Source organism: Maribacter orientalis (genome assembly GCF_900109345.1).
Taxonomy (GTDB): domain Bacteria; phylum Bacteroidota; class Bacteroidia; order Flavobacteriales; family Flavobacteriaceae; genus Maribacter; species Maribacter orientalis.
The window spans coordinates 115343-230685 of the sequence record NZ_FNZN01000005.1; the positions used below are offsets into that span (position 1 = coordinate 115343).

A 115343-nucleotide genomic window follows, 5' to 3' on the forward strand; every position below is an offset into this window, starting at 1 on the left:
ATGCCCATATCTACAATTATGAAGGAGGTGGAGTAAGTTTTAATAGTGGAGTATCTTGTAGACTGGTCGATGGTACTAGAGGTACAATGACAGCTGCTCAAGTAGAATCGGTTATCAACCCACCAGATTTTTATCATAGTCCGCTGACTAGCTTAGTTTGTGTTGAAAATACTGCAAATAAAGGCGGTGGTACATGTTGGGATTTTCAAGAACTTCAAAAAATAAGGAAAGTTTGTAACGAACACCATTTAGGATTTCACTTAGATGGTGCTCGTTTGTGGAATGCTATGGTTGAAAAGAATGAGACTGCTCTTCAGTACGGTCAACTATTCGACACTATTAGCGTATGTTTGAGTAAAGGGCTTGGCTGCCCAGTTGGTTCATTGTTATTGGGAACAAAAGATCAAATGGATAAGGCAATTCGAATTCGTAAAATTTTTGGTGGTGGAATGCGACAATCAGGATTTTTAGCGGCTGCGGCTATTTATGCCTTAGATAATAATATTGAACGATTAGCGGAAGATCATAAAAAAGCCCAAGAGATTGGGAAAGCTTTGTTAGCAAAGCCATTTATAAAAAAGGTGGAGCCGATAGAGACTAATATTGTCATATTTGAAATAGATGAGTCCTTTATGACTAGCGATAAATTTGTTAAAAAACTTAAGGAAAAGGATATCTTGATAATTGGCATGGGACAAGGCAAACTGCGTATGGTCACTCATTTAGACTACACGGACGCAATGCACGATGAATTATTAAATCAACTGGCTGCGTTCTAAGCTTATTGAAGATTTAGCTCAAGACTATTAGAAATATTTAAAATACCGTTCTCCATTCCTGCCTCTGAAGTATAAAGTCCGCTAGATCCTAACGTCTGCCCATTTTGGTTTTTTAACTCTACAAGAAATTTACCTTCGGTATTTGTCTTCCTTTCAAAAAAAATCGTTCTAGTGTCTTTTAAATCCTTAAAATCTTTTAAGGTCTTATCTAATTCTTCTTTACTCGAAAATGAAACACTTTTAAGCAAGGTTTTGCCATTGGTGGATTTTAATTTAAACTCAAATTTGCCGTCTTTTTTTTTATTAATCTTTATCATATCCTTAAAGATATATAATAAAGTCTCTGAATTTAAGTGACTCTCTGAATAATAGTGTATCTTAATAATTGAGGTGTTTGTGTAGTTGGTTTAAAATTGGATTTTAATTTTTGGATTAATAAAGAACTAGCATTGTTTTTAGACAAAGTAAAAAAGGCTTATACAATTGTACAAGCCTTTTTTGTGCTTGAAAGACAATTTCTTAAATATTTTTTTTCAGAAGTCGGAGGTGTGAATTTACCATACCATTCATACTATAACCAGATACTTCATCAATTTCCTATCCTTTAGAATCTAAAACTTTTAATAGAGGGAATACCTTTCTTTTATTTAATTTGGTGAGTAATTTTTTATTTTGAATTAACTGCTTATCTGATAACAAATCTTTATTTCTAGTTACATCGACATAAAGTAGAACATAATTGTCTGATAATTCTTGAAATTCATTGGTATTAAAAAAATCAGTTTTCAGCATTTTACATAGGGGACAACAGTCGCTACGGGTGAAATAAACTAGTACATTTTTCTTTTGTTTCTTCGCTTTTGAAATAGCAGAATCGTAATCCTTTAACCATTTGTATCATTTACACTAGCATAATCTGCCTGGGAGGTTGTAAAAAGGTTTAGTATAAATAAATGGATAATATAATTTATAGTCCTATAATTTAATGGTTAACTACAGAAAACCTGCCAATGTTACTTGAATAACGAATCCATACCGGGAATATTGGGCATTCCTTCTTTTGCAACAGCTGCCAATTCTGCTTCATTAACGCTTGTAGCGTTTTGTATGGCTTTGTTTAAAGTCATGATGAGGTAGTCTTCCAATTGTTCTTTGTCTTCCAAAAGACGGTCATCTATTGCTATTTTTTTAATCTGTCTATTGGCAGTTATAGTTACTGCTAATAAGTTGTCATTTGATTTTTCTTCAAGTGTAACCGTATCCAATCTTTTTTTAGTGGCTTCTACCTTTTGTTGGGTTTCTTTGAGTTTTCCCATCATTCCCATCATATCTCCGAACATAATTTAATATTTAGATTTAAGATGTAAAAATAATAAAATTGTAGCCCATTTTTGTTTTTAAGTATTCTAAAAGGGGATGTGGTAATTAGTCTTATTTTTACATGCTTATTAAATAATGAACTTAATATGAGTCATATGAATCCCCCAATAGCGAAAAAAGTAGAAAAGGAATTAATCATTCATGATGATGTTAGGTTGGATAATTATTATTGGCTTAATGACAAGGAAGATAAAGAAGTTATTTCATACCTAGAGGCTGAAAATTCCTATTACGAAACGCTAACGGCACATACTAAAGAGTTTCAAGAAAATTTATTTCTAGAAATGAAGGGTAGAATTAAAGAAGATGATTCTTCCGTGCCTTATAAATTGAATGATTATTGGTATAGTACGCGATATGTAATAGGAGGTGAGTACCCTTTATATTCAAGATTTAAGCAGCATTTAAACGCTGAAGAAGAAATAATGTTCAACGGCAATGAAATGGCCAAAGGTCACGATTATTTTAGTCTTGGTGGCATTGCTATCAGTCCTGATAACAAATTGGCTGCATTTGGTGTCGATACTGTTTCAAGAAGGCAATATACTTTACAGGTTAAAAATCTAGAAACTGGAGTTATTTTAGAAGATAAAATTGTGAATACTACAGGCGGTGGCGTATGGGCTAATGATAATAAGACCTTGTTTTATACTAGAAAAGATCCAGTAACACTTCGTTCTGATAAAATTTACAAGCATAAGTTAGGTACACCAACTACTGAAGATGTTCTGATTTTTCATGAAGATGATGATACATTTAGCACCTTTATTTATCGTACCAAATCGAAAAAGTATTTGGTTATAGGTTCATTTAGTACATTGACTTCTGAATTTCAAATTTTACCTACCGATAATCCTGATGGTGAGTTTGTAGTTTTTTCTCCGCGAAAAAGAGGTTTAGAGTATACTATCTTTCATTATGAGAATTACTTCTACATTTTAACGAATAAGGATAAGGCCGAGAATTTTAAGTTAATGCGAACTTCGGAAGAAGAGACGGAATCTGAACATTGGCAAGAGTTTATTCCTCATCGTGAAGAAGTATTATTAGAAGATATCGATATTTTTAAGGAATATTATGTGCTTTCTGAGCGTGAAAACGGACTCAATAAGATTCGAATAATTAGATGGGACGGTACTGAGGAATACTTTTTACCATTTCAAAGTGAAACATATACTGCCTACGTAGGTAGTAATCCTGATTTTGATACTGAGATTTTAAGGTATTCTTATAACTCAATGTCTACTCCAAGTTCGGTTATTGATTTTAATATGCGAACTAAATTGAAAGATGTCAAGAAAGAGCAGGAAGTGCTTGGTGGTCAGTTTGACAAGGAAAACTATAAAGAACTTCGTTTGTGGGCTACAGCGCGTGATGGCGAAAAGATACCTATGTCATTAGTTTATAGAAAAGATACGGTATTAGACGAAAATACACCTTTGTTACAATATGCATATGGATCATATGGCGCTACTATAGATCCTTATTTCTCTACAGTTCGTTTAAGTTTACTAGATCGTGGTTTTGTTTACACCATTGCACATATAAGAGGTGGGGAGTATTTAGGGCGAAGATGGTATGACACTGGAAAACTAATGCAAAAGAAAAACACATTTACCGATTTTATCGATTGTTCTAAATTTTTAATCGAACAAAAAATGACCAGTGCTAAGCATTTATATGCTATGGGTGGATCGGCGGGTGGCTTGTTAATGGGTGCTATTATCAATATGCAACCTGATATTTATAAGGGCATCATTGCAGCTGTACCCTTCGTTGATGTAGTAACCACAATGTTAGATGATTCTATTCCATTAACAACGGGTGAGTATGATGAATGGGGAAATCCGAATGAAAAGGAATATTACGATTATATGAAGTCTTATTCGCCATATGATAATGTTGTTTCACAAGAATATCCAAATATGTTGGTGACTACTGGTTTGCATGATTCTCAAGTGCAATATTTTGAACCTGCTAAATGGGTAGCTAAATTAAGAGATTTAAAAACTGATAGTCATCAATTATTTCTTAACACCAATATGGAAGCTGGCCATGGAGGTGCTTCTGGAAGGTTCGAATCTTTACGTGAAGTAGCTAAAGAATATGCCTTTTTTTTAGATTTAGAAGGAAAAATCGCATAGTTGAAAAAAAATAGTAGCTTTGCATCAGAAATTTTAACAAATTTCGTTTATAGAAACAACTAAACTTTGAACCCCCTTATGAAAAATGAGATCAGGGCTTACAACAATATATTAGAATTAGTAGGTAATACACCACTAGTTAAGTTGAATAAAATTGCTGAAGGTCTAACCGGTAATTTTTACGCAAAGGTCGAGGCTTTTAATCCAGGTCATTCTTCTAAAGATAGAATTGCGATTCATATTATTGAGCAAGCAGAAAAAGCAGGTTTACTTACAGAAGGTAGTACTATAATTGAGACAACTTCTGGTAATACTGGTTTTAGTATAGCTATGGCTAGTATCATTAAAGGTTACGATTGCATTTTGGCAGTAAGTTCAAAATCATCACCAGATAAAATTGATATGCTTCGCTCAATGGGCGCTAAGGTATATGTTTGTCCTGCGCACGTTAGTGCAGATGATCCTAGATCTTACTACGAAGTGGCAAAAAGATTACATAAAGAGACAAAAAACTCCATCTACATCAATCAATATTTTAATAAATTGAATATGGAGGCACATTATAAATCAACCGGTCCTGAAATTTGGGAGCAAACAGGTGGGCAAATCACCCATTTAATTGCGTGTAGTGGAACAGGGGGTACGATTTCTGGTACAGCACGTTACTTGAAAGAGCAAAATCCTAATATCAAAGTTATTGGTGTTGATGCTTTTGGTTCAGTATTAAAGAAATATCATGAAACCGGTAAATTAGACACTAATGAAATTTATCCTTACCGTATTGAAGGTTTAGGTAAAAATTTGATTCCAGGAGCGACCGATTTTTCTATTATAGATGAGTTTATAAAGGTCACCGATGCTGAAAGTGCACATACAGCGAGAGAAATTTCTAGAACAGAGGGTATTTTTGTCGGTTACACAAGTGGTGCGGTAATGCAGGCAATTAAACAATTAAATGAATTGAATACCTTCGATATTAATAGTAATGTTGTTGCTATTTTTCCTGATCATGGTTCGCGATATATGAGTAAGATATATAGTGATCAATGGATGGAAGATCAAGGTTTCTTAAACACAAATGCTGTAGAGGAAATTCAAGAGATTCAATATATAAAATAATTTGAAGCATATATTTTCGAAAAAGTGGGTTTATGGCCCACTTTTTTGCGTTGTAAATATTTTATGAAACTTTGTCAAATTTATTTACTTTTGCAACAGAATAAAATCGAACTATGAGAGACTTATTTGATAGAATATTAGAAAATAAAGGACCTTTAGGAAAATGGGCTTCACAAGCTGAAGGATATTTCGTTTTCCCTAAATTAGAAGGGCCTATTTCTAATAGAATGAAATTTCAAGGAAGAGAAGTAATCACTTGGAGCATAAATGATTACTTGGGTTTAGCTAATCTTCCGGAAGTTAAAAAGGTAGATGGTGATACAGCTGCAGAATATGGATCTGCTTACCCAATGGGTGCGAGAATGATGAGTGGTCATACTGAGTTTCATGAACAACTAGAACAAGAATTAGCTTCTTTTGTTAATAAGGAAGCTGCTTATCTTTTAAACTTTGGTTACCAAGGCATTATGTCTTGTATTGATGCATTGGTTGGTAAAGATGATATTATTGTTTATGATGTTGATGCTCATGCTTGTATTATTGATGGTGTGCGTTTACATATGGGAAAACGTTTTACATTTAAGCATAATGATATTAAGAGTTTAGAGTTAAACTTGGAGCGCGCCACTAAAATGGCAGAGCAAACAGGAGGAGGTATTTTAGTTATTTCTGAAGGTGTTTTTGGAATGCGTGGTGAGCAAGGAAAATTAAAAGAAATCGTTGCACTTAAGAAAAAGTTCAATTTCCGTTTCTTGGTTGATGATGCGCATGGTTTTGGAACTTTAGGTGAGACAGGTGCAGGAGCAGGTGAGGAGCAAGGTATTCAAGATGATATAGATGTTTATTTTGCAACCTTTGCAAAATCAATGGCCGGTATTGGAGCCTTCCTAGCTGCAGATCAAGGAATTATTGACTATTTAAAATATAATTTACGTTCACAAATGTTTGCTAAATCATTACCAATGGTTTATGTGAAAGGAGCATTAAAACGATTAGATATGTTACGAACTCAACCAGAACTTAAAGCTAAGTTATGGGAGAACGTAAACGCGCTTCAAAATGGTTTAAAAGATAATGGTTTTGATATAGGTACTACAACAAGTTGTGTGACTCCAGTATATTTAAATGGTAGTATACCTGAAGCAATGGCTTTGGTAAAAGACTTGCGTGAAAATCACAGTATTTTCTGTTCGATAGTGGTGTATCCGGTAATTCCAAAAGGACTTATCTTGCTTCGTTTAATTCCAACAGCTACACATACTTTACAAGACGTTGAAGAAACTTTAACAGCTTTTTCATCTATTCGTGAGCGTTTGCAAAATGGAACGTACAAAAGACTTTCTGCTGCAGTTGCAGCGGCAATGGGAGAATAATGTCAAGTCATTATAATTTAAAAAGCCCAGATTCAAATTTGAATCTGGGCTTTTTATTTGTGCTTAGTTTAGTGATTTCTTATATGTTCTTCTGCGTTTATAAATCACTGGGTCGAAATGTTTCCACATTTGTTTGATGGCAAGATTCTCTTCTAATTCGGGAGTTCTATAGCACATATCGATACCTTTTTCAGTAAATGTCTTATAGTACTCATTAAAAATTACAGCAGTTACTCCTTTGTTTTGGTATTCAGGGTGAATGCCTACTAGATAAAAGATAACATCTTTACTATTCTTTTTAGCTTTTAAAAGGTGGTATAAGCCAAAGGGAAATAATTTACCGTTCGCTTTCTGTAGTGCTTCAGAAAATGAAGGCATTACAATGGCAAAAGCAATTAATTTATCTTCCTTGTCTTTTATGAACTTTATATATTCAGGATTTATGAAACTGATATATTTTTTCTTGAAATAAGCTTTTTGTATTTCGGTAATAGGAACGAATGAAGAAAGACTTGCATAGGTTTCATTGAATAAGTCGAACATTTCATCCGCCAGAGGCATTACCTCTTTAGTTTTTGTAAAGTTGACCTCTTTTAGTCCGTAGCGTCTTTTTATTAAGTCATTCAGTTTTGAAAAAAGTTTCGGATCAGCATTTTTTGCTGGAAACTTATTTTCCATATACTCCTTCTCCTTCACAAAACCGAAATTTTCATAATGGTCTTTGTAATAAGGGTGGTTGTACCAAGTAATCATCGTACCTATATGGTCGAAACCTTCAACCAAAACACCTACTTTGTCTAAATTTGAAAAACCTACAGGGCCTTCCATGTATTCTAGGTTGTGTTGATTTCCAATTTCAGCCACCTTGTCTAAAAGTGCTTTTGACACTGTAGGGTCATCAATAAAATCGAACCATCCAAAACGCATTTTTTTTACATTCTGTTGATTAACTTCTAATTGATTAATTACTGCGGCAACACGACCTACTAATTTATCACCATCATAGGCAAGAAAAAACCAAGCTTCAGCATCTTTAAAAACAGGGTTTTTATTCTTGTCAAAACTTTCCAATTCATCATTAATAATGGGTGGTACCCAATATTTATTGTTTTTGTATAGCGAAAAAGGAAAGGTTACAAAGCGTTTTAAGTCTTGCTTTGATTTAGCTTCATGTAGTGTAATCATTGAACTTCTTTAGAAGTGTCAATATTAGGAATATTAATTAGAACTGAAAAGGGGTATAGAATGAAAATTATATATAAATTAATGACTTAAAAGTCTATTTCGTTACTCTCTTTCTTTTTCTTCTTCTCTTCTTTCTTTAATTTTTTAAGCTGTTTTTTAGAAGGTCCAAGATCAATGTCTTCAGCTCCATTGCCTTTGTTTTTATTCTTTTTCCTTTTGTCTTTTTTCATGGCGTCCTTATCAATGGCACCGCCATTTTGATCAGCCTCTTGATCTTCAATTGCAATTAAGTTGTCTTGATGAAAATCCATTCTATATGAACCTCCTAGTCCTATGAAAATTCGGGAAGGTGTATTTTTTAGACTTGCCCCCATATTAAAATCTAACTGTAGGTTTTCCTTCAGTAAATGGGCAATACCTCCCCTAATCAATAAATCGGCATACCTATCGCTTTGTATACCTTGGTGCTCTACGAATACACTCCATTTAGGGTTTCTAAAAGCATGAGACAGGGAAATTAAATAACTTAACTCAGGGTCGTCAGAACTAATACGGTCATAAGCGGTATTTGTAATAAGAACGAATCTCGGTGTTATACGACTTTGAGTAGCTATCATACCTCGGTATGATAGGGTTGGTTCGCCAACATAGAAAGGATTGTCACCAATTACGAAATTAGCACCACCATATAATGAAACGGCCGGAATTAGATTTTTGAACTGAAATTTATTATTTGCTCGCCAGCTATATAAATTTGGTTTATTCGCTTCTGGATTTTTGAACGGATCGTAGATTAAATATTTTAGGCCCAATCGGTTTCTTGAAAAATCTCTACGCTTTGCTAACAGATTAAAATTTGTGTAAGTGATATCTTGATCTTGAAAAGTACCTTCGAAATTGATTTCTAATCGTTCAAACAATAAGCCGTAACGTAATGATATGTCACTCGCCCAAATATCAGATTGGGTATTCAATAAAGTGTGGTCGCGCTGTTCATAGAATACACCTAATTCTGCTTGGACTACATTTTTTCCAACCGCGTATGCACTTACCGAAAGACCTGGTCTGTTAGAATTTATAACATCTGTGTATTGTGAAATACCAGCCAAGGGTAGAAATAGTAGAATGATTAAAACGTAATGATATGATTTAGAGTAGACAAATAGACTATTCATGAACACGATTTTATAATTATTTTAATATTATGATTCTATTTATACAACGTGATAATTGTATTTTTGATATACTTAGACAGTAATAAAATGGCTTTTTTAAAAACTATATTGATAATTCTTTTGGTGTATTACTTACTAAAATTTTTAGTAAAGTTATTTGCACCAAAAATTTTAAGCTACGCAGCAAAGAAAACAGAATCGCATTTTAAGCAAGCTTTTGATAATCAACGTGCTTCAGATGAAGAAAATATTGGAGACGTTATTATAAATAAAAAAACCTCAAAGAAAAAAAACGATTCAGAAAAAGTAGGTGAATACATTGATTTTGAAGAGCTAGACTAGTTATCTTTGTTAAAAAACTACTTATTTAGCACATGAAGCAAGGCTTAAAATTCTTTTTCATCCATTTTTTTGTAATTGTATTTTTTATCATTGGTGCTTTGGCATACTTCAGCCCTGTACTTCAAGGTAAAGTAATGTATCAGCATGACATTGCCCAATACACTGGGATGGCAAAGGAACAGAACGATTTTAGAAAATCGAAAGACCAAGAACCATATTGGACAAATAGCGCATTCGGTGGTATGCCCACGTATCAATTAGGCGCAAATTACCCTCATAATTATATTAAACAACTAGATCGATTAATTCGATTTTTACCAAGACCTGCCGATTATCTATTTTTATATTTTATAGGATTTTATATTCTTCTTTGTTGTTTGAAAGTCGATTATCGTTTAGCTATTGTAGGAGCTTTAGCTTTTGGTTTTTCAACATACCTTATAATTATATTAGGTGCTGGGCACAACGCAAAAGCTCATGCCATTGCCTATTTACCAGTTCTTTTGGCTGGGATTGTTCTTGTTTTTAGGAAAAAATATCTTTGGGGTTTTGTATTAACGGCTTTGGCAATGGCTTTAGAAATCACTGCTAATCATTATCAAATGACCTATTACTTTATGCTACTTGTGCTGGTTTTGGGTATGGTGTATTTAGTTTATGCGATTAAGGAAAAACAAATTAAGCATTTTTTCATTTCTGTGGGTATCTTATTGCTAGCAGTTACTCTTGGTATCGCAGCAAATGCTACTGGTTTAATGGCAACTAAAGAGTATGCAGATTGGAGTACACGTGGTAAAAGTGAATTGACCATAAACCCAGATGGTTCTGCAAAAGAAGATACGGGTGGTTTAAGTAAAGGATACATAACTAATTGGAGTTACGGTATTACAGAATCATTGAATTTGTTTGTCCCTCGTCTTTTTGGTGGAGCAAGTCAAGAAAATTTAGGTGAAGATTCGAAATCTTTTAATTATTTAATTGACAAAGGCTTACCAAGATCAAGCGCTTTAAATTTTGTAAGCGGTTTGCCATTATATTGGGGTGATCAACCGGGTACATCAGGTCCGGCTTATTTAGGTGCCGTAATATTTTTTCTTTTTGTTTTAGGATTGTTCTTGGTAAAAGGAAAACATAAATGGTGGCTATTAATAGGTTCGTTAGTATCCTTATTGTTGTCTTGGGGTAAAAATTTCAGCTCGCTTACCGATTTCATGATCGATTATTTTCCCTTATATGATAAGTTTAGGGCGGTTTCTTCCATTCAAATTATATTAGAGCTTTGTGTGCCTATTTTGGCAATGTTAGCGTTGAAAAAGTTGTTTATGGACAAAGTTCCGCAAGTCGATAAAATGAAATCTTTGACTTTAGCTGCAGGAACTGTTTTTGGCTTAGGCGTATTATTATTTGTATTTAAGGGAGCTTTTAATTTTGTGGGCGCAAACGATGATAATTTACGAATGACTGGGTTAGAAGAGCTACCTGAGATGTTACGTTTAGATCGTAAAAGTGTTTATACTAGTGATTTATTACGTTCGCTAGGTTATGTTTTAGTTACCACATTATTGATATGGTTTTATTTGAAGGAGAAATTGAAGATGAATTTCATAATTATTGCTATTGGAATTCTAGTTGTGGTTGATTTAGTCGTAGTCGATTTACGTTATGTCAACAACGATAACTTCGTTTCTAAACGTAAAATGTTAGAACCATTTCAAGAATCTGATGCAGATAAGCTAATTGCTAAAGACGATGGAGTATTTCGTGTTTTTGACCAAACCGATGGTTTTGATTCAGCTAAAACAGCATATTTTCATCAGAGTATAACGGGCTATCATGCAGCGAAACCTGCTGGAATGCAAGATTTATTCGATTTTCATATCTACAATGGAAATTTGTCGGTCTTAAACATGTTAAATGTAAAATACGTAATTAGGCAAGATCAAGAAGGTAATTCTTTTCCAATCGAAAATCCGAATGCAAATGGTAATGCTTGGTTTATAAAACAGCTTAAACCTGTTGAAAATGCGAACGCTGAGATTATGGCGTTAGACAGTTTAGATACCAAAAATGTTGCAGTTGTAAATACATCTTCATTTAAAGATATTTCTCAATTACAATTTCAAGTTGATTCTACAGCATCAATTTCTTTAATTGATTACGAGCCAAATCATCTTACATATGCATCAAAGAATAGTAATGAAGGCCTTGCTGTTTTTTCAGAGATGTATTATAAGAATGGATGGAATGCTTATATAGATGGTATAGAAAGTGATTATTTTAAAGTTGATTATGTGCTTAGAGCTTTAAATGTTCCTTCAGGAGCGCATAAAATAGAATTTAAGTTTGAACCTGAAGTTGTTGTTAAGGGTAGTAAAATAACCCTTGCAAGTACAATTTTACTAGGTCTTGTAATCGTTGGCGGATTAGGTTTTTCTTTTTGGAAGTCTAAAAAAGAAGAAGAAAATTAATGAGAAAAGTTCTGGTCATTACGTATTATTGGCCACCCGCTGGCGGACCAGGAGTACAACGTTGGCTCAAGTTTGTAAAGTATCTTAGAGATTTTGATGTTGAACCGGTATTGTATATCCCTGAGAATCCACATTATCCTCTTATTGATAACACATTTTTAAAGGATATTCCGAACGATTTAGTTATTTACAAGCATCCTATAAAGGAGCCATATCGATTGGCTTCCTTATTTTCTAGTAAGAAGACAAAGCGTATTAGTTCGGGCATCATTCAGTCTAAAGATCAGTCATTTATTGAAAAAATGTTTTTATGGGTTAGGGGTAATCTCTTTATTCCTGATGCTAGAAAGTTTTGGGTGAAACCATCGGTTAATTATTTGAGGGGTGTATTAGAAAAAGAAGGAATAGATACTATAATTACTACTGGACCACCGCATAGTGTGCATCTTATTGGTTATTATTTAAAGCAGACAAAAGCTGTAAATTGGATTGCAGACTTCAGAGATCCTTGGACAACTATAGGCTATCATAAAAAATTAAAACTAACTTCTTCTGCGAAACGAAAGCATAAGCTGTTAGAATCCAAAGTTCTAAAATCTGCTGATAAAATAATTGTTACGAGTGCGACGACCAAAAAAGAGTTTGAACAAATTACCGAGCAGCCCATAAAAGTAATTACCAACGGATACGATAGTGAGATATCCAGTACTCAAAAGCTTGATGAAAAATTTACTATTTCCCATATAGGATCTATGCTTACAGGGCGTAATCCAGTTAAATTATGGCAAGTTTTATCCGACTTATTGAAGAATAATATTGATTTTAAAAATGCCCTGCATTTACAATTTATTGGTGTAATCAGTGATGATGTATTACAGTCGTTGAATGATTTTGGCTTACAGACCCACTTTAAAGTTGTTGGATACGTTTCGCATGAAAAAGCTATAGAATTTCAAAAAACTTCACAAATTTTACTTCTAGTAGAAATTGATTCGCAAGAAACTATTGGAATTATTCCGGGGAAATTATTCGAATATATGGCGGCTAAACGACCTATATTAGGGGTAGGGCCTAAAAATTGGGAAGTTGCTGATATTGTTTCCGATACCAAATCAGGTTGCATTTTTGAATATTCAGATGACATTGCCCTTAAAAACGTAATTTTAGATTGGTTTACTCAATATCAAAAAGGGGAATTGTTCGTAACCTCCAAAGATATTGAGCAATATAGCAGAAGAGAACTCACTCGTAAATTGGCCGAATATATTTAATGGGAATCGTACTAAAACAATCATTGAATAATACTATTGTTACCTATTTTGGTTTTGCGATTGGAGCTGTCAATACCTTGTTTTTGTACACCAATTTTATGCAGCCCGATAATTATGGACTTATTCAAGTTATATTATCGGTTTCTGCTGTACTGATGCCGATTTTGGCATTTGGGGTTCCTAATAGTTTAGTGAAATTCTATTCTAGTTTTAAAAATGAAAGTTCTCAAGACGGCTTTTTGACCTTAATGTTGCTTCTTCCCTTAGTACTCATAATTCCTATAGGTATACTTAGTTATTTTGCAAATGAAACTATTGGTAACCTGCTCTCAAAAGAGAATGGTATCGTAAGAGATTACGTTTGGCATATTTTTATAGTAGGTATGGCCATGGCCTATTTCGAAGTGTTCTATGCTTGGGTAAGAATTCGAATGAAATCTATGTTCGGTAATTTTATGAAAGAAATCTTTTGTAGAATGACTCAAACTATTCTGCTTCTCCTATTATGGTTTAAGATTATTGATATTGAATTCTTTATTAATGGTTTGGTTGGCTGTTATGTATTAAGAACGGTAGTAATGAAAATTTATGCCTACCGTTTACGCAAACCTAAACTTAATTTTGGTTTTCCAGAAAACTGGCAGAGTATTGTAGGATATAGCGCTTTAATTATTTTAGGAGGTTCGACTGCCATTGTTCTTATGGAGGTTGATAAGGTAATGTTGAATAATTTTCTAAAGATTGAAAATGTGGCTTATTATGCCGTTGCTGGGTTTATTGCTTCGACTATTGCGGTGCCATCTAGAGCTATGCATCAAATAACGTATCCGTTAACGGCAACATATTTAAATGATAAAAATAAGTCGGCTTTGAAGGATTTATATCAAAAAAGTTCATTGACTCTTTTCATAGTTTCAGGTCTACTATTTCTTTTGATTCTTGTTAACCTAAGTGAATTATATGAATTGCTACCTGAAAAATATTCCGGAGGTTTTATGATTGTTTTTTGGATAGGATTGGCAAAGGTCTACGATGCTCTTTTGGGTAATAATAATTCCATATTATTCAATTCAGATTACTACCGGTCTATATTGTTTTTCGGAGTTTTATTGGCAGCTTTGGCAATAGTTTTCAACCTATGGCTTATACCTACATATGGGATAGATGGTGCTGCGATAGCCAGTTTTACTGCATTTTTTATATACAATACGTTGAAATTGATTTATGTGAAGGCAAAGTTTAAAATTGTTCCTTTCACCCATGAAACTTGGAAGGTTTTTGCCTTATTGATTGTTGTCGGCGTACTATTTTCTGCATTCTCTCTTCCTTTTTATCCAATCATAAATATTGCAGTTAAGAGCATATTGATGATAATTATGTATCTAGGTGTTCTGTACAGATTTAAGATATCTGAAGATGTTTTTGGTTTTTTGAGTAAATACTTAAGTAGGTAATTACATTTTAGTTGCTACCTTTTTATGAGAGGTTTGTATACCATATTCCTGCTTATAGATTTTTATTATAATTAAGAAAAGACTTATGATTAGTGGGCCAAAAATAAGACCTACAAATCCGAACAGGGGAATACCAATTAATACCCCAATTAATGTAATTAATGGATGAATACTATCTAGTTTTTTTAATACAAATAATCGAATAATATTATCTGTCATACCAACCACTAAAATTCCGTATAGTAATATTCCCCAAGCTTGAAAATCGTTTCCGCTAGCCATGCTCAAAACAAATACCGGAAATATACCAATGAACGTCCCAATAAATGGAATGATAGATCCTATGGTTACGATAACAAACCAGAATAAAGGATTTTCAATTCCGAAAATGAAAAAGCCAATAAGAGCAATTATACCTTGTGCCAATGCAACTAAAGGAATTGCTATAGCATTTGATCTTACAACATTTTCTATTTCCTTACCTAATATCACCAATGTGTTATTGCTCAAAGGAAGATATTCCAATAAAGATTCCTTCAATTGCTTCGGACTTTTTAACATGAAGTATAGTAAAAATAAAAGTATGCCAAGTGAAATGAACATATTGAAAGTTCCGCTTGCGAAACCTTGAAGATTTTCAGTTAGCCAACCTGAAGCTTGTTCAGGATCTATAGTAGAAGATACATCATATTGTACATATTTTTCAAGTTGAAATATTTGTTCTTTAATTGCTATTGTTACTTGTTCAGATTTATCGGCTAAATTTCCTAATTCAGAACTTAACATGAAAACTGCACCTGATAAGGGTAAAAAAATACCGATGATTGCTGAAACAATAAGTAATAAGGCCGCCCATGTTCTCTTTAAACCTTTATTGATTAGCTTTAACATCCATTTTCTTAGAATTACATATAAAGTAAGTGCCCCAAGAACCCCAGAGATATAAGGAAGCATATATTTTATAATTATTCCTCCAAGAAATAGGATTAGTAACAGAATTATAATCTGTCTAATAATCTTGTGATTTATCCTTTTCATATTTGAGGTTTTTCTAGAGAAATTTAAACTCGGTGAAAGGTATATGTATAATGCTATTTTAATTAACTCACATCCTTAATTTTGTAATTCAAAAATTACTTGATGGCCTTGACATCTATAATAATTACAGTACAGACAATCATATATGCAATTCGTAGAAACCCATATCGCAAAAATTAATTTAGAAGCAAAAAGATTACAAGAATATGGAGTAGGGGTTTTCAAAAGAATTACATCAAAGTCTGCCTTAAAAAAAGCTATTAAAAAAGAAATGGTTTTTGTTGACGGTAAAGTTGCTTCTACCGCTACTTTTATTAGGGGAGGGGAAAGAATTGAATATCATTATTACGCAGATAATAATTTGAACACGCGACTCAAATTAAACCTAGAGGTTATTTATGAGGATGATTACTTAGCGGTAATCAATAAGCCAGCTGGTATTTTGGTAAGTGGAAACAGCTTTAAAACCGTAGCGAATGCTTTAAGCCAAAACCTAAAGACAAGTCCTATTTACGATGCTGTACAACCACAACCTGTTCATCGTTTAGATTATGCAACTACTGGTTGTCTTTTGGTAGGTAAAACGAATACTGCAATAATTGCATTGAATCAATTATTTGAGGACAAGAAAATTCATAAAATTTACTATGCAATCACTATTGGAAGAATGAAACCATTAGGTACTATAGATATACCTATAGACGGTAAAAAAGCTATTTCAACCTATCAAGTTATAGAAACGATTGTTTCTCAGCGATTCAAAATGTTGAATTTGGTAAGATTAATTCCTAAAACAGGTCGTCGGCACCAGTTAAGGAAGCATATGTTAGCAATTGGTAATCCTATCTTAGGTGATGCAACTTACTTTTTTGAAGATGTACTTTTAAAAGGGAAGGGACTATATCTGCAGGCGCATTCTTTGGAGTTTATTCATCCTATTTCTGAAGAAGAAATGTTTATAACAGCATTAGGCCCTAAAAAGTTTATAAAGCTATTTCCAAACTATATTTCTGAAACAAAAGGTTAATAAAGAAAGCGCCGTAATGAACGTATTCATTACGGCGCTAAACAACTAACCAACCTAAAAAAACTATCTTAATTTCTTCTACTACTTCTTGTTGTAGCTGATCTTGAAGTTGTGCTTCTTGAAGGAGCTTTACTTACTGATCTTGATGATGTACTTCTACTTACTGTTCTTTGAGTTCTAGCAGGGCTTTTGGTCACTGTTCTAGAAGCAGTGCTACTACGTTGAGTTCTTGTATCTGTGCTTCTAGCTACAGGTTTTTTATACGTAGTAGTACTTCTTTTTACAGTTGTACTTCTAGGGGTACTTGTCACCTCTCTCTTGGTAACTGTTCTACCTTGATTACTACGTGCCGCAGAATTATTTGCTCGGTTCACGGTACCATTGTTTCTACTAGTTCTTGTATCCTCTCTTTTGCTAACTGTTCTACCTTGATTACTACGTGATGTAGCAGATCTATTTGATACAGCATCTCTATTAGTTCTGGTCTTATTGTTAGAAGCTAACGTTCTATTAGTTCTTAAACCATTATCTCTTTTAGCTACAGTTCTATTGCTTCTATAAGAATTATCTCTAACAGTAACTCGCTTGTCGTTTCTGTAAACAGTAGCTCTTTCATTTCTTACCTTGTTATATCTATGTTGCTTACCAACATTAACATAAGCTCTTCTATAATTATTTCTATAAGGACTATAGTAAGAATATCGTACTGGGGCATAATATCTTCTATATGGTCTGTTGTACACTAAACAAAGATTAATAGCTGGTCTTGCAAACCATCTGTGATAAGGTTGATACACATAGTTTCTATTATAAATATTGATATAACCCGTGTGGTAATCATAAAAACCACGGTTGTTATAGTAAACATTCATACCACCAACTCTACGTACGCGATTGTTTAAGTAATTGATATCTACATCTCCAATTTGATTTACACGACCATAATAGTCATAGTAAATTGGAACATTTTCAACCTGTATTACTGCTCCATAATCATCATATTGAGCATATGGGCTGTAATCATAACCAGAGTTAAAGGTTATACCATCTCTTCTACCAGATACTTGATTCTCTATATAAAAATCAAATTCTCCGTCAGGGTAAACCGAAAATGTAATTCCATTCTCTATAAAAATAAATGAGTTGTCGTATCTATAAGCATTGCTGGTAGCAACCTTATCTTCGTTAATACCTGTAGCGAAAACACCTGTGGTGCCTAAAATCATCGCTGTAAAAAGGAGTACTAAGTTCTTCATGATATAAGGTTTTAAATTCTGAGTATAACTATTCATACTCGATTATCATATTACAAACAGCGTGCCAAAAAAATAAGAAACTAATTATTATATTGGTAATCAGTTACTTATATTTTATTTAGTGTTTGAAGAACTAATGTAATTTCTCCTTTAAGTACCCGGCCGTAAAAGATTTTTTATTTTTAGCTACCTCTTCTGGTGTGCCTTCTGCCAATAATTTTCCACCATTTTCACCACCACCAGGGCCAAGGTCAATGATATAATCGGCACATTTTATTAAATCGATATTATGCTCTATCACTACAATTGAATGTCCTTTTTTAATAAGAGCATTAAATGATTTTAATAGTTTTTGAATATCATGAAAGTGTAAGCCTGTAGTAGGTTCATCGAAAATGAATAGCGCTTTATCTTTGGTACTTCCCTTAATAAGGAAAGATGCTAATTTTATTCGCTGGGCTTCACCGCCAGAAAGAGTAGAAGACGACTGCCCCAATGTAACATAACCGAGCCCTACATCTTGTAATGGTTTAAGCTTGGTTACAATTTTAGTTTGTTCTCCTGTTTCAAAAAATAGAATTGCATCGTCGATGGTCATATTTAGAACATCATCGATATTGGCATTGTTGAAGGTAACTTCTAATACCTCTTTCTTAAAGCGTTTGCCGCCACATGTTTCACATTCTAAATGAACATCGGCCATAAATTGCATCTCTACCGTAATCTCGCCTTCTCCCTTACATTTTTCACAGCGACCGCCATCAACATTAAAAGAAAAATGTTTTGCCTGATAATTTCTGATTTTGCTTAGTTTCTGACCAGCATATAAATTTCGAATATCATCATATGCCTTAATATAGGTGACAGGATTAGAACGTGAAGACCTACCAATTGGGTTTTGATCTACAAACTCCACATGCTTTATATGTTTGTATTTACCTTCTACAGAAGTAAATTGGCCAGCTTTTTCACCATAACCACCCACTTCTTTTAATATAATAGGATAAAGCAAATTTTTTACCAACGTACTTTTTCCACTTCCTGAAACTCCCGTTACTACGGTAAGCATATCAAGTGGAAAAGTTACATCTATATTTTTGAGGTTATGCTCCCTAACTCCTTTTATAGTAATATGATTTTTGGAAGTTCTTCGTTCTTTAGGAACCTTAATTTCCATTTTTCCATTTAAATATTGAGCCGTTAGAGATTTAGATTTTAGTATCTCACTTAGCGTTCCTTGGGCGACCACTTTTCCACCATGTGTGCCAGCCTCTGGGCCTATATCAATCACCATATCTGCAGCCTTCATGATATCTTCATCATGTTCTACAACGATAACGGTATTACCTAAATTCCTTAGAGAAATAAGAACCTCAATTAGATTCTCAGTGTCTTTTGGATGTAGCCCTATACTTGGCTCATCTAATATGTACATTGATCCTACCAAACTACTTCCTAATGATGTAGCGAGGTTAATTCGTTGACTTTCACCACCTGAAAGGGTGTTCGATTTGCGATTTATGGTAAGATAATCTAGGCCGACTTTTTCTAGAAAACCAAGTCGTGTATTTATTTCTATCAATAACCTAGCGGCAATCGTAGCATCATTTTCATTTAGTTTCAGTTCGTGAAAGAAAATAATCAGTTTTTCTATAGACAACCCGACTAACGATGATATTGAAGCTCCACCAACTTTTACGTAATCGGTTTCGGGCCGTAATCGCTTCCCATTACAAACATCGCATTTGGTTTTGCCACGATATCTAGACAGCATTACCCTATTCTGTATCTTATAACTTTTCTCCTCCAACATTCCGAAGAACTTATGTAAGCCTATAAAATGGGCATTACCTTTCCATACAAGTAGTTGTTGTTCTTCTGATAACTCATACCAAGGTTTGTGAATAGGGAAATCATATTTATATGCGGAGTTTACCAATTGATCACGGTACCAACTCATGCTTTCACCACGCCACGGAAAAATTGCATTTTCATAAACAGAAAGTGCGGTGTTCGGCACTACTAAATCTTGGTCTATACCTATTACGTCACCGTAACCTTCACATTTAGGACAAGCACCATAAGGATTATTAAAACTGAACAAATGTACATTTGGTTCTAAAAAGGTTATTCCATCAAGCTCAAATTTATTACTGAATGGTGTCTTATTGCCATTGCTTAATTCTTCAACGATACAATTACCCTTCCCTTCAAAAAATGCCGTATCTACTGCATTTGCTAGTCGATTGTAAAAATCTTCATCATCTTTAGTGATGATTCTATCAATTACAAGGTCAAAGGATTTACCAATATCTTCAGGGGCTTGGTCAATGCGTAATACTTCGTTTTTGTATTTAATACGAGCATAGCCCTGTTTTGAAAACAACTCCAAAGATTTTATTGCATCTCTATCATCACGAATGGTGATTGGGGCAAGAAGTAAAAGTTTAGTTTGGTCTTCAAAGGTTCTTACATGATTTACAACATCAGTAACGGTATGTTTTTTTACTTCTTTACCAGAAATAGGTGAAAATGTTTTACCAATACGGGCATACAGAAGTTTTATATAATCATAAATTTCAGTGGTTGTACCAACTGTTGACCTTGGGTTGGTTGAATTTACCTTTTGCTCAATCGCTATCGCTGGGGCAATACCTTTTATATAATCAACTTTTGGCTTGTCGAGCTTACCTAAAAATTGTCTTGCATAAGATGAAAGGCTTTCTACATATCGTCTTTGACCTTCTGCATATAATGTATCAAAAGCTAGACTAGATTTACCAGATCCAGATAACCCTGTTATTACAACAAGTTTATTTCTGGGAATAACAACATCTATATTTTTAAGATTGTGCAGTTTGGCACCCTTAATTATGATATTTTCTTTCGGATTAATTTGGGATAGTGTAGGCATACGAATATCTAAGTTTACAAAGATACGCTTTGCCTTTTTTCTGAACTAAAAAATGCAGTTTATCTAAAATATCGTAAGTAATTTTCACATTTTTATAAGAGTATTTATTTTTTTATATCTTTGAAATCTCATAAAAATTCAATACGCCTATAAAGCAACATTACTTTTTAAAGTTAGAATTTAACCACAAGACCCTTATTCATTGAATTTGGGACTACATTTTAACCCTTAAAGTAAAGCTTATGGTAGTACAAATTGAAGATTCCCAACTAGTAAAGCAATATATTCAAGGAGATGAAAGAGCGATTGAGGCACTTATCAATCGTCATAATTCTCGTCTTACCGGTTTTATTTATTCTAAAGTGGGCGACCGCGAATTAACAGAAGATATTTTTCAAGATACATTTATGAAAGTTATACGCACTCTAAAAAAGGGAGCATATAATGAAGAAGGTAAATTTTTACCTTGGGTTATGCGTATAGCACATAACTTAGTTATTGATCATTTTAGAAAGCATAATAGAATGCCAATGTATAATAGCAAAGAAAGCTATAACATTTTTTCTCTATTAGGAGATGATAAGCTAAATGCTGAAAAACAATTGATTAAAGAGCAAATAGATTCAGACTTGCTGAAGATGATCAAAGAACTTCCAGAAGATCAACAAGAGGTGTTAGAAATGCGTATATATAAGGATATGAGTTTTAAAGAAATTTCTGATAATACAGGTGTGAGTATTAATACTGCTTTAGGAAGAATGCGTTACGCTCTAATTAACCTTAGAAAGTTGGTAGAAGCAAATAGTATAGTTTTAACGAATTAATAGGTTACAGGTCGAGTGGATCTACTATCTTCATTCATGTGTCGTTCTTTAGTTGAACCTAAACAACAAGTACCATGGAAAAAATTTACACAGAGGATAAAAATAAAACTGCATTAGTAAAGGCTAAACCTGAAACTATTCAGTTTTTACTATCATATTCTAAATCCTTAAAAATAACAGAAGCAAATGGTTTGCAGTTTGAAAGTAACTTAAACTAAAACCACCTTACAATTATATATAACCCCAGGCAAAGCCTAGGGGTTTTTTCGTTTAAGCCCATGATTTAAGGTGATTAGGTGTTCTAGTAACTTGTTTATAAGTAACATACATCCACTTAAATGATATGAATTGTACATATCTATTATTTGGTTACTATATCTACCATTTATTTATGTTCAGAATTTCGGTCTCTCAAATTTGCCCTCTGAACTTTCCAAATCTGCTTTTATTGTATCGAAATATACTTTTTCGATGTTTCACATCAAAAATGCGTGGTTTGACAACATACTTTTTTGCACAGCACCCCTTTTCTCTAGTTTTATATCAGAAATAAGAAACAAACCATTTAACTAACAAGATTTCCCCAATCTTAACCAATTAAAGAAAGTAACTCGTATGAAACTACAAATTGAAGACTCAGAATTAGTTAGGGATTATATCAGCGGTAATGAAGGTGCCTTAGAAGTATTAATCAACAGACACAATCAACGTATTACTAGTTTTATCTATTCTAAGGTTCTTGATAGGGATATCACCGAAGACATTTTTCAAGATACCTTTATTAAGGTTATTAAAACTTTGAAAAGGGGTAAGTACAGTGAGGAAGGTAAATTTTTACCTTGGGTAATGAGAATATCTCATAACCTTATAATAGATCACTTTAGAAGAAATAAGAGAATGCCAATGTTTGAAGGTAGCGATGACTTTAATATTTTTTCTGTAATAGGTGATGATAAGTTAAATGCCGAAAAACAATTAATAAAAGATCAAATTGATACCGATTTAAGACAATTGGTTGAAGAATTACCAGATGATCAAAAAGAAGTTCTTTTAATGCGTATCTATAAAGATATGAGTTTTAAGGAAATCTCTGAAAACACCGGAGTTAGTATAAATACAGCTTTAGGAAGAATGCGTTATGCATTAATTAATCTTAGAAAAATCATTGATAAAAACAATATTGTTCTTACTAATTAACAGTAGTATAAAATAGAATAAACAATATTTCCAAATTTGCGTCGTTATTTTATTGTAACAACGTAGGAAATATGGAAAAAATTTACTCTAATTACCAAGAACAGACCGAATTTAATAAAGTATGTCCAAAAACAATCAACTTCTTGTTGAGTTATTCACAGGCACTTTTTGAATTTGAGTACGAAGATTTAAGTTTCGAAACCTTTTTGAATTAATAAAAAGACCCGCTTTTAGCGGGTCTTTTTATTTTTATAGTATTCATTTAACACGGTTTTTCTTCCAATTGTCTTAGTGATAATGTCTTTCTCTATATCCCAGCCTCTAGCAGGAGAGTATTCGCGCCCATACCATATAATTTGTAAATGAAGGTCATTCCATAACTCTCTTGGAAATAATCTCTTTGCATCTTTTTCTGTCTGTACTACATTTTTACCATTGGTAAATCCCCATCTATATAATAATCTATGAATATGGGTGTCAACAGGAAATGCAGGAATGCCAAATGCTTGTGATACTACTACACTAGCAGTTTTATGCCCAACAGCAGGTAGTTCCTCTAAATATTCAAGTTCTTGAGGTACAATACCATTATGTTTATCAATCAAAATTCTTGAAAGTCCATGTATGCCTTTTGCTTTCATGGGTGATAAACCAACAGGCTTAATAATTTCCCTAATTTCTTCTACACTTAATTTTACCATATCATAGGGGTTGTCAGCTTTAGCAAATAATAGCGGAGTAATTTTATTTACGCGGACATCGGTACTTTGGGCAGACATCAAAACGGCAATGAGTAGGGTATAGGGATCTTTATGATCCAAGGGTACAGGTATTTCTGGATAAAGTTCTTGAAGTTTCGAAATTGTAAAAGTTATTTTTTCTGCCTTAGTCATTAATTGTTTAATTTTGATTCAAAATATTTAAACACAAATTTATAAAACTTCATTTATGAATACGTTAAAAATTGGCGATAAAGTACCTTCATTTACAGCTAAAGACCAAGATGGTAATACCATTAGTTTAGATGATTATAAAGGAAAAAAATTGATTGTATTTTTCTATCCAAAAGCAAGCACACCAGGTTGCACTGCCGAAGCATGTAATTTAAGGGATAATTATCAGGAATTACAAACTGAAGGTTATGAACTTTTAGGAGTAAGTGCAGATTCGGAGGCCAGACAAACAAAATTTAAGGATAAATATAATTTTCCATTTCCATTATTGGCAGATGAGGACCATACGGTAATTAATACTTTCGGGGTATGGGGACCTAAGAAATTCATGGGTCGTGAATATGATGGTATTCACAGAAAAACATTTGTAATAGATGGCGATGCTATGGTAACTAAGGTAATTGATAAAGTGAAGACAAAAGACCACGCTGCCCAATTATTAGAATAGTTGATTAAGAACTAAATTAAAAAAAGCGACCATTTAATAAATGGTCGCTTTTTTTAATTTGAATATCTACACGTGAATGCTTTGCGCTAAGATTCTTCAGCTTCTATTTCAATAGTTTTTCTAACGAATAAATTTTTTTCTTTGATAATTTCAGCAATTCCTTCTGGTAACATTTGTTCCCAGCCTTCTTCATTATTCATTAATTTCTTAAGGACATCTCTAGAGAAAATATGCATAACATCAGGTTCGTAATCTATGATATCCATAACTTTACCATTGTATTTGAAGAATTTATATAATTCTTTCATTCGTGGATGAACCTTCACATTATTACTAGTCATTATTTGACCAGTATCAGGATTTTTCATCGGGTATAGATACACCTGTAAATCCTTAAAGAATAGTTTGCCGAATGCTTCAAGTATACCTCCACTTAAATGGCGATAATATTTTTCATCGAATATGTCTACCAAGTTATTGACTCCCATGGTAAGCCCAATTCTATTTTTGGTAAAGTTGTTAAAGTATTCAACTAGTTTATAATACTCTTGAAATTTAGATATCATTACAGAATGGCCTAAAGAACATAACAGTTCGGCTCGGTCCATAAAATCTTGCTCATCAATTTCTCCAGATGCTTTTAAGTTAGAAAGCGTGATTTCAAAAATTACGATTGTATTATCTTGGTCAACTTGCTTGTCTCTGATGAAAATATCATATGACTTTTCAAACATATCTAGATTCACTTTGGTCACGGGTCTAAAACTACCGCGTAAAGCCAAAATATTTTTCTTGTAAAGCACTGCTGCTGGTAAAAGGTTATTACCATCAGGTCCAAACATAACGGCATCTGTCATGTCATTTTTAATAAGTTGTAAACTCATTAAACGGTTATCGACATCTTTAAAATTAGGACCAGAAAAATTGACCATGTCTATTTCTAATGTATCCTTATCTATATGATCATATAGATATTTCAACATTTTCTTAGGCTTGTCATATTTGTAAAAGGCACCATATATTAGATTAACCCCAAGAATACCAAGTGTTTCTTGCTGTAATCTTGCTTCGTTCTGCTTAAAACGAATATGGAGTATAATTTCATCAAACTCTTTTTGCTTTGGGTCTAATTGATAACGAATACCAATCCAACCATGACCTTTATATCGTTTTGAAAAATCGATTGTGGCAACCGTATTGGCATATGAAAAGAATAAACGGTCAGGGTGATTTTTACGACTTATACGTTCTTCCATTAACTGCATTTCATGAGAAAGCATAGTTTTTAAACGTGCTTGGGTCACATAACGGCCATCTGTCTCAATACCATAAATAGCATCACTAAAATCTTTGTCATATGCACTCATCGCTTTCGCGATCGTTCCTGAGGCTCCACCGGATCTAAAGAAATGTCGGGCAGTTTCTTGTCCCGCACCAATTTCTGCGAAGGTCCCGTATATATCTGGATTCAGATTTATACGTAAAGTCTTTGCTTTTATTGAGGGAATGTTTTCGAAGACACTATCTCTTTTTAATACCGATGCCATTTTTTACCTGTTTAGCTTTTAACAAAGTTATAAAGAATGGTTGTGACAAAGGGCAATAGCCCGAAAAAAATGGTATAAGATTCAGTTATTATTTCTAATCCTATTTAATTACAGGGATCTTCTTATTTTCAAACCCTTATTTTACTAAAAAGGAATTAAATTTGTAGCACATGACAGACAATTTACGTGTTACTTTTTTAGGAACGGGAACTTCTCAAGGTATTCCAGTAATAGGTAGTACCCATCCAGTCTGTTTAAGTGATAATCCGAAGGACAAACGTCTTAGAGTTTCTGTATTACTTTCATGGAAAGATTATAATTATGTTATAGACTGTGGTCCAGATTTTCGACAACAGATGTTACGGCACAATATGAATCACTTGAATGGTATTTTGTATACGCACGAGCATTCGGATCATACTGCTGGCCTAGATGATATTCGACCCTTTTTCTTTAAACAAGGTGATATTCCTATTTATGCGCATAAGCGTGTAGTAAAATCATTGAAAAAACGTTTTGGTTATATTTTAAATGAGAAGGATAAATACCCTGGTGCACCATCGGTTCATATTAAAAAGGTAAAAAACAATCAACCGTTTTTAATTGGGGATAAGGAGGTAACGCCTATAAATGTGCTACATAACAAGCTTCAAGTCTTTGGGTACAGGATAGGGGATTTCACCTACCTTACAGATGTAAAAACGATTAAGGAAAAGGAAATTGAAAAAATTAAAGGTTCTAAAGTAGTTGTTGTGAATGCATTGCGATTAGAACCACATTTATCTCACTTTAATTTAAAAGAAGCATTGGCTTTTATTGAAAAGGTGAAGCCCGAGAAAGCCTATTTTACACATATAAGTCACTTACTAGGTTTTCATGACGAAGTTGAAAAAAGTTTACCTAAGAATGTACATTTAGCCTACGATAATTTAACTATTACAGTATAACTATGAAAAGCAAAATATTTCTATACCTGTTTCTATTTGTTTCTTTAATATCCCTATATCTATTTGTAAGTAGCGGTAATATGGCTGAAGCAAGTGGAAATAGAATTTCAAAATTGGAAAGTGAAATAGAATTACTAAAAGATTCTGTTCAGAAATCGAGTTTAAAGGTATTAGATATGCAGTATTTTTCATTGGAGAACAATGATGATGCCCTTGCTTATTTTGACCATCTAAAGTTAGAGAATCCATCAGGATATATTGCTGATAAACTTTTGGAAACTAATGAGCAAAAAGGGGATAATCCTTTAGTGCCTTATGAAGGTATGCAGAACAATTTTAAGATAAATAAAATTAAGGTATTGAACCACAAATGGATTCTAACCGATTTTTCTGATGGAAAATATTGGGGCGAACTATTAATTAAATACGAGTTAAAAGATGACTTAGGGGTAGATTTCACCCTTGTTGATCATTTGTTATACACTCGAAGCAATTAAATTTTATTGGAAATCCATTTTTTAAATGAATGGAAGTTTTGAGGTAAAACACCGTGCCCTGCAGGAAACTCTTCATAAACGTGTTTGATGCCTAATTTTTTCAAGAACTTTGGTGCTTTTCTTGCCCAATCGACCGGTATAACTTGGTCCATGTCACCATGAGAGCAATAAAAGTTTAGATTCTCAAAATTATTTTCTACATACGAATCTTTCAATATTTTCTCATTGATATATCCGCTTAAAGCAATAATATTTTTAATTTTTTCTGGGTACGAAAGTGCTACGGCATAGCTAAGGATGGTACCTTGACTAAACCCTAATAAATTCACATTTTGATTATCTAAACCATAGGTAGAGCAGGCTTCATCAATAAAATTTATTATTTTTTCACGAGATTCTATGGCTTGATCATCATCGCTCCATTTTCCTTTTTCGGCATCAAAATTTATGGCATACCATGCATATCCGTACGGTTGTAAAATGTAGGGTGCACGTACTGCAATAATGCATAATTCTTCTGGTAATTCTGAAGCAAAGGAAAATAAATCTTCTTCGTTGCTGCCATACCCATGAAGCATAAAAAGCACTGGTGGTTTTTTATCGGTTAAACTAGATGGTCTAATAATATGTTCTAAAGATAGGGGAGCTGTTGTCATTTAATTATTGAATAAAAGTGAACCATTTTTGAAAGTAAGGCCCTACTATTGGTACCTCTTGTTCTTTGTCGCTTAGGGCTCCTAAAAAACCATAAACCCAAAGGACTATATAACATAGGTAAAGACCGTATAGTGCATATTGGTTGAACCAGACACTTGAAAATATGGCAAATCCATGAAACATTAAATGAAGTCCGAATGCTTGGCGTGTATGAAATCTTGCAAAACTATGTTTTGGTTCCATATTCATAGACATTGCTATAATGGCGCCAATGATGGTTAAGTAAGCAATTACTGCTGTAGTTTTTCCAGGTATGTTATTCTTATTTTCCATCACTATTGATTAACTACTAATTGATTGTTTGCAATTGTACCTATTACCTTGCCTTTCATCTTCTTACCTAATGCAATAGAGTTTTTACTACTGCTATAAATATGTTTCTCAGAAAATTCGTAAGCTTCATCAGTAGTAAAAAGTGTCAAATTTGCTATTTCGCCAACTTCAAGTTTAGGTGTGTCCATTCCAAAAATAGACCTTCCTTTAGTTAATAAAGTAATGGTTTCTTCCATCCCTAGTAATTCATTCATCATTCCAAAAATGCTTTCTAGTCCTATAGAACCGTAATCGGCATTGTCAAATTCAACATGTTTTAGTTCTATGTTTAAAGGTGTATGGTCAGATGTTACTAAATCTATTGTACCGTTTTTAACACCTTTTATCAAGGCTTTTAAATCGGATGAAGTTCTTAATGGTGGCATCACTTTAAATTCTGTGTCAAAATCATGAAGCTCATCATCTGTAATTGACAAGTTATGCGCAGCAACACTGCAATAAACATCTAAGCCTTTCTTCTTGGCTTCAGCTATTAACTTAACCGAATTTGCCGTTGATATTGTTGGGATGAATAATTTACCTCCTGTATATTCTAATATAAATAAATCTCGCGCAATCTGTAATTCTTCTGCCAGTGCAGGAATACCTTTTAAGCCTAGTTTAGTACTTGTAATACCTTCATTTACAATTCCCTTTCCTGAGATACTTTTATCCATCGGAAAAGAAAAAACTAACCCTTCAAAATTCTGGGCATATTGTAATGCAATTTTAAGAAGGTTGGCATTGCTTACAGGGTGCTTGTAATCGTAAAAGCCTAATGCACCTGCATTCTTCATATCAAAAAGTTCGGCTAGTGCTACTCCATCACCTTTCATGGTAAGGTTACCTAAAGGATATAAACTTGTCAATTGGTCTTTGGCTGCATTTTTAAGAAATACAATATCTGAAGACGAATCTGGTGTTGGGAAACTACAGGTATTTAAAATAACATCTGTGAAACCACTTTTAGCCGCTGTCAGCAAACCGTTTTCAATAGTTTCTTTTTCTTCATAACCCGGTTCACCAAAGCTGACACCGCTATCAAACCAACCTATAGAAACGTGTAGGTTCTTAATATCGATCACATTTGTTTTGCCCGTAGGTGTTATAGAAGTTTCAATAGCTTCAATTATGCCGTTTTTAATAAGAATATCTCTCTTCTTGAGATGAAGGTTTTTAGTGCTCCCATTTACTATCGTTACTGATTTTAAGAGTGTATTCATAGGGCTACGGGTGGTTCAGTTATCGCTTATTTTAAAAATCTTTGAAGTAATGTTTCTATAAGTACAAATGCTAATGCTAAAATAGCAAACCATTTCCAAAACTCGTTTATGGCATTGTTCTTTTGACTTTCCATAAAGAAATCTGACAATGAGGAATTATTTTTTTCTTCGGGTATTTGAGAATAGAGCAATTGGCTTTCTTTTCTATTGTCATTAAAACTTATATGTCTTATTGAATTGTCGTTGTGCATTATCCTATAAATGCCCGCTTCTTTAGGATTTTCTATAAAATTGACCTGAACTTTTTTTGGTAATACGCGTTGCTGTGGAATGAATTCATTTTTTTCGTTGGCTATTTTAATGACATCATCTTGTTGCAAAGAAATTGGTAATTCTATTTCAACTTGGTTACCGAGGCTTGCATATAAAGGAAGCAATTTTAAACTGTTTATTCCCATATTATAGAATGTGGGAACTATTAACGGTGAATTTTTAAAGTTAGAATTATCACTATTGATAGATGCAGCAAAGAAATAGGCATTATTACTACTTATTAAAAAAGGTTCTTTATTCTGAAACTCAATGGCAATAGGTGCTTTTGATATAATTTTAAAATGTTCTTTAACTGTTGGGAATTGAAAATCGGCAACTTTTTTATCAAATACGTTGGCAAAAAGTGGGTGCTCCATTTTAATAGTAGAAATAGCCATATCCTGTACTACAGCATTTATATATCTACTATTGTTTAGTGTAGCTAATTCATTGTACGAATTTAAATCTCCATCAACTGCGGGTATTAAAACATAGCTACCTCCATTTGTACTAAACGACTTTATAGCTGTAATTAGTGAATTAGGAATTTTTTGTATTTCGTTGAAGATTATCAAATCTTGATTGTCAATTGCGCTATAATTCAATTGCTCTAATGTGCTAATTGTTAAAGCGAACTCATCATTTAAATAAATTCGTTTTAAAAAATCTGTAGATGAATTGCTAATAACCAAGACCTTTATCTTAGACTTTTTATCCAGATTAAAATAAAACTGATTATCATAATCTAGCCCTGTATCGGTTAGCGCTACTTTTCCTAAAATAACATCATTGGCATTTACAGTAAATCGTACTTCGGCTTTTTTGGTGTCATTAAATTTAGCCGCTGTTTTTGCTATAAGGACATCTTCATTATATAAAGAAATAGGAATAGTCTGTTCCGAAGAATTAGTTGATAATTGTGTAACCAATTCTATTGTCTCATTAGTTCTATCGCCAATAAAAATAGAGTCAATTGAGGTATTGGTAATTTTATTATTTGATGGTTTTATAAAGGTAATATTCACATTGCTAATGCTATCTACCTTTTGAATAGTACCCATTCGCTGTTGAAAATCTGATATTAGTACTAAGTTTTTTTGAATACCATCCTCATTAGAAAAATAGGTATTGCCTTTCAGTACAATTTCTGCAACACCAAGTTGTTCAGAGGTAACGTTAAGGTTGAGTAAATCGTTCTGAATATCCTTTATTTCTACATCTTTAAAAACTTGATTATTTGTAAATAGCGTAAAACGCTGATTCTTTGGTACGGCTTTTATAAACTCTTGAATAGTATTTCCAAAAAAATTACCGTTTTCAACCTGACCATTCATGCTAAAAGAATCATCTAAATAGAAAACAGTTTCTTTCTCTTGTAGGGCAGATTCATTTGCTATAAAGGGTTGTGCAAAGGCAATGATAAGAGCTGCAAGAAAGCCTAAACGAGCAAGAAGTAACAACCATTTTTTTAAGGTGCTGCTTTTTCGTGATTCGGAAATCACTTGTTTTAAAAATTTTACATTGGTAAAAGGTGTTTTCTTAAAACGACGTAATTGAAAAAGATGAATTAATATAGGAATGAGAAGTAGTAAAAGACCCCAAAGAATTTCTGGATATTTAAATTGCATTCCTGTTTTTGATTATGTCAAAGATAATTATTTTGAATTTACGAGCTTATTTGAAGGCAACTATTATTTGAACAATTCAAAACCTAAATTTTTATAATCAAATGTAACTAACAGAAGAAGAAATAATCTTTTGCAGATTTTTGCTTTAGGTCGGTAAAAAAGGATTTTATACTCATCTGTTCTTGTTCATTTGATACGGTAATAATACTTTGAGGGTTTTCAATGGTTTTCAATTTAGAGTAATGAATCAATTTTATTCCGTAAATATCTTTTCCAATTTTCTTCGGATTATCACATACCCATATAAAATGTATGTTATTTTCTGTGAGTGATTTGGCAATTGTTTTCCCCTTCTTTCCAGCTCCCCATACCACAAGAGTTTTGTTGGTGTTGCATTCTAATTTTAGAAAGTAATGGAGCTTAATTTCTAAAAAGTAATTCTGTGCATAGTGTTCACTAGTTCGCGAGGTACGTGTATCATAATCGCGCCAATAGTGAAGCGTTTTGTTGCAAGGGATACAAGTGAGACCTTTTTCATAAAATCGAAATGCAAGATCATAATCTTCTGGATATCGGTCGGGCAAAAATGCTCCACATGCATCTAAATCTGTCCTATGAACCATCCAACAGGGGGAGGGGATAACGCATTCCTTATATATCTCTTCAAAGTTTGTTCCGCCAGCAGTCAATTGGTTCAGCCATTTTGCATAGCGATCATAGCCATCATTTATTCCGTCTTTAGCGAAGTATTTTACTTGACCGATAGCTAACGAACCCTTTCCTTTTTCTTTCAAAGACGCTAGCATTGTATTTATTCTGTCTTGATTCATATGGTCATCAGCATCCATTCGGGTTATAAATTCACCACGACTATGCCCATATGCATTTCTTAGAGCCGTTATAATCCCCGATTCAGTATTCGTGAATATTTTAAAACGATTATCTAATTTTGAAAAGCGTTCGGCAATTGCTAGACTATTATCATCAGAATGGTCATTTATAGCTATAACCTCCCAGTTTTGATAGGTTTGACTACGGATGGATTCTAAGCATTCCTCAAAATATTCTTCAACATTTTTAAAAGGAATCAATATACTTACTAATGAATTTGCCATGCTGGCAAGTTACTTAAAAACTGAATCTCAGGCTTTTCACACCAATATTAATTAAGCGATAGTAATTAGGATGAAAATTAAATTAGAAAAGGCTTTATTAGATAAGAAATCATTTCTATATTTGCACCCGCATTCAGGGAATACCTGATGAGGCACTCAGGAGAAATGGCAGAGTGGTCGAATGCGGCAGTCTTGAAAACTGTTGAGGGTCACACCTCCGGGGGTTCGAATCCCTCTTTCTCCGCTTATATTAAAGCCCAATATCTAAAGATGTTGGGCTTTTTTCTTTTATGAGATGATTGCAAATACTATTGAGGCATAAGCAAATAGCTTTTTTGTAGACTGATAATTTTCAGTATTACTTCAAGCATTTTATGTTCATGGATATGTTTTATAATTCTATTTTATTCAAAAAGGCCTTATAAACTTTTTGTTTATAAGGCCTTACTTATTAAATAATCTTTTTAATTAAAAAAAGCATTAGTTTATTTCTTCAATCACACTACCACAAGTCAACATATCATCACCATAATAAGGGTTTTTAATTTCTTTTTCTGTGCTTAACCAAATTGCACCTTTGTTGCTATTAGCCATAGGACATTTTTGAACATACAATGTTTCTGAAGGAGTTTTGATATTCATCGCAAGGGCTACTATGTTTTCGTTTAAAACAACCAGTTGATCTCTTTGATTCTTTAAGTCTGAATTAGAAGAAATAGCATCTAGGATTTCAATACTCTTAGATAGATGTGAATTTTCCATTTTATTCAAATGGCTTTCTTCTATGGCTTTCATTTTTTCTAATGTCGTTTTTGCTAAAGCCAAGACTTGATTCGCATCACTTGCTACAAAGGCATCCACCATTTTAAAATATGGTTCTAATGCTGCTTGAAAAGCTATTTGAAATGCAACTGGTAAATTCATTTCCATAAATAAATCTGAATTAGGTTTGTTTTCCGTATTAGATTCTTGTATTCCTAAATGACCTTCGTGACCAGTCATTGTTTTACCACCAGATTTATTCATCATAGATTTCTTACCCTGCAACTGTGCCGCTGCATCGACTGTAAATGTACCCCTAGTAACGATTTCGTCTCCATTTTTCAAACCTGATGTAATAGTAAAATTATCGCCATTGCGAACACCAAGAGTTACCTCCCGCATTTCAAAAACAGCTTCATTCGGATTGGTCTTTATATATACTAAAGAGCGTTCTCCTGTCCATAAAACAGCACTTGCAGGAATGCTCAATGAATTTTCCGTTGTGTGTATTGCACCCTCTATTTTACCTGTGACAAACATTCCTGGCTTAAACAAATTTTCTTTGTTATTCAAGGTCGTACGAATCGTTACTGTTCTGGTATTATTATTAAGAACAGGGTCAATGAATGAAATGACCGCATCGAATTCTTTATTAGGGTATGCGTTCGTGGTAACCTTGATTTTCTGTCCTTTGTTAAATTGGGAAATTTGCTTTTCATAAGCATCAAATTCTGCCCAAACCGAATTCAGATTACTTACGCTGAGAATAGGCTGACCTTGTTTTACGTAATCGCCTTCTTTCGCAATAACTTCTGTTACAGTTCCTGAAACGGTAGCATAAACTGGAAAATTATCTCGCACACTTCCTGATGCTTCAATAGCGTCGATTTGTTTGTCTGATAGTTTCCAGTTTTTCAATTTATTACGTACCGCCTTATACAAAGCTGGTTGCGATTCTTTTAAAGAGGCGGCTGTAATTAATTCTTGTTGCGCCGCTACAAGACTTGGTGCATAAATCGTGGCCAACAATTGCCCTTTATTTACTTTTTGCCCTTCATAATTCACGTTCAATTTTTCAATCCGACCATCAAAATAGCTTGCTTGAACTGCGTTATTCTCTTCATTTTCGGCAATCTTTCCAGATAGGGATATTATTCCATCTTCATCAGATGCCTCAACGCTACCCACAATGGTCGTTTGTATGTTCGCCAGTGCCATTGCGTTCTCCGTCATTTTGATTTCATTGAAGGCAAGGCCTTCGGCACTAGTCTCAGCAGGAATCAAATCCATCCCACATATAGGGCAATCGCCTGGCTCTGGCTGCATTATTTGTGGGTGCATCGAGCATGTCCACATCTGATTTTCAGTTGTTTCTAAATGATTATGGTTATCCGTTAAATCTTCATTAGTTGAATCTGCGTTAATACTAAATAATAAATAACCACCAAGCAATCCTATGATTACTGCTAAACTGAGGTATAAGATATTCTTTTTCATTTCTAATTATTTTTCGTTTTGTAGTCGTTCGATCATTGCCTTCATTTCTTCTATTTCTTTTTTTTGTGCTTCAATTATATCATTGGCTAGCTTCCTTACTTCAGGATCTTGAATGTCTGCCCGTTCACTTGTTAGAATGGCAATAGAGTGATGTGGTATCATGGCCTTCATCCATAATACATCGCCTACTGTAGATTTTTGGTCACGTACAAGTCCTAAGGCGATTACAAAGAAGGCAATACTTCCAAGGACTATCGCTATATTTTTCTTCTTATTATTGTACATGCCTCGCATTGCAACTAACATTATTATTGCCATTGCTGCAATACCTAAACAACTCATATAGAATCGCGTTAAACTAAAATACACATGGTCTATTGAATAGGTGTTTAAATACATTGTAATATACATTGCTATAAAAGATGCTACGAGCATCAAAACAAACCTTGTATAATTTCCTTTTTTCATTTCTTCGTAGTTTTGTTTTTTTGAGTCCATTTTTATATCATTTTAAATTAAGTACATTGGTAATGACAGAGACAGAGGCAGTTTTTTCAACAGTTTTATCAATTCGATTTTTATCTGTTCCACTAATTGTTTTTCAGGACTTTTAATAAGGGAAAAGCCATTGTTTTCGAGAATAGGTATCAATACATTCTTTTCTAAGGCATCATCGATATCTAGTTTCAACCTGCCCAATTCTATTTCAAGCAACACGATATTCTTATCCCCCAGTTCGTCACTAATGACTTTAATACATCGGTCACAAACCATATTTTTATATAATAATTCTTGACCATAATTAGTTGATTAAGTAATTGATTATAGTCGATTGCACATAGTACATTTGCACCGACTCGAATTGATTGATTTGAAACTTCAACTGCAATTCCTGTATGTCAAGCACATCGTTAAAATCAATAGTTCCAGTTTCATAATTCTTGATAAGAATTTCTTCGGCATCATTTGCCTGCTTCATGTTTTTTTCTTGGATATTATATTTAATCCTAGCTTGATTACGTTGTGATATGGCTTTTGCGAAAGCAGACTCCAACACATTCAATCGATTCTTTTTTTGAGCGTTGATTTCTAACTGTTTCAGTTCGTTTTGCTTGCTTCTAGAATCGAACTGCTTATTGAAAATGGGGATAGAAACCGAAACCATTGGCATTAGAATATCTTTTCCATTATCACTAAAGTTCATATCGGGACGGTCAGAAACTGGCAAATAGTCCAGTCCAAAACCAATCATAGGATTGCTTTCAGCTTGATTCAGTAATTCTGATTGTGCTATGGATTCATAGAGTTTGTCATATTTAAGCAACTCTGGATTAAGTGATAAGTTATTTTCATCGTAAAAGATGTCTTCGCTGGGCAACATCAATGCTTCGAGAATGGTTACACTAGTATTTCCATCTCTATTCAGCAACTTGTTGAAAGCGGTTTGCTCTCCCAAATAGGTTTCCTCTAGCACCTCTTTTTGTTGCTGCAATTCGTTTTGTCTAATCTGTAATCGCAACACATCTACTGCGGAAGCTTTGCCAACTTCCACCGAGGTTAATGCTAGTTTTTCATAGGTTTTTAGTAGCTCTATATTCTCGTCAAGCACTTTTTGTCTTGCCTTAATTGTATATAAGCTGTAGTACGATTGAGATACGGAAAGTGCTATCTTACGCTTGGCGATTACGATTTCTACATATTCGGCATCCGCTATTGAACTTGCATAGTTTTCTCTAACTGTGATTGTTCCGAACCAAGGCAACATCTGTTTTGCCGAAAAACGTGCCCTTTGCGCTCCCGTTCTAGTTTCTGGTTCGCTTACAAAATAGCCAGCACTAAATTCCGTATTCGGAATCCAATTAGCTTCTTTCACTTTTTCTTCAGCAATGTTATGGCGAAGATTGTAGGCTTGTATCTCTGGGCTGTTACTTTCAGCTTCCTGTATAAAGGATTGCAATTGTTGCGCTTTCGCGAAAGCCGATACAAGCAAAAGGCAGATTGTCAATTTTATATTTTTCATTTGCTTGCTCTTTTTAGTTTAAATTCTTCTCTCCAACTATATAGCACAGGAACAATAAAATAGGATGTAACGTCGATGACCATTCCGCCAAAAATTGGTATAGCCATTGGTATCATAATATCGCTTCCTTTTCCTGTGGATGTAAGTACCGGTAGTAATGCTAGAATTGTGGTTACCGTGGTCATTAAACACGGACGTATTCTTTTACCTGCTGCATCGAGGGCTATAAGCCTAACTTCCTTTTTGTTGGTTGGCTTTTCGCGGTCAAAAGATTGTGTAAGGTAGGTTGCCATTACCACTCCATCATCGGTAGCAATACCAAATAATGCGATAAACCCGACCCAAACGGCGACACTCAAATTGATGGTTTTCATATTGAATAGGTCTCGCATATTCTCTCCAAAAAAGCTGAAGTTGAAGAACCAATCTTGACCGTATAACCATATCATAATAAAACCACCTGCAAAAGCAACTGTGATACCTGTAAATACCATAAGCGAAGTTGAAACAGATTTGAATTGGAAGTACAGAATCAGGAATATGATGGCCAAAGCCAATGGCACAACAACCGAAAGTGTTTTCTCTGCTCGTAACTGATTTTCGTATGTTCCCGTAAATTGATAACTGATTCCTTTAGGAACAGTTAATTCTCCAGCTTCTATTTTTTGTTTAAATAAAGCCTGCGCATTTTCAACTACATTTACTTCGGCAAAACCATCTAGCTTATCAAATAATACGTAGCCTATAAGGAAGGTATCTTCGCTTTTAATGACTTGAGGTCCTTGTTCGTAACGAATGTCCACTAATTCGCCCAAAGGAACAGGACTGCCTTTTTCTACTGGAACGTAAATCTTTTTAAGGTCATCTGGATTGGCACGTAATTCTCTTGGATAACGTACACGTACACCATAACGTTCTCGACCTTCCACGGTTTGGGTAAGCTGCATCCCACCCACAGCTACTTGAAGTATTTCCTGAACATCCATAATCGAAATCCCATATCGGGCTAATTGCTCACGTCTGATATCAATTAACAGATATGGTTTACCCACTATTCGGTCGGCAAAAACGGCTTGCTCTTTTACACCTTCCGCTTGCTTTAAAATGGTTTCAAGCGCTAATCCAAAAGCTTCGATTTGGGTTAAGTCTTGCCCTTTTACTTTGATTCCCATAGGTGCGCGCATACCCGTTTGCAGCATCACTAATCGGGTTTCGATAGGTTGCAGTTTAGGTGCAGATGTAACGCCAGGTAGCTTCGTTACTTTTACGATTTCATTCCAGATATCGTCAGGACTATTTATGTCGGGTCGCCAATTTCTAAAGAACTCGCCATCATCATCTTCAATTAATTGCTCCCGATGAACACTGAATGGTTCTTTTAATTTTGAAGCATCATAATTGGGATTTTCCGTTTCTATTTCAGAATTTGGGTTAATGGTAAGGTAATCGCCTTTTAATACAAAAAGGCCTTCATCATTAACTTGATAGCGTTGTTTTTTACCCTTTGCATTATGCATATATTCAGATTTATACTGAATCATATTTTCATACATTGATAAGGGTGCCGGGTCGAGCGCGGATTCTGTTCTACCAGATTTACCCACCACCGTTTCAATTTCTGGAATGGTTGCTACTGCCATATCTAGTTGCTGTAGCACACGTTTATTTTCTTCAACGCCAGCGTGTGGAAGCGATGTAGGCATCAAAAGGAATGAACCTTCGTTTAGGGATGGCATAAATTCCTTTCCAGTATTATTCATTATCCAAACACCTGAAATTAGTACTGTAGCAGGAATGATTAGAAACAGTAATTTGTTTGCCAATGCCCAAGTCAAAATCTGGTCGTAGTATTTTCTTAAAACCGAGAATATTCCTAAAACCCCAAAGCAAATAACCGCAACAAAAATTAAGTTGATAAAGACACTTCTATCAAAACCTAACGGTCTCCAATACTCTGCGAGTAGGAAAACAATAGCAGCTGATGATATGATGATGTTAATCAGGTTAACTTTCTTCTTATCAAGAATGCCCTTTAAATTTAAGAGCCCCGTTACTCCGAAAGCAATTAGAATAATCCCTAGCCAGTAGCCTGAAATCATAGCAATGGTTCCCAGTACTAAAAGAGAAATTTGAAGTACGTAATTAAACGAGGATTTAATGTTTTTCTTTCTGAAGAGATATGCCGCTAACGGCGGAATTATGAATAAGGCGATAACCAATGATGCTGAAAGTGCCATCGTTTTGGTAAAAGCAAGCGGACGGAATAGTTTTCCTTCAGCACCGACCATAGTAAAAACAGGTACAAAACTTATAATCGTCGTTAAGACAGCTGTTAATATTGCCCCTGAAACTTCAGCGGTTGCATTGTAGATGATTTCATTTGAAGTGTATTCCTTTCCGCTTTCGCTAAAGCGTAATTTTGAATCATCCATATGCCGTATCATATTTTCGGCTAGAATAACACCTACATCGACCATTGTACCGATTGCAATAGCAATACCTGAAAGTGCAACAATATTTGCATCGACATTGAATAGCTTCATTGTGATAAAAACCATTAATACGGCTACAGGTAGTAATCCAGAAATTAGGATAGACGCTCTTAAATTGAAGACCATTATGATGATGACCAAAATGGTAATCAGGATTTCCAGCGTCAAAGCTTCGTTAAGGGTATCTAGTGTTTCTTCAATAAGTTCTGTGCGGTCGTAAAATGGTACTACGGTCAATTGAGAAGTGCGACCATCTGTCAATACTTTTGATGGTAGGCCGCCTTTAAGTTCATCAATCTTCGCTTTCACATTATTGATGACCTCCATAGGGTTTGCACCATAGCGAGCTACAACCACACCGCCAACAACTTCTGCACCTTCTTTGTCAAGAATTCCGCGTCTCGTTGCTGGTCCGAGTGTAACATTTGCGATATCCTTTATCCGTAGCGACGTGAAATTTTCAGAAGAGACTACGGCATTTTCCAAATCGGATATAGATTTCACATAACCCAAACCACGAACCAAATACTCAGCTTGATTGATTTCCAAGGTCTGTGCACCAATATCTTGATTGCTTTCTTTTACAGCTTGTACAACTTGCCCAAGATTGATATTATACTGACGCATTTTTTCTGGGTCAACATCCACTTGATATTCCTGAACAAAGCCACCAATAGAAGCCACTTCCGAAACACCACTTGCGCCGGACAAGGCATATTTTACATAGTAATCTTGAATACTTCGTAATTCCTGCAAATCCCAACCACCAGTAAGGTTTCCTTTTTCATCACGACCCTCTAAAGTGTACCAATATATTTGTCCTAGTCCCGTGGCATCTGGACCCAATGCAGGATTCACCCCTTGCGGTAACAAATTAGCAGGAAGTGAATTAAGTTTTTCCAGAATGCGACTTCGTGACCAGTAGAATTCGATGTCTTCTTCAAAAATGATATAAATGCTAGAAAACCCGAACATAGAGGAACTACGAATAGTTTTTACACCAGGAATACCTAACAAGGAAGTGGTTAAAGGATAGGTAATTTGGTCTTCAATATCTTGCGGTGAACGTCCATCCCATTTAGTAAAAACGATTTGTTGGTTCTCCCCAATATCTGGAATAGCGTCAACCGCTACAGGATTTGAAGGTAAAAAACCCGTATCCCATCCAAATGGTGCATTTACAATACCCCAACCTACAAAAAGTGATAACATTAGAACTGCAACGAGCTTGTTCTCGATAAGAAATTTGATAGCTTTATTAAGCATGTGATTTGATTATTAAACAGTTATGAATGACTTGATATTCTAAAACACAGAAAAACAAATACAACAATTTGAGCCCAAAACGATAGGTATCATTGGGCGCATTTTATACTGTCTAATAAATCAAATCAAAAATGTCTGGTCAAGAATTTGAACATCCCGTAAAAGTGGAGGAGGGACATAATCTTTAAAAGAAATTATATTATCGTCCTTCCCTTGGAAAAGAGTTATAAGGGAGTAGGTGAAAGAATAAACAAATTGTTGTTGGTCAAAAGTAAACCGGTCGAATGAAATTTTCAAATCATCCTGACCTTCGATGGTAACTTCGACATCAGAACAGCAGCTCTTTTCCATCTCCATAATTTCACATGAACTGGAGGTTTTCGACATTTCTGCTTTCATCATGCAGGTGTCTACCATGTCGAACATACTAAAATCTACCAAATGGTCACCGCAGAAGTGCATGTCCACAGAAAAAGACATTGTGGACAATAGCACAATGAGCGCCATCAAAATCGAGGTTATTTTATGTAGAACTTCTTTCATTCGTTAGATAAAATTACGAAATAATACACTTTGTTGTAATCTTTAACAACACTTTAAAGTTATTACAAATCCATTTTTCTTACTTTATAAATTATTTCGTTTATATATAACTGTTTGAAAGAATTTAAAATCAAGTTTTGTATTAGTTGAAAACCTAACAATAATGACCAATTTTAGTTTTGAGTAGTTTTTAAATTTTAACGGCAAAGTATGTAATCATATATTGCTAAATAACCGTAAATCTGGTAAAATTCTTAAACTTTTGATAAAAAGGCGCGAATTCGGTGTCGGTAAAATTCTAGTAAGCTTTTAGGTACCATAAATACTTAAAAAAGTAGAAAAAAGGATAGTTCCTCTTTCTCCTCTAAAAGTAAAGCCCAATATCTAAAGATGTTGGGCTTTTTTCTTTTATGACTTTACATAAAAACTGTTTTAGAGAATAGGAGACCACCAAAAATTTTTGAATTAGAATTTTAAAATGTGATTTGCTTTAAAATTAATAGCCATGCGATTGTGGAGGGAAATCGAGTTATTTCAAATAAACCACACTTCTTAAAGTCTGATTTAGCTTTTAATTTATATTTGGTAAAAGAGAGAAGCAGTCTCGTAATTTCTATATTTTTTGTTTTTATTCGTATTAACTTATAATGTTAATTGGTTCTTTATATTTGTTCTCTTTTTAGTTATTATTTATAAAGACTTATCTCTATTAAGACTATGATAAAAGCCAAGATTCATGATAAGGAAAAAGAAAGACTAGCGCTTCTTAATTTGTATTCAATTTTAGACACACCGGCTGAAAAAGATTATGATAACCTTACCAAACTTGCAGCTGAAATTTGTCAAGCACCTATTTCTTTAATCACCCTTCTTGATGATAAAAGGCAGTGGTTTAAATCTCATCATGGCATAGATGTTTCTGAAACGCCTATAGAACATTCATTTTGTGCACATGCGATTATTGGGGATGAAGAAATTTTCACTATGGATGATGCGAGGGATGATGCTCGTTTTCTTGATAATCCGTTAGTAACAGGTAATCCAAATATTGTATTTTATGCCGGTATTCCATTAAAGAATGCTACTGGCATACCATTGGGTACTTTATGTGTAATGGATAGAAAGCCCCGTATATTGACCGATAGTCAAAAAGAATCACTCAAAATTTTATCTGAACAAGTCATAAATTTATTAGAGCTTAGAACAAATAAATTAGAGCTTGAAAAAACGCATAAGAAGCTTAAAAAGTTTTCTAAAAAATTAGAAAAAAAAGTTTTCCAAAGAACTAATCAGCTTGAAATCAAGACTATTAAGTTAGAGTTGATGATTAATGATCTTGCTTCCTTTTATCATATTTGTAGTCATGATTTACAAGAGCCTTTAAGAAAAATTCAAATGTTCATTTCTCAAATAAGTGAAACTGAATATGATAATTTATCTGTTCATGGAAAACATAAATTAGAGCGTATTGACCTTTCTGCAGCTCGTATGCGAAATTTAATACAAGATTTGTTGACATACGGTTACAATGAAAATTTGGAGAACAGCATGATGAATGTTTCTTTAAATAAAATGGTGGATGATGTAAAAGATGTCTTGAGCCAAGAACTAAAAGAGAGTAATACGGTCCTGAAAGTTTTAAGTGATTGTATGATAACGGTAAGGCCGATTCAGTTTAAACAATTGTTATTTAATTTATTTACCAATGCTATTAAATTCACCAAGAATAAAGAATTTCCATCTATCGAAGTTAACGGTGAAATTATTGAAGGTGCAGCATACCCGAATCTTAATTTATCTGTAGAGACTAAATATACACGTATTGTTGTAGCCGATAATGGAATTGGGTTTGAACAGAAATATGCAACAAAGGTATTTGAAATTTTTCAACGGTTACATAGCAACGAAGAATATCAAGGTACAGGTATAGGTTTGGCTATTGCGAAAAGAATAGTTCTTACGCATAGAGGTCGAATCAGCGTTGAAAGCAGCCCTGGTAATGGTGCTACATTTGAAATTTTTATTCCTTTAGCTGAATAGTGAATTAAAATAATCTCTCACTTCTGTAATCCGTTTTTGTTTGGTATCAGTATGTAACCAACTCGCTTTAAAAGCATTTATGGCTAACTTCATTAACTGGTCTTTGTTTAAATTAAGGGCTTTTGTCGTCTCAAAATAATTCTCATTCATATAGCCGCCGAAATATGCAGGATCATCAGAATGAATGGTTGCTATAATTCCTTTTTTGAGCATTTTAGCAACAGGGTGTTCTTCCATTTTCTGTATTACTTTTAGAGCCACATTACTAGTAGGGCAAAGCGTTAATGGAATTTTTTCTTCTACTAATCTTCGAACCAATTTTTCATCATCTAAACATCGATTACCGTGGTCTATTCGTATCACTTTTAATACATCTAAGGCTTCCCAAATATATTCTACTGGACCTTCTTCACCGGCGTGGGCTACTAATTTATATCCGTGTTCGGCAGATGCTTTAAACACATTTACAAACTTACTTGGCGGATTACCCATTTCGGAGGAGTCTAAACCGACACCATCAATTAAATGCTTGAATGGGAGGGAAGCTTCTAAGGTTTTAAATGCGGCTTCTTCACTTAAATGCCGCAAATAAGACATAATAAGTTTATAGGAAATATTAAATTCTTTATTGGCTTTTTCTAAGGCTTTGTAAATTCCATTAAAGACAACTTCGAATGCAATACCTCTATTGGTATGTGTTTGTGGGTCAAAAAATACTTCTACATGAACTACATTCTGGCTATGTACTTTGGTAAGGTATGCCCAGGTTAAGTCGAAAAAATCTTGCTCGTGAATCAATACTTGGGCACCTGCATAGTAGATATCTAAAAACTCCTGAAGATTATTGAATAGGTATGCTTTCTTTAAAGACTCAATAGAATCATATGCTAAAGTAATATTATTTCTTTCCGCTATTTTGAACATCAGTTCTGGTTCAAAACTTCCTTCAATATGTAAGTGAAGTTCTGCTTTCGGAATGCCTTGAATTATTTTATATAGTTCAGATGATTCCATTTTGTAATGTTTATAAAACTATTGATTTTGCAAATAACATTGGACACCCGAATATCCTTTTGTAATATGAGTCGTTTTAAAACTAATATATCAGTAAAAAATTCAACCATTTCTTACAATACATACTTATTAAATATATCTTCTAATTCCTTTTTAGGTTCAAAGCTAAGTCCAGAACGAGTGGTTGAGCTTTGAATTATTGTGCTTCTACAGGCTGTTAGCCATCCGAAGCGGTCAGGTAAATCTAACTTACCTATTGGTCCACCAGAAGCATTTCCATCACAAATTAGTTTCCATGCTTTTAAATAATCATTTATGATTTCTTCTTCAATTTCCGGGGCAAAGGCTTTTAATTTGTCTGGGTCAATATGATATTTTATATCAAGAAATTTAATCCGCTTACAAAATAAAATAACCCCCACATTAAAGAATTCTTCACGTTCTACCTTTGGTACCAGTCTAATTATGGCATATTTGAATGTGTATCTATCTTGCATCTTCAGTTTCTTTAACTAATATATCAATCATAGATAATTTTGTAGTTATAAATTGAATATACGCTGCTCTTTTTTCATCTGCATTCAATACATCCGATTCACTCATAAGCCAGTCTTCCGGAATTTTTGAGACAATCTCTATAATTTTTTCTGGGGTAATCAAACTTTGAATTTCTTTTCCTGCATCGATTAGGGCAGTTGCTTGTTGCAAAAGCACATGGTCTTTTATAAAGGGGAATGTTCTTGTAAGGTGACTCTCCCAAGTTTCCCAATTATGGTGAAAATAGAAACTAGCTCCGTTATCAATCACCCAAAGTTCATTATGCCAATACAGTAAATTAGCATTCTTAGCTGTCCGGTCTATATTACTGATAAGGCTATCTAATACTACTATTTTTGATGCTGTTAGTGCATCTATTTTTGAAATTAAAGGGTCGAATGTAATAGCGCCAGATAAAAAGTGTAAACCTAAATTTAGGCCGACACTAAACTTAAGTAAGTCTTGAATTTCTTCATCGGGTTCTGTATTACGAAACGAATCATCTAGATTCATAAAAACCAACTCTGGAACTTTTAAACCAATAGCACGTGCCAATTCTCCGCCAATAAATTCAGCAATAAGCGATTTTTTTCCTTGGCCAGATCCTCTAAATTTTAATACATATAAAAAGTCATCATCAGCTTTTACAATAGCAGGCATTGAACCTCCTTCTCGTAAGGGTTGTAAATATTGAACAACATCTACTGTTCTAATATCAATTGTATTCATACATGCTAAAATAGAGTTTGTAAAGCTAAAGGTATTTTGCAAATTTAAAGTGACCTAAGGTTTCAGCTATTTATAAGTACACGAAGACAATAAAAAATAGCCAGTTATTTTTTATTTCTAGTTACTTTTCAATCTTCATTCTGATCCTATTCCTTATCTTTTGGTAAAGGTGAAAGCATAATATGTGCTCTATGTGTACCAGCATTCATAAGCCAAGGATGATTTGGTGCCGTAGGGGCTTCGGGTATACCAATAGTTTCTGATGTGGCCCAAGGAATATAAGTTACATAACGCAATTGTGCACCATCAACAGCTGCGGTTTCTGGGTCGTACATGGTATTTGGCCCGTAGTAGATATGTAGTGTGGAACCGGGAGTTATTTTAAGTTTTCCTGATTTCATTTCTTCTTCACGAATGGTAAAGATTTCTTCAGCGGATTTTCCCTCTGCTCTTAATGCTCTACCTCTTGCCATAAAAGGCTCAAGGTTTTTATGGTAGCATGCAGCATTAAAACCATCTTTGGTTGGGTCATCTGCAAGCACAATAAATTCATTATCCCCTTCTTTCAACGTCACAAATTCACCTGCCATATTATAACCAATTACTTTAGATGTAAGCCTACTTTTTTCGGGAGCGGCCATTAAAGCGGTAGCAACTAAATCTTCATCGGTTTCAATCGCTTTTAAATTTTTATTGATGTCTTTTGATGCACTTTCTGTAGTTGGTTCAGTTGTTGAAGTTTCTTGTGTGGTAGTTTTTGCTTTGTCTGATGAGTTACAAGAAATCAGAAATGCGTTGAAAATGAGTACTGTAAGAATATGTTTCATGGTTTGTAAATTTTTTAGGTGTCTCTGTTAAGATAAGAAATATAGAAGTGTAAAATGCTTTTTTATTCCTCCGGGTATTAAGCAAAATTTATTTTCTTTTGGATATCTGGTAAAATCTAAACCCAAAAACTACCTTAATTGTGTATTCATGATACTATAGAAAATAACTTTCTATGTTCATCTACCCTTCGACTTTTCCATAATATTTTTTCTTCAACCAAAAGGAAACTCGAACCAACAGTATTAATGCTGGTACTTCAACTAACGGACCAATAACTCCTGCAAAGGCCTGTCCTGAATTTAATCCGAAAACTGCAATGGCAACTGCAATGGCTAATTCAAAATTATTACCTGCGGCTGTAAAAGCTACTGATGCGGTTTTGTCGTATGCTGCTCCAGTTGCTTTGGTTAAGAAAAAGCCAATGACGAACATTAACGTAAAGTAGATAAGTAAAGGCACCGCAATTAGTAGTACGTCCATAGGTATTTGAACTATTAATTCCCCTTTTAGCGAAAACATAATTACAATAGTAAATAACAGCGCAATCAATGTTATTGGTGAAATGGCAGGTATGAATTTGTTGGTATACCAATCTTCGCCTTTTAATTTAACTAAAATTAGTCTACTTAAAATCCCCAGTACAAACGGAATTCCTAAATATATGGCTACACTTTCTGCGATAGTGCCAATAGAGATATCTACAATAGCACCTTCAAATCCAAAGTAGGGTGGAAGCACGGTTATAAAAAGCCATGCGTAAAAACTATAGGCAAAGACTTGAAATATACTGTTTAAGGCTACCAAGCCTGCTCCATATTCACTACTGCCTTCGGCGAGGTCGTTCCATACCAAGACCATGGCAATACATCGTGCTAGGCCAATTAAGATTAGACCAACCATATATTCAGGGTAATCTCGTAAAAATGTAATTGCCAAAATGAACATTAAAACTGGACCGATTATCCAATTTAGGATAAGGGATATAGAAAGGATTTTTGTGTTTCTAAAAACTTTTGGTAGAAGTGAATAATTGACTTTTGCCAAAGGTGGATACATCATTAAAATTAAGCCAATGGCAATAGGTATGTTCGTAGTGCCATTACTGAATGAATTAATGATGTCGGGGAATGTTGGTATGAAATAGCCAAGCGCAACACCGAATGCCATGGCTACAAATATCCATAATGTTAGATTCTTATCAAGAAAACTTAATTTTTTTGATTTCATTTTTATGAGTTTATTTGAGAGAAAACGTAAAATAATTCCGTTGCAATTTGTAGACTTCTTTCTTTATATTTTTCGGCTTGTTGCGGTGTGTTGTCAAAAGCTTTAGGGTCTTTAAAAGTTATCGGAATCCTTATTTCTGCACCTGGTACAAATGGGCACGCTTCATTTGCCGAATCGCAAGTCATAATCGCTGCAAACTCAGATTTAGGATTAAAGTCATCATCTAGTTTTTTTGAAAATCCTATTACTGGATGCTCGTTATCAGCATATTTAATACTGTATACGGGATTCTCATTTTTTGAAATAGTTTTAATCTGAAAGCCTGAATTTCGTAGCGTTTCTGCTGCCATGGGGAAAAGTGCGGTAGCTTCGGTACCTCCAGAATAGCAAAAGACATTTTTAATATCGAAATAATGAGCCATAGTTTGAGACCAAACTTGCGATAAATGACTTCTTCGTGAATTGTGGGTACAGATAAAATTGATGCGTATTTCTTTATTTGTTGCAGCCTTTGATTGTATAAAATCAATTAACGGTTTTAAAATTTCTCTTCGTTCATTAGTGACATTAGCTATGTTTAACGAGCCGATTATATTTTCAATTTCTGTAAATAATGTTGTTTTGATTATGGCCATATTAAGTATTGTATTAGTGTGATTTATAGGATGAATTTTTAACAACAATTTTCATTCTTAGCTATATCTTGGTTAAGAAATGCTGACATGGTTTCTTTCATTTTTTTCCAATTTTCGGCGTGTATACAGTAGCAAACACTCGTGCCTTCTACGTTTCCTTTAATTAAACCTAAATGTCTTAATTCTTTTAAATGTTGTGATATGGTGGGTTGTGCCAATCCGATTTCGTTGACCAAATCTCCGCAAACACATGCATTTATCTTAAATAAATGCTGTAAAATCGATACTCTAGCTGGGTGCCCAAATACTTTTGCAAAAAGTGCAATTTCGTTTTGTTGGTCGGTAAACATTTCAGTTTTGGCTAATCCCATTTTGTGTTATATTTATTAATCGCAATGTTACGATTAAGAGATTGATAATTCAAATTAAAATTGAGATTTGTTTATTTAAGGTTGGAAGTGATTAATGCAATTTGGTAAGGTAAATTTTAGTGTGTGGGTAATCTTATAATTATTTACTTCTTTCGTCAGTTTCAAGAATCGAATATTGAAAATTGTCTGACCAGCCAGTTTTCAACGGTAGTATTTGCCTAAGGCGACCTTCTCGTAGCATTCCTGATTTTTCTAAAACCTTAATTGAACCAATATTCTCCACAGCACACCCAGCTTCTATACGGTGTAGCTTAAGTGTATCGAAACCAAAATTTATTATGGCTTTTAATGCTTCAGTGGCATATCCTTTTCTCCAATAATCTGAATGTATTTTATACCAAACTTCAGCTCTTTTATATTTTTGCTGACCAATTTTTAGCCCGAATAGACCCATGAATTTTCCATTCGATTTATTGTCAATTGCAAACGTGTAATTTTTAATCTCTTCAGATCGATTCTCTTTAATCCAAGGTTCGATGATAGCTTTGGTTTCTTCCATACTACTCGGAATACCTAATGTATTGTATGTATCAGTTTCGGGCAATGAATGCAGCGTATGTATTGAAGTTAAATCTGATATGTCTATTAATCGTAATCGTATTCTTTTAGTTTCTATTACAGTCTTGTTCATTATAATTCACCCCTTTTATTCGTTAAATCTATCTATAAAAGCAGTAAATGATTGAATAAATTGATTTCTAGGTGTTTCCATAAAAGCAGCATGGTCACCACCAGATATTACCACCCAACTTTTATCGGCCGTCTTTAATCGCGTGAATAACTTTACTTGGTTAACTGTTGGTGCTAATGGGTCGAATTCTCCTTGAATAAGTAATACCGGTGTGGTAATTAATGTAGGGTCAATGTTATTATACTCACTTTCATGTCTCCAATCAACTCGTATTGGGTCATACGCTAAGGCTATCTTTACATAGGTGTCTACTGCGTTTTTACTAATACTGCCAGGTATAATAAAATCACTTGCTGCATTTTTTGCAGTATTTATGCTTTTCAATAATTTCTTATCATTGGTGTCTTCTGGTATTTTGGAATCTAAATCTTGCCAATACCCAAAAACCGTTAAACTTGCTATATTTTTAGAATCTTTTTGCGTTGCAAGTAGTGATAGAGTTGACCCCATTGACCAACCGAATAAATGAACCTTCGTCTTATTATTTTCTTCCGAAATCCAATTTAAAACATTTAGAATATCGTTTGAAGCTATTTCTGGTGACGACCATTCTGTAGCATCTCTAGGTGTTTTTCCGTATCCGCGTAAATCAATAGCATAGGTAGAATATCCTTGTTCTACTAAACCATCCATTAAAGACAAGTCTTCACCTTCTACCTGTAAATCAAAATCTGGAACACCGCTCCAAGTTCTTCCATGAACAAAAAGAATAAGTCCTTTAGGATTTTCAACTTTTTTCTCCCAAACTGCCATGGGGTGTCCGTTCGATAAAACAGTATGTTTTACCAAAGAATCCTTAACCAAAAAAGCAGTTGTATTGCTTTTTTTAATCGGTTGATAGTCAGCTTTACAAACTATAGTCGTTATCAATAAAAGAACTAGTACCCATTGTTGTTTCAAAAGAGTTGTCATGTGGTTTCTATTTTAGGTTGATGAGAGTGGTTATAATTTTTCCTTTAGAATATTGGACTAGGGCTTTTCATAGGAGGTTTTGTTAGCCACAGTTTTTAATCCGTCATCATTGTTTTCCACATTTTCATTTTTCGTATTATCAATTGTCTAGCCAATAATTGAACATTGTTTACATCGTAAGGGCTAATATATTGTGTTAGTTCTTTAAACTTATGAGAAGCAATAAAGTTTCTTAGATAACTTGCGTGATGAATAGCTTCAGGAAAAGTTAGAGTTTTGTCTCGTACATCTTTATGATAAACTATCCATTTTGAATCGACGCCGAATAAAGGCTTAGTTTCCAGTTCAATTTTAGTAGGTTCCCCTCTATAAATCCAGTCGAATGTTAATTGGGAGTCAATATTCGCTTGTATTAACCTTTCGGTAATATTTTTTAAAACTTTAGGGTTCCATTCTCCAGTTTCATTATTTAAAAACCTTGGATTAGTAGAACTGGAACGAACTTCTAAACCAAACTCTTCTATTACAGAGAAAGCAGAAACTATTGCAAATGCAGAACGGGTGTGGTAGCTATGTTTAATGTCATAATTATCAAAAGCTTGCCCATACATCGGGTCAGCAGATTTTGGAGTAAAAGAACTCAACTCTAAACTAACTTTGTATTTCTCTATTGCATAAATTAGTTGTTTATCCTTTACTGCCAAGCTTGCTATTTGGCAACCAAAACCAACGTGTTCTATTCTTTTCAGGTAATTAATAAATGGTTTTTTGCTATACCATTCATTCTGTTTTTCATTATACTCTGTAAGGAAAACGAAGTTGGTAGTCAACCCTGGTTCTGGATATGCTAAAAGCATTCCTCCGTGGATTATAGAAAGTAAATCTTCTGCTTTTTCCTCACTTACTGCCTCAATTAATAGTTCTAGTTGGGGAATTTCATCTTTACGTGCCAATTTAGGGTCACGTCCTCCAATGTAATGTCCAAATGACATCCCATCTTTTGCTTCCCAAAAACAATTTGAAGGTTCTTTGACTAAAATTAGTTTAGCGTTGTCTAATTTTAACTTTTTGATTTTTAAAGAATCTCTTTGGTCAATTATAAGATGTGTTCGGTAGATTCCCATTTATTTCAAATTGTGGCTAACAATTGTATATAGTAACAAGTTACTATATTTTTATTTTACCCGTAATTTAATCAAAACTCTTGGAGTGTCAATAGGTACTGATATTTAGTGGTATACTAAACGCTCTTAAATGGGTATTTTATAATTAACGCAAGCGAACAAAGTTATAGTTATAAAAAACAAAAAAGCCCATCTAGTACAGATGGGCTGTGTGTTTGTTTTTTGGAAAAGAAAATGAGGTTTCTATAATGAATTATTATTTTAAATACTCGAGAGTATTCAGCATTTCAAATTTCGGACTTCGCTTTATAAATTCACGTAACATTGCCGTATGGGCAGAGCCCATTAAAATAAGGACCCTATCGTTCTTATTCATTTTAATTCGGTTTAGGTTAGAATATATTTTCATGTTGCGATGGTAAAACAGGGCTGCTTGATCAGCTCCTACAAAATTGTCACCTATACCCACGTAAAAAAGTTTGTCGGCATTTGCGTTTAAAGAATAATCTAACATTATAGGTTCATTAAGTAATGCTAACTTTTCTAAAAGTGATAAATTATCGAAATTGTTGTTTCGCTTTTCCATTTCTGGATATGCCTTTAATGGATTGTTGGTGATTTCTAAATAGGTTACTGGGTCAATAGCATTAGTTAATTCTGGGGTATTTTCAATAAAATCTCCTACACTATAATTATAGCCCATATGATTGTCAATACCATACACTTTATGGAGTCCGTTAATTCTAGCAACATCAAAACCAACCATACTCAATTCGCCATATTGCATACTAAGTTCACTAGGGTTTTTTAAAAAATCTTGATAGGCTTTATTTATATCATCATCAATTTCAGGTAGGTATTCTAGACATATAATGGTGGGTTTAAATTTCGCCAATTGAATTGACAGTTTTCGAATTTCTTCTTGTTCCTTAGTATTGTTTTCATCAAACTCAACCTTGGTAGCATCGCTAGTAGAACCAAAATGAAAAAAACCAACATTTAATACTTGAATTTTATCTGTTTTTTTAGATTTATCAACTGAGACTTTTTCAATTGAATTTTCAGAAATGCTATTTGAACAACCTAGCAAAGTAAAAGAAAGGATAAGGATTAGTTTCTTCATGTTAAGTTGTTCTTTCAATATTTGTGTCTTGCTTTTTTATTTTAAAATAATCGAATAAATGTAGTAATTCCTTTTATTTGAAGATCAAAATATTTATCTGATATAGCGGTAATTTTATGGTTTAGTTTGGGCAGGAAAAATCTAGGGCCAATAATCTAAATTTTATATCTTGTTCAGATTAAAGTAACAGATTTTAATCTAGTTTTTAAAATCATATAAAACATTTTATTTAACCGCGCTTTTTTATCAAATTTAGCTTTCAACAAGATTTAAGAAAGGTATCTTTTTCATTATCCGTCATTTTATCTGTTGATTCAATATCAATATTATACATAATTTTTTATAAATATTAATGCTTTTGACTTTTTCCTATAATGGTTTCAATAGCATTTTTTATTTTGTCAATGGCACCTGCTACGGCAAGGTCAATTGTATTTGCCTGGTTACTGATAGCAATGGGTTGTCTGCCTTCAAGTCTAGCCTCTATTAGACACGAGATATCATTAAATCCATCCTTTTTTCCATTCTCATCTTTTAAGTGAACCTCTATTCTGGTAATATGAGATTCGAACCTTTCTAAAGCTTCGGTAATTTGAGAACTAAAAAAATCACCACTCCTTTGTTCTCCAGAAATTGTTTTGTCAGTATTTATTTGAATTGTCATAGTTTATTGTACTTTTTTAAAGGTTTCTAAAAGGCTATTTAAGTTATTTGAATAGCCTTTTAGTCCCTTGTTATACTCCTTTTTCGATTCTCGGTATAAGGTTTTAGTTCTTTTGGTCATCTCCTGGTCTGGGTGACTTAAATACGTCCATTCCCTCTTTTCTATGCTCCACCACTTGTTCCTTTATAAATTCACGAAACTCTCTATTGCTCTGATTATCTTGTTTGGTGAATTCAGCTACTGTTTTGGTTATTCCTCTTGACTTGGTATTCAAATATGTTGTACTCATATGTATTTGTTTTAATTAATTACTCTTTCTTTTTTCCTTCTGCTCCTATGTAATTTTTAATTCCCTTAACTTTTGTTTTGCTGTTTTTTTACAGTGGTCTCATCATAATCAAAATGATTGGTAAGTTGGTCGGTATTACCGGTCGGATTTGTTGGATTAGTCTGTTCTTTTGTTCTTTTGAATTTCTTTCTATCTTTTATCATTCCCATGTACATCGTTTTAAATGTTCATGGGTAGTATACGGGTTAAATACCCGAACTCTTACAATGTTGTCTTAAAATCGGGAGTTTAATGTTAAATTTAATTAACCTTTGGCATACGCTTAAAAGGTTAAGAGCTGCTAATAATTTTCAAATGAAGGTTTCACTGTAACAACTAATAACTGTGTAGCTTTAAGTCAGGCTTGCTATTTTAAAGTTAATGATAGTTTGTAAATGAACCTTTAAAAAGAAGCTGACTTTTGGTCTTAATAGTTATCGGGATTATACAGAGACGAAAATTTAAATTATGTTTTTTTTCTTTTAAACGCAAAATCCAATCCCGGTAGCTATCGTGATGACGAACTACACATATGAGCCCAAGCTTTTGAATTTAGCGTTTTCGCACTATTTACTATAGGTGTTCTAAGTTAGCAAACGTATTTTAGCACATCATTGACTTAATCAATACGCTCTTTATAAAATAGTCCGAAGGGTCAACTTTATAATAATCAACTACGTATGGAATTTTGAAATATGGAATATGGCCATAAAGCTCAATCTGTTCGTTATATTTTTTGATAAATTCGTTATCCTTTTCTAATGCTCTAAGAGCCTTCCGAAATTTACCATTTACGTTCATAATTGGTATAGTCATCTGATATGAAATGAAGTAATTGATAGTTTTAAATTCTGATAAATCTATACCCATAATTGTACAAATACCTGATTCGAAGGTTCCGTCTGTTTTTAAAGTTCCGTAGGCGGTTTTTATTTAATCCCCTTTAATTACTGACTGAGGAACGGTTAAGATATGTAGTTCGTTAGTCATGTAGACTAATGTTTTAAGTGTTTTGAAGCAATTGTTTCAAGCAAATGGAATTATTACTTTTAATGAATTTGAACAAAACGTACTATTAAAAATAGATCGCTATTGATTTCATCGAGTTTACTTTAATCCCAATTCATTCTTTGTAACCGAACAGCATTTAAAATTGCTAATAAGGCAACACCTACATCGGCAAAAACAGCTTCCCACATGGTTGCTATTCCTCCTGCTCCTAACATTAAAACGATAACTTTTACTCCAAAGGCTAGTGCTATATTCTGCCATACAATGCTTCGTGTAGATTTGCCAATTTTAATGGCTCTGGCAATTTTAGAAGGTTGATCTGTCTGAATAATTACGTCAGCGGTTTCAATGGCCACATCGCTGCCTAACCCACCCATTGCAATACCAACGTCACTAACTGCGAGTACTGGGGCATCATTTATACCATCGCCAATAAAGGCTACTTTGGTGCCAGGCTGTTTTTTCAACTTTTCAACTTCATACAGTTTTTCTTCAGGTAATAACCCTCCTTTTACCCAATCAATGCGTAGTTGTTTTGCCACTTCTTGTGTAATGGAATCTTTGTCTCCAGAGAGCATAATAATTTTTGTGATTCCTGCAGCCCGTATTTCCTTTATAGCTTGGAGTGCGTCATCTTTTAGTTCATCTGCAATGGTCACATAGCCAGCAAATTTTCCGTCTATAGCAACCAAAACAATAGACTCTACGATTTTATCGATTTCGATTGAAAGGTCAATCTGGTTAGATGTTAATAAGGCTTTGTTTCCTGCTAAAACAGTTTTGCCGTTTACGATACCTTTCAATCCTTTTCCTGCAATTTCTGAAACATCCGTCACCTTAAAACCCTCACCTTCCGTTTTATATTCTAATATTGCTTTGGCAATTGGGTGGGTAGATTGCTCTTCAATGGCGATCAAGTACTTCATGAATTCAGCTTTGGTAAAGATCTGATCTATAACAAGATCCTGAATCTTAAAAACACCTTTAGTAACGGTGCCTGTCTTGTCCATGACCACTGTATTTACTTTGGTTATGGTATCTAAGAATGATGCTCCTTTAAACAGAATTCCGTTTCGCGATGCAGCTCCCAATCCGCCAAAATAGCCTAATGGTATCGAGATGACCAAAGCGCATGGGCAAGAGATTACTAGAAATATCAATGCCCTATACAACCAATCTCTAAACACATAATCATCAACAAAAAAGTAGGGTAGTAATGTTAGGCCAATTGCGAGATAAACCACTATAGGCGTGTAAATACGGGCAAATTTTCGAATGAACAACTCAGTTTTTGACTTTCTAGCTGTAGCATGTTGTACCAAATCTAAAATACAGGCAATTGAACTATCTTTAAATTTTTTCGTAGTTTCTATCTCAACAACACCTTCTAAATTTATGCTTCCGGCAAATACCGATTCCCCTTTTTTAAGTGTATCCGGTTTACTTTCTCCTGTTAATGCAGCCGTATTAAAAGAGCCTTTATTAGACAATAAAATGCCATCTAACGGTACTTTTTCACCAACGCGAACTTGAATTTTCTCACCTATTTCAACCGATTCTGGATCCGCCGAAATAAAATTGTTATTGCGAAAGACCAATGCTTCATTAGGTCTTACATCAAGCAAAGCTTTAATATTGCCTTTGGCCCGCTTAACGGCAGCACTTTGAAAAAGTTCACCCACCGCATAAAATAACATCACAGCAACACCTTCGGGATATTCCCCAATTGCAAAGGCCCCTGTGGTGGCAATACTCATTAAAAAAAACTCAGTAAAGAAATCACCATTTTTAATGCTATTCCATCCTGCTTTTATCACAGGAAATCCTACGGGAATATAAGCCACTATATACCATATAATGCGCATCCATCCTTTAAAAAATGAAAACGTTTCAAAATAATCTAATGCAATACCTATAATCAGCACTACAAAACTGAATATGGCAGGGAGGTAGGTTTTTATTTCTGCTGTTTTACCTGCGTGATCATGGTTATGACCATCATCATGACTATGCCCATTAGAATGTTCTTCTGTTTTGAGGTCTCTTAGATTTACTTTTTTCTTCTTCATAATTCTCGCAAGTTCGAAAAATAATGAATGCAACCGTAGTGCATTTAATGTTTACTACAGGTATCGCAGATGCCTTTAATAACCAAATTTACATCTTCGGCTATATACCCAGAAGGTAAATTAATATGTGGGATTTTATGTTCGGTTAGGCAAACTGTTTTGTCACAGTGGGTACAGTGAAAATGTAAGTGAAGGTCCTGGTCAATTTCACAATTGCAACCTGGTTCACACAGGGCAAATTTTGAAATATTGGTGCCATCGTCTATTTGGTGTACAATTCCTTTTTCTTCAAATGTCTTAAGGGTACGGTAAAGTGTAGTGCGCTCAGCTTTTTCAAAGGCATTCTCGATATCTGTCAATGCGACTGCACTATCCTTTTCGGCCAAATACTTATATATCAAAATACGCATGGCCGTAGGACGTACACTTTTATTCTCTAAAGTTTTTTCAATATCTGTCATCCTCTTTTATACTAAAACTTTCTACCCTTAAGTTTATAAATCAGAAGTAAATATGAATAAAGATCTTTTAAACAATTAGCTTTATAAATACATGTTTTAAATGATTCGGTCAATATCATGTGCTATATGAAAAATAGCATCACCTTGGTTTACAATGGGCGATTCATTGATGCATATAATATAGCCAGAATCGCTGGCCTTCATTTTGCGTTCGAAATATCCGAATGGTCCAGAAATATTACCTAGTTCAGTACCTTTTTCTACTTTTTGCCCCACTTTTACAATAGGGTGGAACATGCCAGAGTGTTTCGCTCGTAACCATTTTGAGGCATTTACCAATTTTGGTGTAATGGCCTTAGAATTCATCTCTTTTAGTTCTTTATCGAAATTACGCATGCCTAAATGATGCATTAAGCGCAAGGCACCAGCAATACCGGTATCTGTAATATCGCTATTTATATGAAGTGATTTTCCACCTTCATATAACAATACTTTCTTCTCAAGTTGATGTAAGGTCTCTCTAAACGATTTTTCTCTCCCTGCAGATTTTACAATGAACTCTGCGCCAAAAATTTTGGCTAGGGCAAGGCCATCTGAATCATTCTTGTCTATTCTAATTTGAGGCGCATTAAAACGGCTGTCACCACCCGTATGATAATCTATACAATAGTCGATAACCGGTGCGATATCTTTTACTAAGTAATATGCGAACCTACTAGCCAAAGAGCCGCGTAAGCTTCCTGGAAAAACCCTATTTAAATCTCTACCATCAGGAAATTGTCTTGTTTGATTCAAAAACCCGAATATGTTTACAACAGGAATACAAATAACCATTCCGCATTCTGGTTTGTTATACTTTTTGGAGACCAATTGTCGTACTATTTCTACACCGTTGATTTCATTACCATGAATTCCACCTGTTATCAATAAGGTAGGGCCATCTTTTTTACCACGTTGTACAATTACTGGTACTTCTATTTTAGTTCTTGTGTGTAGTTTAGCAATATCTAAATTTAGTTGGGCTCCTTTACCTTTTTCAATGGTTTCACCTAAAACTGTATATTTTTTATTCGACATTCTGTTATGCGTAAATTTTGATTTTCTATTGTAAAACCTAAAAGGTTGTAAATTGTTATATTCTAAAGGATGAAATTACTATTTAAATAAATAATACTTGAGCAAAATATCTGGCCGGTTAATTCTTAATGATTTCTAGACTTATAAATTCAGAGTGAAATTGCCCTATGCCATAACCAAGAACATGATTAAATGATTCCATCTGGTTTCATTTAATCATGTTAAAAATTATATTTTCAGTTATCCGAGATTACGAACTATAGGGAGTCAATGTTTTTATATGACCATCTTCTTGATGCTCAATTTCGGTCATTTTCACAGAGCGTAAGTGGGTAACACCTTTAGATAAACTGCTATCATGATAAAACAAATACCATTTATTATCTACCTGACAAATAGAGTGATGAGAGGTCCAACCTACCACTGGTTCTAAAATTCTACCACCGTATGTAAAAGGTCCGTACGGATTATCACCGATAGCATAGCAAATAAAATGGGTGTCGCCTGTGCTATAAGAAAAATAGTATTTACCGTTGTGCTTGTGCAACCATGAGGCTTCGAAAAATCTACGATCATTATCACCCTCTATTAATAAGTTTCCATGTTCATCTACTATTTTGATTTCTTTGGGCTCTTCTGCAAATTCAAGTAAATCGTCTGTCAACTTTGCTACAATAGGTAGCAAGGCATTTTCCTCAGGTTTTGGTAGTTCATTTTTAGGGCTATAAATGTTGTCCCTGTATTTTTGCAGTTGTCCGCCCCAAATACCACCGAAATACATATAGTAGCTGCCATCTTCATCTTCATAAACAGCTGGGTCTATGCTATAACTACCTTTTATCGCTTCTGGTTGCGGCTTAAATGGACCGGTAGGACTATCAGAAATGGCTACGCCGATTTGGAAAATGCCATCAGCTTTCTTTGCAGGGAAATATAAATAGTATTTTCCATTTTTATAGGCCGCATCGGGTGCCCACATTTGCTTTTCTGCCCATGCAACATCATTTACATGTAGTGCAACGCCGTGATCAATAGCTTCACTATTCACATTATCCATTGAAAGCACATGATAATCTTCCATGGCGAAGTGACTTCCTAAATCATCAAAAGGAATGTCAGATTCAATGTCGTGTGATGGGTATATATAAATTTTTCCACTGAAAAAATGCGCAGACGGATCTGCGGTATAAATATGGGAAACTAAGGGCTTTGAAATTGCTTTATCGTTTAATTTTTTAAAATCAATATGGTCAATATTATCTTCCGGCATCGTTTAGGCTTTTCTTCTTGTTATTAAATCTTCTTCTATTTTGGTCTCCATTTTTTTATTGATTTCATAAAAAAATAATAATGCAATCGCTAAGAAAAATGCTATTGCAGGGTAGATACTTACTAGTAACTTGGTACCTTCTATGGCGCTTTCTGGCTGTGTAACCATTTCTGAGGCGGCAAATTTCTTTGGAATGTAATTGTATAGTCCCAAAATCCATGTAACCAAAGAACTACCAATAGTAAGGCCTAACTTTAAGCCAATCATCATTGCGGAAAAGATAATGGCAGTAGCGCGTCTATTATTTTTCCATTCAGAATAATCTGCCACATCTGCAATCATTGCCCATAATAATGGGATGGTTATACCATAGAAAAATCCGTGTAAAATTTGGGATAAAAACATTAATTCAACAGAGGTAGGGGTAAAGAAATAAAATACAGCAATAAACAAAGTTGATATAAACAAGGCCCAACCAAAGACATCACGTTTACCATATTTATCTGCTAAACCTTTCGATAATGATATGCCAACAATCATAAAAATTATTCCACCAGCATTAAAAAGTCCAAATCCTGCAGAGGTTGGATTATCACCGAAGAAATTAACGCCAATACTTTTTAGACCATTTAATATTGGACCTATGAAGTCTGCCAAGCTCGAAGCATCAACATAATTTTCAAAATAGTATACATAAGAACCACCTTTCATCGCCAAGGTAATAAACACTAAAGTGGTGAGGACTAACATTATAATCCACGGTCTGTTTTTAACCAAATCACCTAAATCTTCTTTGAAACTTGATTTTTGTTCTAGTGTTGGAATAACTCTTTCTTTGGTAGTGAAAAATGTTATGAGTAGCATAACTGTACCGATAATAGCTAAATAGGTCATTACTATTTCGATACCCACAGCCTTATCGCCACCACCTGCATATTCTATAATAGGTAACATGAAAACTTGAACAAAGAATTGAGCAAACATAACGGCTACAAATCTATATGAAGAAATACTATTGCGTTCTTTCATACTACCTGTAATAACACCACTTAATGCAGCATATGGTAGATTATTTGCAGCGTATAATAATAGAAGTAATGTATATGTAATTGCAGCATATGCTACTTTACCGGTATAATCAAAATTTGGTGTACTGAATGCAAGTAGGGCAACAAGGCCCAATGGTACCGAGGTAAACAAAATCCATGGTCTAAATTTGCCCCATTTACTTCTTGTTCTATCTGCTAAGGCCCCAATAATAGGGTTGAAAGCAAAAGCTGCAATCATACCTACAATAAATATTATTACCGAAGCATCTTTGGTTTCTAGGCCGTATATGTCGGTGTAGAAATATGCCAAGTAGGTTACTAAGGTTTGAAAAACCAGGTTTGCTGATAAATCTCCTAAAGAGTATCCTATTTTTTCTTTAAGAGAAATTTTATGATTGTTGTTCATTTGAAATTAGTTGGTTTACTTAAGGCTGTCATTAGCAAATTGCAATACACTATAATATGCTGCTTTTGGTTTGAATTGTCTATCGAATAGCAAGGGGTAATTGGTTCTATTTTTTATGGGCCAATTGTTTAGCCAAGATTGACCATCGTTTACGCCCCAGAAGGTTACTCTACTAATTTTGTCTTCATGTTTTTTGAAAATTTGGAAGATATCGTGATAGCGCTTTGCAAGTTTGTTGGAAACAGAATCTGGTAATTGGGTAGGATACGGATTCATAAATTCGCTGCCTTCAAAATTCTGATTCACTTCAGCTCCTTGTAAATCCCATGGGTTCGGTATAACGGTAATGTCCAGTTCGGTAATCATAACCTGCAATCCTAAATCTGAATATGCAATAATACTTTCTTCTATTTCATTTAATGATGGTCCTTCCAAATTCCAATGGCCCTGCATACCAATACCATCTATTTTCGCCCCATTTTCTTGCAACATTTGAACTAGTTTCATTGCTCCGGCTCTTTTCTCGGGATTAGTCATATTGTAATCATTGTAGTAAAGTTCAACAGTAGGGTCGGATTCTTGCGCCCATTTAAATGATTTTATTAAATAATCTGGGCCAAGTTTTTCAAGAAACAATGAATTACGCAAGGTTCCATCTTCATTCAAGGCTTCATTTACTACATCCCAACCGTGTATTTTACCTCTGTATCTAGATACAATGGTTTGTATGTGATTTTTTAAACTTTCAGACAATTCCTCTTTGCTATCAATTTTAGAAACCCATGCTGCCAATTGGCTATGCCATACTAAATTATGTCCTACGAATACCAAATTATTTTTAGCGCTAAAATCAACATACTGATCTGCCATTTCGAAGTTAAAGGTTCCTTTTTCAGGTTCCATGAACATCCATTTCATGGAGTTTTCTGGCGTAATGGTGTTGTACTCTCGCTTTACAAGTTGTACGGCTAAACTATCTTTTCCTAAAATTAGATTATCATTTACTGCTGAACCAATTAAAAACGCTTTATCGAAAGCAGTTTTTAAAGCAGGCTCGTCATGAATTGGTTTAATTTTATTTTGCTCATTACAGCCGATGAGAACGATGAATAGTGTGAATGAAAATAAAAAATACTTTAGTAATCTTATTTTTAAAAAGAATCTCATCTTTTGTATAGATTTTGATTGTTTATTAATCCCATTGTGGACGGATACCGGGAGCAAATGGAAATTTAAGGGACTTATAATATTCTAAACTTTGGGTCGGTTTTTCAACACCTTCGGGCAATTCTTTTTGCGAAAATGTTTGAAAATATAATAAACATGCATCTCGCCACCATTTAGCTTCCTTTAATTGAATTTGTAAAAGCATTTTCACTTCGTTATACTCACTTTCAGTTACATAAGGTTTTACATCATCCCAAGTATGAATCATAGTATTCACTTCATTGACACCTTCTTGATATTTTAGAGCAATACCATCCCATAGGGTATTTCCATTCTGCAATTTATAGTCCCATGAAACATGATGAAACCAAAGAAGATATTCTTCGGGAATAGTGTTTATATCATTAAATGTTTTCTCTAAATATGGGGCGTATTGCTCAGTAGCATTACTTCCAGATGGTGTACGGTCAAAACCAATACCATTGGCGTCTGCTTTATGATAGTATACAGGATTCCAATCTGGCCTACTTAAATTATCGACCCAAGGGCCAGGTCCATAATGGTGACCGGTGTCAAAAATATGATGTAAGCCCAACGGATTCATGTAATTAACTACGGTCTCTCGAGAAGTAAGCATTAGTTTTTTTACGGGTTCAATAAAATCTTGTTTATTACTATAGGTAGCTCTCAACCATTCATCAGCAATTTTTTCAGAACTTAAATAAGGATCCCATGCCATACGACCAAAGCCATACCAATTAGCTTGAGCAAAAGGATGTCCGGTCCAATTTAAATCAGTTCCAATATTGGCAACACCTGCAATACCAGTTATGGCATTACCATGCAAACTGCCGTCAATAACTTTTGCTACCGTGGCGCCTTTGCCTTTTTGATACGTATCTGTACTTAAGACTTCTTCAAAAAGTTTCGGCAAGAAAACTAAATGGCTACTAAAGCCTAAATACTCTTGTGTGATTTGAAACTCCATTACTAATGGAGTTTTTTTCATAGCCCCGAACATGGGGTGAAATGGTTCTCGAGGTTGAAAATCTATTGCTCCGTTTTTCACCTGAACTAAAACATTGTCCTTAAACTTACCATCATAAGGTAAGAATTCATCATAGGCTTGTTTTGCCCTATCGGTATCGTCGTGTTCAGAATAAACGAAAGCTCTCCATATAACATTACCACCAAATGGTTCTAATGCAGTAGCCATCATATTAGCGCCATCTACATGATTGCGACCATAGTTTTGTGGTCCTGGTTGGCCTTCTGAATTGGCTTTAACCAAAAATCCGCCAAAATCAGGAATTCGCTTATATATTTCAGCTACTTTATCTGACCACCATTTTTGAACCTCTGGATTAAGTGGGTCGGCAGTTTTTAATTTGCCAATTTCGATAGGTGCAGAAAAGCGAGCAGTTAAATAGACTTTAATTCCATATCCTCTAAAAACATCGGCCAGGGCTTCAACTTTTTCTAAATACATAGGTGTGAGCACTAAGGCATTGGCGTTTACATTAGTAATAACTGTTGAATTAATGCCAATAGATGTATTTGCTCTTGCATAATCGATATAACGTTGATCAATATATTCTGGTAATTTTTGCCAATTCCATAATGAAAATCCTGCATAACCACGTTCTACACTACGATCAAGATTGTCCCAATGGTTCAACATTCTTAAATCTATTTTAGGACTATCAACTAAGTCAATATATTTTAATTTTTTATGTGTTTGCATTAAATGTAAAAACCGAAAAGAGGCATACAGTATTCCTATATCTTTTTTTGCACTAATAAGGGTAATCGATTTTTTTTTATAGGTCAATGATTTGATTAAAAATCCTTCGTCTGATAATACCTCAATATCATTATGAATCAAATCTTTTAAATCTTTTGGTAGGTTTTGATATATGTCAACAATTAGTGAGTTATCTGAACTTACGTCGTTTGAGTACTGTACTGGGGTATTTAGCATTTGAGGTAACGCCAGGGAAAACTCTTTCTTTGCATTTTTTAATATATCACTATCCTCTTTAAAATATACAGAACTTACTATTTCGGCATAATCGTTACGTAATTCCGTATTTTCTATTTTATCATATTTCAACCAAAGTTTATAGCCATCTGCCTGCTGGCTATGTAGCGAAGTGGCTGTAAGTAGAAATAGGATTATGAATACGTTTATATGTTTCATTTTAGGATTTTTTGTAAGCAGATCACTTTTAAAAATAGGATAATTCTATTGATAATTATGCATTTAAATTAACGTGCATGCCAATAACAATTGAAAAGAAAAGCGAAATTAATTTTTAAATTACCCCTGAATTAAACGTTTTCCGTGGCCTATAGCTCTTTACTGTTAAAAAGATGAATAGTAATATTTGTTACTAAAACCCTTTCGTTAATTCCAAATTGTATAAAGTCTTTATTTTAGTCCGTAATTAAAAAGGTTTCGTTTTCCCCGTCTTTATAATCCACATAGTTTAAATATTGCTGAGATAAAGATTACACGTGCATTTATGTTTGTCAGAACAACACCTGGAAGTTACCAATTAAAACAATAAAGGAGATGTTCGAAACGATGAAATCTTTTGGATATCAAGGTGTTAGGCAGATGTGTTAAAAGTTGATCTTTAATTGTTGTTCTCCTTGTATTTATTGCGCTGCATTTGGTGATATTTCAATAATGAAATTGTATTTACCTTTGTAATATGGATGAATGGTATGCTTATCCCTTGTTAATTTTTGTTGGCTTTATTGTTGGTTTTATTAATACAGTTGCAGGTGGCGGTTCTTTACTTTCATTACCTATCCTAATTTTTCTTGGTTTGCCATCAACTTTAGCAAATGGTACTAATAGGGTAGCTGTCATATTTCAAACTGCAATAGCAACCGCTGGCTTTAAAAGTAAAGGAGTTTCAACGTTTCCATTTAATTTATACTTAGGTTGCTCTGCATTTATTGGCTCTATAATTGGTGCCAATTTAGCAGTTGATATTAGTGGGGCTTTATTTAATCGAATTTTAGCAGTTGTTATGATATGCGTAGTTCTAATTATAGCATTTGGTCCAAAAATAAGTATCAACGAGGTTCAGGAACGACTAACGGGAAAATATTTGTGGTTAGGTATCATTGCGTTTTTCTTTTTTGGAATTTATGGTGGTTTTATAAATGCGGGTATAGGGTTTATTATAATTCTTTTTCTTCATTATATAAATAAGATGACGTTAGTGCGTGCTAATGCGACCAAAGTAGCTGTTGTTTTTATGTATATGGTATCTGCTTTAGTAGTTTTTGCTTGGAATGACCAAGTGAATTGGAAAATCGGATTAATATTAGCCATTGGTAATGGAAGTGGTGCTTGGTTTGCTAGTCGAGTTTCAGTAAAAAGGGGAGATGGTTTTGTGAAAAAGTTTCTCATTGTTATGGTGTCTATACTAGCAATTAAACTTTGGTTTTACCGATAATTTAAACAAGATTTGTATAACTATTAAAACTAGAAAGAATGCCAGGATTTGAATTATTTGGTGAAAGTGAAAAAAGTCAAGTACAAGATGTATTAGATTCTGGAGTGCTCATGCGTTATGGTTTTGATGGTATGCGAAATAACCACTGGAAGGCTTTAGAGCTTGAAAAGGCATTGGCACAAAGAATGGGTGCCAAACATGCGCAAGTGGTAAGTAGCGGTACTGCAGCGCTTACAGTGGCATTGGTAAGTGCAGGAGTAGGGGCAGGTGATGAAGTTATTATGCCAACATTTACGTTTGTAGCAAGTTTTGAATCTATTTTAGCAATTGGCGCAGTACCAATTTTAGTTGATGTAGATGATACATTGACCTTAGACCCTTCTGCTGTGGAACATGCTATTACTGATAAAACAAAAGTGGTTATGCCTGTTCATATGTGTGGTTCTATGGCAGACCTTAGAGCTTTAAAAGCTATATGTGATAACCATAACCTGCTGTTGTTAGAAGATGCCTGCCAAGCAATTGGCGGTAGTTTTGATGGAAAGCCTTTAGGCAGCTATGGTGATTTAGGTTGTTTTTCTTTTGACTATGTAAAAACTATTACTTGTGGCGAAGGCGGAGCAATAATAACGAACAATGAAAAGTTTAAAATAAATGCAGATCATTATTCTGATCATGGTCACGACCATGTCGGGAGTAATAGAGGTACGGAAACTCATCCGTTTTTAGGATATAATTTTAGAATATCTGAATTGAATGCAGCGGTCGGTTGTGCTCAAATTAAACGATTAGATGATTTTGTGACTATTCAGAAAAACCATTATTCCAAATTAAGAAATAGTATAGATTCCCTTTCTAATATCACTTTTAGAAGAGTGCCTGACGGTGGTATAGAGAACTATTCATTTTTATCGTTTTTCTTACCAACAGAAGAGTTAGCAAAAAAGGCCCACACAGCTTTAGGTGAAGCTGGTGTTGATGCTTGCTTTTATTGGTATGATAATAATTGGCATTATTATAAAAAATGGGAGCATTTGACTAAAATGAAATCTTTAGGAAAACTTCCACAGGAAGTTGTAAACCAATTACCAGACTATTCCATATCAGATTTCTCTAAATCTGATGCTTGGGTAGGTAGAACTATTTCGTGCCTAATAAAACTGAGCTGGACAGATGAACAGGTTGCTGAACGTGCTATTAAAATGAAAGAGGTTTTAGCAAAATTTGCCTAGAATTTTAATAGGCAACATTTTCTACAATTTCTAATCCGTAACCTACAATTCCAACACGTTTTGCTTGGGTACTATTGGTCATAAGCTTCACTTTGTGTATACCCAAATCATGTAGTATTTGAGCTCCTATGCCAAAGTCACGGTTATCCATTTCTATTTTAGGAGCTTTGGTAATACCTTGTTTTTGTAGCTCTTTAAGCTCTTTTAATCTAGAAAGAAGATTAAGTGATTCAGAATCTTGATTTATAAAAACAATGGCACCTTTACCTTCTTGATTTATTTTTTTGAACATATCCTCTAATTTCTCGTCAGGGTTATGTGTTAAGGTTCCTAGTATGTCGTTGTTGATTAATGTAGAGTTAATACGAGTTAAAATTTTATCTTCAGAAGACCATGAACCTTTGGTAAGGGCAATATGAACATGGTTATTAGTAGTTTGTTTGTATGCCCGTAACCTAAAGTCTCCAAATCTTGTAACAATGTCAAAATCAATTTCCTTCTTAATTAAACTATCATGCTCCATTCTATAAGCAACCAAATCTTCAATAGAAACAATTTTTAAATTGAACTTCTTAGCTACTTTTACTAATTGAGGAAGTCGTGCCATACTACCATCTTCATTCATGATTTCTACAATAATCCCGGCAGGTTGTAACCCTGCTAATCTTGCAAAATCAATAGCAGCTTCTGTATGCCCTGTACGTCTTAAAACTCCCCCTTCTTTAGCTACCAAAGGAAAAATATGTCCAGGTCTTGCCAAGTCATGAGGTTTGGTGTCGGTTTCAGTCAAAGCAATAACAGTTTTAGATCTATCACCCGCAGAAATACCTGTAGTCACACCTTTTCCTCTTAAATCTACTGAAACGGTAAAAGCTGTTTCTAAAGGATCGGTATTATTACTGACCATCATATGCAATCCTAAATCTTTACACCTACCTTCAGTTAAAGGAGCACAAATAAGACCTCTACCATGGGTGGCCATAAAATTGACGGTTTCTGGGGTCGCCAATTCTGCAGCAGCTAAAAAATCACCTTCGTTCTCACGATTTTCATCATCAACAACAATGATAACTTTTCCTAAGCGAATATCTTCAATTGCTTCTTCAATAGTGTTCAATCGTATTTTTTTAAGATCAGTCATTTTTAAACAATCAGCTTTTATCTTTTTTCTTAAATATTTTTTTGAAGAAATCTGAAATAAATCCAAAATTCACCATTCCCTTGTCCTCGGTTGCCCTTTTGGTAAGAAAAACACCTAAGGGTAGCATTATCAATGTTGAAAGCCAAGCACCTAACATAGGGTGAATGTTACCCTCTTTAGCATAATTACTAGCAAAAACCCCGATGAAATAGTAGATTAGGAAGAGTACAATCGCAATGACCATTGGTAATCCCAATCCGCCTTTTCTAATAATGGCACCAAGGGGAGCCCCTACGAAAAATAATATAATACATGAAAAGGCCAAGGCATACTTATTATGAAGCGACAGAATATGCATGTTGTAGATTTTATATCTTTTCTGCATTTCTTCTTTTTTACCGCTTACAGTGCCCAGAATACTACTAGTACCATTTTTGGCGGTAGTTAATATTTGTATCTGTTGCCAATCGGGGAAAAGAACAAGAAAATTCTCCATTATGGAGTCTTGCAAGGCAGTATTGGCCTTAGCCTTAATTGCTTTATCGGCTGAGATGGAATCTTTTTTTGATACCATGTCAGCTTTCGTAGAATCAGTGTTCTTTGTTATTAAAGGAACAAAGATGCCGCTTCTGCTTTCAATATTTTTTGAAAATGCACGAACAATATTGTAATTATCTCCGCGTAAAGAGTCAATGTCTTTAGTAAGACGTGAGATATTTTTCATTTTATCTGTACTGATATCTCGTTCTTCTTCTAACTCATCATTATTTATATCCGGAATTTCGATATTCATAGTATACGTGTCGAAATTAGCTTGTGCAAAAGGAAATTTCATTTTGCTGTCATTGCTTTTTGTTTCAACATCATTATAATAATGACCATCTCGTAATACAAGTTGAATTAAGTCAGATTCTTCACTACTAATTAATTCACCAGTCTTAGCTTTTATTACCGTAATATTAAGATTTGACTTGGATTTTTCATGTATGATAACATTTTTTAAAAAACGGTCATTATCACCATACTTCTCGTCAACTTTTATATTCATTCCCTCAAAATCGCTAAATACACCCTCTGATACTACAGCAGCTGGTTTTACCTTAGCAATATTTCTTCTAAGATTATATATTTTTCTTTGGGATAAAGGGATAACGTTATTAGCAAAGAAGAATGTTACGCCTCCAAGAATAGTTACAAAAACTATTAAACTTAACATTGACCGCTGTAACGAAATGCCCGAAGCTTTCATCGCAGCAAATTCATAGTTTTCTGCTATGGATCCGAAAGTTAAAATGGAAGATAAAAGTACGGTTAAGGGTAAAACTTTTTCAGTAAGATCTGGCATTAAATAGAATAGAAACTTACCGATAATTACAATATCTAAACCTTTACCCGCTAGGTCATCAATAAAAAGCCAAATCGTTTGAAATATGAAGATGAACATCAATATTACAAACGAACTGACAAAATTAAAGACGAACCTTGATAGGATATATCGGTCTAGTATTCTCAATAGTTCTAATTTCTTAGAATGAAATAGCCTTCATCCTTATATTTAGCTTCATCAAAAGTAAATAAGGTTTTGGACAAAACTTCGTCTGTTTTAAAAGAATTAACAGTGATTGTAGTCTTAGTGCCGTTCTTGCCTGTTTCAATTAATTTATAAATATGCATTGTGCCCATATCTATACCTAATAATCTCGATTTAATTTCGGTATCAGAATCTATTGGTGTCAATTTCACATATTGAATTTTCCTTCCTTGTATATCCTGTAATATATCCCAGGCATAATTATGACCTTCTTTATAAAAAGTCAACATTTTTGAAGGTGTCATTGCATCTTCATCATCAGATTTGTCTTCGATGGTGACTTCTTCATTTTCTGGTACAATAGTATATACTTTCTTACCATCGTATAATTGTTGAGATCCTAGATAATTGAAAATGTATTTGTTGCCTGCAAGTGTAACATCACCTCTGGTTTCTTGGTTAATACCTGCTTCAACGTTCTTTAAATCGAACTTGAAATCAACATAGATATTATTGTAGCTCTGTACCTTAGTATAGACTTGATCTAATAACGCTTTAGCCTTATCAGCTTCTTGGGCATTAGCAAATGTTGCGGTAAGCATAATCGTTAATACAATAATAATTTTTTTCATTTCTTTTTTTATATTATTCATTATCCAATAATTGTTGAAGGGCTACCATGTCTGATATATAAACCTGTCTTGCTTTACTGCCTTCAAAAGGACCTACAATTCCTGCAGCTTCCAATTGATCGATTATTCTACCAGCACGATTGTACCCTAATTTTAGTTTTCTTTGAATTAAAGATGCAGAACCTTGTTGTGCTATAACAATAACTTCAGCAGCTTCGCGGAACTTTTGGTCCCTATCCGAAACATTATAATCAATACTTGTGCCAGAATCTTCTCCGCTATATTCAGGAAGCTCATAGGCGTCTGGGTATGCGCGCTGACTGCCAATATAATCTACGATTTTTGCTACTTCAGGTGTGTCAACAAATGCGCATTGAATTCTAGTAACATCATTACCTTGAGTGAACAACATATCTCCACGACCAATTAATTGGTCGGCGCCAGAAGTGTCTAATATTGTTCTAGAATCTATTTTAGAGGTAACTCGAAAGGCTAGTCTCGCTGGGAAGTTGGCTTTAATTATACCTGTAATAACATTAACTGATGGTCGTTGTGTTGCAATAATTAAATGAATACCAATGGCTCTAGCCAATTGTGCAAGTCTTGCTACAGGTGTCTCTACTTCTTTACCGGCAGTCATAATTAAATCGGCAAACTCATCAATTACCAGTACAATGTATGGTAAGAATTTATGCCCATCATTGGGATTCAATTTACGGGCCTTGAATTTTGTATTGTATTCCTTTAAATTACGAACCATCGCTAATTTCAAAAGTTCATAACGGTCATCCATTTCAATACAAAGTGAATTTAGGGTATGAATCACCTTTGTATTATCAGTTATAATTGCTTCTGCGGAATCAGGAAGTTTAGCCAAGAAATGGCGTTCAATCTTATTATACAGCGTTAATTCAACTTTCTTTGGATCTACTAATATGAACTTAACTTCTGCGGGATGCTTTTTATATAATAAGGAAGTTAATACGGCATTTAAGCCTACGGATTTTCCTTGACCTGTTGCACCAGCCATTAACAGGTGGGGCATTTTGGCTAGATCGACAACAAAGGTTTCATTACTAATAGTTTTACCAAAAGCTATTGGTAATTCCATTTCTGCTTTCTGAAATTTACTCGATGCAATTACTGAACGCATTGAAACTATAGTAGCATTCTTGTTTGGTACTTCTATACCTATGGTACCTTTACCAGGAATTGGTGCGATAATACGAATACCTAACGCTGCTAAAGACAAAGCAATATCATCTTCTAGGTTTTTAATTTTAGATATTCTCACTCCCGCATCAGGTACTATTTCATATAAGGTAACGGTAGGGCCAATAGTAGCTTTAATTTGGGCAATCCCAATTTTGTAATTTTTGAGGGTCTCAACAATTTTATTCTTGTTTTCTTCTAATTCTTCTTGATTTATGGTGATACCACCGGTAACACCGTGTTGGTCTAAAAGCTCTATAGTAGGGAATTTATAATTGCCCAATTCTAAGGTAGGGTCGAACTCACCGAAATCATCTACCAATTTATTAGCGAGAATGTCAATTTCTTCAGGTTCCTCAATTACTTGCTCAACTTCCATAGCAAGAGTTTCCTCTGGTTCTGGAGTGTTTATTTCAAAATCTTTAAGGTCGTCTTCCTTTTCTAAATGCGGAATTTCTGTTTTGTGAGTATAGGTATCTAAAATTATCGGTACGTCATCGTCAAAAGAAGTGGTAAGTGTATCATTATCCTTTGCTGCTTTACGTTCTTTGCTAGCTTTAAATTCAGTTGAAATTGCCTCTTTTCTTGAATTAAAAAATGACGATATTCCCTCAGGTGTAATTTCAAACAATCGTACTAAAATGAATATGAGTCCGAAAACTAATAACAAGAGTACCCCAATTTTACCAGCATAGTCTTGTAGAAAATCATTCATTTCAAAACCTATTAATCCGCCTAATAGCGGACTACTAGTTGCGAAAAATCCTAAGGCAATAGAAATCCATATAATGAAAAGTAAGCCCCAAATCCACTTTTTAAATAACGCTTTTAAGGGTAGTCCTAAAAACAAATAAATTCCTGTGATACAAATTAAAAATGGAAGAATAAGTGAAGCTAATCCAAAGCCTTTGTACATGAAAATGTGACTAATGCTTGCGCCGAATTTGTTCAATAAGTTTTTGGCTAGCTCATTACGATCCTTGAATTCAGAGAGAAGACTTTGATCATCTTGCCAATTAAAATAAAAAGATATAAATGAAAAGAACAGTGCGATACTAAATAGCATCAGCAAACTACCCAAAATGATTTTATTCTGTTTGGATAATTTAAACGTTGATCCTTTTTTAGTAGGTTTTGGCTTTGATTTAGTTGCCTTCTTTGCCATTAAAATTAATTCTTGTGCTAAATTACAAATTTACGATGAGCTATAGGAAACAATGAAGCGACCTAAATAATTTTAGGCAAGTAAATGATTAAACCAATAATGGATGCAGCTATAGAAACCAACATAACGGCACCTGCAGAAATATCCTTAATGAACCCGATTTTTGCATCGAATTCAGGTTGTACAAAATCAGATATTTTTTCAACAGCCGTATTCATACCTTCAATACCGAGTACCAATGCGATAGCTAATATTTGAAATATCCATTCTGTATTGGATATTTCGAAATAAAAACCTACAGCAGTCATAACGATAGCTATAAAAATTTGAATTTTTATGCTTGCTTCGGTACGTATCAGCAAGAAGGCACCTTTTAAGGCGAAACCAATACTTTTAATACGATTGACCAAAAAAGATTCTTTGGGCATGAGTGTCGTTTATAATTAGTTCATTAACGCCTCAAGAGCAGCCTTATAATTTGGCTCTTCAGTAATTTCGGCTACTTGTTCGGTGTATAATACATTTCCTTTTTCATCAACAACCACTACGGCTCTTGAATGTAATGGAGCTAAAGGTCCATCAGAGAAATCAACATGGTACGATTTTCCAAAATTGCCATCTCTGAAATCAGAAAGCATTTCAACGTTTTCAATACCTTCTGCGCCACAAAATCTTGATTGTGCAAAAGGAAGGTCTTTAGATACACATAGTACGATGGTGTTATCTAATTCTGCAGCTTCTTTATTAAACTGTCTAACAGATTGTGCACATGTACCTGTATCTATACTTGGGAATATATTTAAAACCACTCTTGAACCTTCATAATCTGAAAGTTTTACAGTAGATAAGTCATTTTTTGTCAGTAGGAATTCAGGTGCCTTTCCGCCAGTTGCTGGTAAAGAACCTAAAGTGTGTATTGCATTTCCTTTTAATGTAACCGAAGCCATATTCTTAATGTTTTTAAGATTGAGAGCGTGAAATTATAAAATATTAAGATCAAACGTGAGCTTAAATGAATAAAAAAAGTCCTTTCGATATGAAAGGACTTTTTTCTTTACACTGTATTTGTTACTTATCTATAGAGCCCATTACGCGCTGCATGAGCTGGTTTAAAGCTTCTTTTTTAGGTGTACCTTGTTGTGCTATTTGCTACTTCTAATGCTCCGTACATATTTGAAATAAGTTCTCCGATTACGTCAAGTTCTTCATCTTTTAAAGAAGGTAACTCAGTTAATGCTTCTAAAGTCTCAATGGTCTCTAAAATGTAATCGCTGTCTTTTTCTTCTATGAACTCGGTTAGTGACTTAATTATGGGTAACCTCACTGATCAATTCTTTTAGTAAGTCATATTTATTGGTCTGTACCTGATTCTTGAATTTACCTCGCTCAAACGAAGCAAAAGTTGGCAGGTTATTTACCTAAGCAAGTTTTCTTGACTCAGGAAACTTTTCTGCATCAGCTATTACAAACGTTACATTTTCATTTTCTGAAGCTTCTTTTTTGAATTTAGGCTTCATAATACGACAATTGCCACACCAAGTAGCCGAGTATTAAACTACGACGTTGGCATTATTATCAATGATTTCCTGTAAATTATCTTGTTCTAATTCCAATAACATACTGTGATTGTTTAAATAGTTATTAAGAAGAACATGAAGTAGAGTACTTCATGTTCTTGATCTTTAAAGTCTTGAATTAATTGGCGTGTGCTGAAAGATAGCTTGCTACACCATCTCTATTTGTAGATATGGCATCTTTCCCTTCTTCCCAGTTTGCAGGGCATACTTCACCTTTTTCTTGAACGTGAGTAAACGCATCAATTAAACGAAGGTATTCGTTTACGTTTCTTCCTAAAGGCATGTGGTTTATGCCTTCAAGAAAAACAATACCCTCTTCATCAATTAAATATGTTGCACGGTATGTTACGTTATCGCCTTCAACTGTAACAACATCATTTTTTTCAACATACTTTTCATTGGTAATATCTAAAATACCTAAAGTTGATGCTAAGTTTCTATTGCTATCGGCTAAAATTGGGTACGTTACGCCTTCAATTCCACCGTTATCTTTATTAGTACTCAACCAAGTAAAATGTACTTCAGGAGTATCACATGAAGCGCCAATTACTAAAGTGTTTCTTTTTTCAAATTCACCAATAGCGGCTTGAAATGCATGAAGTTCAGTAGGACAAACAAAAGTAAAATCTTTTGGATACCAGAATAGAACCACTTTTTTGTTATTTTTTTGAGCTTCTTCTAAAACATTAAGTTTAAAAGTATCGCCCATATCATTCATTACATTAACACTAAGATTCGGGAATTTTTTTCTACAAACGCCATAATATGTCTTCGTTTTATAATTTATTATAATGCAAAATTAAGACATGAAAGAGGTTTATAAGACTTTCTAAATTAGAATCTTCAGTAGAAGAATAACTATTCTGAATAGCCAAAAGAATACACCTATTTTAATGCGAATGGCTTAAAATATAATAAGGATTATTGTGAACTTGTCAAGCTCACTTGATAAGTACGCTAGTATCGATAAAAAAATAAACTAAGCTACTTTTTTAACGAGCTGTCTTATTTTAATATTGAAGGCTGCAAATATTAACGTCATAATGGGGCTCAACCAATTGAATACAGCATACATGAAATACTCTCCTACGCCTACACCTAAAACTCCACTATGATAGGCGCCACAGGTATTCCATGGTATTAATACTGAGGTTACGGTTCCTGAATCTTCTAGGGTTCTACTCAAGTTTTCTGGAGCTAAACCTCTGTCTTTATATGCTTTTGAAAACATTTTCCCTGGTACCACAATAGCAAGGTATTGATCAGATGCCGTTACATTTAAAGCCAAACAGCTTGCTACTGTACTTGCAAAAAGCCCAAATGTACTTTTTGCCATACTTAAAAGTACAGCACTTATACGGGACAAGGCACCTATCCCGTCCATAATACCACCAAAGACCATAGCGCAGACAATAAGCCAAATTGTGCCTAGCATACCTGCCATTCCTTTGGCAGAAAATAAATCGCTCAAGGCTTTATTATCTGAAGGTACGGTGGTTTCTACGGTAATAGCTTTCATGATACCTTTATATCCAGATTCAAAAGTTAATTCATTTGCATTGGTGATACCTGCCACAATACCTGGCTGAAAAATTATAGCGAAAATTGCTCCCAATAAAGTTCCAATAAGTAAGGCAGCCAAAGGAGGCGTTTTTTTGACGATCAACAATATAACTACTGCAGGCACAATAAAAAGCCATCCACTTATATAAAAACTAGATTCTATGGATGCTAGAATATTATCAGTATCCGCAGAGCCAGATGTTTCTAAATTTAAGCCTACAATTATAAAAAAAACAAGTGTGACTATTATTGTAGGTATTGTAGTAATAGTCATATATTTAATATGGCTGAAGAGTTCTCCACCGGCCATTGCGGGCGCTAAATTGGTAGTATCGCTTAAAGGAGAAAGTTTATCTCCAAAATAGGCGCCAGAAAGTACTGCTCCTGCAGTCATACCTAATGATATTCCTAGCGCTTCGCCAATGCCAATTAAGGCAATACCGACTGTAGCAGATGTAGTCCAGCTGCTTCCAGTGGCTATAGAAATGATGGCGCATATGATAACGCATGCTGCAAGAAATATTGTAGGGTTTAAAATCTGAAGTCCGTAATAAATCATTGCAGGTATAATTCCACTTATGAGCCAAGTACCTGCTAAAGCACCAACCATTAGCAAAATGAGCAAAGCACCTGTTGTAGATTTTACGTTTTCTGCAACTTCGTCTAGCATTTGGGTGTAAGAAACTTTATTTAAAAATCCTACAATGGCTGCCACTGCACCACCTAATAATAAAATGAACTGATTTGATCCGCTTAAAGCATCATCTCCAAAAACAAAAACATTATAGGCTAGCATTCCCACAAGAACAAAAACCGGAATTAGTGCCTCCCATATATTTAGTTCGCTGTTTTCGACAATGTTTTCGTTTTCCCTATGCTCATTCGTATTCTGGTTTGACATTTACAATGCGTTTGGTTAGTACGTAATATTACGATTTATGCTACGGATGTGCAAACCGTATCTAAATTTGAATATTATGAGTTTACGCCAATGATTTCCAGTATTTTAAGGTCTATTAGGCATTGTTTCATTAAAGAGTACGTTCTTTTAATATCATCATCTAATCCAATTGAGAAACGAATTAAGCCGTTTCCTAGGCCCATTTCTTTTTGCTCATCTAAAGGAATTTCAGAGGAAGTTGAGCTTCCTGGTGCACTGAAAAGAGTTTTATAGAAACCTAGGCTAACTGCTAAGTATCCTAACTTTCTCTCTTGCATTAATTCCATTAGCGCATTGGCATTTTCTAATGTGCCAACATCCATAGTAACCAATCCTCCATATCCATATTCAGGATTCATTTGATCTTCCATTATCAAATGACCAGGATGGGAGGGAAGTCCTGGGTATACTACTCGTAGTCCATCTTTTTCAAAATTCTCAGCTAAGAACATGGCATTCTCGCTATGCTTTTTCATACGTATGTGTAGCGTACGCATGTTCTTCAAAATGGAAGCTGCGCGCAAACTATCTAAAGTACTTCCTAGTAACATACCGGCACCATTATTCACATCTTTAAGACTTAGACAAAATTCTGATGTACCGCAAACGACACCAGCAACACAATCACTGGTTCCGTTTATAAATTTGGTAAGACTGTGAATAATAATATCAGCGCCTAATTTAGCTGGGGTTACAGAAAGAGGTGAAAATGTATTATCAACCACCAAAGGAAGTTCGTTGTTCTTTGCTATACGCGAGAGTGCAGAGATATCTGCTACCTCTAATAACGGGTTGCTAACGCTTTCACAGTAAATCATCTTGGTTTTAGAGGTGATGGCTTTCTCTACTGCATCAAGATCTGTGATATCCAAGAAAGTTGTCTTGATTCCGAATTTTATCAAGAAATTTTTCATAAAGGCATAGGTGCCTCCATATATGGTTCTGCTACTAATAATGTGGTCACCTGCTGTACAAAGTTGAAGTATAACGGCAGTAATAGCTCCCATGCCACTAGCGGTGACATTTGCGCTTTCAGTACCTTCTAATGCAGCTAGAGCTTCGCCTAGGTATAAATTGGATGGTGAAGAATGTCTACTGTATAAATAACAACCTTCTGTATTCCCCTCAAAAGTATCGAACATGGTTTTTGCCGATATAAAGGTATAGGTAGAGGAATCTGATATGGATGGATTAACTCCACCATATTCTCCGAAATATTGTAAGTCTTGTAAATCGTTACTAGTTTTTTGGCTCATGGGTTGTAATTTTAAGTAAATCTAGCTTTTGATAGAGATATTGTCAATGAAAATTTTAATAATCAGTTTTTTATACTAATATTTAAAATTAAATAGATTTATTTTCTATGAATGATTAAATTTGATAAACTATTTAGAATCATAATCACTATGAAACTTGACGAAACAGATATCAATTTACTGGAGCTTTTACAGGCAGATAGTAAAAAAACCACAAAAGAATATGCTTTAAAGCTTAGCTTGTCTACTACAGCTATTTATGAGCGTATAAAAAGATTGGAAAGAACGGGTGCAATAAGAAATTACGTTGCCTTAGTAGATAAGGCAGTGGTTGATAGGAATTTCACGGTTTTTTGTCATGTGAAATTGGTGCAACATGTAAAAGATAATATCGCCCAATTTGAAGCACAGGTTTTACGTTTACAGGAGGTAGTTGAATGTCATCATTTAAGCGGTGATTATGATTATCTATTGAAAATTCATGTTCAAGACATGGAGGCCTACCGAAATTTTATGGTCAACAAGCTAACTGCTATGAATCATATTGGTAGCACACAAAGTTCTTTTACGATAAAAGAGGTCAAGCATTCTACCGCTATACCGCTTTAAAACTAAAAATAGTATTAATTTTGTATCACATTAGAAAACAAATATTTTATGGATCAATATGATGTAGCCATTATAGGCTCAGGACCTGGAGGATACGTAGCAGCAATACGTTGTGCACAACTAGGAATGAAAACAGCAATAATTGAAAAATATTCTACCCTAGGTGGAACCTGTTTAAATGTTGGGTGTATACCATCTAAGGCAATGTTAGATTCTTCTCATCATTACGAAGATGCCATTAATCATTTTGAAGAACACGGAATTGAAATTCCTGGTGAGATAAAGGTGAATTTGGAAAAGATGATTGGTCGCAAACAAGGCGTGGTAGACCAAACTACCAAGGGAATTCAGTTTTTAATGGATAAAAATAAGATTACTGTTTTTGAAGGACTTGGAAGCTTTAAAGACGCTACGCATGTTAATATTAAAAAGAACGATGGTAAAACAGAAGAAATAGAGGCGAAAAATATAATTATTGCTACCGGATCTAAACCATCTACCTTACCATTTATAAAAATAGATAAAGAACGTATAATAACATCTACTGAAGCTTTAGAGCTTAAAGAAGTGCCAAAACATATGATTGTTATTGGTGGAGGTGTTATTGGTTTAGAATTAGGTCAAGTATACAAAAGACTTGGCGCTGATGTAACCGTTGTTGAATTCATGGATCGTATTATTCCTGGTATGGATGCTGCGCTTTCAAAAGAATTGACCAAAGTGATGAAAAAGCAAAAAGTAAAATTTGCATTATCTCACAAAGTAAAATCAGTAGAAAGAAAAGGTGATACTATCATCGTAAAGGCTGATGATAAAAAAGGTCAGGAAGTTGTTTTTGAGGGTGACTATTGTTTGGTTGCTGTAGGTAGAAGACCTTATACCGATGGATTGAATGTTGATGCTGCTGGTGTAAAACTAGATGATAGAGGTAAAGTTATCGTTAATGAACACTTAAAGACAAATGTTGATAATATTTACGCTATTGGCGATGTTATAAAAGGGGCTATGTTAGCTCATAAGGCTGAGGAAGAAGGTACGTTGGTTGCTGAGCAGTTAGCAGGTCAAAAACCTCATATCGATTATAATTTGATACCAGGTGTAGTTTATACTTGGCCAGAAGTTGCTGCTGTTGGTAAAACAGAAGAGGAGCTTAAAGAGGCTGGTGTTGATTACAAAGTAGGGCAATTTCCTATGCGTGCTTTAGGTCGTGCTAGGGCAAGTATGGATACCGATGGTTTCGTGAAAATATTGGCAGACAAGAAGACTGATGAAGTATTAGGGGTGCATATGATTGGTGCCCGTTGTGCAGATTTAATTACTGAAGCTGTAACTGCAATGGAGTTCAGAGCATCAGCTGAGGATATTTCTCGAATGAGCCATGCTCACCCAACATATGCTGAAGCAGTTAAAGAAGCGGCATTAGCAGCAACTGGTGATCGTGCTTTGCATATTTAAAAGTGTATAGACATATATAAAAAAAAGCAGCCTTATGGCTGCTTTTTTTGTTTTAATTATTCTCCAAGAGATGAACTAGAAAGAAGATTCGTTAATTTTTTATTAATCCTAAAACGCGAAGTATTTTTTCGGTTAGCGTTCTTACGATTTCAAAAGCGATGAGTGCAGCTTGTTCTAAATACATTCTTGTAGCAGATAAAAATGAAATCACACCAGATTTAATTTCTACTTTATGGCTTTCATATTTTAAGGCCAAGAAGGTACTTGCAATCATAAATAGTATTGCGCCAAATATTGCTACCCAAGGATTTAATGAATGATGGAAAAATCCATATAGCCCAATACCCGTAAAACTTCCATAAAGAATAATAAAATGAATGATGTAAATCGATAAAGTACTTTGTCCAATTTTCAACCAAGTACTATTCATTAAAAACTTTCTTAGAATGATGAATATTGAAAAAACAATGAGAACATCACCCAAACGAATAAATAGATAGTTATTATTGAAAATTGATTGGAATAGTTGTATGCCTGTTACTTCATAAATGGAATAGAAAAAATCTGAAGATAAAAGGATTAAAACTGATCCGATTAGTATATAAATAGGAACGATGTAATTATATAAATTTTTATTATTCTGATATTTAGAGAATAGTACCGACATGAAACTACCGATTGTCGCATAACCCAACCAAGGTATTATTGTAAATACTGATCCATTAGATTTTGATAAGTAATTCGCTATAAACTGTGGCAAATATTCAAAACTAGATGCCTTATAAGTAGGTTCGAATAAGAATAATAAGAAGGTTGTGGATAACAATATAGTAGGGAAAATCCATTTTTGTTTAGCAAAAGTCAGTAAGTAAAACCCGGTAATAAACAATAAAGAAAGTCCAATACAATGTAATACATCCACTAGGTAAAATGAGTCGTAAATCTCCCCTTTAAAAATACCGAACAAATTCATTCTTAAAAGGTATCCTATGGCTAAAAGTTCTAATCCCCTTTTAAGTCCTTTTTTTACACGAGGGTTATCCCAACCAGTCTGTGGAGATTTAATCAATAGAAAGGTAAAGATGAAGCCAGATACCGTAAAGAATACAGGAGCAGTAATTCCTCTAAAATATTTCCATGTATTGAATAGAAAATTAGAATTATCTCGAAAGGCATTATCTAATAATCCATCAACGAAATGACCTTGTAACATCATTAAGATTGCCCAAGCTCTTATGGCATCTAAAAAAAACAATCTTGACTTAGAGTTGCTCATTATAGTAATTATATCCTATATACTTATAAAACAGTATGTTTGGATGTTTTCGGCTTCAAAATTAGATAAAAAAAGTTCAGGTTTATTCTATTTGGATTAAATTCGCTAACATTCAAAAAATGATGTTTATGGGTTATGTTTTAGCATTTGCAGGTAGTAATTCTTCCACTTCTATTAATTATAAATTGGTAAAGTTTACCTCTTCATTAATAAATGGACATGAAGTATGGTTAAGAGATATGGCTAATTCTCCATTTCCTATGTATAGCGAAGATGTTGAAAAGGATAGTGGATTCTCAAATTCACTTGTTGAATTTAAGAATGAAATAAGAAATGCCAAAGGTTTGATAATTTCTGTAAATGAACATAATAGCTATCCGTCTGCTTATTTTAAAAATGTAATAGATTGGCTTTCTAGGTTAGATGCTCAATTTTTAGTCAATAAGAAGATTTTGTTAATGTCTACATCAAATGGAGGCCGTGGTGCTATAGGGGCATTAGAGGTAGCGGAAAAAATGCTGACACGTTTTAAGGGTGAGGTTGTCGAAACCTTCTCACTTCCAAAATTTGGCGAAAATTTCGATGAAGAAAAAGGAATTACCAATGCGGATTTAGCCAAAATTCATGCTGAGAAAGTGGCTTCTTTTGTTAATTCAATTTCTTAAATATTAGGAAAGAATTTAAGGGATCAAACTCGAGGATATTGTAATGACCATAGATACTTAGTTACCTTTATACCGTGTTAAAAGCGTTTAAAAAACATATTGTAGATTCTTTTCCCGAGCTGCTAGATAGTCACTTCATTATTGCATGTAGTGGTGGATTGGATAGTATGGTACTTACGGATTTGTGCCATCAGGCTCAACTTCAATTTTCTCTAGCGCATTGCAATTTTAAATTAAGAGGTGAAGATAGTGACGGAGATGAAAATTTTGTTCGCGAATATGGTGATAAGTTAGGCGTAGTGGTTTATGTGACTCATTTTGATACAATTGGTTTTGTAAATCAACACAAAGTTTCTATTCAAATGGCAGCACGTGAACTTCGATATGCTTGGTTTGAACAGTTATTAGTACAGCATACTATTCCATATGTTTTAACTGCCCACCATGCCAATGATAATTTAGAGACTTTTTTAATTAATCTTTCTAGAGGTACAGGTATAGATGGATTAACCGGAATACCGGCTAAAACAGCTATTTTAAGAAGACCTCTATTGCCATTTACCAGGCAGGAGTTAGAATCATTTGCTCAAGTGCAAAAATTAAAATGGCGAGAAGATGCAAGTAATACCGATACGAAGTATTTAAGGAATAAAATACGGTTAGAGATTATTCCGAAATTGAATGAATTGCATCCTACTTTTTCAGATAATTTCAACAATACAATTCATTATTTAAGTCAGACCGAAACCATTGCCTCTGCATATCTTCAAAAATTGAAAGAAGAGCTTTTTGTTGAAATAAATGGGAGGTTTGAAATTTCAATTTCGAGACTTAAAATATTAAATCCGCTTTCAACATATCTATTTGGACTTTTCAATGCATACGGATTTAAAGAATTAGAAAATCTCGAAGCCTTGTTAGACGGGTTGAGCGGAAAACAGTTGGTGTCTTCTACTCATGTATTGGTGAAAAATCGTGACGTATTGTTATTGTCGCTTATCGATAAGAAAGAAAAGGATGAACAGGAGTTTTTAATAAATGAAAATTTAGTAGAAATAAATCATCCTTTAACGCTGAAATTTTCGGTAGTACCTGAACGTTATAATAATTCAGCTAAGGAGATATTCGTTCAAAAAAATAAGTTAAAGTATCCATTGGTGATAAGAAAATGGGAAAAAGGCGACTACTTTTATCCATTGGGTTTAAACCATAAAAAGAAACTTTCAAAGTTTTTTAAAGATGAGAAGGTTGATGTTCTTACAAAAGAAGAAATATGGTTATTATGCTCTAATGAGCAAATTGTATGGGTTATAGGTATGCGGGCAGACCATCGATTTAGAGTTGAGAATAGTACCGAAGAGATTTTAAAAATAGAAATGATATGATGAGAATTATTGCCTTACTACTTTTAATGGTTGTATTGCCTTTTGCTGCATATGCCCAATCGGATGATAACCCGGTAGTTTGGGACCAGGAGATAAATAAAATTTCTGAAACCGAGTATGAATTGATAATGCAGGCCGAAATTTATGAAGGTTGGCATTTGTATTCACAATTTACTTCTGAATTTGGAGCTTTGCCTATTATTTTTAAATATAAAGGAGCCAATGAAAAATATGAATTGATTGAGGGTACAACTGAGAGTGAAACATTTACTGAATACAGCGATATATTTGAAGTTGATGAGACTTTTTTTAAAGAAAACGCCACATTAACTCAGCGTATAAAAATTCTAGATCCGACGATTAATCAAATCGAAGTGTATTTGGAATATCAGGTGTGCAAAGATGTTTGTATTCCTATGGATAAGGAATTCATTTTCACTTTAGATGGTTCAGAAGCAAAGAAAACGGTTTTAGCGGTAGATGATAGGAGCTTAGCATTAGGGGAAAAATTAAGATTAAACCTAAAGAACAAAGAACTCCTTTCCCAAGGTCAAGATAATATTGCCAAAAGCACAAATATTTGGGTCATTTTCGGCTTGGGTTTCCTTGGAGGGCTCATTGCGTTATTGACACCGTGTGTATTCCCAATGATACCTTTAACGGTGTCATTCTTTACAAAACACTCACAGAAAAAATCGAAAGGAATTATAAATGCGCTCTTATATGGTTTCTTTATTGTGTTAATCTACTTTCTATTAAGTCTGCCATTTCATTTATTTGATTCGGTCGATTCGCAAATACTCAATTCTATTGCAACCAATGTGTGGTTGAATCTTTTGTTCTTTTTCATATTTCTATTTTTTGCTTTTTCCTTTTTTGGATACTATGAACTAACCTTGCCAAGTTCATGGGCAAATAAAATGGATGCGGCGTCCTCGAAGGTAGGCGGAGTTATCGGTATTTTTTTCATGGCGGTAACGTTGGCTATTGTATCATTTTCATGTACAGGACCCATATTGGGTGGTTTGTTAGGAGGAACAACATTGGCCGAAGGTGAAGTGGCAACCAACCTTACGGCGGGTATGACCGGTTTTGGTGCCGCGTTGGCATTACCATTTGCTCTTTTTGCGTTATTTCCAGCATGGTTGAATTCACTTCCAAAATCTGGTGGGTGGATGACTACCGTAAAAGTGGTACTCGGATTTTTAGAAATAGGCTTGGCTTTAAAATTCTTATCAAACGCTGATATGGTTGGTCATTGGGGTATATTAAAGCGAGAAATATTTTTAGGAATATGGATTGTTTTAGGAATAGCAATGACATTTTACCTATTCGGACTATATAAATTTCCGCACGATGGGCCTGTCAAGAAATTATCTATCGGTCGCAAATTAACAGCCTTTGTAAGTTTAGCATTTACAGTTTACTTGATTCTAGGTGTTGCCAAAATAACTAACTTAAAATTATTAAGTGGTTTTCCACCACCAGAGTTTTACAGCGTATTTGAACAAGAGAGCGACTGCCCTTTAGGGATTGATTGTTTTAAAGATTTTGATGAAGGTTTGGCTTTCGCTAAAGAAGTGAAAAAACCAATTCTTTTAGATTTTACAGGTTGGGCATGTGTAAACTGTAGGAAGATGGAGGAGAATGTATGGAGTGATCCTGACGTGTTTCCTATCATTAAGAACAATTACGTACTCATATCATTATATACAGATGATAGAGAAGAACTTCCTGAATCTAAGCAGTTTAATTTTCAATTTGATAGTGGTCGTGTAAAAGAGATTACTAACATTGCTCAAAAATGGGGGACTTTTCAAGATATTAATTTTAATTCTATCTCTCAGCCCTTTTATGTGTTGTTGTCTCCAGATTTAAAAGTGCTCAATACAACGATTCAAAATTCTGATATTCCTACCTACAAAAACTGGTTGTTAGAGGGGCTTAGAAATAATAATTAATGTTCATGAACTTTGAGATGTTGACTACTTGTCAATAAAAAGCAGTGTTGCGAGGTGTTTGGTGTTAAAAATAAACCTAACTTAGAATATAATTCCCCCGTAAAATATGAGAACATTAAAAAGAATCGGAAAATTTCTGTTGGTAATTCTTGTCCTATTGACAATAGGAATTGTAATTTTCATTTACAAGTTAAAACCAGACTATTCTGGTGAACAAGAACTTGTTCAACTTGATAAAGAGGTTAGTGTGTACTATGATAATTATGGTATACCGCATATATATGGAGAGAACGAAAAAGATGCTTTCAGAGCATTAGGTTATGTTCATGCACAAGACCGTTTATGGCAAATGGAGCTACTTCGAAGAATTGCAAGTGGTGGCCTATCTGAAGTTTTTGGAAAAGATTTAGTGGGTACTGATAAGTTCTTTCTCTCATTAGGTATTGCAGATGCTTCTAAAATTACCGTTGCCAATCTTGATGAGGATAATGAAGGTGTTGTTTTGGCCAGAGCCTATTTAGATGGTATCAACCAATTTATAGCTGAAGGACCTACACCGATTGAATTTTACCTAACTGGTATCGATAAGGAAGAATTTGTTTTAGAAGATATGTATAACACCATAGGTTATATGGCATTCAGTTTTGCCATGGCACATAAAACCGACCCGCTGTTAACGACCATAAATTCTAAATTAGGTCCCGATTATTTAAAAGATTTACATATTGGTTCTGATGTTACTACAGAATGGATTAAAAATTTTAAGCCTTCCCAAAATGATTCTATCCAAAACAATCTAACTGCCACGGTTAACAAAGCATTAGGTGTATTGAATGTTCCATTGTTTGAGGGTAGTAATAGTTGGGTTATTGGACCAGAAAAGACAAAGAATGGAAAAGTCATTTTAGCCAATGATCCACATATTGGTTTTGCACAGCCTTCTGTTTGGTTCGAAGCTCATATAGAAACCCCTAACTATTCTAAATATGGTTATCATATTGCAGGCATACCTTTTCCACTTTTAGCCCATAATAGGAAATCGGCCTATGGTATTACTATGTTCGAGAATGATGATGTCGATTTTTATTACGAACAAGAAAATCCAGATAATGATAAGCAATATCTTACTCCTAATGGCTACGTAGCGTATGAGATTGTAAATAAAACCATTAAAGTTAAAGATTCAGCGGATATAGAATTCACTTATAAGAAATCTATACACGGACCTATTTTAAATGGCATTGCAGACCAAATACAAGGAGATAGGCCTATAGCCATGTCATGGATTTACACCCAAATGGATAATAAGGTAATAGATGCCTTATTCGGATTAAGCCATTCTAATAATCTCAAGGAATTTAAGACAGCATTACCAAAAATTCATGCACCAGGATTAAATATAATGTATGGTGATGTAAAGGGCAATGTAGCTTGGTTCGCAACTGCGCAACTATACAATATCCCCGATTCTGTAAATACTAAATTAATCTATGAGGTAGGAGAAGGACTTCCTCTTCAAAAAGACCTGTTTAGCTTTAACGAAAATCCTCAGGCGATAAATCCGCCAAGTCACTACGTTTATTCAGCAAATAATCAACCTGATTCTATTGCGGGCATGCTTTACCCAGGGTATTACTTACCAGAAAATAGGGCGAAGAGAATTGTTGAATTGTTAGAGCCTAAAAATGATTGGGATAAAGATTCTGCAAGTGAAATGATTACCGATGTTACGTCATCAGTAGATCCAATAATTATTGCAGATTTAGCCAAATTAATTGATATTAATTTGTTGAGTGAGACCGGATTGAAAGTTATAGACAGTTTAAAAATGTGGAATGGTAACTACAATCTTCAATCTGTAGAGGCGACTGTTTTTAATCGATGGATTTATTATTATTTAAAAAATACGTTTAAGGATGAATTGGGTGAAGAATTGTTTACCCAATTTTTAGGCACCCATTTTATGAAACGTCTTATTGCACCATTATCGAGAAATGAAAGCTCGGTCTGGTGGGATGATGTGTCTACTACTGATGTTACTGAAAATATGCAGTATATCGTAAATAAATCGTTTTCTGAGGCAATAACATCTTTAAAAAAGGATTTTGGAAAGAATAGTGAAAAGTGGAAGTGGAAGAATGTTCATACAATAGAGCATGCTCACCCCATTGGGCAAATTGCTGCCTTGCGTTCATTTTTTAATGTAGGTCCTTATCCTATAGAGGGCGGTAGGGAGGTTATTAATAATATGTCGTTTTCCTATGATGAGACAGGTTTTTATAAAACCAGTTCAGGACCATCAACGAGAAGAATCGTTGATTTCTCAGATATTGAGAACAGCATAAGTATTTTACCTACGGGCCAATCAGGTAATCCTTTTAGTAAGCATTATAAAGATCAGGCAGAAATGTATGTAAAAGGTAAATTTCGTAAAATGATGATGAATGAAGATGAAATTAAAAAGAATGCAGAATCTACTTTGATGCTAATTCCTTTGGTCAAATAAGTGTTTAATGAGTCTGTTAAATTATTGAAGATATATTGGTAATAAGTCAACTTAATATATTATTCTTAAAACTTGATTATAAAATGTGACATTGAGTTTGGATTTATAATTTATTGTTATTTTTAAAACAATAACTGAACCTATGAAAACCAACCAACTAGTACTTGCACTAGTTTTGGCTGTAATCACCACTAATTATGTGATTAGTCAAAATGTGCAAAAGGAACCTCAATTTTATAATTGGTTCGATAATCAGGTAAATAGAAACAATACTTCACTATTTAATGGCCTAGAGTATATTGAACTTTATAGGACTATTAATGAAAGACATAAGTTCTTTGAGAGTAGCGATTTTCAAGCTGGCTCAATTGTTTACGACGGTCAATTTTATGACAGGGTGCCTTTAAAGTACGACCTAAACGTAGACGAATTGCTGTTTAACGTGGGTTATAATTATCCCTACCCTACATTAATTCTCTTTAAATCTAAAATAAAAAGTTTCACCCTTGGTAAGAGTGATTTTATTCAAATTAACAATATCGAAAGTGAAACAGCAATGGCGGGCTTTTATGAGGTCTTGTTGAATAAACAACCCGTAACCCTATTAAAGAAAAATAAAAAGAAGCGATTTAAAAGAATAAAAGGTAATACCGTGTATTATGAGTTTGATAACGATAATGCTTTTTATATATCATTTAAAAACAATTTTTATGAAATAGACTCTAAGAATGATATTATTAGAGTGTGGCCAGATAAGAAAGAGTATATAAATGAATATTATAATTCAGCTTTACGGAAAACCAATGAAGATAACTTTTGGACTAGTTTCTTTGAAAAGTTAGCTGATACATTAACTACCGAAAAAGAGGGAGAAAAGCTATGAGAAAATATTTACAATTGCTCATGCTTCTTTTGAGTATTGGCGTCTTTGCGCAAGAAAATGAAAGCAGATTTAATTTTCAAATTGAAAATAAGAATGTTTTAGAAGTTCTAAATGAAATTGAACAAGAGGCTGGGGTTACTTTTTATTTAGATGAGAAATGGGTCTCGGATAAAAATTATTCGGGGAATTTTACGAATGAAACTCTAGAGAATATTTTAGAAACAATTTTTAAAGAGACTAATCTGAATTTTTTCAGGCTAAATGATTCTAAAATTATTATTACTCAAAATAATATCATTTATAAAGATTTACCTGAAGGTTTTTTTGGAAAGGAAGAGATAGATTCGGTTAAAGAAAACACTAATTATACGAGAATTTCAAGTAATCCGGTATTTTCTAATATAGAAGCATCCAATAAGAATACGATAACACGAACGGTTCGTATAGGTAAAGAGAACTTAACCAATACTCGAAGTGGATACACAATTAGGGGTTATGCTAAAACTGCTGAGCAAGGTCAACCGATATCTAATTTATCTATCATATTAAATGGAAAAAATTCAGGGGCCGTAACAAAAGATGATGGTTTTTATGAATTAGAGGTGCCTATGGGTACGAGTATTTTAAAAACAAGCTCTTTAGGAATTGAGCCAAGCACTACCAGAATTATAGTTTTTAACGATGGTGAGTTAAACTTTAACCTAAATGAAAGTGTAGAGTTTTTAGATGAGGTAATTGTAGAAGCTAATGCCGCCAAGAATGTAGAAGAGGCTTTATCGGGTAGTACCGAGTTGGTAGTAGAAGAAACCAAAAATATACCATTGGTGCTGGGTGAACGGGATGTTTTGAAAGTAGCAACTACGCTACCAGGTATTTCCACCGCAGGTGAAGGTGCAGCTGGTTTTAATGTACGTGGCGGTAGTACAGACCAAAACCTTATTTTATTAGATAATGCGGTAATTTATAACCCTTCTCACTTTTTCGGAATTTTTCAGGCATTGAATCCGTTTACCACCAAAGATCTTAAGATTTTAAAAGGAGGTATACCGTCGGAATATGGTGGTCGTTTATCCTCTGTTTTTGATATCACTTCTAAAGATGCTGATAACGAAAAATTTTCAGGTGAGGCAGCCGTTGGGCCAGTAACCTCTAATGTGGCATTAGAAATACCCGTGGTAAAAGGTAAATCTGGACTTTTAGTTGGTGGTAGGGGGACATATTCCGGATGGATTTTAAGATCTCTTAAAGATGAATCTCTTAATAATAGTAAAGCTTCTTTTTATGATGCCATAGCTAAATATACGCATGTTGTAAATGATAAGAATACGTTAAGAGCAATGGGCTATTACAGTAGTGATGCTTTTAGTATAACTTCAGATTCGGTTTATGGGTATAACAATAGATTACTTTCTTTTCAATGGGATCACCAGTTTAATGAAAAGAATACTGCTAGTTTAATTGTAGCGAATAGTAATTATGAATTCAATATTGGTTACGAAGGTAATTCAGATAGTAATTTTGATTTAGGTTTTGTAGTTGATGAAACAGAAGCCAAATTTAAATTTACTTACTTACATAGTAAAGCACATAAGTTTGACTACGGTCTTTCTGCAAAATTATATAATGTTCAACCTGGTAATTTAGAGCCAAATGGTGGTAATTCTATTGTAGATACTAAAATTATACCCAATGAAAAAGCGGTGGAGGCAGCTCTTTATGTGTCAGATAATTTTAAGGTTAGTGATAAACTTCTCATCGATGTAGGTCTTCGGTATTCCATGTTTGCCACGCTGGGCACGGCAGATGCTCGTGTTTATGAAGAAAACATGCCAAAGAATGAAGAAACCTTGGTTGAAACGGTTTCTTATGATACTAATGAAGTGGTAGAAACGTATGGTGGGCCAGAGATAAGACTTTCCGCACGATATTTTTTGGGACCCGATTTATCTGTAAAAGCTAGTTATAACAGTACGTATCAATATATTCATAGATTGTCTAATACAACTACCATTAGCCCAATTGATACTTGGAAACTATCAGATAATAATATTAAACCTCAAAAAGGAAGACAAGTAGGACTCGGATTATATAAAAACCTAGAAGGCAATCAATACGAAATTAGCTTAGAAGGGTATTATAAGGAAGCCGATAATTTGTTGGATTTCAAAGTTGGTTCAGAACTATTACTTAACGAAACCATAGAGACAGAAACCTTACAAGGTGATGGTCAAGCGTATGGTGTGGAATTTTTAATTCGTAAAAACTCAGGAAAGCTTAACGGATGGTTAGGTTATACCTATTCGCGTTCCTTTTTAAAGTTAGATAGTGAATTTGCTGAAGAGCGGGTAAATAATGGAGCGTATTTCCCTACTAATTATGATAAACCCCATGACTTTAGTGCCGTAATGAATTATAAACTTACGAAAAGGTATAGTCTTTCGGCAAACTTGTCTTACCAAACCGGAAGACCTGTAACGTATCCTGTTGCACGATATAATTTTAATAATTCTGAGTATGTAGTGTATAGTAACAGAAATGAATTTAGAATACCAGATTATTACAGATTAGATCTTGGTATTAATATAGAAGGGAATCATAAGATTAAAAAATTGGCACATAGTTTCTGGAACATATCAGTATATAATGTGCTGGGTAGAAACAATCCATATTCTGTGTTCTTTGTAACAGAGAATGGAGAGTTAAAGGCGTATCAGAGTTCTATATTTTCGATTCCTGTACCTACGATTACTTATAACTTTAAGTTCTAATATAAAGATATTAATACTGATGAAAATTATAAAATATTCATTTTTAATAAGTTGCATTTTATTGTTGGTTAATTGTATCGACCCTTTTGAAATTGAAGCAACTGAATTTAAAAGCGCTTTAGTCATTGAAGGGACCATTACAGATCAAGAAGAAATTCAGCGTATTATGGTGTCACGTACATTTCCTTTAGATACTGTTTTAATGACAGGTTTAAGTGCTGTGAATGTTAATGTATTGGATAGTAACGGAGGTGTTTATGCCTTTAGCGAAACTTCACCTGGCGATTACCGTTCCAATACTCCATTTGCAGCTACAGCAGGCCTGACTTATACTTTAAAAGTAGCGACCTCTGACGGAAATAGCTATACATCGGAAGAAACAGCGGTGCCTGCAAAGACAAACATCGATAACTTGTATGCGGATAGAGATTTTAAGGATGATGGTGCAGAAGAAGGTATGTTTATTTACGTTGATAGTTATGATGCTACAGGGCAATCTAAGTATTATCGGTATGAATATGAGGAGACTTATAAAATAATAGCACCAAACTGGAGTGCTTCTGATGCTTATATCGTTTCTCCATTACCCAATCCTGAAGTTGCAATAAGAGCGAAAACTAAAGAGGAGCGAGTGGCCTATAATACCGTTGCTTCAAATACTATTATTCAAGAGAATACAACGGAATTAGGAGAAGACCGTGTAAATAAATTTCCTGTTCGATTTATCAATAGAGAAAATTTTATTTTATCACATAGGTACAGTATTCTAGTAAGACAGTTTGTTCAGAGTAGGGCTGCATTTTCTTATTATGAAACTTTAGAATTACTCTCAGGTACAGAAAGCCTTTTCTCTCAGCGTCAATCTGGTTTTTTAGAAGGTAATATAAAGTCTGATACGAATGCAGAAGACGATGTAGTTGGTTTTTTTCAAGTAAGTACTGTTTCTGAAAAACGTTTGTTTTTTAATTACACTGATTTTTTTGAAGGCGAAAGTTTACCGAAATATCCAGTCGATTGTACTTTGGTTTCCCCTCCAATTATAAATGAAGCTGGTGCTTCTCCATTACTTGTGGCTATAGAGTTAGAAACGCTTAAATACGTAGAGGAATATAATCAAGAAACTAATCCAAACAATCTTAGTGAATTCGGACCTTTTTTAATGGTGGCTACACCTTGTGGTAATAGTACGTTTTATGGTACCAATGTAGTTCCAGATTTTTGGGTGGAATAAGTGATTAACTAATTAAATAGTACGTAATAATTAAGAAATATTTAAATTTTTAAAAGTGCAGTATTTAAAATCATCGATTCATATACTCTTTGCAATAAGCATAGGCATTTTGCTGCATAGTTGTATTGACCCGTTTGAAATTGAAACAATTGATTTTAATAGTACTTTGGTCGTAGAGGGAACAATTACGGACAAAAACGAGACTCAACGTATTATGGTTTCAAAAACTTTTCCGTTAGATACCGTTCTAATGTCTGGATTAAGCGATGCTAAGGTTGAGGTGAAAGATAGTAATGGTAGTATTTATGAATTTACAGAGACATCTACCGGTATATATACGTCTAAGGTGCCTTTTGCTGCTGCTGCCGGTCTTAGCTATTCATTGACAATACAGTCGAATGATGGAAAAACATATATTTCTGAAGATACATCGATGCCAGCAACTAGCACCATTGATAATTTATACGCGGCAAGAGATTTTAAGGATGATGGGGCTGAGGAAGGTATGTTTATTTATATCGATAGTTATAATTCTACAGGTCAATCAAAATATTATCGATATGAATATGATGAAACATTTAAGATTATAGCACCATTTTGGAGCTCTGCCGATGCCTATGTAGTTACACCGCTACCTGAACCAGAAGTAGATATAAGGGCAAGAACTGAAGAGGAGCGTGTTTGTTATAAAACAGTTTCTTCAAATACAATCATTCAGGAGAATACAACGGAATTCAGTGAGGATCGCGTTAATAAATTTCCAGTACGTTTTATCAATAGAGAAAATTTCATTCTATCACATCGATATAGTATTTTGGTAAGACAATTTGTGCAGAATAGGGCTGCATACGCCTATTATGAAACCCTAGAAACGCTATCTGGCTCAGAAAGTCTTTTTTCTCAAATTCAAGCCGGTTTCCTAGAAGGAAATATTAAGTCACAAACAGATGAGGAAAACGTTATTGGTTTTTTTCAAGTAAGTACAGTTTCAGAGAAGCGTATATTTTTTAACTATACTGATTTTTTTCCTGGTGAAAATTTGCCAGATTATGTAAGTGATTGTCCATTGCTGGCCCCGCCGATTATAACCGAAGGTGGTACCTCTCCATTAATAGATGGTATCGAACAGAATCTTCTTAAATATTATAGTGAGTATTCTCCGATGGGTGATTTATTAACGACAGGGTCACCTGGGCCTTATTATATGGTATACTCAGTTTGTGGTGATTGTACGGTTTTGGGAGATAATACGGTGCCTGATTTTTGGATTGAATAAGAAGAATAAAAAGCTTTAGATATGAAGAATAAAATTAATATAATAGTACTTGTGGTAATTCATTTTACGTTACTGCAAATGAGCGCACAAGGTACAGCGGTTAGTCCAATGAATAATGAAGGCTTGGTTCCGCATCAAGAACAGGTATATGTTCATGCTAATACAAAGCTTGTTTTTGTTGGGGAATATCTTTATTATACCATTTATTGTTTGAAAGATAATACAGGCCAATTAAGCGATGTAAGCAAAATAGCTTATTTGAAATTGGTCAATGAAAATAAGGAAGTGGTCTTAAATCAAAAAATAAAGTTAACCGACGGGATCGGAGATAGCAATTTCTTCATTCCTTCAAGCATTCCTTCAGGAAATTATAAATTGATTGCCTACACACAATGGATGCTTAATAATGGTAGAGATTATTTTTATAGTACTGATGTTACTGTTTTAAATCCATATACAAGTAACCAAGCAGTTTTTAGGACAAAAAGCGCATATGATTTAATTAAATCAGTTTCTAAATCACCTAGTAGTCAAGGTGCTGGTATTTTTAATGTGCCGGTTCGGTTAGAATTAAATGAATCTATTTATGGAACTCGTCAACCAGTATCTCTACTTATATCGTCTACCACATTAGAAGGTTTAGGTAACTATTCGGTATCCGTTAGAAAAGTTGATGAAATGGAGGCCCAGTTTAATACTTCAAGTTTGAATTACAAAAGTGTTTATCCACAGAAAAATAAAATAGAAAAACTCATACTTCCAGAATTAAGAGGGGAGCTTTTAATAGGGAATGTTACAACAGAAAATGAAAACGTAAATAAGAAAAATAATGCCTTAGGAGTTTCTTTTCCAGGAAAGGAATATCTATTTAAATTAGTGACGACAAATGAGAAAGGACAATTTTTTATAAATGTAGAAGAAGATTACAATACAGAAGAGGTATATGTTCAGGTATTAGAAGAAGATGCTGAAGAATATAGTATTGAATTAAAGCCAGAAGAAAATTTGAAGTTGTCAGATTTGAAGTTTGACATGTTTAAATTGGATAGAGAAATGGAATCTCAAATTGAAGAGCGAAGTATATATAATCAAATTGAGAATGCATATTATAGTAGTAAACCAGATACTATTTTAATAGGGAAACCTAATAGTAGATTTTATGGAGAAGGTACTACGAATTATGTACTTGATGAATACACAAGATTCCCATCAATAAAAGAAACATTTGTAGAGGTCGTTGAACATGTTTGGATACAGGATAACAAAGAAGGAAAACCAGAATTTCATGTTCGACCAATAGCACCTTATGTAGAATCGGGTAAGCTACCATTAGTTTTTGTAGACGGAATTTTGTTATTAGATCACGAGCGACTTATTAATTTATCATCAGCTCAAGTAGAATCTATTAATATATCACGAAATCAACATTTTTATGGTACCAGAACATTTCAAGGAGTAGTAGATGTAACTACATTTAAATCTAATTTTTATGAGAACTATTACACTGATAATATGCTGGCTCAAAAACTTTTTAAACCTAATGAGAGTAAGAACTACTATCAACAATCTTATGAAGGAGGCTTAAAAGACGATTATAAAAGATTACCAGATTTCAGGTATCAATTAATTTGGCTGCCAAATTTTAACACGAAGGTCAATGAAGAAAAAATAGAGTTTTATACCTCTGACATTACAGGTGAGTTTGAAGTGTCACTTGAGGGATTTACAAACTCAGGTAAACCAGTGTCATTAAAAAAGAAGTTTTCGGTTAAATAATAGAATTAAGTCATTTATAATAAAAGGTTTAAATTTAAAATCCAATATATAGATGATATGCTTACAAAAGTTTATGGAAGTGCAGTTTTTGGCGTAGAGGCTACGACAATAGTTGTTGAGGTTAATATCGACAAGGGTATTGGATATCATTTAGTAGGCCTGCCCGATAATGCAATTAAAGAAAGTAATTACCGAATTGCTGCCGCACTACAAAACAACGGTTATAAAATTCCCGGTAAAAAAATTACTATTAATTTGGCTCCTGCAGATCTTCGTAAAGAAGGATCGGCCTATGACCTTACCTTGGCTGTAGGTATTCTTGCAGCTTCTAATCAGATTAAGTCTGAGAATATTGAGAAGTACATTATAATGGGAGAACTTTCCTTAGATGGTGGGCTACAGCCAATTAAAGGCGCATTGCCTATTGCAATTAAAGCTCAAGAGGAAGGTTTTACAGGTTTTATGCTACCTACGGCAAATGCAAAAGAGGCCGCTATTGTTGGTGATTTGAAAGTGTACGGAATTGATAATATTAAGCAAGTCTTAGATTTCTTTGATAAGGGTACACCTTTAGAACAAACTATTATAGATACACGTGAAGAGTTTTATAAAAATCTTGATTTTCCTGAGTTTGATTTTTCAGATGTAAAGGGGCAAGAAAGTATTAAACGATGTATGGAGATTGCCGCTGCAGGTGGACATAATGTTATATTGATTGGTCCGCCTGGTGCTGGTAAAACCATGTTAGCAAAAAGATTACCCTCTATTTTGCCACCCATGACATTACATGAAGCATTGGAAACTACCAAAATTCATAGTGTGGTCGGTAAAATTAAGAACATGGGTTTAATGAGTCAACGGCCCTTTCGAAGTCCACATCATACAATTTCAGACGTAGCTTTAGTGGGTGGTGGTTCGTACCCACAACCGGGGGAAATTTCTCTTTCACATAATGGCGTTTTATTTTTAGATGAATTGCCTGAATTTAAACGTGGCGTTTTAGAAGTGCTTAGACAACCTTTAGAAGATAGGGAAGTAACGATATCGCGAGCACGATTTACGGTGACCTACCCCAGTAGTTTTATGCTAGTGGCTAGTATGAATCCGAGTCCGGGTGGGTATTTTAATGATCCTGATGCCCCAGTAACATCCTCGCCGGCAGAAATGCAGCGTTATCTAAGTAAAATATCGGGTCCGTTATTGGATCGTATCGATATTCATATCGAGGTTACACCAGTACCTTTCGAGAAACTATCTGAAGAGCGAAAAGGAGAAGGGAGTGTTGAAATCAGAAAAAGAGTTACTTCGGCAAGAGAATTACAAACTTTACGTTTTGCCGAATTAGAGAATGTGCATTATAATGCCCAGATGAATACCAAGCAAATTCGTTTGTATTGCAAATTAGATGAAAAATCGAAGTCCCTTTTAAAAAATGCGATGGAACGATTAAATCTTTCTGCACGGGCCTATGATAGAATTCTCAAAGTTGCTAGAACCATTGCAGACCTTAGTGGTGATTCAGACTTGAACGGTGATCATATATCAGAAGCCATCCAGTACAGAAGCCTAGATAGAGAGGGGTGGTTGGGGTAGGTTTTTGGTTATCAATTTGACCTCTAGTTTAAAGCTGTTGTCAGCCAAGTGTATTTGCTGAATTTATTTTCAGATACTAGTTTTAACGAATTTTTCTAAAGAATATGATCATATGAAATAGTGGTTGGTGGTTTCCTTTTTAAGGTACAGAACTATTTAACTCATGATTTTTAATATATAAATTAATGAATTTGTTTTCATAGTTAGGATTCCCATGATGTTACCCTAGTCAAGAAAATCGTAGATTTCAGACTTTCACATTCGGGAGTATAACGAAGCAATCCAATTAATTAAGGAGTTTGCTTACAGCTGTGGTTAGGGTACATGTATTTATTGCTTTTTGGTTCCCCCGCTAGCGCTCGTTTGCAACGAGTGCCCACAGGAGTAAGCTATATCTAACTAAGGTAAAACCTATGTGGAGTACTTCACCGCCCCCACACTCGCGCAGGCAAAATTCCATAAAAATAAAGCTAGTGCGAGCAGCTTGTGCTGAACTTGTTTCAGTATGACGCTCGTACCGTCAAGTATGAGGGTTTAGTTTGGTAGGCGGTTGCCAGCTACAAGCTATAGGGACTGGAGCTGTGCATGTTTGTACAGTTGGTAATTACATATTTAAACCCTGTAAACATCTACCCTCCAATTTTTTATGAGCATTTTAATTTCTTTGTTGGTTAAGTTTTCTTTTAAAGCTTTTTCTACTAAGGGTAAAAACTCCTCATCACTCGCAAAACGTAGCGCTATAATTTGGGCTACTTTTAGTTCTTTAGGGAATAATTTGCCTGTCATTACATAATACCTCAAATTTTCTTCAGCTTTTATAGCCCTGTCTTGTGCTTTTAAAGGAAAGCTGCGTACAAACCATGCCATAATTAAAAATATAATAGCGATTAGCACTACTAAAGAAGCTAAATACAGGTTATCACTACTGGTACGAATAAGATTACTTATAGCACCGATTAATAAAGCTAGTATCGCAATAAACAAGAGTCCATGAAACCCTTTTACAAGTTTACCATGATTTTTAAAATTCTGTTCTTCCATTTTTTTAGTTTGATTTAAAGATAATCTTATTAATTAGTACTTTTCGAATATAAAGAAAGCCACTCAATCTATCGAGTGGCTTTGTTATTATAATTCTTTATCCGTTTTATTAAAATTTTACTAATCAGTCGTTTTTTCCCCGGCTAGCGCTCGTTTGCAACGAGTACCCCCGCTATCGCGAGCGTCATGCTCGTGCCTTCAAGTATGAGTATAGTTCCTTCTACTCGCGCTCGTTTACAGCAAGAATTCGAGTTAAAACCACTCTGAACAAATTGCAACCATACCGAATAAAAAGACGGCTTTTAAATACTTTTTCAAGTAGAACACTTATCGGAAAAATGGGTAGCTTGGTTCCTACTTGCAAACAGATTGTAGCTGGTTTAATCACGCGGTGCATGACCCATGGAATCTGGTGCTCCTTGGTGGTATCTAAATCTTTCCACTGATTTTCCATCGATTACTTTAATGCGCTTCCTGATGTTATTAAATAATTTTTCCTTTTCTGTAGCAGGATATTTATCAATATCATGTCCTAGATAATTATTCCATCCTGATGTCCATTGACTCACATATTTGGAGCCTGCGTTGACACGTTGTTCTACAAAATCGGTAATGTCTACTATGGTGTTTTTGTCGGACACATTGCCTCCATAAAAAAGGAATTCAGGAATAACATGGGCCTCTAATTTGTCTTGTATGATATGTCCTTCATACATCAAAGGCCATTCTGCTGCCCTCACCGCATCAGCAGCTAAATAGGCTGCCGCCCGATGATCACTTTTGTGCCAAACCTGATAATTATATCCAGGATCAAAAGCCATCAATACATCGGGTTTTAGCTTTCTTATATAATAGACCAATTTACCAATAGCTTCTTCTTTATTCGCAAATTCAAGTCTACCATCATCATAGCCCAGATTAATATACCGGTCTTCAGATAAACCAATCTGCTTCATGGCATCAAGTTGTTCAATACGTCTGATCTTGGCAAGATCATCTTTTCCCAGTTTCGGATCCTTTGTTCCCACATTTCCGGTGCTCATGGTTAGGATATATATCTCATTGCCATTTTTGTTGAGCATAGCCAATGTGCCATGTGATTGATGGTCATCGTCAGGATGAGCCCCGATTAAAAGCACTCTCTTCCCTTTCCAGTTTTCAACTGTTTCCTTGGGTTGTGCAAACCCAATTAGTGAGGTAAAAATCAAATAGCCAAAAATTAAGAATCTAGTAGTTTTCATCAGTATACAATTTATGCTTTATATAAATATAAGTATTTTACGCATTTCAATTCTTCCGGATAAAAGTGATCATCAATTCATTTTCGTTTTTGGTGGAAATTGATTCGCTATCCGATATAGGTTTTTTCTTCTTGGGTCATTTTTAAATAATTACGCCATCAATACCAGATGCTTCCATAAGTAGCTCAAAAACTATAATTTAGGAGAACACCAAAATAGATAAAGCTACCGAAGTAGTAGTGGTTAGATTTGTTAACCGATTGTGGAGTAGGAGATTGGCAGCTATAATACGTGATAAGTCCCTATATAGTTCACATGTACATTATAAATATGTTAATGAGTTCTAGCCTTACTCTATATTTTGCCTTATCTGTTTAATTAATAGGTTAGTTTGCTCTTCTAACGGTAAATAGAAATTTGTATTTAGGTTTGTTGACATTACAATGAATAAGTATAGATTGGTTTCAAATTCTGGATTTTCAAGAAAAATAAAATCATTGTTTGGAAATTTACTTGGATCAACATCAATAAGAACGTCCTCAATAATATCCAAATGTCTTCTAAAATTTCCATTGTTTAAAAAAAATTGATGGGTGTAATTCTGTATTTTGATAACACTGTTTTCTTGATTTTTTACAAGTTCCAATTGTGATTGTATTTCAGAAATTGCCTTTCTCAAGGATGGATCAGAAATGATGGATAATTTTCCAGAATTATTTATTTCATCATAGGTTCCTTTGTTGGGCACATACCTAGATACCTACTTGAAAGCATCCACCATATTTTGGGACATTTCTTTCTCGCTTATAATTGGTAATGAAGGACCAGTGAATTTTCCAATTTCTAAAGAACCTTCAATAATTGCAGTATTGGTTTCAATAGTCTTAGTGAGTATCGTGAGATTGGTTTCAAACTCTTGTAAAAGCGAAATCAACAATTGCTGTTCGATAGCCTTATTTTTTTGTTCTTCATTCCAATTATTTATCTGCAATGCAATCAAAATACCAATAACTACCAGTACTATTTCCCCAAAGGCATACAGTAGATATTTGTAGAATTTGTTTTCGGTAAGCAGACGTTGTCTTATACGACGGAAAAATTTAATCATGGGAAGTGGTTAGTTATTCTTCCTAAGAAACTGAATAAAAATAAATGACTTAAAATCAGTCAAATAATATTTAAAATGAAGAATACCACATTATATAGAGTTACAGATGAAGTAAAGGTTGATTATAGTGATTGTTAGAGGTCACGGATCTTTAACTGAAAATTGTCATACATTACCGAGAAATTAATAAATAGTCGTTATGGGATTTATCGCTGGCTTGATTGCATTGTTTTTGGGTTCAATAGTTGGTATAACTATAACGGTTATTTATTCATTAAAAAAAAATAGTAAAGGGAAAGAATTGTCTACTACCAAAATGGTTCTTTCTTCGCTTGGAGTATTTTTTATTTCAACTCTGATTGCCATTCCATCCATATTTTATCTTCTGTTTCTTATGTATAGTCGGGCAGCATAATTTAGTCAGTAGGTTGTAACGTATTTTCTAAAGAACTTTATCATAAAAGTAATAGGTTGGTGGTTTCCCTATCAAGGTACGGAAATATTCAGTTCCTAATTTTTTGTATAATGCATTTGTCAGCTGCGAGATATTTTAAAGGTTACACCTTCGGGTGTATAGCCGAAGCGATGCAATATAGGAGTTTAGATATAGAAGGGTGGTTGGGGAAGATTTATGAGGAGGCCAACAAAATTCTATCCATGACATTTACTGAATTTACTTTCGGTCAAAAGTCTTTGTCCTATATTTTGTAAGAATTTAACCTTTTGAAGAATTTTTTTCAAACTTTTTTTTGACTACCATCTTCATTTCAATTATTGATTGGTAATGCAAATACGATTTCTCCAAAAGCATATTTTTATTACTTGCCTGTCCTATTTTTTAGATAGCATTTGCTGATGTATTGTCTGGATAAATTTAATCGTTTAAAGTAATGATCCAAAGTCGTCTAAACAAGTTAGTAAATCATTAATAACATTATAAGTAATTGGTATACAGTGTTTTAATTAATTTATATTAAGATAGAGGCTATGTTAATAAAGTAGAGTTTAACCCCTGTTTTTAGCGCTTATAATAGTGAATATCAAGGACAATTTGATTTTTTATTACATGCCCTCAATGTTACTGGTTTTCAATCGCTCAGTAGAAAAACCATAGAGGTAAGAAATAGACGTTTCACGCAAGTTAAACCCATTTAGTATTAAATTTATAGTGATTTGTGGTAGGGTTTTTTCTGTACTAATTGTTTTAGAATATATAAGAATTAATCTTAAATCATATTTATAGTTAAAACCCCTATGAAACAAAAATTTAATTACCCCCAAATGAAAAATGAATTTAACCTATTAAACAATTTAAAAATGAAAACCATTCAAAAAATGGCACTAGTTGCTTTAAGTGTTTTTACTGTTGTGTCTTGCAGCAAAAATAATGAGGATACTCTAAATGATTTACCCGTGGGTATCGCCTTAAAGGCAGATGCAAAAGTTAGAGTTGGTGATTTGCCTGTGGAAATTTTAGATTTTGTGGCAAGTGAATATCCTGATTTAACCATAGATGAGGCAGAAGAAGAAGATAATGGTAATTTTGAGGTAAAATTAAGTGATGGTACAGAACTTATTTTTGATGCCAATGGCATCTTTTTAGGCATTGATGATGACAGCCAAGAAAATGGTGATTTCGATGACTCTGAAGTTGCTAAAGAAGACTTATTGCAAGTTATTTTGGACTATATCGAGCTAAATTATCCTGGAGTGGGGATAGATGAAGCAGAACTAGAACATAATGATCAATACGAAGTGGAATTGAATGACGATACTATTTTGATTTTTAATATCACTGGTGATTTCCAGGGTGTTGGTGTCGATGAAAACGACCAAGATGATGATGGAGATTATGACTGGGAAGAAGAAGATGGGAACGATGATGGAGACACTATAGACCCCGCCCAATTACCAGAGATGGCACTGTCGTATTTGAATGAGACCTACCCAAATCTTACCATTGTACATGCGGAAATTGAAGATGAAGGCGATTTTGAAGTAACCATGAGCAATGGGTTGGAAGTTTATTTTGATGCCGAAGGAAATTTCCTTTCTGTGGATGAAGATTAAGATAATTTATATTGTTAAAGAAGGGCTATAGTCCCAAACCACAATAAAATCACCCTGTTGCCTAACTGTTTTTTAGAGTTAGGGAACAGGGTTTTTAATTTGTATTTTGAAGAGTTATAGAAGAAGTAGTGGTTGGTTTAACAATTTACTGAATTATTTAGTCTATAATAATCATGCAATAACATACCTAGTTTGATTTTATACAAGGTATTTGCAGTAGCTCTGATTTTGTATTCCAAAGTTACACATTCGGGTGTTTACCTGAAGCTATACAATACAGAAGTTTCGATAGAGAAGGTTGGTTGGGGTTATAAACTATCCCATCACTTTTCTGAGAGCTTTATCAAAAAGCTTTATTTCTTCTGTTGTACCAGTACTAATTCTTGCCCAATCATTAAATGGTGGAAAAGGTCTTCCTATTAGAACATTTTCTTTTTCCATGGCAGACATCATTTCATTTATCGGTATTCCGGTTTTGAAAAAAACAAAGTTTGTATGTGATTTTTGGTATTCTAAGTTCAAATCATTTAAGGTCTTGTAGATATCATTTTTTGCTTCCACATTTTTAGCAACGCTAAATTTGTAAAACGCATCATCTCTTAATGCTTCTTTAGCAGCTTCAATCGCTAAAACATTTGACATAGCCATAATGTTTTTTTTCAGTCTGGTCGCAATGTCTGGTCGAGCGACTAAGTATCCTATTCGAAGCCCTGCAAGGCCATAAACTTTTGAAAATGTTTTTGAGACTATTACATTCATATTTTCCTTCACCAATTCAATCATTGAAGGGTAATCGGGTTCGGTAATAAAATCGTAATAAGCTTCGTCACTAAAAACCATGGTTCTATTGCTAACGGAGGAGCAGAAATCTCTCAGTTTATTTCTGTCAAGTAATGTGCCTGTAGGATTGTTTGGGTTGCATATGAAAATCAAACCTGTTTTAGAGGTTATTCGTTTCTCCATTTCATCTAAATTATGCCCCATGTTATTATCTACGGGAACTCGATGTACGGTAGCGCCAAAATTCTCGGCATAGGTCATGAGGGACTGAAAAGTAGGGTCAGCAGCAATAATTTCACCGCCGTTAATTCCGTAGGTCAGACCAGCAGCCTTTAAACCTTCTGTAGAACCGCCAGTAATAACAATGTGATCTTTGGTTACACCTTCTTTCTGTGCTATTTGTTCTACTAATGGATGTAGCACCATTGAGGGGTATCTACAAGCAATATCCAATGAATTTTTAATTACCTCTCGTACTGCTTTTGATGGCCCATACGGATTTTCATTAGAATTTAATTTGGCAATTCTTGATTTTTCTAAATAATCAGATTTTTCGGTTGGTATGGCGAAAGCTCCAAATCCACCTAAAAAAGTAAAACCACTAGAAAGTCCAGCAGTTTTAAGCCATTGTCGTCTGTCAATAGTGTTCATATTTGTACCCTTTGGGTAAAAGATACGAAAATTGCCTATAAAAATTTTAATTTGAGGAGCAGATGATGATTACTAATTAAAAATATAACTCCTCATTATTTACATCATCTTCTTGTTTCTTAGGCGCTGTAAAAATATCCTTTAAAATAAAACTTGTTACTATAGTAAGACCTGTGGTTAAAATAGGAATCGAATAATCCCAATTTAATAGGTGCATAATGCCACCAGAAATAATGGTGATTACACCAATGACCATTACAAAGTTCCAAATTATTTCAGTAAGGCTATTTCTTGAATTACCTTCTTTGTCCATAAAGTAAGTAGTGCCCTCCATGGCAAACCATGCAATAAATGTAAGGGCTGTACCGACTTGGAAAATTACGGTGTACGGAAAAGATAGAATGGTTAAAATGCCATTAGTTGACCAAAATAGAACTAAAGCCATTTTTATAATGTCTATAGTAAGTTTTTCTGTCTTCCTAAAAAAACGAAGGGAGTAGAAAACCAGTATTGCGGTAAACGAAATAAAAACTATACCTGCTGAATATGGCCATTGAAGAACCTGCATTAGCATACCTATTAAAAGGGTAGCTAAGGCTGCCCGAATCGGATTTTTAAATGCTTTTTTAGATTTTTCCATGTCTACTTATTTTAATTAATAACTTTTATATTGGCTTTTAGGCCTTCCATAATTCCAATAATATTATTTACGGTTTCGTTTAAATAGTACCGTACAACAATATGGGGAATTCGAATGGTTGTAAATCCATTTTTGAAGGAGTGCATAGCCTCTTCTAAATTGTTAATAGCCTCATGCTCGGTCAGTTTATCATATTTAGAGTCAATTTCAATATTGAGTTTTACACGTGATATGGCGATATCTATAGATTTTTTGCCATCCCACCATTCTAGCATAGAGTTTACACCAGCCTCTTTAAGGGCATAGTATAATTGAATAGCCTCTAAAGAAGTATCGTGTTTGTTGATTAGTTTCTCAATACGTTCATAATGTTTGTTGCAGAGTTCTACACCTGCACTTTCCATAGCATTTTTGTGGTCTATATAATCGAGTTCTTTCTTACATTCTAAACAAATCATTAATAGGTTAAGTTTAAGGTTTGGGGAAATTAATAACCTCGATATTTTAAGATTAGTATGTAACCTCGATGAATGACATCCAACTTTTAGACGAACTGCATTTTTTTAGATTAACGGCATTTTGAAATGTTAAAATTGTGGTGAAATTGATTTTGATGATGGTGAGCTAATTCATATTTAGAGATTATATTTACAAGAATGATAATTTTAATCCATGTTTAAGAAATTAGGACCCGGTGTTCTTGTAGCAGCCGCGTTTATTGGTCCCGGTACAGTTACTGCTTGTACGCTTGCAGGAGTTAACTTTGGCTATAGTTTGCTGTGGGCCATGTTGTTATCGATAATTGCGACCTATGTTCTTCAGGAAATGTCGGCAAGATTAGGTATCATAACTCAAAAAGGATTGGCCGATGTTATAAAACAAGAGTTAAGTAACCCATTGATAAGAAATAGTGTAATCACTCTTATATTTTCTGCTATTATTATAGGTAATGCTTCATATGAAGCAGGTAACATTGGTGGTGCTACCTTAGGAATGGAGGCTCTTTTTGGACTTAGCTATAATAATTTGTATCCAGTTATATTAGGATTGGCAGCATTTTCACTTCTCTTTTTCGGGAATTACAAATCCTTAGAAAAGGTATTTATATTTCTTGTATTAATTATGAGCCTGTCTTTTGTAATGACAGCCGTATTGACACAACCCAATCTTTGGGAATTAGTAAAGGGATTATTTGTGCCATCAATCCCTGAAGATGGTATTTTGACCATTATAGCTTTGGTGGGTACGACGGTAGTGCCCTACAATCTTTTTTTACATGCAGCCTTGGTGAGTGAGAAGTGGAAATCAGAAAAAGATTTAAAACTTGCGAAGAGAGATACATTGGTGTCTATTATTTTAGGCGGGCTCGTATCTATAAGTATAATAATATCTGCGGCAGCTATAAAAAGTACTGAAGTAAATAATGTGTTAGATATGGCAAAAGCATTAGAGCCACTGTATGGTTCTGCAGCTCTCTATTTTATGGGTATAGGTTTATTGTCAGCAGGTATCACTTCTGCTATAACAGCTCCTTTAGCCGCTGCGTACGTTGCGAATAGTTGTTTTGGATGGAAGGCTGAATTTAAGGACGCCAAGTTTCGATTTATTTGGATATTGATTTTAGTCTTAGGGGTAGTTTTTCTATCCTTTGGTATTAAACCTATAGAAATAATAAAATTTGCTCAAATCACGAACGGATTACTTTTACCTATCATCGCTATTTTTTTACTATGGGTAGTTAATAGGGTAGGTGTTATGGGAAAATATAAAAATACCTTAGTGCAAAATTGCATAGGTTTGGCTATTATTCTCCTTTCGATATTATTGGGAGCAAAAAGTATTTTAACCGTGTTAGGATTATTTTAAATGGGAAATAGGTTAATTGATATCAATTGTGATGTTGGTGAAGGTATTGGGAATGAGGCCGATTTGTTTCCAATGATAAGTTCTTGCAATATTTCTTGTGGTGGTCATGCAGGCAATAAAGAATCGATAAGACAATCTATAGAATTAGCGCTTAAATTTAATGTTAGTGTTGGGGCACATCCTTCATATCCTGATAGAGAAAATTTTGGTCGGAATACTATAAGTATATCCGATGCTGATTTAATTAAAAGTATTAGAAATCAAATAAAACTATTCATGACCGAGTGTAATGAACTAGGGGCAACATTTCATCATATTAAACCTCATGGTGCACTTTATAATGATATTGCCAAAAACGAACATTTAGCGAATATATTCCTAACCGCTATTTCACCTTTTAAGAATGTTATTTTGTATGTGCCTAATGGAAGTGTAATTGAAGCTATAGCAAAAGCTAATAATTTCAAAATTATGAAAGAAGCTTTCGCTGATAGAAACTACAATAACGATTTAAGTTTAGTTTCTAGAAAACAGGACAATGCAGTAATAGCAAATGGAAAAGATGTTTTAGAACATATGGTGCTCATGTGTAATGAAAATAAGGTACGAACGGTGAACGGAGAAAAGATTCCCATTCAGGCAGATACTTTTTGTGTTCATGGCGATACCCCAACCGCTTTTCAAATTTTGACGTATATTACAGAGCATTTACTAGAACATAATCTACAAACTAAACCGTGAATTCCCCTGCAATAAATATAAAGCCCTTCGGTGTACATTCTGTTCTTATTGAATGGCCCCATGAAGTAAGCGAACATATTTTAGAAACTATAATAGGTTTTCAAACCTATATAAGATTAAATATGTTTACCGAAAAGGATTGGGAAATGGTACCTTCATACAATTCTCTTTTACTTGTAAATAGAAAAATGACTATTGATTTTGAGAAAATTTCAAAAGATATAAATGTCGGATATTCTAAGTTAAAAGAATCTGAAAAACCAGAACGGTATTTATGGAGATTACCTGTTTCATATGATTTAGAGTTTGGCTTAGACCTTGATGAGGTTGCTAAAAAACTTAATAAGTCGATTCCTGAGATTATTGCAATGCACACTGGTACGACATATACGGTATACGGAATAGGTTTTTTGCCTGGTTTCATGTATTTAGGCGGTTTATTGAAAGACTTAGAAGTACCACGAAAAGCAACACCAAGACTAAAGGTGGTTAAGGGTGCGGTTGGTATTGCAGGAAAACAAGCAGGTATTTACCCACAAGAATCACCTGGAGGATGGAATATTATCGGAAATTGTTCTGTTCCTATTTTTGATGCTTCAAAAGAAAATCCTTGTTTTGTTAATGTTGGTGATAAAATTGAGTTTTATCAAATATCTAGGGCAGAGTATGATCTGCATAAGATAGAGGCCGAAGTTGGTATTTATAAACCTGAAAAAATTAAGTTAAATGCTTAAAGTACTAAAAGCGGGATTCTATACTACGGTTCAAGATTCAGGTAGGTTTCATTTCAGAAATAAGGGTGTTCCAGTTTCTGGTGTAATGGATGAAATGACTGTTTTTAAAGTAAATTCATTATTAGAAAATGAAGTTTCTGCGGCAGTTTTAGAGATTACGATGACCGGGCCAACGCTTATGTTTGAAGAGGAAACGTATATGGCTCTAGGTGGGGCAGAGATGTCAGCAACCTTAAATAATTTACCAATACAGAATTATAAAGTATACCAGATTGAAGTGGGAGATATTCTATCATTCGGCCGATTAGATAAAGGGTTTAGGTCGTATTTAGGAGTTAGAGGAGGATTTACCTCTAAAGAGATACTTGGAAGTAGATCGTTTTACAAACCTATAACCAAAGTGAATAGACTTTGTGACAATGATGTTGTTCCGTTTATTTATAATAAATTGTTTCAACCTAAAATTTCAGAAATTAAAGTTGATTCTTTTTTAGATGACTACAAATTAGAAGTGAGTAAAGGTCCTGAGTTCTATTTGTTGACCGATAGGCATTTAGAAGAGATTTTTTCCAAGTCATTTACGGTTGCTCATGAGAATAATAGAATGGCTTATCAAATTAAAGAGACTATTTCTTCGCATGAAATGTCAATGTTAACATCGGCAACATTACCAGGTACCGTGCAGCTTACACCTGCTGGTAAATTAATAGTATTAATGAAAGATGGACAAACTACAGGTGGTTACCCGAGAATACTTCAGTTATCTGATAAAGCTATTTGTATTTTGGCACAAAAAAGGGGCGGTGATAGGGTGAGTTTTAAGTTGGTGTAATATTTTCAATTCTGGTAAATTATTTTATTTATGTTAGTTGTACATAACTAATAATCTTTTAGTTTAAGATGTCATGTTAATAACACTTTTTTTGTAATTGTATTTTATGTACTATTGTAGTGTGAAATTAGCTTTATTAAATAGCAATGTGGTCATAGTCATTCCTAGTTAGGGATGATATAGCTTTTCATTGTTTAGAAAAACCTGTATCAAATATATTTGATACAGGTTTTTTTATTTTAAAAATAATAATCATAATAGTTTTGAAGTATTGAATATGGTATATAATAGCAGTATAAGAAACTGAAAATCAGATATTTAATTGATTTTTAGATGAAATGAATTTGTACTGTCAATTATTGTTAAAATTTGAAATTTTTATAAACTTTTATCTTTGGTTTAATAGGATTGAGTAAATAAGATAAGCATACTAGAATTATATTATGGAATTGAATAAACATAGTAAAAATGTAACCCAGGATCCAACGCAACCGGCAGCTCAGGCAATGTTATATGCGATAGGTTTAACCGAAGATGATTTAAAAAAACCATTAATTGGTATTGGTAGTACAGGTTTTGAAGGTAACCCTTGTAACATGCACTTAAATGATTTGGCACAAGAGGTTAAGGTTGGTGTAAATGAGAGTGGTTTAGTTGGCCTTGTTTTCAATACTATAGGTGTTAGTGACGGTATTTCTATGGGTACTTATGGCATGCGTTATTCTTTACCTTCTAGAGATATCATTGCCGATTCTATGGAAACTGTTGTTCAAGCAATGAACTATGACGGTTTAGTTACCGTAGTTGGTTGTGATAAAAATATGCCAGGTGCTCTAATGGCTATGATACGATTGAATAGACCTTCTGTATTAGTTTATGGCGGTACTATTGCTTCTGGATGTTATAAGGATAAAAAGTTAGATGTTGTTTCTGCTTTTGAGGCATGGGGTGAGAAGGTAGCGGGTACCATGAATGAAGAGGATTACAAAGGTGTAATCCAAAATGCATGCCCGGGTGCTGGTGCTTGTGGTGGTATGTATACTGCTAATACTATGGCCTCGGCTATTGAAGCATTGGGTATGGCCATGCCTTACAATTCTTCAAATCCTGCAATAGGAAAAGATAAGCAAAATGATGCTATAGAATCTGGTAGGGCCTTAAAAAACTTATTGGAAAAAGATATAAAGCCTAGTGATATTATAACTCGTAAATCATTTGAAAATGCGGTTCGTTTGTTAACCTTATTAGGTGGTTCCACAAATGCAGTTCTGCACTTTTTGGCAATAGCGAAAGCGGCGGATATTGAGTTTACATTAGATGATTTTCAAAAAATAAGTGATACAACACCTTTTTTGGCTGATTTAAAGCCTAGTGGTAAATTTCTTATGGAAGATGTTCACCGTGTAGGTGGCGTACCTGCCGTAATGAAATTTATGCTTGAAAACGGAATGTTACATGGTGATTGTTTAACTGTAACTGGTAAAACAATAGCTGAGAATTTAGCTGATGTTCCTGGTTTACTAGAGCATCAACAAGTAATAAGACCTTTAAGTAATCCAATTAAGGCTACTGGCCATTTAAGAATTCTGTACGGAAACTTGGCGACTGAAGGTTCAGTTGCGAAAATTACAGGTAAGGAAGGCTTGTATTTTTCTGGACCGGCAAAAGTATATAATGACGAATTTTTTGCCAATGCAGGTATTGGTAAAGGAGAAGTTAAAAAAGGTGATGTAGTTGTTATTCGCTATGAAGGGCCAAAAGGCGGACCTGGTATGCCAGAAATGTTGAAGCCAACTGCAGCTATTATGGGTGCCGGACTAGGTAAGGATGTGGCTTTAATAACAGATGGTCGTTTCTCAGGTGGTACACACGGCTTTGTTGTAGGGCATGTATCTCCAGAAGCTCAAGATGGTGGAACTATCGGATTGTTAAAAGATGGTGATATTATTACTATCGATGCAGAGAAAAATGAGATTTCAGTAAATCTAACAGATGATGAAATAACGGCAAGACGAAAAGCTTGGGTTCAACCGGAGTTAAAAGTGAAAAGAGGTAGTTTATATAAATACGCTAGAACGGTATCATCGGCTTCACAAGGCTGTGTTACAGATGAATTTTAGATAGTAAGTAACATACTTTTAATTGAGTACTAGATGCAATATAATGTTGGTAGTTGTAGGTTTTAATGCATTATTTGAATTTGAACATTAATTATGGAAACAGTAAAAGAGAAAAAAACAAATATAGATGCTAAGAAAGCTTTACAGATTTCTGGAGCGGAGGCATTAATTCATTGTTTGTTGGCAGAAGGTGTCGAAACAATGTACGGGTACCCAGGTGGTGCTATTATGCCTGTGTATGATGAATTATATAAATTTCAAGATAAATTAACGCATATACTAACAAGACATGAACAGGGTGCAACACACGCAGCTCAAGGGTACGCGCGTGTTTCAGGTAAAGTAGGTGTTGCAATTGCAACTTCTGGTCCTGGAGCAACCAATTTAGTGACAGGTCTTGCCGATGCGCAAATTGATTCTACCCCAATGGTTTGTATTACGGGGCAAGTTACAAGAGAGTTATTGGGCACTGATGCTTTTCAGGAAACTGATATTATTGGCATTTCAACTCCGGTGACAAAATGGAATTATCAAATTACCGAAGCTTCTGAAATTCCTGAGATAATGGCGAAGGCATTTTATATTGCCAAGTCAGGAAGACCAGGTCCGGTTTTAATAGATATTACCAAGAATGCCCAAATTGAAAAATTTGAGTTTTCGTATAAGAAATGTACGGGTGTACGAAGTTATAAGCCGGTGCCAAAACCAGATATGAGTGCCATTGAGGCTGCAGCAGATTTAATCAATAATGCTAAAAAACCATTTATCGTTTGGGGTCAAGGTGTAATACTTGGTCAAGCTGAAAATGAGCTTAAACAATTGGTTGAAAAAGCTGGTATACCTGCTGCATGGACTATTATGGGTGTTTCTGCTTTAGATTCAGATCATCCTTTAAATGTTGGTATGGTAGGAATGCATGGTAATTATGCGCCTAATTTAATGACCAACGAATGCGATGTTTTGTTGGCTATAGGTATGCGTTTTGATGATCGTGTAACAGGCAGGTTGACAGATTATGCTACACAAGCAAAAGTGATTCATTTTGAGATAGACCCAGCTGAAATCAATAAAAACGTACATGCTGATGTAGCGGTGTTGGGTAATTCTAAAGAAACTTTGGGTTTACTTCTTCCACTTATTAAAGAAAATAAGCACGAGGCTTGGCATAATATTTTCAAAGAAAAATATCAGATAGAATTTGATACGATAATCAACGATGATATTCACCCAACCAAACCTGGTTTGACCATGGGAGAGGTAATTGAGGAAATTAATTTAGCTTCAAATAATAATGCAGTTATTGTTTCTGATGTAGGTCAGCATCAAATGATTGCTTGTAGATATGCTAAATTTTCCCAGACAAAAAGTAATATAACGTCTGGCGGGTTAGGAACAATGGGTTTTGCGCTTCCAGCAGCTATAGGTGCTAAAATGGGTGCCATGGATAGGGAAGTGGTTGCTATTATTGGTGATGGAGGTTATCAAATGACCATTCAAGAGTTAGGGGTTATTTTTCAGCATAAAGTTCCTGTTAAAATTGTTGTTTTGAACAATGATCACTTAGGAATGGTACGTCAATGGCAAGAGCTTTTTTTTGAGAAAAGATATGCATCAACAGTAATGGTGAATCCAGATTTCGTAAAAATTGCCGAAGGATATAGTATTGAGGCAAAACGAATTTCTGAACGTAAAGATTTAAAATCGACTATTCAAGAAATGATTGCTTCGAAAGAACCTTATTTTTTAGAAGTCAAAGTTGAACAAGAAGATAACGTTTTCCCAATGATTCCTTCTGGTGCTTCGGTTTCTGAAATTAGACTGAAATAACCAAAATTATGAACGACGCCAGCATACAAGATATTCCAAAATTACACTCGGAGATAGTTCGTAAATCTGAAGAAATTGGATTTAAGATGCCATCTGATTTATATGTTGGTAGTTTTCTTAAAACACTTATCACTTCGAAACCTAACGGAAGGTTCTTGGAAATAGGGACTGGCATAGGTTTAAGTCTTTCGTGGATGATTGAAGGCATGGATAACAATTCTTATTTAATTTCAGTAGATAATGACAAAGAGTTGACAGACATTGCTGAAACTTATTTTGGAAATGATGGTAGGATCGAATTGATTTGTAAGGATGGTACTCAATGGATAGAGGAATATGCTGGTGAAAAATTTGATTTAATTTTTGCAGATGCATGGCCAGGAAAATATAGTGAAATTGATGAAGTATTAGATTTAGTAAGGGTTGGTGGGTTTTACATCATAGATGATATGACAATGCAACCTAACTGGCCCGAGGGACATGAAGATAATGTTATTGAATTAACAGCGTATTTAGAGAAACGTAATGATTTTCAGTTAACCAAAATGAATTGGTCAACTGGTTTGATCTTGGCAGTAAAGAAATAATAAAAAATTAATAAAACGATCCCATAAAATTCTTTTGCATAAAAGAAAAGGAAAATGGCTTATGGAAAATAAATGGTTTACAATATCGGTATATTCAGAAAACAATGTTGGATTACTGAATAGGATTTCAGGAATATTTTTAAAGAGACATATTAATATAGAGAGTTTAAATGTCTCTAAGTCAGAAATAGACGATGTATCTAAATTTACTATTGTAGTAAATACTACAGAAAAATGGGTACATAACATAGTAGGTCAAATTGAAAAGCAAATTGAAGTGATTAAAGCATTTTATCATACTGATGATGAAACGATTTATCAAGAATCTGCTTTGTTCAAGATAGCATCTGGTCTGCTTTTCGATGAACGTCAGATTCAGAATATTATAAAAGATAATAATGCTCAAATTGTGACTGTTTCAAGAGATTTCTTTGTCATCGCTAAAAGCGGAAGAAGAAATGAAGTTGATGAAATGCATGATCAATTGAAACCTTATGGTATTATGCAATTTGTACGTTCTGGGCGAATTTCTGTAACTAAAGATGTAATGGAAATTTCTGCAATACTTAAAGAATTTTAAAAAACGAATCAATTAAATAATTAATAAAGTAAATATAAAATGGCCAATTATTTTAATACACTATCATTAAGAGATAAATTAACGCAACTGGGGAAATGCCGATTTATGGATTCGTCTGAGTTTGCAGATGGTGTAAACGCTTTAAAAGGCAAAAAAATTGTTATCGTAGGTTGTGGTGCACAAGGACTTAACCAAGGGTTGAATATGAGAGATTCTGGTTTAGATATCGCTTATACACTTCGTGATGCTGCGATAAAAGAAAAAAGACAATCTTTTATTAATGCTACAGAAAACGGTTTTATGGTAGGTACATACCAAGAATTGATTCCTAGTGCAGATGTGGTAATCAATTTAACACCAGATAAACAACATACAGCTGTTGTTGGTGCTGTTATGCCGTTAATGAAAAAAGGTGCTACACTATCTTATTCACATGGTTTTAATATCGTTGAGGAAGGTACTCAAGTTCGTAAAGATCTGACAGTAATTATGGTAGCTCCAAAAAGTCCAGGTTCAGAAGTACGTGAAGAATATAAAAGAGGTTTTGGTGTACCAACATTAATCGCGGTGCATCCAGAGAATGATCCGGAAGGAAAAGGATTAGAGCAAGCTAAAGCATATGCAGCTGGTACAGGCGGTCATAAAGCGGGTGTATTAGAATCTTCATTCGTTGCAGAAGTAAAGTCAGATTTAATGGGTGAGCAAACGATACTTTGTGGTTTGTTACAAACAGGTTCTATTCTTTGTTTTGATAAGATGATTGAAAAAGGGATAGATGCTGGCTACGCGTCGAAATTGATTCAATACGGATGGGAAACAATCACTGAGGGAATGAAGTATGGTGGTATCACGCATATGATGGATCGTCTTTCAAATCCTGCTAAAATAAAAGCATTTGAATTATCAGAAGAATTAAAAGAAATTATGCGTCCGTTGTTTCAAAAACATATGGATGATATTATGACAGGTCATTTTTCTAAAACAATGATGGAAGATTGGGCTAATGATGATAAAAATCTTTTAACATGGAGAGCTGCAACAGGAGAAACTGCTTTTGAAAAAACACCTGCAGGTAATCAAGAAATTACTGAGCAAGAATTTTATGACAATGGGGTATTAATGATTGCAATGGTAAGAGCTGGTGTAGAATTAGCTTTTGAAGCAATGACAGAATCGGGTATTATAGCTGAATCTGCATATTACGAATCGTTGCACGAAACTCCATTAATAGCAAATACAATCGCTCGTAAGAAATTGTTCGAAATGAACCGTGTTATTTCTGATACAGCTGAATATGGTTGTTATCTTTTTGATCACGCATGTAAACCTCTTTTGACAGGTTTTATGAAAAATATAGACACAGATGTCATCGGTACAAACTTCTCTGAAGCAATGGACAAT

The 115343-nt window shown here is 34.2% G+C and carries 100 protein-coding genes, 1 tRNA gene and 2 pseudogenes (2 of these 103 running past the window's edge); 41 read left to right on the forward strand and 62 right to left on the reverse strand.

Annotation, left to right across the window (positions count from 1 at the left end):
- Nucleotides 1-779 carry the 3' portion of a threonine aldolase family protein gene (locus BMY56_RS12495; protein WP_091624717.1) on the forward strand. The gene continues 244 nt to the left of window position 1, outside the view, so 779 of the gene's 1023 nt are visible here — the last part of the coding sequence; its start codon lies off the left edge, out of view; the stop codon is at nucleotides 777-779.
- A gap of 2 nt (nucleotides 780-781) precedes the next feature.
- On the opposite strand, the gene BMY56_RS12500 is transcribed toward BMY56_RS12495, so the two are convergent.
- From BMY56_RS12500 to BMY56_RS12510, 3 genes are all read right to left on the reverse strand, one after another.
- On the reverse strand, nucleotides 782-1096 hold the full coding sequence (locus BMY56_RS12500) for a YegP family protein (RefSeq protein ID WP_091624719.1): 315 nt from the start codon (nucleotides 1094-1096) through the stop codon (nucleotides 782-784).
- 280 nt (nucleotides 1097-1376) lie between these two features.
- Entirely contained in the window at nucleotides 1377-1646 is a 270-nt protein-coding gene (locus BMY56_RS18900; RefSeq protein WP_245737223.1) for a thioredoxin family protein, read from the reverse strand.
- A 146-nt stretch (nucleotides 1647-1792) separates the two neighbouring features.
- Complete coding sequence (locus BMY56_RS12510) at nucleotides 1793-2119, reverse strand: YbaB/EbfC family nucleoid-associated protein (RefSeq protein ID WP_091624722.1); 327 nt, start codon at nucleotides 2117-2119, stop codon at nucleotides 1793-1795.
- A gap of 135 nt (nucleotides 2120-2254) precedes the next feature.
- Between BMY56_RS12510 and BMY56_RS12515 the strand changes: the two genes are divergently transcribed.
- The 3 genes from BMY56_RS12515 to BMY56_RS12525 all read left to right on the forward strand — a co-directional run bounded on the left by BMY56_RS12515 (nucleotide 2255) and on the right by BMY56_RS12525 (nucleotide 6795).
- Complete coding sequence (locus BMY56_RS12515) at nucleotides 2255-4303, forward strand: S9 family peptidase (RefSeq protein ID WP_394332500.1); 2049 nt, start codon at nucleotides 2255-2257, stop codon at nucleotides 4301-4303.
- 78 nt (nucleotides 4304-4381) lie between these two features.
- Entirely contained in the window at nucleotides 4382-5422 is a 1041-nt protein-coding gene (locus BMY56_RS12520; protein ID WP_091624727.1) for a cysteate synthase, read from the forward strand.
- Between the two features lie 113 nt (nucleotides 5423-5535).
- The gene (locus BMY56_RS12525; RefSeq protein ID WP_091624730.1) at nucleotides 5536-6795 is read left to right on the forward strand and encodes a cysteate-C-fatty acyltransferase; all 1260 of its coding nucleotides are present in this window, start codon (nucleotides 5536-5538) and stop codon (nucleotides 6793-6795) included.
- 63 nt (nucleotides 6796-6858) lie between these two features.
- Here the strand turns inward: BMY56_RS12525 and BMY56_RS12530 are convergent, their stop codons facing one another.
- On the reverse strand, nucleotides 6859-7980 hold the full coding sequence (locus tag BMY56_RS12530) for a GTP cyclohydrolase (protein ID WP_091624733.1): 1122 nt from the start codon (nucleotides 7978-7980) through the stop codon (nucleotides 6859-6861).
- 86 nt (nucleotides 7981-8066) lie between these two features.
- Nucleotides 8067-9155, reverse strand: coding sequence for a transporter (locus tag BMY56_RS12535; protein WP_091624734.1), 1089 nt, complete (start codon nucleotides 9153-9155; stop codon nucleotides 8067-8069).
- Between the two features lie 87 nt (nucleotides 9156-9242).
- Here BMY56_RS12535 and BMY56_RS12540 point away from each other — a divergent pair, with 87 nt between their 5' ends.
- The 4 genes from BMY56_RS12540 to BMY56_RS12555 are packed head-to-tail and all read left to right on the forward strand — an operon-like array spanning nucleotide 9243 to nucleotide 14690.
- Nucleotides 9243-9497 carry a DUF4834 domain-containing protein gene (locus BMY56_RS12540; protein WP_091624737.1) on the forward strand — a complete coding sequence of 85 codons (255 nt, stop codon included), beginning with the start codon at nucleotides 9243-9245 and terminating at the stop codon, nucleotides 9495-9497.
- Nucleotides 9498-9529: 32 nt separating this feature from the next.
- Nucleotides 9530-11965: a YfhO family protein gene (locus BMY56_RS12545; protein ID WP_091624739.1), complete on the forward strand. Its 2436-nt coding sequence runs from the start codon at nucleotides 9530-9532 to the stop codon at nucleotides 11963-11965.
- On the forward strand, nucleotides 11965-13236 hold the full coding sequence (locus BMY56_RS12550) for a glycosyltransferase family 4 protein (RefSeq protein WP_091624742.1): 1272 nt from the start codon (nucleotides 11965-11967) through the stop codon (nucleotides 13234-13236). The genes BMY56_RS12545 and BMY56_RS12550 overlap by 1 nt, the downstream gene beginning before the upstream one ends.
- A complete protein-coding gene (locus BMY56_RS12555) occupies nucleotides 13236-14690 on the forward strand; it encodes an oligosaccharide flippase family protein (protein WP_091624744.1) in 1455 nt (484 codons plus the stop codon). Before BMY56_RS12550 ends, BMY56_RS12555 begins: the two co-directional genes overlap by 1 nt.
- Here the strand turns inward: BMY56_RS12555 and BMY56_RS12560 are convergent, their stop codons facing one another.
- Entirely contained in the window at nucleotides 14691-15728 is a 1038-nt protein-coding gene (locus BMY56_RS12560; protein ID WP_091624747.1) for an AI-2E family transporter, read from the reverse strand.
- A 145-nt stretch (nucleotides 15729-15873) separates the two neighbouring features.
- Between BMY56_RS12560 and BMY56_RS12565 the strand changes: the two genes are divergently transcribed.
- A complete protein-coding gene (locus BMY56_RS12565) occupies nucleotides 15874-16755 on the forward strand; it encodes an RluA family pseudouridine synthase (RefSeq protein WP_091624749.1) in 882 nt (293 codons plus the stop codon).
- Nucleotides 16756-16823: 68 nt separating this feature from the next.
- Here the strand turns inward: BMY56_RS12565 and BMY56_RS12570 are convergent, their stop codons facing one another.
- Both BMY56_RS12570 and uvrA read right to left on the reverse strand, forming a co-directional pair.
- A complete protein-coding gene (locus tag BMY56_RS12570) occupies nucleotides 16824-18011 on the reverse strand; it encodes a hypothetical protein (protein WP_091625062.1) in 1188 nt (395 codons plus the stop codon).
- A gap of 133 nt (nucleotides 18012-18144) precedes the next feature.
- Nucleotides 18145-20925, reverse strand: coding sequence for an excinuclease ABC subunit UvrA (gene uvrA / locus BMY56_RS12575; protein WP_091624752.1), 2781 nt, complete (start codon nucleotides 20923-20925; stop codon nucleotides 18145-18147).
- A gap of 242 nt (nucleotides 20926-21167) precedes the next feature.
- On the opposite strand from uvrA, the gene BMY56_RS12580 reads away from it, so the two are divergent.
- The 3 genes from BMY56_RS12580 to BMY56_RS12585 all read left to right on the forward strand — a co-directional run bounded on the left by BMY56_RS12580 (nucleotide 21168) and on the right by BMY56_RS12585 (nucleotide 22946).
- Nucleotides 21168-21749, forward strand: a complete 582-nt coding sequence (locus BMY56_RS12580; protein ID WP_079512031.1) for an RNA polymerase sigma factor — start codon at nucleotides 21168-21170, stop codon at nucleotides 21747-21749.
- 74 nt (nucleotides 21750-21823) lie between these two features.
- Nucleotides 21824-21967, forward strand: coding sequence for a hypothetical protein (locus tag BMY56_RS18665; protein WP_177170966.1), 144 nt, complete (start codon nucleotides 21824-21826; stop codon nucleotides 21965-21967).
- A 397-nt stretch (nucleotides 21968-22364) separates the two neighbouring features.
- Nucleotides 22365-22946, forward strand: a complete 582-nt coding sequence (locus BMY56_RS12585; RefSeq protein ID WP_091624755.1) for an RNA polymerase sigma factor — start codon at nucleotides 22365-22367, stop codon at nucleotides 22944-22946.
- Nucleotides 22947-23176: 230 nt separating this feature from the next.
- Here the strand turns inward: BMY56_RS12585 and BMY56_RS12590 are convergent, their stop codons facing one another.
- Entirely contained in the window at nucleotides 23177-23839 is a 663-nt protein-coding gene (locus BMY56_RS12590; RefSeq protein WP_091624758.1) for an endonuclease III domain-containing protein, read from the reverse strand.
- Between the two features lie 55 nt (nucleotides 23840-23894).
- Between BMY56_RS12590 and bcp the strand changes: the two genes are divergently transcribed.
- On the forward strand, nucleotides 23895-24347 hold the full coding sequence (bcp, locus tag BMY56_RS12595; RefSeq protein ID WP_091624760.1) for a thioredoxin-dependent thiol peroxidase: 453 nt from the start codon (nucleotides 23895-23897) through the stop codon (nucleotides 24345-24347).
- 86 nt (nucleotides 24348-24433) lie between these two features.
- Here bcp and BMY56_RS12600 read toward each other — a convergent pair whose 3' ends face one another.
- Nucleotides 24434-25894 (reverse strand): nucleotidyl transferase family protein, encoded by a 1461-nt coding sequence (locus BMY56_RS12600; RefSeq protein ID WP_091624763.1) that lies wholly within the window; start codon nucleotides 25892-25894, stop codon nucleotides 24434-24436.
- A 170-nt stretch (nucleotides 25895-26064) separates the two neighbouring features.
- Between BMY56_RS12600 and BMY56_RS12605 the strand changes: the two genes are divergently transcribed.
- Nucleotides 26065-26841: an MBL fold metallo-hydrolase gene (locus BMY56_RS12605; protein ID WP_091624765.1), complete on the forward strand. Its 777-nt coding sequence runs from the start codon at nucleotides 26065-26067 to the stop codon at nucleotides 26839-26841.
- A 2-nt stretch (nucleotides 26842-26843) separates the two neighbouring features.
- Nucleotides 26844-27338, forward strand: a complete 495-nt coding sequence (locus BMY56_RS12610) for a hydrolase (protein ID WP_091624768.1) — start codon at nucleotides 26844-26846, stop codon at nucleotides 27336-27338.
- On the opposite strand, the gene BMY56_RS12615 is transcribed toward BMY56_RS12610, so the two are convergent.
- From BMY56_RS12615 to BMY56_RS12635, 5 genes are all read right to left on the reverse strand, one after another.
- Nucleotides 27335-27994, reverse strand: coding sequence for an alpha/beta hydrolase (locus BMY56_RS12615; protein WP_091624771.1), 660 nt, complete (start codon nucleotides 27992-27994; stop codon nucleotides 27335-27337). The two genes, BMY56_RS12610 and BMY56_RS12615, sit on opposite strands and share 4 nt — an antisense overlap.
- A gap of 4 nt (nucleotides 27995-27998) precedes the next feature.
- Nucleotides 27999-28328: a hypothetical protein gene (locus tag BMY56_RS12620; protein ID WP_091624773.1), complete on the reverse strand. Its 330-nt coding sequence runs from the start codon at nucleotides 28326-28328 to the stop codon at nucleotides 27999-28001.
- A 2-nt stretch (nucleotides 28329-28330) separates the two neighbouring features.
- Nucleotides 28331-29590 (reverse strand): dihydroorotase, encoded by a 1260-nt coding sequence (locus BMY56_RS12625; protein ID WP_091624776.1) that lies wholly within the window; start codon nucleotides 29588-29590, stop codon nucleotides 28331-28333.
- Nucleotides 29591-29616: 26 nt separating this feature from the next.
- Nucleotides 29617-31530 (reverse strand): BatA domain-containing protein, encoded by a 1914-nt coding sequence (locus BMY56_RS12630; protein WP_091624779.1) that lies wholly within the window; start codon nucleotides 31528-31530, stop codon nucleotides 29617-29619.
- 107 nt (nucleotides 31531-31637) lie between these two features.
- On the reverse strand, nucleotides 31638-32645 hold the full coding sequence (locus BMY56_RS12635) for a glycosyltransferase family 2 protein (RefSeq protein ID WP_091624782.1): 1008 nt from the start codon (nucleotides 32643-32645) through the stop codon (nucleotides 31638-31640).
- Nucleotides 32646-32804: 159 nt separating this feature from the next.
- On the opposite strand from BMY56_RS12635, the gene BMY56_RS12640 reads away from it, so the two are divergent.
- A tRNA-Ser gene (locus tag BMY56_RS12640) sits at nucleotides 32805-32889 on the forward strand.
- A gap of 236 nt (nucleotides 32890-33125) precedes the next feature.
- On the opposite strand, the gene BMY56_RS12645 is transcribed toward BMY56_RS12640, so the two are convergent.
- The 6 genes from BMY56_RS12645 to BMY56_RS12670 all read right to left on the reverse strand — a co-directional run bounded on the left by BMY56_RS12645 (nucleotide 33126) and on the right by BMY56_RS12670 (nucleotide 41225).
- On the reverse strand, nucleotides 33126-34904 hold the full coding sequence (locus tag BMY56_RS12645) for an efflux RND transporter periplasmic adaptor subunit (RefSeq protein WP_091624785.1): 1779 nt from the start codon (nucleotides 34902-34904) through the stop codon (nucleotides 33126-33128).
- Between the two features lie 6 nt (nucleotides 34905-34910).
- Nucleotides 34911-35402: a DUF305 domain-containing protein gene (locus tag BMY56_RS12650; RefSeq protein ID WP_091624787.1), complete on the reverse strand. Its 492-nt coding sequence runs from the start codon at nucleotides 35400-35402 to the stop codon at nucleotides 34911-34913.
- Nucleotides 35403-35414: 12 nt separating this feature from the next.
- On the reverse strand, nucleotides 35415-35678 hold the full coding sequence (locus tag BMY56_RS12655; protein ID WP_177170967.1) for a hypothetical protein: 264 nt from the start codon (nucleotides 35676-35678) through the stop codon (nucleotides 35415-35417).
- Between the two features lie 28 nt (nucleotides 35679-35706).
- Entirely contained in the window at nucleotides 35707-36924 is a 1218-nt protein-coding gene (locus BMY56_RS12660; RefSeq protein WP_091624790.1) for a TolC family protein, read from the reverse strand.
- A complete protein-coding gene (locus BMY56_RS12665) occupies nucleotides 36921-40682 on the reverse strand; it encodes an efflux RND transporter permease subunit (RefSeq protein WP_091624793.1) in 3762 nt (1253 codons plus the stop codon). Before BMY56_RS12665 ends, BMY56_RS12660 begins: the two co-directional genes overlap by 4 nt.
- 120 nt (nucleotides 40683-40802) lie before the next feature.
- Nucleotides 40803-41225 carry an HYC_CC_PP family protein gene (locus BMY56_RS12670; protein WP_091624795.1) on the reverse strand — a complete coding sequence of 141 codons (423 nt, stop codon included), beginning with the start codon at nucleotides 41223-41225 and terminating at the stop codon, nucleotides 40803-40805.
- 717 nt (nucleotides 41226-41942) lie between these two features.
- Between BMY56_RS12670 and BMY56_RS12675 the strand changes: the two genes are divergently transcribed.
- Nucleotides 41943-43265 (forward strand): GAF domain-containing sensor histidine kinase, encoded by a 1323-nt coding sequence (locus BMY56_RS12675; protein ID WP_091624799.1) that lies wholly within the window; start codon nucleotides 41943-41945, stop codon nucleotides 43263-43265.
- On the opposite strand, the gene BMY56_RS12680 is transcribed toward BMY56_RS12675, so the two are convergent.
- The 22 genes from BMY56_RS12680 to BMY56_RS12780 all read right to left on the reverse strand — a co-directional run bounded on the left by BMY56_RS12680 (nucleotide 43254) and on the right by BMY56_RS12780 (nucleotide 64218).
- On the reverse strand, nucleotides 43254-44279 hold the full coding sequence (locus tag BMY56_RS12680) for an adenosine deaminase (RefSeq protein WP_091624801.1): 1026 nt from the start codon (nucleotides 44277-44279) through the stop codon (nucleotides 43254-43256). The two genes, BMY56_RS12675 and BMY56_RS12680, sit on opposite strands and share 12 nt — an antisense overlap.
- A 113-nt stretch (nucleotides 44280-44392) precedes the next feature.
- Nucleotides 44393-44776, reverse strand: coding sequence for a DUF3037 domain-containing protein (locus tag BMY56_RS12685; protein WP_091624803.1), 384 nt, complete (start codon nucleotides 44774-44776; stop codon nucleotides 44393-44395).
- Nucleotides 44766-45545, reverse strand: a complete 780-nt coding sequence (locus BMY56_RS12690) for a HipA family kinase (RefSeq protein ID WP_091624806.1) — start codon at nucleotides 45543-45545, stop codon at nucleotides 44766-44768. The genes BMY56_RS12685 and BMY56_RS12690 overlap by 11 nt, the downstream gene beginning before the upstream one ends.
- A 146-nt stretch (nucleotides 45546-45691) precedes the next feature.
- The gene (locus BMY56_RS12695; RefSeq protein WP_091624809.1) at nucleotides 45692-46372 is read right to left on the reverse strand and encodes a hypothetical protein; all 681 of its coding nucleotides are present in this window, start codon (nucleotides 46370-46372) and stop codon (nucleotides 45692-45694) included.
- A gap of 181 nt (nucleotides 46373-46553) precedes the next feature.
- Nucleotides 46554-47600 carry an ACR3 family arsenite efflux transporter gene (gene arsB, locus BMY56_RS12700; RefSeq protein ID WP_091624811.1) on the reverse strand — a complete coding sequence of 349 codons (1047 nt, stop codon included), beginning with the start codon at nucleotides 47598-47600 and terminating at the stop codon, nucleotides 46554-46556.
- Nucleotides 47601-47602: 2 nt separating this feature from the next.
- On the reverse strand, nucleotides 47603-48235 hold the full coding sequence (locus BMY56_RS12705) for an arsenate-mycothiol transferase ArsC (protein ID WP_091625065.1): 633 nt from the start codon (nucleotides 48233-48235) through the stop codon (nucleotides 47603-47605).
- 38 nt (nucleotides 48236-48273) lie between these two features.
- Nucleotides 48274-48606, reverse strand: coding sequence for an ArsR/SmtB family transcription factor (locus BMY56_RS12710; RefSeq protein ID WP_091624814.1), 333 nt, complete (start codon nucleotides 48604-48606; stop codon nucleotides 48274-48276).
- Between the two features lie 139 nt (nucleotides 48607-48745).
- On the reverse strand, nucleotides 48746-49297 hold the full coding sequence (locus tag BMY56_RS12715; RefSeq protein ID WP_091624817.1) for a GNAT family N-acetyltransferase: 552 nt from the start codon (nucleotides 49295-49297) through the stop codon (nucleotides 48746-48748).
- Nucleotides 49298-49312: 15 nt separating this feature from the next.
- Nucleotides 49313-50269, reverse strand: coding sequence for an alpha/beta hydrolase (locus BMY56_RS12720; RefSeq protein ID WP_091624819.1), 957 nt, complete (start codon nucleotides 50267-50269; stop codon nucleotides 49313-49315).
- 95 nt (nucleotides 50270-50364) lie between these two features.
- The gene (locus tag BMY56_RS12725) at nucleotides 50365-51393 is read right to left on the reverse strand and encodes a hypothetical protein (protein WP_091624821.1); all 1029 of its coding nucleotides are present in this window, start codon (nucleotides 51391-51393) and stop codon (nucleotides 50365-50367) included.
- A 256-nt stretch (nucleotides 51394-51649) separates the two neighbouring features.
- Nucleotides 51650-52516, reverse strand: coding sequence for a DUF5694 domain-containing protein (locus BMY56_RS12730; RefSeq protein ID WP_091624824.1), 867 nt, complete (start codon nucleotides 52514-52516; stop codon nucleotides 51650-51652).
- 349 nt (nucleotides 52517-52865) lie between these two features.
- Nucleotides 52866-53180 carry an HPF/RaiA family ribosome-associated protein gene (locus BMY56_RS12735; RefSeq protein WP_091624826.1) on the reverse strand — a complete coding sequence of 105 codons (315 nt, stop codon included), beginning with the start codon at nucleotides 53178-53180 and terminating at the stop codon, nucleotides 52866-52868.
- Nucleotides 53181-53283: 103 nt separating this feature from the next.
- Nucleotides 53284-53469 carry a hypothetical protein gene (locus BMY56_RS12740; RefSeq protein ID WP_091624829.1) on the reverse strand — a complete coding sequence of 62 codons (186 nt, stop codon included), beginning with the start codon at nucleotides 53467-53469 and terminating at the stop codon, nucleotides 53284-53286.
- Between the two features lie 65 nt (nucleotides 53470-53534).
- Nucleotides 53535-53678 carry a hypothetical protein gene (locus BMY56_RS18670; protein WP_177170968.1) on the reverse strand — a complete coding sequence of 48 codons (144 nt, stop codon included), beginning with the start codon at nucleotides 53676-53678 and terminating at the stop codon, nucleotides 53535-53537.
- Nucleotides 53679-54111: 433 nt separating this feature from the next.
- Complete coding sequence (locus BMY56_RS12745; RefSeq protein WP_091624831.1) at nucleotides 54112-54378, reverse strand: hypothetical protein; 267 nt, start codon at nucleotides 54376-54378, stop codon at nucleotides 54112-54114.
- Between the two features lie 242 nt (nucleotides 54379-54620).
- The gene (locus BMY56_RS12750; protein WP_091624834.1) at nucleotides 54621-56588 is read right to left on the reverse strand and encodes a heavy metal translocating P-type ATPase; all 1968 of its coding nucleotides are present in this window, start codon (nucleotides 56586-56588) and stop codon (nucleotides 54621-54623) included.
- Between the two features lie 44 nt (nucleotides 56589-56632).
- Complete coding sequence (locus tag BMY56_RS12755; RefSeq protein ID WP_091624836.1) at nucleotides 56633-57049, reverse strand: Fur family transcriptional regulator; 417 nt, start codon at nucleotides 57047-57049, stop codon at nucleotides 56633-56635.
- A gap of 96 nt (nucleotides 57050-57145) precedes the next feature.
- Nucleotides 57146-58126, reverse strand: a complete 981-nt coding sequence (locus BMY56_RS12760; RefSeq protein WP_091624838.1) for a succinylglutamate desuccinylase/aspartoacylase family protein — start codon at nucleotides 58124-58126, stop codon at nucleotides 57146-57148.
- A 250-nt stretch (nucleotides 58127-58376) separates the two neighbouring features.
- Nucleotides 58377-59396 carry a glycoside hydrolase family 43 protein gene (locus BMY56_RS12765; protein ID WP_091624840.1) on the reverse strand — a complete coding sequence of 340 codons (1020 nt, stop codon included), beginning with the start codon at nucleotides 59394-59396 and terminating at the stop codon, nucleotides 58377-58379.
- Nucleotides 59397-59399: 3 nt separating this feature from the next.
- Nucleotides 59400-60851 (reverse strand): MFS transporter, encoded by a 1452-nt coding sequence (locus BMY56_RS12770; protein ID WP_091624843.1) that lies wholly within the window; start codon nucleotides 60849-60851, stop codon nucleotides 59400-59402.
- A 15-nt stretch (nucleotides 60852-60866) separates the two neighbouring features.
- Nucleotides 60867-62018, reverse strand: coding sequence for an endo-1,4-beta-xylanase (locus BMY56_RS12775; RefSeq protein WP_091624845.1), 1152 nt, complete (start codon nucleotides 62016-62018; stop codon nucleotides 60867-60869).
- 25 nt (nucleotides 62019-62043) lie between these two features.
- A complete protein-coding gene (locus BMY56_RS12780; protein WP_091624848.1) occupies nucleotides 62044-64218 on the reverse strand; it encodes an alpha-glucuronidase family glycosyl hydrolase in 2175 nt (724 codons plus the stop codon).
- Nucleotides 64219-64735: 517 nt separating this feature from the next.
- Between BMY56_RS12780 and BMY56_RS12785 the strand changes: the two genes are divergently transcribed.
- A complete protein-coding gene (locus BMY56_RS12785; protein WP_091624851.1) occupies nucleotides 64736-65491 on the forward strand; it encodes a sulfite exporter TauE/SafE family protein in 756 nt (251 codons plus the stop codon).
- A 38-nt stretch (nucleotides 65492-65529) separates the two neighbouring features.
- Nucleotides 65530-66723, forward strand: a complete 1194-nt coding sequence (locus BMY56_RS12790; RefSeq protein WP_091624854.1) for a DegT/DnrJ/EryC1/StrS family aminotransferase — start codon at nucleotides 65530-65532, stop codon at nucleotides 66721-66723.
- A gap of 4 nt (nucleotides 66724-66727) precedes the next feature.
- Here the strand turns inward: BMY56_RS12790 and ribB are convergent, their stop codons facing one another.
- From ribB to BMY56_RS12845, 11 genes and pseudogenes are all read right to left on the reverse strand, one after another.
- Nucleotides 66728-67864: a 3,4-dihydroxy-2-butanone-4-phosphate synthase gene (gene ribB, locus BMY56_RS12795; protein WP_091625068.1), complete on the reverse strand. Its 1137-nt coding sequence runs from the start codon at nucleotides 67862-67864 to the stop codon at nucleotides 66728-66730.
- Between the two features lie 10 nt (nucleotides 67865-67874).
- Nucleotides 67875-69308 (reverse strand): LptF/LptG family permease, encoded by a 1434-nt coding sequence (locus tag BMY56_RS12800; protein WP_245737216.1) that lies wholly within the window; start codon nucleotides 69306-69308, stop codon nucleotides 67875-67877.
- A 74-nt stretch (nucleotides 69309-69382) separates the two neighbouring features.
- Nucleotides 69383-70027: an outer membrane lipoprotein periplasmic chaperone LolA1 gene (locus tag BMY56_RS12805; protein WP_091625071.1), complete on the reverse strand. Its 645-nt coding sequence runs from the start codon at nucleotides 70025-70027 to the stop codon at nucleotides 69383-69385.
- 13 nt (nucleotides 70028-70040) lie between these two features.
- Entirely contained in the window at nucleotides 70041-72404 is a 2364-nt protein-coding gene (locus tag BMY56_RS12810) for an FtsK/SpoIIIE family DNA translocase (RefSeq protein WP_091624860.1), read from the reverse strand.
- Nucleotides 72405-72466: 62 nt separating this feature from the next.
- Nucleotides 72467-72832, reverse strand: coding sequence for a diacylglycerol kinase family protein (locus BMY56_RS12815; RefSeq protein ID WP_091624862.1), 366 nt, complete (start codon nucleotides 72830-72832; stop codon nucleotides 72467-72469).
- Nucleotides 72833-72847: 15 nt separating this feature from the next.
- Nucleotides 72848-73351 carry a thiol peroxidase gene (gene tpx / locus BMY56_RS12820; protein ID WP_091624865.1) on the reverse strand — a complete coding sequence of 168 codons (504 nt, stop codon included), beginning with the start codon at nucleotides 73349-73351 and terminating at the stop codon, nucleotides 72848-72850.
- A 121-nt stretch (nucleotides 73352-73472) separates the two neighbouring features.
- Nucleotides 73473-73728, reverse strand: a pseudogene (locus tag BMY56_RS12825) (DUF6952 family protein).
- Nucleotides 73709-74023 (reverse strand): annotated as a pseudogene (locus BMY56_RS12830) (thioredoxin family protein). The pseudogenes BMY56_RS12825 and BMY56_RS12830 overlap by 20 nt, the downstream one beginning before the upstream one ends.
- A gap of 76 nt (nucleotides 74024-74099) precedes the next feature.
- Nucleotides 74100-74690 (reverse strand): peroxiredoxin, encoded by a 591-nt coding sequence (locus BMY56_RS12835; protein WP_245737217.1) that lies wholly within the window; start codon nucleotides 74688-74690, stop codon nucleotides 74100-74102.
- A gap of 270 nt (nucleotides 74691-74960) precedes the next feature.
- A complete protein-coding gene (nhaC, locus tag BMY56_RS12840) occupies nucleotides 74961-76445 on the reverse strand; it encodes a Na+/H+ antiporter NhaC (RefSeq protein WP_091624870.1) in 1485 nt (494 codons plus the stop codon).
- Nucleotides 76446-76519: 74 nt separating this feature from the next.
- Nucleotides 76520-77740 (reverse strand): aminotransferase class I/II-fold pyridoxal phosphate-dependent enzyme, encoded by a 1221-nt coding sequence (locus BMY56_RS12845; protein WP_091624873.1) that lies wholly within the window; start codon nucleotides 77738-77740, stop codon nucleotides 76520-76522.
- Nucleotides 77741-77890: 150 nt separating this feature from the next.
- Between BMY56_RS12845 and BMY56_RS12850 the strand changes: the two genes are divergently transcribed.
- Nucleotides 77891-78349 carry an Lrp/AsnC family transcriptional regulator gene (locus BMY56_RS12850; RefSeq protein WP_091625073.1) on the forward strand — a complete coding sequence of 153 codons (459 nt, stop codon included), beginning with the start codon at nucleotides 77891-77893 and terminating at the stop codon, nucleotides 78347-78349.
- A gap of 48 nt (nucleotides 78350-78397) precedes the next feature.
- The gene (gene lpdA, locus BMY56_RS12855; protein WP_091624875.1) at nucleotides 78398-79804 is read left to right on the forward strand and encodes a dihydrolipoyl dehydrogenase; all 1407 of its coding nucleotides are present in this window, start codon (nucleotides 78398-78400) and stop codon (nucleotides 79802-79804) included.
- A gap of 91 nt (nucleotides 79805-79895) precedes the next feature.
- On the opposite strand, the gene BMY56_RS12860 is transcribed toward lpdA, so the two are convergent.
- Entirely contained in the window at nucleotides 79896-81080 is a 1185-nt protein-coding gene (locus tag BMY56_RS12860) for a heparan-alpha-glucosaminide N-acetyltransferase domain-containing protein (RefSeq protein ID WP_091624878.1), read from the reverse strand.
- Between the two features lie 128 nt (nucleotides 81081-81208).
- Between BMY56_RS12860 and BMY56_RS12865 the strand changes: the two genes are divergently transcribed.
- From BMY56_RS12865 to BMY56_RS12910, 10 genes are all read left to right on the forward strand, one after another.
- Nucleotides 81209-81745 carry an NADPH-dependent FMN reductase gene (locus tag BMY56_RS12865; RefSeq protein ID WP_091625076.1) on the forward strand — a complete coding sequence of 179 codons (537 nt, stop codon included), beginning with the start codon at nucleotides 81209-81211 and terminating at the stop codon, nucleotides 81743-81745.
- Between the two features lie 74 nt (nucleotides 81746-81819).
- Entirely contained in the window at nucleotides 81820-83130 is a 1311-nt protein-coding gene (gene tilS, locus BMY56_RS12870) for a tRNA lysidine(34) synthetase TilS (RefSeq protein ID WP_091624880.1), read from the forward strand.
- Nucleotides 83130-85091: a protein-disulfide reductase DsbD family protein gene (locus BMY56_RS12875; protein WP_091624883.1), complete on the forward strand. Its 1962-nt coding sequence runs from the start codon at nucleotides 83130-83132 to the stop codon at nucleotides 85089-85091. Before tilS ends, BMY56_RS12875 begins: the two co-directional genes overlap by 1 nt.
- A gap of 106 nt (nucleotides 85092-85197) precedes the next feature.
- Entirely contained in the window at nucleotides 85198-87597 is a 2400-nt protein-coding gene (locus BMY56_RS12880) for a penicillin acylase family protein (protein WP_091624886.1), read from the forward strand.
- A 142-nt stretch (nucleotides 87598-87739) separates the two neighbouring features.
- The gene (locus BMY56_RS12885) at nucleotides 87740-88480 is read left to right on the forward strand and encodes a hypothetical protein (RefSeq protein WP_091624889.1); all 741 of its coding nucleotides are present in this window, start codon (nucleotides 87740-87742) and stop codon (nucleotides 88478-88480) included.
- Nucleotides 88477-91248, forward strand: a complete 2772-nt coding sequence (locus BMY56_RS12890) for a TonB-dependent receptor (RefSeq protein ID WP_091624892.1) — start codon at nucleotides 88477-88479, stop codon at nucleotides 91246-91248. Before BMY56_RS12885 ends, BMY56_RS12890 begins: the two co-directional genes overlap by 4 nt.
- 19 nt (nucleotides 91249-91267) lie before the next feature.
- Nucleotides 91268-92479: a DUF4249 domain-containing protein gene (locus BMY56_RS12895; RefSeq protein WP_091624895.1), complete on the forward strand. Its 1212-nt coding sequence runs from the start codon at nucleotides 91268-91270 to the stop codon at nucleotides 92477-92479.
- A gap of 55 nt (nucleotides 92480-92534) precedes the next feature.
- A complete protein-coding gene (locus tag BMY56_RS12900; RefSeq protein WP_177170969.1) occupies nucleotides 92535-93755 on the forward strand; it encodes a DUF4249 domain-containing protein in 1221 nt (406 codons plus the stop codon).
- A gap of 21 nt (nucleotides 93756-93776) precedes the next feature.
- Nucleotides 93777-95531 carry a hypothetical protein gene (locus BMY56_RS12905; protein ID WP_091624901.1) on the forward strand — a complete coding sequence of 585 codons (1755 nt, stop codon included), beginning with the start codon at nucleotides 93777-93779 and terminating at the stop codon, nucleotides 95529-95531.
- 57 nt (nucleotides 95532-95588) lie between these two features.
- Nucleotides 95589-97124 carry a YifB family Mg chelatase-like AAA ATPase gene (locus BMY56_RS12910; protein WP_091624904.1) on the forward strand — a complete coding sequence of 512 codons (1536 nt, stop codon included), beginning with the start codon at nucleotides 95589-95591 and terminating at the stop codon, nucleotides 97122-97124.
- Nucleotides 97125-97736: 612 nt separating this feature from the next.
- Here BMY56_RS12910 and BMY56_RS12915 read toward each other — a convergent pair.
- The 4 genes from BMY56_RS12915 to BMY56_RS12930 all read right to left on the reverse strand — a co-directional run bounded on the left by BMY56_RS12915 (nucleotide 97737) and on the right by BMY56_RS12930 (nucleotide 100514).
- Nucleotides 97737-98165 carry a DUF6526 family protein gene (locus tag BMY56_RS12915; protein WP_091624906.1) on the reverse strand — a complete coding sequence of 143 codons (429 nt, stop codon included), beginning with the start codon at nucleotides 98163-98165 and terminating at the stop codon, nucleotides 97737-97739.
- Between the two features lie 380 nt (nucleotides 98166-98545).
- Nucleotides 98546-99406, reverse strand: coding sequence for a PIG-L deacetylase family protein (locus BMY56_RS12920; RefSeq protein ID WP_091624909.1), 861 nt, complete (start codon nucleotides 99404-99406; stop codon nucleotides 98546-98548).
- A gap of 349 nt (nucleotides 99407-99755) precedes the next feature.
- A complete protein-coding gene (locus BMY56_RS12925; protein WP_091624912.1) occupies nucleotides 99756-100154 on the reverse strand; it encodes a hypothetical protein in 399 nt (132 codons plus the stop codon).
- Nucleotides 100155-100166: 12 nt separating this feature from the next.
- Nucleotides 100167-100514 carry a DUF6090 family protein gene (locus BMY56_RS12930; protein ID WP_091624914.1) on the reverse strand — a complete coding sequence of 116 codons (348 nt, stop codon included), beginning with the start codon at nucleotides 100512-100514 and terminating at the stop codon, nucleotides 100167-100169.
- A gap of 1317 nt (nucleotides 100515-101831) precedes the next feature.
- Here BMY56_RS12930 and BMY56_RS12950 point away from each other — a divergent pair.
- The gene (locus BMY56_RS12950) at nucleotides 101832-102584 is read left to right on the forward strand and encodes a PepSY-like domain-containing protein (protein ID WP_177170970.1); all 753 of its coding nucleotides are present in this window, start codon (nucleotides 101832-101834) and stop codon (nucleotides 102582-102584) included.
- Between the two features lie 315 nt (nucleotides 102585-102899).
- On the opposite strand, the gene BMY56_RS12955 is transcribed toward BMY56_RS12950, so the two are convergent.
- The 3 genes from BMY56_RS12955 to BMY56_RS12965 form a co-directional block, all read right to left on the reverse strand.
- The gene (locus tag BMY56_RS12955) at nucleotides 102900-104015 is read right to left on the reverse strand and encodes a pyridoxal phosphate-dependent aminotransferase (protein WP_091624927.1); all 1116 of its coding nucleotides are present in this window, start codon (nucleotides 104013-104015) and stop codon (nucleotides 102900-102902) included.
- A 76-nt stretch (nucleotides 104016-104091) separates the two neighbouring features.
- Nucleotides 104092-104655, reverse strand: coding sequence for a hypothetical protein (locus tag BMY56_RS12960; RefSeq protein ID WP_091624930.1), 564 nt, complete (start codon nucleotides 104653-104655; stop codon nucleotides 104092-104094).
- Between the two features lie 11 nt (nucleotides 104656-104666).
- On the reverse strand, nucleotides 104667-105113 hold the full coding sequence (locus tag BMY56_RS12965) for a hypothetical protein (RefSeq protein WP_091624932.1): 447 nt from the start codon (nucleotides 105111-105113) through the stop codon (nucleotides 104667-104669).
- 214 nt (nucleotides 105114-105327) lie between these two features.
- Here BMY56_RS12965 and BMY56_RS12970 point away from each other — a divergent pair, with 214 nt between their 5' ends.
- The 9 genes from BMY56_RS12970 to ilvC form a co-directional block, all read left to right on the forward strand.
- Nucleotides 105328-106521 (forward strand): Nramp family divalent metal transporter, encoded by a 1194-nt coding sequence (locus BMY56_RS12970; protein WP_091624935.1) that lies wholly within the window; start codon nucleotides 105328-105330, stop codon nucleotides 106519-106521.
- Nucleotides 106522-107262, forward strand: a complete 741-nt coding sequence (gene pxpA, locus BMY56_RS12975; protein ID WP_091624937.1) for a 5-oxoprolinase subunit PxpA — start codon at nucleotides 106522-106524, stop codon at nucleotides 107260-107262.
- The gene (gene pxpB / locus BMY56_RS12980) at nucleotides 107259-107996 is read left to right on the forward strand and encodes a 5-oxoprolinase subunit PxpB (RefSeq protein ID WP_091624940.1); all 738 of its coding nucleotides are present in this window, start codon (nucleotides 107259-107261) and stop codon (nucleotides 107994-107996) included. Before pxpA ends, pxpB begins: the two co-directional genes overlap by 4 nt.
- The gene (locus tag BMY56_RS12985; RefSeq protein ID WP_091624942.1) at nucleotides 107989-108828 is read left to right on the forward strand and encodes a 5-oxoprolinase subunit C family protein; all 840 of its coding nucleotides are present in this window, start codon (nucleotides 107989-107991) and stop codon (nucleotides 108826-108828) included. Before pxpB ends, BMY56_RS12985 begins: the two co-directional genes overlap by 8 nt.
- 443 nt (nucleotides 108829-109271) lie before the next feature.
- Entirely contained in the window at nucleotides 109272-110948 is a 1677-nt protein-coding gene (gene ilvD / locus BMY56_RS12990) for a dihydroxy-acid dehydratase (RefSeq protein WP_091624945.1), read from the forward strand.
- 93 nt (nucleotides 110949-111041) lie between these two features.
- The gene (ilvB, locus tag BMY56_RS12995) at nucleotides 111042-112775 is read left to right on the forward strand and encodes a biosynthetic-type acetolactate synthase large subunit (RefSeq protein ID WP_091624948.1); all 1734 of its coding nucleotides are present in this window, start codon (nucleotides 111042-111044) and stop codon (nucleotides 112773-112775) included.
- 8 nt (nucleotides 112776-112783) lie between these two features.
- Nucleotides 112784-113362 carry an O-methyltransferase gene (locus BMY56_RS13000; RefSeq protein ID WP_091624950.1) on the forward strand — a complete coding sequence of 193 codons (579 nt, stop codon included), beginning with the start codon at nucleotides 112784-112786 and terminating at the stop codon, nucleotides 113360-113362.
- A 61-nt stretch (nucleotides 113363-113423) separates the two neighbouring features.
- The gene (gene ilvN, locus BMY56_RS13005; protein WP_091624953.1) at nucleotides 113424-113942 is read left to right on the forward strand and encodes an acetolactate synthase small subunit; all 519 of its coding nucleotides are present in this window, start codon (nucleotides 113424-113426) and stop codon (nucleotides 113940-113942) included.
- A gap of 39 nt (nucleotides 113943-113981) precedes the next feature.
- Nucleotides 113982-115343: the 5' portion of a ketol-acid reductoisomerase gene (gene ilvC, locus BMY56_RS13010; protein ID WP_091624955.1), read on the forward strand. The gene runs 114 nt beyond the window's last position; the window shows 1362 of its 1476 coding nt (coding positions 1-1362); the start codon lies at nucleotides 113982-113984; the stop codon falls past the right edge of the window.

Bases quoted from the DNA above. Each gene is read 5' to 3' on its own strand.
- BMY56_RS12745 (WP_091624831.1), bottom strand. From the start codon at position 54,378: ATGGGTATAGATTTATCAGAATTTAAAACTATCAATTACTTCATTTCA.
- bcp (WP_091624760.1), top strand. From the start codon at position 23,895: ATGAATACGTTAAAAATTGGCGATAAAGTACCTTCATTTACAGCTAAA.
- BMY56_RS12555 (WP_091624744.1), top strand. From the start codon at position 13,236: ATGGGAATCGTACTAAAACAATCATTGAATAATACTATTGTTACCTAT.
- BMY56_RS12580 (WP_079512031.1), top strand. From the start codon at position 21,168: ATGGTAGTACAAATTGAAGATTCCCAACTAGTAAAGCAATATATTCAA.
- arsB (WP_091624811.1), bottom strand. From the start codon at position 47,600: ATGAAATCAAAAAAATTAAGTTTTCTTGATAAGAATCTAACATTATGG.
- BMY56_RS12740 (WP_091624829.1), bottom strand. From the start codon at position 53,469: ATGAGTACAACATATTTGAATACCAAGTCAAGAGGAATAACCAAAACA.
- BMY56_RS12960 (WP_091624930.1), bottom strand. From the start codon at position 104,655: ATGGAAAAATCTAAAAAAGCATTTAAAAATCCGATTCGGGCAGCCTTA.
- BMY56_RS12750 (WP_091624834.1), bottom strand. From the start codon at position 56,588: ATGAAGAAGAAAAAAGTAAATCTAAGAGACCTCAAAACAGAAGAACAT.
- BMY56_RS12850 (WP_091625073.1), top strand. From the start codon at position 77,891: ATGAAACTTGACGAAACAGATATCAATTTACTGGAGCTTTTACAGGCA.
- BMY56_RS12520 (WP_091624727.1), top strand. From the start codon at position 4,382: ATGAAAAATGAGATCAGGGCTTACAACAATATATTAGAATTAGTAGGT.
- BMY56_RS12970 (WP_091624935.1), top strand. From the start codon at position 105,328: ATGTTTAAGAAATTAGGACCCGGTGTTCTTGTAGCAGCCGCGTTTATT.
- BMY56_RS12615 (WP_091624771.1), bottom strand. From the start codon at position 27,994: ATGACAACAGCTCCCCTATCTTTAGAACATATTATTAGACCATCTAGT.
- lpdA (WP_091624875.1), top strand. From the start codon at position 78,398: ATGGATCAATATGATGTAGCCATTATAGGCTCAGGACCTGGAGGATAC.
- BMY56_RS12950 (WP_177170970.1), top strand. From the start codon at position 101,832: ATGAAAACCATTCAAAAAATGGCACTAGTTGCTTTAAGTGTTTTTACT.
- BMY56_RS13000 (WP_091624950.1), top strand. From the start codon at position 112,784: ATGAACGACGCCAGCATACAAGATATTCCAAAATTACACTCGGAGATA.
- BMY56_RS12715 (WP_091624817.1), bottom strand. From the start codon at position 49,297: ATGAACAAGACTGTAATAGAAACTAAAAGAATACGATTACGATTAATA.
- BMY56_RS12625 (WP_091624776.1), bottom strand. From the start codon at position 29,590: ATGAATACACTCTTAAAATCAGTAACGATAGTAAATGGGAGCACTAAA.
- BMY56_RS12860 (WP_091624878.1), bottom strand. From the start codon at position 81,080: ATGAGCAACTCTAAGTCAAGATTGTTTTTTTTAGATGCCATAAGAGCT.
- BMY56_RS12985 (WP_091624942.1), top strand. From the start codon at position 107,989: ATGCTTAAAGTACTAAAAGCGGGATTCTATACTACGGTTCAAGATTCA.
- BMY56_RS12665 (WP_091624793.1), bottom strand. From the start codon at position 40,682: ATGCTTAATAAAGCTATCAAATTTCTTATCGAGAACAAGCTCGTTGCA.
- ribB (WP_091625068.1), bottom strand. From the start codon at position 67,864: ATGACTGATCTTAAAAAAATACGATTGAACACTATTGAAGAAGCAATT.
- BMY56_RS12725 (WP_091624821.1), bottom strand. From the start codon at position 51,393: ATGGGAATCTACCGAACACATCTTATAATTGACCAAAGAGATTCTTTA.
- BMY56_RS12775 (WP_091624845.1), bottom strand. From the start codon at position 62,018: ATGAGATTCTTTTTAAAAATAAGATTACTAAAGTATTTTTTATTTTCA.
- BMY56_RS12755 (WP_091624836.1), bottom strand. From the start codon at position 57,049: ATGACAGATATTGAAAAAACTTTAGAGAATAAAAGTGTACGTCCTACG.
- nhaC (WP_091624870.1), bottom strand. From the start codon at position 76,445: ATGTCAAACCAGAATACGAATGAGCATAGGGAAAACGAAAACATTGTC.
- BMY56_RS12590 (WP_091624758.1), bottom strand. From the start codon at position 23,839: ATGACTAAGGCAGAAAAAATAACTTTTACAATTTCGAAACTTCAAGAA.
- BMY56_RS12815 (WP_091624862.1), bottom strand. From the start codon at position 72,832: ATGCCCAAAGAATCTTTTTTGGTCAATCGTATTAAAAGTATTGGTTTC.
- uvrA (WP_091624752.1), bottom strand. From the start codon at position 20,925: ATGCCTACACTATCCCAAATTAATCCGAAAGAAAATATCATAATTAAG.
- BMY56_RS12670 (WP_091624795.1), bottom strand. From the start codon at position 41,225: ATGAAAGAAGTTCTACATAAAATAACCTCGATTTTGATGGCGCTCATT.
- BMY56_RS12835 (WP_245737217.1), bottom strand. From the start codon at position 74,690: ATGGGCGATACTTTTAAACTTAATGTTTTAGAAGAAGCTCAAAAAAAT.
- BMY56_RS12620 (WP_091624773.1), bottom strand. From the start codon at position 28,328: ATGGAAAATAAGAATAACATACCTGGAAAAACTACAGCAGTAATTGCT.
- BMY56_RS12915 (WP_091624906.1), bottom strand. From the start codon at position 98,165: ATGGAAGAACAGAATTTTAAAAATCATGGTAAACTTGTAAAAGGGTTT.
- BMY56_RS12525 (WP_091624730.1), top strand. From the start codon at position 5,536: ATGAGAGACTTATTTGATAGAATATTAGAAAATAAAGGACCTTTAGGA.
- BMY56_RS12965 (WP_091624932.1), bottom strand. From the start codon at position 105,113: ATGATTTGTTTAGAATGTAAGAAAGAACTCGATTATATAGACCACAAA.
- BMY56_RS12560 (WP_091624747.1), bottom strand. From the start codon at position 15,728: ATGAAAAGGATAAATCACAAGATTATTAGACAGATTATAATTCTGTTA.
- BMY56_RS12655 (WP_177170967.1), bottom strand. From the start codon at position 35,678: ATGGTTTGTGACCGATGTATTAAAGTCATTAGTGACGAACTGGGGGAT.
- BMY56_RS12800 (WP_245737216.1), bottom strand. From the start codon at position 69,308: ATGTTCATCTTCATATTTCAAACGATTTGGCTTTTTATTGATGACCTA.
- BMY56_RS12510 (WP_091624722.1), bottom strand. From the start codon at position 2,119: ATGTTCGGAGATATGATGGGAATGATGGGAAAACTCAAAGAAACCCAA.
- BMY56_RS12635 (WP_091624782.1), bottom strand. From the start codon at position 32,645: ATGGCAAATTCATTAGTAAGTATATTGATTCCTTTTAAAAATGTTGAA.
- BMY56_RS12540 (WP_091624737.1), top strand. From the start codon at position 9,243: ATGGCTTTTTTAAAAACTATATTGATAATTCTTTTGGTGTATTACTTA.
- BMY56_RS12865 (WP_091625076.1), top strand. From the start codon at position 81,209: ATGGGTTATGTTTTAGCATTTGCAGGTAGTAATTCTTCCACTTCTATT.
- BMY56_RS12880 (WP_091624886.1), top strand. From the start codon at position 85,198: ATGAGAACATTAAAAAGAATCGGAAAATTTCTGTTGGTAATTCTTGTC.
- BMY56_RS12605 (WP_091624765.1), top strand. From the start codon at position 26,065: ATGACAGACAATTTACGTGTTACTTTTTTAGGAACGGGAACTTCTCAA.
- BMY56_RS12785 (WP_091624851.1), top strand. From the start codon at position 64,736: ATGGATGAATGGTATGCTTATCCCTTGTTAATTTTTGTTGGCTTTATT.
- BMY56_RS12930 (WP_091624914.1), bottom strand. From the start codon at position 100,514: ATGATTAAATTTTTCCGTCGTATAAGACAACGTCTGCTTACCGAAAAC.
- pxpA (WP_091624937.1), top strand. From the start codon at position 106,522: ATGGGAAATAGGTTAATTGATATCAATTGTGATGTTGGTGAAGGTATT.
- BMY56_RS12610 (WP_091624768.1), top strand. From the start codon at position 26,844: ATGAAAAGCAAAATATTTCTATACCTGTTTCTATTTGTTTCTTTAATA.
- BMY56_RS12650 (WP_091624787.1), bottom strand. From the start codon at position 35,402: ATGGACTCAAAAAAACAAAACTACGAAGAAATGAAAAAAGGAAATTAT.
- ilvB (WP_091624948.1), top strand. From the start codon at position 111,042: ATGGAAACAGTAAAAGAGAAAAAAACAAATATAGATGCTAAGAAAGCT.
- BMY56_RS18670 (WP_177170968.1), bottom strand. From the start codon at position 53,678: ATGGGAATGATAAAAGATAGAAAGAAATTCAAAAGAACAAAAGAACAG.
- ilvN (WP_091624953.1), top strand. From the start codon at position 113,424: ATGGAAAATAAATGGTTTACAATATCGGTATATTCAGAAAACAATGTT.
- BMY56_RS12500 (WP_091624719.1), bottom strand. From the start codon at position 1,096: ATGATAAAGATTAATAAAAAAAAAGACGGCAAATTTGAGTTTAAATTA.
- BMY56_RS12955 (WP_091624927.1), bottom strand. From the start codon at position 104,015: ATGAACACTATTGACAGACGACAATGGCTTAAAACTGCTGGACTTTCT.
- BMY56_RS12645 (WP_091624785.1), bottom strand. From the start codon at position 34,904: ATGAAAAAGAATATCTTATACCTCAGTTTAGCAGTAATCATAGGATTG.
- BMY56_RS12530 (WP_091624733.1), bottom strand. From the start codon at position 7,980: ATGATTACACTACATGAAGCTAAATCAAAGCAAGACTTAAAACGCTTT.
- BMY56_RS12780 (WP_091624848.1), bottom strand. From the start codon at position 64,218: ATGAAACATATAAACGTATTCATAATCCTATTTCTACTTACAGCCACT.
- BMY56_RS12760 (WP_091624838.1), bottom strand. From the start codon at position 58,126: ATGTCGAATAAAAAATATACAGTTTTAGGTGAAACCATTGAAAAAGGT.
- BMY56_RS12735 (WP_091624826.1), bottom strand. From the start codon at position 53,180: ATGACAATTCAAATAAATACTGACAAAACAATTTCTGGAGAACAAAGG.
- BMY56_RS12550 (WP_091624742.1), top strand. From the start codon at position 11,965: ATGAGAAAAGTTCTGGTCATTACGTATTATTGGCCACCCGCTGGCGGA.
- BMY56_RS12690 (WP_091624806.1), bottom strand. From the start codon at position 45,545: ATGAATACAATTGATATTAGAACAGTAGATGTTGTTCAATATTTACAA.
- BMY56_RS12730 (WP_091624824.1), bottom strand. From the start codon at position 52,516: ATGAAGAAACTAATCCTTATCCTTTCTTTTACTTTGCTAGGTTGTTCA.
- tpx (WP_091624865.1), bottom strand. From the start codon at position 73,351: ATGGCTTCGGTTACATTAAAAGGAAATGCAATACACACTTTAGGTTCT.
- BMY56_RS12805 (WP_091625071.1), bottom strand. From the start codon at position 70,027: ATGAAAAAAATTATTATTGTATTAACGATTATGCTTACCGCAACATTT.
- ilvD (WP_091624945.1), top strand. From the start codon at position 109,272: ATGGAATTGAATAAACATAGTAAAAATGTAACCCAGGATCCAACGCAA.
- BMY56_RS12535 (WP_091624734.1), bottom strand. From the start codon at position 9,155: ATGAATAGTCTATTTGTCTACTCTAAATCATATCATTACGTTTTAATC.
- BMY56_RS12885 (WP_091624889.1), top strand. From the start codon at position 87,740: ATGAAAACCAACCAACTAGTACTTGCACTAGTTTTGGCTGTAATCACC.
- BMY56_RS12660 (WP_091624790.1), bottom strand. From the start codon at position 36,924: ATGAAAAATATAAAATTGACAATCTGCCTTTTGCTTGTATCGGCTTTC.
- BMY56_RS12695 (WP_091624809.1), bottom strand. From the start codon at position 46,372: ATGAAACATATTCTTACAGTACTCATTTTCAACGCATTTCTGATTTCT.
- BMY56_RS12710 (WP_091624814.1), bottom strand. From the start codon at position 48,606: ATGGGATTAGCCAAAACTGAAATGTTTACCGACCAACAAAACGAAATT.
- BMY56_RS12765 (WP_091624840.1), bottom strand. From the start codon at position 59,396: ATGCCGGAAGATAATATTGACCATATTGATTTTAAAAAATTAAACGAT.
- BMY56_RS12600 (WP_091624763.1), bottom strand. From the start codon at position 25,894: ATGGCATCGGTATTAAAAAGAGATAGTGTCTTCGAAAACATTCCCTCA.
- BMY56_RS18665 (WP_177170966.1), top strand. From the start codon at position 21,824: ATGGAAAAAATTTACACAGAGGATAAAAATAAAACTGCATTAGTAAAG.
- BMY56_RS12895 (WP_091624895.1), top strand. From the start codon at position 91,268: ATGAAAATTATAAAATATTCATTTTTAATAAGTTGCATTTTATTGTTG.
- BMY56_RS12545 (WP_091624739.1), top strand. From the start codon at position 9,530: ATGAAGCAAGGCTTAAAATTCTTTTTCATCCATTTTTTTGTAATTGTA.
- BMY56_RS12770 (WP_091624843.1), bottom strand. From the start codon at position 60,851: ATGAACAACAATCATAAAATTTCTCTTAAAGAAAAAATAGGATACTCT.
- BMY56_RS12570 (WP_091625062.1), bottom strand. From the start codon at position 18,011: ATGAAGAACTTAGTACTCCTTTTTACAGCGATGATTTTAGGCACCACA.
- BMY56_RS12685 (WP_091624803.1), bottom strand. From the start codon at position 44,776: ATGCAAGATAGATACACATTCAAATATGCCATAATTAGACTGGTACCA.
- BMY56_RS12920 (WP_091624909.1), bottom strand. From the start codon at position 99,406: ATGAAAACTACTAGATTCTTAATTTTTGGCTATTTGATTTTTACCTCA.
- BMY56_RS12910 (WP_091624904.1), top strand. From the start codon at position 95,589: ATGCTTACAAAAGTTTATGGAAGTGCAGTTTTTGGCGTAGAGGCTACG.
- BMY56_RS12905 (WP_091624901.1), top strand. From the start codon at position 93,777: ATGAAGAATAAAATTAATATAATAGTACTTGTGGTAATTCATTTTACG.
- BMY56_RS12585 (WP_091624755.1), top strand. From the start codon at position 22,365: ATGAAACTACAAATTGAAGACTCAGAATTAGTTAGGGATTATATCAGC.
- BMY56_RS12790 (WP_091624854.1), top strand. From the start codon at position 65,530: ATGCCAGGATTTGAATTATTTGGTGAAAGTGAAAAAAGTCAAGTACAA.
- BMY56_RS12565 (WP_091624749.1), top strand. From the start codon at position 15,874: ATGCAATTCGTAGAAACCCATATCGCAAAAATTAATTTAGAAGCAAAA.
- BMY56_RS12680 (WP_091624801.1), bottom strand. From the start codon at position 44,279: ATGGAATCATCTGAACTATATAAAATAATTCAAGGCATTCCGAAAGCA.
- BMY56_RS12720 (WP_091624819.1), bottom strand. From the start codon at position 50,269: ATGACAACTCTTTTGAAACAACAATGGGTACTAGTTCTTTTATTGATA.
- BMY56_RS12705 (WP_091625065.1), bottom strand. From the start codon at position 48,235: ATGGCCATAATCAAAACAACATTATTTACAGAAATTGAAAATATAATC.
- BMY56_RS12875 (WP_091624883.1), top strand. From the start codon at position 83,130: ATGAGAATTATTGCCTTACTACTTTTAATGGTTGTATTGCCTTTTGCT.
- BMY56_RS12845 (WP_091624873.1), bottom strand. From the start codon at position 77,740: ATGAGCCAAAAAACTAGTAACGATTTACAAGACTTACAATATTTCGGA.
- BMY56_RS12675 (WP_091624799.1), top strand. From the start codon at position 41,943: ATGATAAAAGCCAAGATTCATGATAAGGAAAAAGAAAGACTAGCGCTT.
- BMY56_RS12515 (WP_394332500.1), top strand. From the start codon at position 2,255: ATGAATCCCCCAATAGCGAAAAAAGTAGAAAAGGAATTAATCATTCAT.
- BMY56_RS12630 (WP_091624779.1), bottom strand. From the start codon at position 31,530: ATGCAATTTAAATATCCAGAAATTCTTTGGGGTCTTTTACTACTTCTC.
- BMY56_RS12810 (WP_091624860.1), bottom strand. From the start codon at position 72,404: ATGGCAAAGAAGGCAACTAAATCAAAGCCAAAACCTACTAAAAAAGGA.
- BMY56_RS12890 (WP_091624892.1), top strand. From the start codon at position 88,477: ATGAGAAAATATTTACAATTGCTCATGCTTCTTTTGAGTATTGGCGTC.